Below are 111,458 nucleotides of genomic sequence, written 5' to 3'. Positions count from 1 at the left end.
AACACGTCGACCACCGTCGAGGACGAGTCCACCACCAGCATCACGAGAGAGACGAGACCGACGATCCCGAGCGCGACGCTCGCGATCCGGTAGGCCGCCGGAGCCCGCAGTGCACGCGACCCGATGCCGACGGTGATCGCGACGAGGTTGCCCGTCGTGATCGCTGCCGCGGCACCGAGGACGTGGAACACGATCGTGCCGCCGTCGGTGCTCGTCTGGCTGCCGTGGAACGACCCGACCAGGACCATCCCGATCAGGTGGACGACGGCGAGGACCGCTGTCGTCACGCGCGCTCGGCGTGACGCGGCACGGAACACCACGACGGCGAGCACCGCGGCGACGCCGAACAGGATGCCCTGCCCGATGAACGTCGTGTTCATGAGCACGTGCAGCGGCGAGTCGATCGTCCGGCCCTGGAACGCGCCGACGTCGGGGACGCCGAGGTCGGAGATGTAGTTCGTCGCGTAGCTGTAGCCGGGGAACGCCGATGCGGAGACGGCTTCGCCGACGAGCCAGCCGACGCCCGCGACCATCCAGAGGGCACCGGGGACGAGCGCGCGGGGAGTGTCCGAATTGGTCATGCTCTGACCATAACGGTCACTACTGGGAGTTGCCCAACACCGACAGCTGGTCGAGCCGCTCGAGGATCACGCCCTCGCGGAGCGCCCACGGGCAGACCTCCAGTGCCGCCAGGTCGAAGATGTCGAGGCAGGCCTCGGCGACGAGCGCTCCCGGCACCACCTGGTGCGCCCGGCTCGCCGACACCCCTGGGAGCTCCGCCAGCTCGGCGACCGACATGGTCAGCAACGCCGGCAGCTTGGACCGGAGCACGTCTCCGTCAAGTACCCGCGGCACGAGCGGACCGGCGGCCGACGGCGCCGCTCCGCAGATCCGGGCGATCGACCGGAAGGTCTTCGAGGTCGCGACGGCGCGGTCCGGACGCCCGGCGCGGAGCAGCTTGCCGGCGTCGCGGGCGATCTCCACGCGGATCTCGTGGCGGATGCGACGGACGTCGTCCTCGGTCGGGGTGCCCGCCGCGAAGTACGAGCGGGCGAGCCGGGCCGCACCGATCGGCATCGACCACGCGACGTCCGGCGCTTCGTCGGCTCCCCCGGCGATCTCGAGCGAGCCGCCGCCGATGTCGAACACCGCGAGCCGTCCGGCGGACCACCCGAACCACCGCCGGACGGCGAGGAACGTCAGCCGCGCTTCGTCCCCACCGGACAGGACGGCGAGCTCCACACCGGTCGAGGACTCGACGTGGGCGAGGACCGCGTCGGAGTTCACCGCGTCGCGGACGGCCGAGGTCGCGAAGGCGAGCATGTCCTCGCAGCCGCGTTCCTCGGCGACCCGGACGGCGTCCGCCACGAACCGCGTCAGGGCGTCGACGCCCTGCGGCGTCACCGCGCCGGCCTCGTCCAGGTGCTCGGCCAGCCGCAGCGGTTGCTTGAACGAGGACGCCGGCAGCGGCGCGGCGCCACCGTGGGCGTCCACGACGAGCAGGTGGCCGGTGTTGGACCCGATGTCGAGGACTCCCACGCGCATGGCACAACGCTAGCGGCCGGGCCGGCGATCAACGGCCGGGAGGCCCGTCCTCCGCCCGCAGGAACGCGTCGAGTTCCGCCGTGGTCGGGTACGAGGCCTGCGCGCCCGCCTTGGTCGCGGCGTACGCCCCGACCCCCACCGCGAACCGTGCGGCGTCGACGAGGGAGTCCCCCGCCGCGAGCCGCAGGGCCACCGACCCCATGAAGGCGTCACCGCAGCCCGTGGTGTCCACCGGGTCGACCCGGACGGCGTCGATCGAGACCGGTTCGTCGTCGCCGTCGTGCACGACGCACCCCGAGCCGCCGCGGGTGACGATGGAGCGCGCGACGCCGTGCTCGCCGAGTTCGGCGGCCTCGTGCTCGTTGACGAGCAGGACGTCGGTCAGCTCGAGCAGTTCGGCGGGGACGGCGCCGAAGGGCGACAGGTTCGTGAGCACCGTGACGCCGGCGGCGTGCGCTGCCCGGGCTGCCGCGAGGACGACGTCGATCGACACCTCGAGGCAGAGGCCGAGCACGCCGGCGTCGTCGAAGGCGTCGGTGGGCACGTCGTCCGGCGACAGCGTGCCGTTCGCGCCGGCGGAGATCACGATGGTGTTCTCGCCGGCGCCGTCGACCGTGATGACGGCGGTGCCGGTGGCCACGCCCTCCCGGACGGCGACGTGCGTGGTGTCCGCACCCGCAGCCGCGACGGAGTCGCGGAGCAGTGCACCGTTCCCGTCGTCGCCGACCGCACCGATCATGCGGACCGTGCCCCCGAGCCTCCCGGCAGCCACCGCCTGGTTGGCGGACTTGCCACCGGGCAGGATCGCCAGGTCGGACCCGTGCAGGGTCTCACCGGGCTTCGGGAACCGCTCGGTCCGGACCACCAGGTCCGCGTTGAGCGATCCGACGATCACGATGGTCTGGGTCACCGGACGGTCTCCTTCTGCGGTGCGACGGACGTGGTCTCGGCGCTCTCCGGGCGGGGGATGAGGAACGAGATCGCGAGCGCGGCGGTCGTGATCACGGCACCGAGCAGCATGCCACCGGAGTACCCGGCGGTGCCCGCGGACCCGCCGACCCCGAGCGCGATCTGCAGCGCCGGCAGCACGGCGAAGCTGACCCCGGCGCCGAGGTTGAACGCACCGGCGTTCAGGCCGGGCAGGAAACCGGGGTTCGACTCCGGCGAGAGCACGATGCCGAGGCCGTTGAGGATGATGTTCGCGATGCCGGCGTACGTGATGCCGATCAGGACGGTCGCGGTCACCAGGACCGGCAGCGAGTGCACGCCCACGAGCGCCATCAGGACCGTCGAGACGATGCTGCCGACCAGACCGACGCGGAGCACGGCCCGGTAGCCGATGGTCGGTGCGAGGCGTCCCGCGAACGGACCGACGATCCAGCCGACCAGCGCGTACGGGGTGAGGAACACGAGCGAGGCGAGGTCGGCCTCCATGCCGAAGCCGGCGTCGCCGTTCTGCGCGAGCGACGTGACGAGACCGTTGACGACCGCGAAGACGCCGGTCATGGTCAGGAACGTCGTCGCCAGCAGCGCCCACGTGGCACGACGCTTCAGGAAGCGGGTCTCGACGAGCGGCTCCCGCACCCGGGACTCGACCGCCCAGAAGACCGCGAAGGCGGCGAGTGCGACGACGACGCCACCGATCACGAGTGCCGGGTTCGCGGCACCGAGCTTGCCTGCCTCGTTGAACGCGGTGAGCAGCGCGCCGACGCTCACCACCAGGGGGACGACACCGATCCAGTCCATCCGGGTGCCTGCGGACGGCTTCGACTCGACACCCCACACGGCGACGAGTGCCAGCGCGATGACGGTGACGACGGCGATGACCCAGAAGATCCCTCGGAACCCGAAGTTCGTGGCGATCCAGCCGCCGGCGAGCGCGTCGACACCGGCGATGCCGCCGTTCACGGCGGTGAGCAGGCCGAGCGCGGCGCCGTAGCGCTTCGGGTCGGCGATCTCGTTGCGCAGGACGAGCAGGCAGATCGGGACGACCGGGCCGGTGACGCCCTGGATGATCCTGCCGGCGAACAGCATCGGCACGTTCACCGCGAGCGCGGCGACGATGCTGCCGACGAGCATCACGGCGAGCATGCCGATCAGGACGCGCTTGCGGCCGACGATGTCGGACAGGCGCGGCAGGAACAGCGAGAACAGCGCCGCGAGCGTGAAGTACAGGGTCTGCGACAACCCGATGGTGGCGTCGTCGGTCTTGAGCTCGCGCGCCATGGTGACCAGCGCGGGGCTGAGCATGCTCGCGTTGAGCTGGAACGCGATGCACGCGGCGAGGAGCGCTGCGGTCAGGGCGCCGATCGACTTCTTCGTCGATGTGGTGGTCATGGTTCTCAGATCTCCGTGGTCGTGGCGGTGGTCGTGGCGGGGCGAGGGGTCCAACCGGTGTCGGGGGTCTCGCCGATGCGTTCGAGGGCGTCGACGACCAGGTCCCAGAAGCGGCCGTGGTCGAGCTCCATCGCGGCGCTGGTGCGGCAGTCCTCCGGTGCGGGCGCACGGAAGTCGGCGACGGTCATGCCGAGCGTCAGGGTGCCCTGGGTCTCGATGTGGATCGGGACCTTCACGGCGCGGACGATGGTCGGGTCGATGACGTACGCGACGGCGCAGGGGTCGTGGACCGGCGGGGCGTCGAAGCCCTGCGCGTCCTTGTAGGTCTGACCGAAGAAGTCGAGCAGCTCGCCGACGAACGCGGCGGGGGCGGTGCCGACGGCGGCGATGCGCGCGGCGACCTCCGGGGTGGCGAGGGCCTGGTGGGTCAGGTCGAGGCCGACCATCACGACGTCCCAGCCGGCCTCGAAGACGATCGACGCGGCCTCGGGGTCGATGACGATGTTGAACTCGGCGACGGGGCTCCAGTTCCCGACGTGCACGCCGCCGCCCATGAGCACGACCTGCTTGACGCGCTCGACGATGCGGGGTTCCTTGCGGGCGGCGAGGGCGATGTTCGTCAGGCCGCCGGTCGGCACCAGCGTGACCGTGCCGGGCTCGTGCGCCATCACGGTGTCGATGATCAGGTCGACGGCGTGGCGCTCGTCGAGGTCGAACGACGGCTCGGGGAGCATCGGGCCGTCGAGCCCGCTCTCGCCGTGGATGTCAGGCGCGACCTCGATCTGGCGGAGGAGCGGACGGTCGGCGCCCGCGGCGAACGGCACCCCGGTGATGCCGGCGATGCGCGCGACGGCGAGGGCGTTGCGGGTGACCTTCGGCAGGGTCTGGTTGCCGACGACGGTGGTGACGGCCAGGAGCTCGATGTCCGGGTTGCCGTGGGCCAGCAGGATGGCGACGGCGTCGTCGTGACCGGGGTCGCAGTCGAGGATGATCTTCGCTGGCTGGGTCGCACTGGGCACGCTGGGCGCTCCACTTCTTCGGGGAATCGAGGTCGGTGCTCGACGTGGTGGGGATCCACGAGCCGGCAGAACGCTGGCGACGCGGCGCGTCAAGCGTTTGACATCGAAACACGTCAAACGCTTGACGTCAAGTTCGAGGACCGCGCTCGCTAGCATCGACGGGTGCCCTCCCCCGCCGTTCCGAGCCGTCGTGTGACCGCCGCCATGGTGGCCGAGCGCGCCGGGACGAGCATCGCCACGGTCTCCCTCGTCGTGAACGGCAAGGACCGCGGCCGGGTGTCCACCCCCATCGCGACGCGGGTGCGCGACGCCGTCGACGAACTCGGCTACGTGGTCGACCACGCCGCGAGCTCCCTGGCGCGCGGCAGCGGCGACCTGCTCGTCCTCATCGCCCCGGACCTGTCGAACCCGTTCTTCGCCGAGGTCATCCGCGGCGTGCGCGACACAATCGGCGACCGGTTCCAGCTCGTGCTGTCGGTCACCGAACGCGGCGCCCAGCCCCTGGCGGCCGACGTCCGGCGCTTCGAACGCCTCCGGCCCGCGGGCATCCTCGTCGACGCCCCGGCAGCGGGCGAGTCGATGTCGGCGAGCGTGCCCGTGGTCCTCCTCGATGCCCCCGGTGGCACCGAGGCCGTCAACTACGACCTCTCCCCCGGCGTCCACGACCTCGTCGCGCACCTGCACGCACAGGGGCACCGGCGCGTCGGGTACCTGGACGGGACCTCCCGTGCGACGACGTTCGGCGTCCGCCGCGAGCTCTTCGAACAGGAGTGCGCCGCAGCCGGCATCGCCGTGTCCGAGGTCACCGCACGCGCCGACCTGACGGTGGACGCCGCAGCCTCGGCCACCGAGCACGTCATCGAGGCCTGGCAGGACGACGACGTCACCGCGGTCGTCGCCGCTGCCGACACCCTGGCGTACGGGGTGCTGCGCGTCGCCGGAGCGCTCGGCATCGCGGTCCCCGGAGAGCTCGCGGTCGCTGGCTTCGACGACCTGCCGTCGTCGTCGGTCACGGCCCCCGCGCTCACGAGCGTCGCACTGCCCGGCGCCGACCTCGGGCGCTCGGCCGCGGAACGCCTGCTCGCGACCCTCGACGGCACCGCGGCGGAGCCGGCAGCGCTCCCCACCCGCCTGGTCCGCCGCGCGAGCACCGGCGCGTAGCACCCGGCGCCCGCTGCTCGGCCTTGTCCGCGGAAGCGACACTCCTCGCGGAGCCCGTCCGTTCACCCCCGCAAGAGCGACAGTGTGCCGCGGATGGTCGGCGGCACACTGTCGCTTTCGCGAGCCGGGTCGAGACTCGGGGCCGGCAGCGGCGGTGCGCGCGACCGCACGACGGACGGGAGGCGCGGTGCCAGCTGGCACCGCGCCTCCCGTCAGCACGCCGTCGTCTCCACAACGCGCCCCGCGATCCGCAGGACGCCGCCGGATCCGGCGGCGCCCCACTCAGTCGGAGGCGTCCCGGCGGGACGCCGGCGTCTCACCACCCGACGACACGGACTCGGACGGCACGGACTCCGCCGCGCGGCCCGCGCGCTGCGCGCGCTCGAGCTCGTCGGCCTCGTCGCCGCCGACGGCCTCACCACGGGCGACCATGCCGGCCGTGTCGGAGAGCGTGATCTGCGGCAGGAACAGTGCGAGCAGGAACGCCACCGCGATGAAGGGCAGCAGGTACCAGAACACCGGCGCGAGCGAGTCGGCGTACGCATTCACGATGCCGTCCTGCACCGCCGGCGGCAGCCCGGCCACGGTCGACGGGTCGATGCTGCCCGCCGACGACGCCGCATCGGTGGCCGAGCCGCCGGCGCCGCGGAACACGTCGGTGAGCGACGTCGTGAGCCGGGCCGTGAACAGCGCACCGAAGACGGCGGTGCCGAGGGAGGCGCCGACCTCGCGGAAGTAGTTGTTCGTCGAGGTCGCGGTGCCCACCTGCTCCGCCGGCACGGCGTTCTGCGCGACGAGGACGACCACCTGCATGATCAGCCCGAGCCCGGCGCCGAAGACGAACAGGTACGCGCAGATCAGCCAGATCGGGGTGTCCGCTGCGAGCTGGGTCATCGCGAGCATCGCGATGGCGACCAGGACCGTGCCGATGATCGGGAACATCCGGTAGCGACCGGTCTTGGTGATCAGGTTGCCGGACGCGATCGAGGTCCCGATCAGACCGACCATCATCGGCAGCATGAGCAGCCCCGACACCGCGGCCGAGGTGCCCGAAGCCATCTGCAGGAACGTCGGGACGAACCCGATCGCGGCGAACATGCCGATGCCGAGCACCAGGCCGATGCCGGTCGCCAGCAGGAACGTCCGGTTCTTGAAGAACGACAGCGGGAGGACCGGGTCCTGCGCGCGCGACTCGACGAGCACGAGGAGCGCGGCCGAGACGACGAGCCCCGCGAACCAGGCCCACGTCTCGGGGGCGTCCCAGCCGTGGTCCTTGCTGCCGCCGAACTCCGAGAAGAACACCAGGCACGTGGTCGCGGCGGACATGAAGAGCACGCCGAGCACGTCGATGCGCTTCGTCGCCTTCTTGTTCGGCAGGGTCAGCGCGAACCACGCCACGAAGAACGCCGCGATGCCGACCGGGATGTTGATGTAGAACGCCCAGTTCCAGGTCAGGTGGTCGACGAAGAAGCCACCGAGCAGCGGGCCGCCGATCGCGGACAGGCCGAAGATCGCACCGAGCGGGCCGAGGTACTTGCCGCGCTGCGAGGCGGGCACGATGTCGGCGATGATCGCCTGCGACAGGATCATCAGACCGCCGCCGCCGAGCCCCTGCATCGCACGGAACACGACGAGCTGCGTGAAGTCACCGGCGAAGGCACACCCCGCCGACGCGATGGTGAACAGGGCGATCGCGATGAGGAACAGGTTGCGACGCCCCAGGACGTCGCCGAACTTGCCGTAGACGGGCATCACGATGGTCGAGGCGAGCAGGTACCCGGTCGTCAGCCACGCCTGGTGCGCGACGCCGCCGAGTTCGCCGACGATGGTGGGCATCGCCGTCGAGACGATGGTCTGGTCGAGGCTGGAGAGCAGCATCCCCGCGATGAGCGCGGAGAAGATGATCCAGATCCGACGCTGCGTCAGCAGCAGCGGCCCGTCGGTGCCGGGGCGGGCACGCTTGGTGGTGCCCGGCGCGGTTGCGCTCATGTGGTGTGTTCCCGTTCGGTCGTGGTGACCGCCCTGAGCAGGCGGAGGTTCTCGGTGAGCAGCGCGTCGAACGTCGGCCCGGTGGCCTCGTCGAACCCGTCGTCGAAGTACTCGGTGGCGGTGACCTTGAGCAGCCCGGCGGCGGCCTCGGTGACGAGGCGCGCACGGCGGTCGGCGGGGTCGTCCCACCCGAACCGCCGGCGCAGTGCGACGGTGACCCGGGCGAGCTGCACGTCGGTCGCCGACAGGAACCGCGCGACGAGCGCCGGCTCCCGCTCGAAGACCCGGCGCACCAGGACCTCGTCCGCCCGGTCGATGCCGACGCGGTGGAACTGGTCGATGGCCAGCGCGACGATCGAGTCGAGCGGGTCGAGTCCGCCGGGCACGATGCCGCCCGCGGCGTACCGGTCGATCGCCTCGACGTCGGCGTGCAGCTCGATGCCGAGCACGGCGTCGTCCTTCGATGCGAAGTGGTTGAAGAACGTGCGCCGCGACACCCCGACGCTCTCGCAGAGCTGCTCGATCGTGAAACCGCTCAACCCGTGCTCGACCGTCGCCCGACGCGCCTCGCCGATCATGCGTCGGCGCAGTGCGCGGGTGCGTTCGGTGGTGCTCACCGACACACAATTGCACTATCTCGACAAGAGTGCAATACGGATCGGTACGCTCAGAGCGCCTTCTCGAAGCAGAACGACCACGGCATGGTCGCCGCGTACGGCGCGTAGACGGGGATCGGGTTCCACCCGGTCTTCTCGTACAGGGCGACCGCGTCGGGCTGCTTGTCACCGGTCTGCAGGATCAGCCGGGGCGCACCGAGCTCACGACCGATGCGCTCGCACTCGTCGAGCAGCGCGGTGGCCGCACCCTGGCCACGGGCCGAGGTCAGCACGATCAGGCGCTTCAGCTCGACCTCGTCGCCCAGGCGCCGGATCGCGATGTGCCCGACGGCGTCGCCGGACTCGTCGAGCGCGAGGACCGAGGTGACGACGGTCGACGGGTCGACGGACAGCGCACGGCCCCGCTCGGCCGTGATCGCCGGGTCCTCGTCGCCGTTCGACGAGCCGTAGCGTTCGTGCATCTCGTCGTCCATACGGGCGCGGAGCACCACGCCTCGGGGGTCGTCCCAGGACACGCGTTCGATCGTGATCACGGTCGACGATCCTGTCACGGATGCCGGCCGCGGTGCACGCTCACGCACGCCTGCCCAGCGCGGCGATCGCACCGTCCCCGGACCGCAGCGCGGCGAGCACGGCAGCGGCGTCGTCGTGGACCTCCGCAGCACCGGCTCCGCGGAGTTCGTCGCCGCCGATGCCGCCGGTCATCACCGCGACGGAGGTCACGCCGACACGTCCGGCCGACTCGACGTCCCACATCGCGTCGCCGACCATCACGGCGGCGTCGGCACGCACGCCAGCCCGGTCCAGCGCCACCTCGATGATCCCCGGGTCCGGCTTCGCCTGCTCGACGTCCTCGGAGCTCGTCACCGCGGTGAGCCACTCCTCGGCGTCGAGGAGTTCACGCAGCCGCGTCAGCTCGTTCTCCGGCGCACTCGTCGCGAGGACGACGGCGTGCCCCGCCTCGGCGACCGCACGGAGCAGGTCGCGGGCCCCCGGCAGCAGCCGCAGCTGGGGCATGTGCTCGGCGAAGTAGGCGGTGTTGAACTGCTTGACGGTCTCGCGCGTCTCGTCGGAGGCATCCGGCAGCAGCGTCTCGAGCAGCTTCGCCGAGTCCATGCCGATCGCTCGGTGGATGCGCCACGCGTCGACGGACTCGCCCGCTGCGCGGGCAGCGCGCCACCAGGCATCGATGTGGGCGTAGTTCGAGTCGACGAGCGTGCCGTCGATGTCGAAGAGGACTGCGGTCGAGGGAGCGTCGGACATCCCTCCATGCTGCCCGGGAGGCACGGATCGCCTCCCAGGAGCACGGTCGGGTCCGTCAGACGGTGACGTGCTCACCCGCCTGGAGGATCGTGGTCGGCACACCGCCGAGACCGTCGGTCCCGAGCATGCAGACGTTCATCTGCTGTCCCGCATCGCTCAGCAGGAGCTCGTGGATCTGGATCGCGCGCTGCGGCGCGACCTCGCGGACGTAGTCGACGGCGGCGGCGGTGTGCGCCCACGGGCCGCTCGTGGGGATGAGCAGCGTGCCGACCGGAACCCCCGGCACGAGGTAGGCGTCGCCGGGGTGGAGGACTGCATCGTTGACCAAGTAGCCGACGTTCGCGATCGTCGGGATGTCGCGGTGGATGACGGCGTGCTCCTCGCCGAAGACCTGCACGGAGAACGGCCCGACCTCGAACGCGTCACCGGCACGGACCGCAGCGACGCGGCCGTCGTGGTCACCCAGCTGCTCGACGATCGCCGACGGCCCGCGGACCACGAGCGACGGGTTCGCGTCGAGCCCGGCACGGACCGCGTCGACGTCGAAGTGGTCGGCGTGCTCGTGGGTGATGAGGACCGCGGCGGCAGCGCCGGCGAGGTCGGCGGCCTCGGGGGTGAAGGTACCCGGGTCGATGACGAGGGTGGTGCCGTCCTGCTCGAGGACGACGGTGGCGTGGTTGTACTTCGTCAACTCCATGGCGACAACACTACAACTGTGTTGTACTTCTGGCGGCCGATCCGGGTGAGGAAGCGCTCAGTCGGCGCGCCGGGCCAACCGTTCGAAGATGCCGGGCAGGCGTTCGAGGGCCGCCCGTTCCTCGTCGTCGAGCTCCTCGCGGATCGCCGTCGCCAACCAGTCGGCCCGCGCCGTCATGTCCCAGCGGAGGACCTCGCTGCCCGTGTCGGAGATGCGGATGACCGACACGCGCCGGTCGGTGTCCGACGCCGTCCGCTCGACGTACCCGAGGTCCGCGAGCTCCCCGACCGTGCGCGACTGCCCCTGGTGCTTCACCGCACGGCGACGTGCCAGCTCCGCGATCGGCATCGGCCCCTCGCGCTCGAGGAACCCGAGGGTCGTCGCGTGGGCGGTCGGCAGCGAGTCCGCCTCGCGCTTCGCAGCGCGCACGACGCGACCGATCGCGTGGCGGAGCTCCACGGCGAGTTCGTCGGTCCGGTCCATGCTCGGAACGCTACCGCGTGGGCGCACAGCGAACCTCCGGTTGGATCGGAGGATGGTCCGCGTCTCCGTCGTCATCCCCGTGCGCGACGACGCCGCGCACCTGCGACGCTGTCTCGACGCCCTCGCGGTGCAGACGCTGCTCGCCGACGAGGTGGTCGTGGTCGACAACGGCAGCCGGGACGACAGCGCCGAGGTCGCCCAGGCAGCCGGGGCGGTCGTGCTGACCGAACGCATCCGGGGCATCGCCCGGGCATCGGCGCGCGGCTACGACCGGGCCTCCGGGGACGTCCTCGTCCGGCTCGACGCCGACTCCGTGCCGCCGCCGGGGTGGATCGCCGACGCGCTGCGACTGCTGGCCGATCCGGAGGTCGTCGCGGTGACCGGTCCCGGACGCCCGCACGACGGCGGTCCGCTGATCGGTCGGTTGTGGGACGCCGTCTACATGCGTCCGTACTTCGCGCTCATGTGGGCCGCGCTCGGCCGGCCACCGTTGTTCGGTTCCGCGATGGCCATGCGGCGGTCGACCTGGGACGCCATCCGTGGCCGAGCGCACCGCGAGGACCCCGAGGTCCACGACGACGTCGACCTGAGCATGCAGCTCGACCCGGCCTGGCGGGTGGTGGCCGACCCCGTGCTCACGGTGCAGGTGTCCGCGCGACCGTTGTCGGGCCTCCCGTCCGCCCTGCTGCGGACGCGACGCGCCTTCCACACGTTCCACGTGAACGGGAGACGCGCGAACCCGGTGCGCCGGTGGGCGCGGCGGGTGCGCGCTGCGCTGCGCGTGCGGCGCGGGTGGCGCACCCGCTGACGGGTCACGGAACGGTGACGCTCGCGGACGCCGCCGGCTCCGCCGCCTATGTTCGGAGGCGCGGCGACGTCCGCACGACGAACGAGGGGGAACGATGCGGCGACGAGCGCGCACGACGACATCCGGGATCACGGCGACGCTGACGGCGGCGCTGGCGATCGGACTCGCCCTGTCGGGCTGCGCCCAGAGCGCTCCAGCGGGGCCGGGCACGCCGTCCGCGACGACGGCCGAGAGCACCGGCACACCGAGCGCCAGCCCGAGCAGTACGCCGGAACCCACCTCCACGATCACGCAGGTCCCCGGGGTCGACTACGACGGCGGCACGGTGCCGGCGAGCTGCACCGATCTCATCACCCCCGGCAAGTGGGACAAGGCCTTCGCCTCGGCTCCGCTGAACGACCCCTCGGTCGTCGGCGACCCGATCGCGACGCCGAAGAGCGCCTTCACTCCGGTCCTGCAGGCCGACGGCGAGCGTCTGTACTGCGTGTGGCGGGACCCGCAAGCCGACATCACCTTCTTGTCCATCGCGGTCGACGTCGTCGACTCGGCGACGGCGAGCACGGAACTGCAGAAGCTCTCGGCGAAGGGCTACGACTGCGGCACCGAGGCCGAGGGCCTCCAGTGCCAGAAGATCTCCGACAACCCGCAGTACCCGGTGACCGACGGCGACACCTACTTCACGCGGGGCGACATCGGCATCCACATCCAGCAGTCGAACACCGAGACGTCGGGACTCCTCGACGACGTCATGGACCACGTCTTCACGGCGTAGACCGAGCGGGCCCGACGGTCAGCGCGCCGGTCTCGACCGCACGTGCGCTCGTTCGCCCTGCGGCCCGTACAGGCACAGCACCTCGGTGACCGAGTCGGTGACGTTGCCGATCCAGTGCGGGGTGTGCGTGTCGAACTCGGCGACCTCACCCGGCCCGAGGTCGAGGTCGTGCTCACCGAGCACCAGGCGCAGCCGCCCGGACAGCACGTAGAGCCACTCGTAGCCCTCGTGCGTCTTCAGCGAGGGCTCGCCGCCGGGCTCGTTCGGCGGGAAGAGCTGCTTGAACGACCGCACGCCGCCGGTGCGCTTCGTCAGCGGTACCACGACCCGCCCGCCGTGCACCTCGGGCTTCATGTGCACCCGGGGGTCGCCCGTCTGCGGTGCTCCGACCAGGTCGTCGAGCGGCACCTGGTACGCCCGCGCCAGTGGGAGCAGCAGTTCGAGGGTCGGCTTGCGCTGCCCCGACTCGAGCCGCGACAGGGTGCTCACCGACACCCCCGTCTGCTCGGACAGCGCGGCGAGCGTGACGTCGCGGTGGGCACGGAGTGCGCGCAACCGGGGCCCCACCCCGTCGACGACCTGCGCGGTCGTGCGGGGGACGACTGGTTCCTGCGGGCCGTGGGGCATGCCGCCCATGTTGCCACATCAGCAAGGTTCTTTGCCGTCCGTACCGCAGGGGCCGCATGCTCCTTGCATGCGTGATCACTACGACGTCATCGTCATCGGCGGAGCAGCCGCCGGCCTCTCCGCCGCCCTCGTCCTCGGGCGTTCCCGCCGTTCCGTCCTCGTCGTCGACGCGGGCGAGCCCCGCAACGCGCCGTCGGCCGGCGCCCACAACTACCTCGGGCGCGAGGGCGTCGCGCCCGCCGAGTTGTCCGCGATCGGTCGCGACGAGGTCGCCGCCTACGGAGTCGAGGTGACGGCCGGGAGGATCGTGGCCGCGTCCGTCACGACGGGTGACGGTACCGACCCGGTCGGCTTCTCGGTCACGCTGGACTCCGGCGCGGCCGTCACCGCCCGCAGGCTGGTCGTCGCCTCCGGCGCCGTGGACGTCCTGCCGCAGGTCCCGGGGCTCGCCGAGCAGTGGGGGCGCGGGGTCGTGCACTGCCCGTTCTGCCACGGGTGGGAGATCCGCGACCAGCGCATCGGCGTGCTCGTGACCATCCCGAACGGCGTGCACCACGCGCTCATGTTCCGGGCACTGAGCGAGCACGTGACCGCGTTCATCACCGATCCGGCTCTCGTCGACGACACCGCCCTGGCCGGTTTGCGGGCCCGCGGGATCGAGGTCGTGGACGACACCGTCACGCAGGTCCGCTCGTCGCACGGCAAGCTGACCGGGGTCACGCTCGGCTCCGGCGACGTCGTCGAACTCGATGCCCTCGCCGCGGCGAGCACCGCTGAGGCGCGCGTGGACTTCCTGTCCGACCTGGGTCTGGTCGCGACCGACCAGTTCATGGGCGACTTCCGGTACGCGAGCGCGCTGACGGTCGACCCGGCCGGGCAGACCTCGGTGCGCGGTGTGTACGCGGCCGGCAACGTCGCGGCCCCGATGGCGACGGTCGTCGCGTCCGCCGCCGCCGGAGTCCAGGCCGGGGCGGCTGCGCACGGCGACCTGGTGCAGGCCGACCTCGCGGCCGCCCTGGCCGCGGTCCGTCAGTCGACGCGGTAGCCCGCCTGCGCCGCCAGCAGCGGGGCGAGCGTGTACAGCTGGTCGGCACCGATCGTGGCGCCGCGGAACCCCTCGAGGCGCTCCACCCGGTCGAGGTCGGCGCCCCGCAGGTCCACGTGGTCGATCCGGGTGTTCGACCCCTCGGCGTCGCGGATGCTGCTGCCCTCGAACGACACCCGGAGCAGCTTCGCGTCCGCGATGTCGAGCTCGTCGATGACGCAGTCGCGGAACACCACGTCGGTGAGCGTCGATCCGCGCAGGTTCACGAACCCGAACTTCATCCCGACGAACTCGACGCCGCTCAGCCCGGAGTCGTACAGCTCACCCGAACCGATGCGACCGCCGGACACCCGGACCTCGCGCCACGAGCTGCTCGACGCCCGCAGCACCGGGGCGTCGAGCGTGTCGATGACCGAGTCGTGCACCCGCAGCCCGCGGAAGTCGGCGCCGTCGCCCCGCAGCGTGTCGATGACGCACTCCTCGATCTCGAGGTCGGGCAGCCGCTCGCCGGCCAGGTCGAGCACGCCGATGCGCTTGCCCTCGATGCGGTCACCGGTCAGGACGTCGCCGGGAGCCGGGGCCCAGTCCTCGAGGTTCGTCGGTTCGGTCAGGGTGATGCGCGGGGCGTCGGTGCCGGAGGAGCGTGCCATGGACTCAGTCTGGCGCGTGCCGCTGACGTCGTGGTCACGCCGGCGACCGCGTGAGCACGCTGTCGAGCCGGTAGTCCTTCGCCGGGCCCCGGGCCTCCCAGCGCACGGTCCACCGCTGCTCGTCGCCGTCCAGCGAGCCGGAGTAGTCGTCCGGTGCACAGGCGTGGGCCACGCTCGCGCCCCAGACCCAGTCGTGGAACACCCGGCCGTCGGCGAAGTGCACGGTCCACGCGTGGTCATCGTCGCGCCGGACGGTCAGCGTCCGAGACACCGGGGTCGTGCGGCCGTCGAAGGTCATCACGCCCGCCTCGTCCCATCGGACCTCGTCGTCACCGACCGCGGTGAGGGTCGTGGTGCCGGTGACGATGCCCTGCAGGCCGGCACACCGGTCGTCCAGCGTCCGGCGGAGGACCCAGTCCCCCAGCAGGTCCGTCGGCAGCAGCACCGCCCCAGGTTAACCGCGCAGGGCCTCGGCCCGTGCAGCACGGCGCTCGTCGTCGGTGATGACGCCGCGGGCGTGCAGGTCGTCGAGCTCGGCGAGCCGCTGCTCCCGGAGCGTGCGCGGCGCGCCGTTCGAGCGACGGCTCCGGACGACCGCGATCCACACGATGACGACGACGGCGACCACGATGAGCCCCGTCGCCACGCTCCACACGATGTCGTACAGCTGCGGGATGAGGGGGTTGTGCAGCTCCTCGGAGGCGATCATCCGCGCAGCGTAGCGCGATCCGAGCGCCCGTTCCTTCCCAGAACACCCGCGATGGAACGTGGAAACGGGCGTACCTGGTCGAAACTTCCGACCAGGTACGCCCGAAAGCACCCGGTACGCCCGATCCGACCCGGCAGCGCCAGCCCCCGCTACCCCCGCAGCGGATCCGACGCGGCCACGTGCGCACCGTCCGCGAACCCGGCCACGAGCGCACGCAACGCGTCTTCGGAGGTGTGCCGGGCCTCCCATCCGAGCACCGACCGGGCACGGTCGGTCCGCATGATCGGCACGCCGGCGGCGATGTCGATCCAGCCGGCGTCCGTCGGCTGCAACCGCAGCCGCCACGTGAGCGTCACGATCCCGCGCAGCAGTCCGAGCGGGATCCGGACGGCTCCGAGCATGCCGAAGGCCCGGGCCAACCGCGGCGGGTTGAGCACGGGCGACGCGGCGATGTTGAACGCACCACCGGCCCGCTGGTCGACGGTCCGCCAGTAGGCGTCCGCGACGTCGTCGGCGTGCACCGCCTGGAACACGAACGGGTACGGCAGGGGCAGCACCAGCCACCGGATCCACCGCACGATCGACATCGGCACGAGGTGCCCGAGGAACAGCCCGCGGATCTCGGCGGCGGCGTCCCGCTGGAAGATCAGCCCGGGGCGCAGTCGGGTGACGACGACGGACGGGTGGTCCGCCTCGAAGGCGTCCATCGCCGACTCGTTCGCGGCCTTGTGGATCGAGTACGTCGCCGTGGGGATGCCGTCGGTCGGCCAGCTCTCGTCGACCGGGGTCCGCTTGCCCGCGGCGTCGACGCCGCGGTAGGTCCCGACCGAGGACGCGACGACGACCTGCGGCACCCCTGCTCGCGCCACGGCCGACAGCACGTTCGCAGTACCGGTGACGTTCGTCCGGTACTGCGCGGGGATGTCGTGCGTCGGCTGGAGCGCCCACGCCAGGTGGATCACCGCGTCGGCGCCGGTGAAGATCGCGGTGAGCTGGCCGACGGCGTCCGAGGCCCCGACGTCGACGGCGTGCCAGACCGCGGAACCGTACGGCTCCGCGTGCACGTCCGGCAGCCGTCGGGCGACGCCGACGATCTCGACGCTGCCGTCGTGCCGGCCGTCGTCGGACGGGGGCGCGACTGCGCCGCCCGCCGCACGCGCGGCGGCCCGGGCCTCGGCCAGGCGGCGGAGCACCGCCGTCCCGACGTTGCCGGTCCCGCCGACGACGACGATCCGCATCAGGCGGCGGCCAGGGCGGGGTCGAGCACGACCTTGACGCAGCCGTCCTGCTTCTTCTGGAACACCTCGTACATGTGCGGGGCGTCCTCGAGCGACACCCGGTGCGTGGTCAGGTCGAGCGTGCCGAGCGGGTCCGACGGGTCCTGCACGAGCGGCATGATGTCGTCGATCCAGTGCTTCACGTTGCACTGTCCCTCGCGGATGGTGATCTGCTTGTCGAACATCGTCATCATCGGCATCGGGTCGGCCATGCCGCCGTAGACGCCGCTCAGGGACACGGTGCCGCCGCGGCGGACCAGGTCGATCGCGGCGTGCACGGCCGCGAGCCGGTCGATGCCGGCGGTCTCGATCGCCTTCTTCGCCAACGCGTCGGGCAGCAGACCGGCGGCCCGCTGGGCGAAACCTGCGACGGGGTTGCCGTGTGCCTCCATGCCGACGGCGTCGACGACCCCGTCGGGGCCGCGACCGTCGGTCAGGTCGACGAGCTCCGGCACGGTGTCCTTCGACAGGTCGAAGACCTCGGCGCCGTGCTTCGCCCCGAGGTCGCGTCGGACCTGTTCGGGGTCGACGGCGAGCACCCGGTAGCCCAGGTGCTTGCCGATGCGGGCGGCGAACTGGCCGACGGGGCCGAGGCCGAGCACCGCGAGCGTGCCGCCCTCGGGCACGTTGGCGTACTGCACGGCCTGCCACGCCGTCGGCAGGATGTCGCTGAGGAACAGCCACCGGTCGTCGGGCGTGCCGTCGTCCGGGATGACGATGGGGCCGTAGTCCGCGTGCGGGACGCGGAGGTACTCGGCCTGGCCGCCGGGGACCTGGCCGTACATCTTCGTGTAGCCGAACAGTGCCGCACCCGATCCGTACTCGGTGATCTGGGTGGTCTCGCACTGCGACTGCAGGCCGTTCTTGCACATCCAGCAGTGGCCGCACGAGATGTTGAAGGGGACGACGACGCGGTCGCCGACCTTCAGGTTCGTGACGGCGCTGCCGACCTCCTCCACGATGCCCATGGGCTCGTGGCCGAGGACGTCGCCCTTGTCGATGTACGGGCCGAGGACCCGGTACAGGTGCAGGTCGGAGCCGCAGATCGCCGTGGACGTGATCCGCACGATCGCGTCGGTCGGTTCCTGGATGGTCGGGTCGGGGACGGTCTCGACGGACACCTTCTCGGTGCCCTGCCAGGTCAGTGCGCGCACGTCGCGTTCCTCTCGTGGTCGCTTCGAGCCGGCCGGGAGGCGCGGCTCGCTTCTGCCTCCTCGGTACGCGCCCGTCCCGTGGTGCGTTCACAGCCCCACGCACGGCCCCGGGCGCGCCGCCGCGTCAGAGGAGGGGATCCGCGAGCACCGCGGCGAGGACGCGTTCGTGCTCCGCGCGGTCGCCGGGCCCGGCACTGCCGGCGAGCATGATGAGCGCCTTCCACAACGCCCAGCCACGAGCCCGCGCCCACGTATCGGCGTCCAGTCCCACCGCCTCGCGGAACACCGGGCGCGCCGCCGGGTCGAGGAACGTCCACGCGAGCACCAGGTCGCAGGCCGGGTCGCCGACCCCGCACGTGCCGAAGTCGATCAGGGCGGTGAGCCGCCCCGCGTCGTCCACGAGGAGGTTGCCCGGCGCCACGTCCCCGTGGAACCAGACGCCAGGGCACCCCCAGAGGGTCTCGGTCGCTGCGGACCAGACGCGCTCGCACGCCGCGCGGTCGACCTCCGAGCCCAGGGTGTCCAACGCCGCGACGACCTCGGCGCCGTACACCGACGGGTGCTCCCCACGGTGGAACGAGTGCGCGCCCGCGGTGGGCCCACCGGTGGCGGGGAGGCTCCGGAGCTGCCGGAGCACCGCACCCACCTCGGCGGCGAAGCGCTCGTGGTCGAGGTCGACCGCACGCGCGGCCACCGTGCCGTCGAGCCACCGCATGACCGACCACGGGAACGGGTACCCATCGCCGGGTTCGCCCAGGCCGACCGGCTCGGGGACCGCGATGTCCAACCGTCGGGCCAGGTACGGCAGGACGTCCTGCTCCTTCTCGACCGCTGGCACGTAGCCGTCGGCGCTCGGCAGCCGGACCGACAACGCGTCACCGAGTCGGTACGTGCGGTTGTCCCAGCCCTGGTGCTCCACCTCGTGCACGGGCAGGCCGCTCCACTCGGGGAACTGCGTCGCGACGAGTCGTTCCACGAGTGCGACGTCGATCCGAGGCACCTCGGTGTGCATCGCCCCAGGTTAGGCTCCGGGCATGGCCACCGTGTCCGAGTTGCTGACCGCGAACCTCCACGACGTCTTCGGGAACCGAGACGCCACTTCCCGCCGTGCCGCGATCGAGCGGACGTACTCCCCCGATGTCGCCTTCACCGATCCGGAGGGCACCGCCGTCGGCTGGGACGCCCTCGACCAGAAGGCCGGCGAACTGCTCGATCAGGTGCCCGGCGCGTTCCAGTTCGTCGAGGAGGGCCGCCGCTACGCCTCCGAGACGCACGGCGCCCTGGCGTGGGGCTTCGGTCCGGTCGGCGCCCCCGCGGTGCGCGGCATCGACGTGATCGAGGTCCGCGACGGCGTCGTGGTCTCCCTGACCACCTTCTTCGCCGAGCCGCGCGACACCGACTGAACCGCGGGGGTCGGGTCGGCTGCCTGCTCGCCGAGCGAGCGGGGCGGACGCGCACCGGGCCTCCTGGCCGGGTCGTCAGGCGGGTTCTGCCAGGGCGAGCAACGCGTCGCGGGTGACCGCGAGCTCGCGTGCGTCGAGGTAGGGCGGCATCGCGGCTGCGGCCGCGAGCCCCTCGGCCGCGTGCCGGACGACCAACGTGCGGTCCTCGGGCAGGCCGTCGCGCGCGAACATCGTGCGCCAGTCCTCGGCGTCGGCCGCGACGACCGCCTCGACCCCCGGCACCGCCATCAGCCCGGTCCAGTGCGACGTCGGCGAGAAGACCTCCATCGCCCGCTCGCTGCCGCCGGACAGGGTCCGGACGTAGGCGCGGAGGACCTTGCCGGGGCGGTTCTCGGCCAGGTCGACGTGCCGCAGCACCTCGTCCTTGAACGTCGCGAGACCGTGCGCCGCGACGGCGAGGAGCAGCTCGTCCTTCGACGGGAAGTGGTGGAGCAGGCCGCTCTTCGAGACGCCGGCGTCCGCGGCGATCTCGGCGACGCTCACCCGGGTACCGCGTTCGGCGAGCAGGCGCTCGGCGGCCTCGAGGACCGCCTGGCGGGTCCGCTCACGGTCGCGTGTCCCGTCAGCGCTCATGACGACCCTCAGTGCTCATGCGGTCCATCCTGCCGGTTGGGGATGACCCGGAGCGCGACCGCAGCGGCGACGGCGAGCGCGACGGCGGCGCAGATCGACGCGAGCTGCATGCCGCCGGTGAACGCTGCACGTGCGTGGTCGAGTACCGGCGACCCCGGCTGCAGCACCTGGCTCGCCGATGCCAGCGACTCCCGGACCCGGTCCGCGACCCCCGTTGCCAGGCCGTCGCCCGTCAGGTCGAGGTTCGACCGGTAGAACGCGGTCTGCAGCGACCCGAGGACCGCGATGCCGAGCGCGACGCCGAGCTCGTACCCGGTCTCCGAGATGGCCGAGGCCGCACCCGCACGCTCCCGGGGTGCCGCGGCGACCACTGCGTCGGTGGCCAGGGTCATCGACACCCCGACGCCCAGGCCGACCACCGCGAGCGCGATCGCGATGCCCCAGTACGTCGGCAGCCCCTCGGCGACCGCGAGGCCGGCCATGCCGACGGCGGCGACCGCCAGGCCGAGGCCGATCGACCGCCCGGGTCCGACCCGCCGGGACAGCAGTCCGATGATCGCGATGACCGCGATCGAGGCGAGGGTCGCCGGCAGCTCGGCCGCGCCCGCGAGCAGTGGCGTGAACCCCCGCACCAGCTGCAGGTACTGCGAGAAGAAGAACAGCAGGCCGCTCAGCGCGAAGACCGACAGCGAGTTCGCGACCACGGCGCCCGAGAACGCCGGGATCCGGAACAGCTGCAGGTCGATGAGCGGCGTCGTCAGGCGCTTCTGCCGGCGGACGAACCACCAGCCCGCACCGATGCCGAGGAGCGCCGTCAGGGGCACCGTCCAGTCGAACCCGTGCCCCGCGACGTGCTTCACCGCGTACACGAGCGGCACGATCGCCAGCACCGAGAGCACGGCGGACAGCAGGTCGATCGGGGTGCGCGAACCGCCCTTGGACTCGGGCAGCAGGATCGCGCCGGCGATCACGATCACGATGATGACCGGGATGTTGATGAGGAAGACCGAGCCCCACCAGAAGTGCTCGAGCAGCGCACCGCCGACGAGCGGCCCGGCGGCGGCGCCACCCGTCGCACCCGCCGACCACACCGCGATCGCGGTGGTGCGCTGCCGGGCGTCACGGAAGATCGTGCGCACCAGCGACAGGGTCGACGGCATCAGGGTCGCGCCGGCGATGCCGAGCAGCGCCCGTGCAGCGATGAGCAGTTCGGGCGTCTGTGCGAACGCCGCCGCTGCGGACGCCAGGCCGAACGCGACCGAACCAATGAGCAGCAGGCGCTTCCGGCCGATCCGGTCTGCGACGTTGCCCATCGTGACGAGCAGTCCGGCGAGCGCGAACGAGTAGACGTCGCCGATCCAGAGCACCTGCGTCGCGGTCGGGTCCAGGTCGGCGGTGAGCGACGGCACGGCAAGGGCCAGCACGGTGCCGTCGATCGCGAGCAGCACCACCGCGAGGGTGAGGACGCCGAGCGACGCCCACTCCCGGACGGAGGCGCGGTGGGTCGGGGTGGTGCTGGTTTCGGTCACCCGGAGACTTTAACCGACCACATGGTCGGTAGAGCCGACTGCACAGTTGGTTGCCAGCGTCGTTCGTGTTCAGCCCCGCAGGCGGTCGCGTTCTGCCGGCGGCAGGTGCTCGGTCGCCGTCTGACGAGCCGCGGGTGTCAGGAACCTCGCGCTCTTCTCGAGGAACGCCACGAGCGCCGGCTCCGACGCCCGCTTGCCGGTCTCCCGCAACACCCACCCCAGCGCAGACTGCACGGTGTCACTCCGCTCCCGCACCAGGCGTCCGGCGATCCCGAGCGGCACCTCGGCGCCGCCCTGCTTCACGAACGCCAGGGTCGCCACGATCGCGATCCGCCGCACCATCGCCACATCGGACTTCACGAGCGCGAACAGCGGGCCCGTCGAGCTGCCCACGAGCGGTGCGCCGACGAGCTCCTCGGCCGCCAGGTCGACCAGCACCGGGTCGTCGAACCGCTCGGCCTTCGCCGCCGACAGGTACTCCTCGGTCAGCTCCGGATCGGGGTGCTCGCGCATCGCCTGCACCAGGAGCAGCACCGCGACGAGCTTCGCCCCGTCGTCCTCGCTCCACAGCAGCGCCGACCGCTCACCGTCGTCGAGCCCCTGGAACTGCCGTGCGACCCGACGCGCTGCCGCGACGCCGCCGTCGGTGCGTGCGAACGCCGCGAGCACGGCTTCCGCGTCGGCCGCGCTGCCAGCCCCGGTCCCGCCGCGCGATGTCATCCGGTCAAGGGTATCCGCGCCGCCCCGCCCGCACTTCGTGAGCAGGAATGGTCGGGTGCCCGAAGGCGACCCGACCATTTCTGCTCACGAAGCTGAACGACGCCACCGGCCGCGGATCAGCGGAAGTGCATGTTCTTCAACGGGTCGACGAGCGTGCCGTTGCGCCGCGTCTCGACGTGCACGTGCGGGCCGGTCGACTGCCCGGTGTTGCCGGACTTCGCGATCTCGGTGCCGAGCTTCACGATCTGGCCCTTCTTCACCTCGATCTTGCTGAGGTGGGCGGTGAGCACCGCGGTCATGCCGTAGGTCACGACGATGTAGTTGCCGTACGAGGCGTCGTTCGCCACCGTCTTGGTCACCTCGCCGGTGCCGGAGCCGTACACCGGGGTGCCGACCGGCACGGGCGCGTCGGTGCCCTGGTGGTAGCGCGGGACGTGCCCGGCACCGCGGTCGTCGCCGTACTTGCCGGTGATCCTCGTCCCGTTGACGGGCCATGCCAGTCCGGTGACGGGCCGGCTCGACCAGACGCGGGTGTCCTTCGACCCGTAGAGCACGACGTTGCCGTCGACCTGCACGAGCAGGTTGCCGGAGCCGGCAGTGCCGGTGCGCGAGGTCCAGAGCGCGACCTTCTTGCGCGATGCGTCACGGGTCCAGATGACGAAGTTGCCCTTGGGCTGCAGCTCGGCCCAGGCGCCGGGGTGCCCGCCGGTCCGCGACTGCCAGACGACACGGCCGCTGACCTTCTGCACCAGGTTGCCGTCGGTGCGCATGTTGAGGATGCGCGTGTTCGTGGTGTCGGAGCGCAGCACGGTGCCGCCGAGCAGTGTGTTCCCCGAGGGGACCCGGTCCTGGTAGGTGGTCCAGTTCACGACGACGGACCTGCCGGCGAGCAGCGCCATGGTGCCGTCCGCGCGGATCTTCAGTGCCGTCGAGTTCGCGGTGCCGGCCGAGGCCCAGCGCGCCAGGCGTTTGCCGTTCTTGGTGATGTCGAGGGCACGGTTCTTGCCGACGACGGCGATCGCGCCGGGCGAACCGGCGGTGTTCGAGGCCCAGAGCACGCGGTTGCCGATGCCGTACTCGACCAGGTTGCCGTCGCCCTGCATGATGAGCTTGAACTGACCGTTCGGCGACGTCACCTGGTCGCCCGGGTTGATCTTCGTGCCGGCGGGTGCCGATCCGACCCACACCGCCGACGCTGCGGCGGGTTCAGCCGTCGCGACGAGGGCACCGGCTGCGAGGGCCAGCACCGTGAGGGCGCCGGCGAAGCGTGGGAGTCGGCGCGCACGTGCGACGGTCGACGGAGTGGTGGTCATGGATCCCCTGACTCGGAACCGACCACGCCACTGCGCGGTCGTTCGGCGCTCGCCCTGTACGAGTCACCGAACGATGTTCGCTTTTCTGCGCGGGGCGCACAACCCCTTGACAGGGGGGTGCGGCTACGGCTGCTGGAAGAACTCCTTCGGTGTCGCCAGCAGTGCTTCGAGCTTGTGGAACGACTGCGTCCAGCCGGCGATGTTCATGTCGCGCATGAACTCGGGGAAGGGTCCCTGCGTCAGGGTGACGATCGTGCCGTCGCCGTCCTCGGCGAACTCGAGCGTCAGGGACAGCGCGGTGCCGTCCTCAACTCCGGGGATGCCGTGCGCGGTCGAGGTGCCGACGATGATCCGGTTCTCCTCGATCTGCTCGAGGGTCGAGGTGACGGGCGACGACCACTCGGCGTTGTCGTTGCTGACCATCGTGAGGTTCCAGGCGCCACCGACCCGCGCGTCGACCTCGACGGTGGCGACGGGGACGTGGAAGCCGAGAGGGCCGAACCAGAGCGCGAGCAGCGCCGGGTCGACGAACGCTCGGTAGACGTCGGCGACGGGGTGGGCGAAGCGGTGGGTGGCGTGGGCGGTGAACTGTTCGGTCATGACTGCTCCTGCGGATCGACGGTGAAGGCGGAACTGGCGGGTGGGGCGGTGGACGGGCCGCCCACCGGGGCGGGCGTGCGCTGGGCGGCGAGCAGGGCCTCCAGTCGGTCGAACCGGCGGTCCCAGTCGGGACGCAACCGGCCCAGCCAGACGCCGAGCTCGTCGACGGCCTCGGGCCGGAGACGACACGTGCGCCACGTGCCGTGCCGCTCGCGCGTGATGAGGCCGGCGCGTTCGAGCACGCCGAGGTGCCGCGAGATCGCCGGGGCGCTGACGTCGAAGGGCTCGGACAGGTCGGAGACGGTCGCCTCACCCTTGCCGAGCCGTTCGACGATGCGCCGTCGGATCGGGTCGGCGAGCGCCGACAGGATGACGTCGGTGTGGTCGAGTTCCATCGTCGCCTCCTCGATGAACCAGACGGTTAATTAACCGTTGAGTTCAGTATGCGTTGGCACCGCTGGGAGCGCAAGGCCTCACCGGAACCGGGACGGCGGGGCCCCGAACGCCTTCGAGAAGGCGGCGGTGAACGCCGCGGGGGTCGCGTAGCCGAGTCGGCCCGCCACCTCCGTCACGGTGCCGCGCCGCAGGGCCGGGAGGCTCGACAACAGTCGCGCACGCACCCGCCAGCTCGCGGGACCCACCCCCGTGGCCGCACGGAAGTGGCGGTCGAGGGTGCGTTCCGAGACGGCCGCCGCACGCGCCCAGTCGGCGTTCGTCACGTGGACGTCGGGCTCGGCCAGGTACGCCCGACACAGGTCGCGCAGGACACCCCGTGGCGGCAGCGAGACGTTCAGCGGGATCGGTGCGACGCGCTGCAGCTCGTGCAGGGCGAGCCGGACGAGGGCGCCGTCCCGGCCGCCGTCGTCGTACGGCACGTCGAGCGCGTTGGCGGCGCGCAGCACCTCGCGCAGCAGGGGCCCGACCTCGACGACGGTGCACCGTGTCGGCCACCAGGGCACGGCGTCCGGCTCGACGTACAGGCTCCAGGTGCTGACGTCGAGCATCCGGACCTCGTGGGGCACCCCGGCCGGGATGAGCACGGCCCGGTCGGTCGGCACCGTCCACGAGCCGTCGTCGGTCTCGACGAGCATCACGCCGCTCGCACCGTAGAGCAGCTGCGCCCGTCGGTGCTCGTGCCGGGCGAGCAGGTGGTCCGGCGGGTAGTCGGTGCCGATCGGCAGGACGTCGAACGGCTGGTGGTCGAACTCGGAGACCGGGACGTTGCGCACACGTCGAGGCTAGGTCTCGATGGAACCTGCCGCACACCCGATCGTCCGCCGTGGTGATCACCGCTGGGATGGAGGCATGTCGTTCATCGTGCTCGTGGTCATCGGGGTCCTGGTCGGGGTCACCACCGTCCTGTTCGGGTTCGGCGGTGGATTCGTCACCGTGCCGATCATCACCGTGGCCGACGCAGCCCTCGGTGGCGACGCCGTCCGGGTGGCCACGGCGACCTCGGCCCTCGTGATGCTGGTGAACGCCGCGGTGGCCACCGTCTCGGCCCGGCGCGGCGCACTCGCACCACTCCGGGGCCGTTCGTCGCTGTTCGTCCTGCTCGGGGTCGGCGGCACGGTCGGGGTGCTCGCCGCACGAGAGGCTCCGGACGCGCTCCTGCGCTGGGGCTTCGTCGTCTACCTCGGGGTCACGGTCGCCGACCTGCTCCTGCGCCCGGGCTTCCTGCGCAGCTCGGCGACGGATCGAGCAGTCGCGACCCGCGGCGGTGGACGCGACCACGGACCGACCCGTACCGGCGTACCGACCGCCACGGGCCTCCCGATCGGTGCGGTCGCGGCGTTCCTCGGCGTCGGCGGCAGCGTGATGACGGTCCCGATGCTGCGCCGGTCCGGTGCCACCATGACGGCGGCGACCACGCTGGCGAACCCCCTCACGCTGGCGATCACGCTGCCCGCAGCCGCGGTGACCATGCTGCTGCCGGCGGTCGTCCCGCACGCCGCGGGACTCGCGGGGGCCGTCGACGTCCGGGCAGCCGTGGCCCTGCTGGTCGGCGCGATGCCGGTCATCGTGCTGCTCCGACGTCGCCCGCCGCACCTGCCCGAGGTCGTGCACGCCTGGGGGTACGTCGCGCTGCTCGTCGCAGCGGGGATCGTCGTGGCCCTGGGCTGAGCAGCGGACCCCGGGGAGAGGATGGGTGCATGCCGACGCCGAACCTCGCCTTCGTCCCGCCCACCACGCAGACCTCGCGCCCGGACCTCCAGGGCACGTTCGGCATGGCGGCCGCGACGCACTGGATCGCGACCGCCACCGCGCAGTCGGTGCTCGAGCGCGGGGGCAACGCCTTCGACGCGGCCGTCGCCGGGGCCTTCGTCCTGCACGTGGTCGAGCCGCACCTGAACGGTCCTGGCGGCGACCTGACGGCGGTGTTCGCGACGGCGTCGGACCCGACCCCGGTCGTGCTCGTCGGCCAGGGCCCGGCACCGGCGGGCGCGACGCCCGAGCACTACCGCTCCGAGGGTCTCGACCTCGTCCCCGGCTCCGGCGCGCTCGCCGCCACCGTCCCGGGTGCCGTCGACGCGTGGCTCCTGCTGCTCCGTGACCACGGCACGTGGGAGCTCGCGGACGTCCTCGCGCCGGCGATCGGCTACGCCCGTGAGGGCCACCCGGTCGCGGCCGGGGTGGTCCGGACGATCACCGCCGTGCAGGACCTGTTCCGTGACCACTGGCCCACGTCCGCCACGCAGTGGCTGCCGGGAGGCACGGTGCCGGTCCCCGGGGACCTGGTGCGCAACGAGACGCTGGCCGCAGTGCTCGACCGGCTCGTCGACGCCGGTGACGGCTCCGGCAGTCGGACCGCGCGCATCGACGCCGCACGGAGCGAGTGGGCCGAGGGCTTCGTCGCCGAGGCGATCGACCGCTTCGTGCGGGAGCCGCACCGACACGCGTCGGGCACCGACCACGCCGGGGTCATCCGCGCGTCGGACCTGGCGGCGTTCCGGGCGTCGTACGAGCCCGCGGCGACGGCGGAGTTCCGCGGCTGCACGATCGCGAAGACCGGGCCGTGGGGTCAAGGTCCGGCGCTCCTGCAGACCCTGCGGCTGCTCGAACCGCTCGACGACGCGCTGCTCGACCCGTCGACGTCGGTCGGCGCACACACCATCGTCGAGGCGCAGAAGCTCGCGCTGGCCGACCGTGAGGCGTTCTACGGCGACGGCGACGTCCCGCTCGACGTGCTGCTGTCCGACGCGTACACCGACGAGCGACGGGCGCTGATCGGCGAACGGGCCTCGGCCGAGCTGCGACCGGGCTCGGTCGCTGGTGTCGAGCACGCGCTGCCGCCGGTCCGGACGTCGTACTCCTCCGGCGACGGCGCTGGTCTCGGCGAACCCACGGTGCAGGTCGCGCGGGACGCCGACCGCGCGCCGGCCACCCCCGTCGTCCCCGTCGAGGACCGCGGCGAGCCGTTCGTGACCCCGGACGGTGGTACCCGGGGCGACACCTGCCACATCGACGTCGTGGACCGCTGGGGCAACATCGTCAGCGCGACGCCGTCCGGCGGCTGGTTGCAGTCGTCGCCGACGATCCCCGAGCTCGGGTTCTGCCTCGGCACCCGACTGCAGATGACCTGGCTGGAGCCGGGCACGGCGTCGACCCTGCGCCCCGGCGAGCGGCCCCGCACGACGCTGACGCCGACCCTGGTGCTCCGTGACGGCGTGCCCGTGGCCGCGCTCGGTTCACCCGGTGGCGACCAGCAGGACCAGTGGCAGCTGCTGTTCCTGCTGCGCTGGATCGTCGGTGGGTACACCCCGCAGCAGGCGATCGACGCCCCGGCGCTGCACACGACGTCGTTCCCTGGGTCGTTCTGGCCGCGCACGTGGGAGCCGGCCGGGCTCGTGGTCGAGGACCGACTCGGCGACGACGTCATCGCGGAACTCGAGGCACGCGGTCACGTCGTCACCCGCGCGGGCGACTGGAGCCTCGGCCGTCTGACGTGCGTGACGCGGGACCCGGCGACGGGTGTGCTCGGCGCCGCGGCGAACCCACGCGGTTCGCAGGGCTACGCCGCCGGCCGCTGATCCGCGCTCGTTCCTTCCCAGAACACTCGCGATGGAAAGCGGAATCGGGCGTACCTGGTCAGAACTTCCGACCAGGTACGCCCGATTCGACCAGGTACGCCGCGAGACGTCAGAGCGTCGGGACGACGACCGCGCGGCCCGAGAGCTCGCCGGCCTCGAGCTTCCGGTACGCCTCGAGCGCGTCGGCCAGCGCGTAGCGCTCGACGTCGGGGACGATCTGCCCGGCGCGGTACATCGCGACGACCTCGTGCAGGTCCTCGATCGTGCCCCAGTAGGTGTTCGTGATCGTCGACTCGTACGGCGTCGCGAAGAAGTTCCACTCGGTGGTACCGCCGGCGATCCCGACGACGGTGAACCGGCCACCGACCGCCATCGAGGCCTGCGCGACCTTGATCGTGGGGGTGGCACCGACGAAGTCGAACGCAGCGTCGACGCCACGACCGCCGGTGATCTCGCGGATCGCGGCGGCCTGGTCCGGCCCGCCGGGCACGGTGATCGCGCCCCGGGCGGCGGCGCGGTCCATGGCGTCCTGCTTCATGTCCGTGGCGATGACCGTGGCGCCGGTGAGCGCTGTGAGGATCTGCACGGCGATCTGCCCGAGGCCACCGAGCCCGACGACGAGTGCGAAGCGGCCGCCACCCGCCAGGTTCGGCAGGGAGTTCTTGATCGCGTGGTACGGCGTGAGCGCGGCGTCGCTGAGCGGTGCGGCGGCGACCGGGTCGGCGTCGCCGAGCGGCACGAGGTTGCGGGCGGGGACGCTCACGTACTCCGCCATGCCGCCGTCCCGCCCGAGACCGATGCCCATGTACGGGTTCGTCGCGGCGTTCTCGCAGTAGGTGTCCTGCCCCTTCGAGCAGTACGAGCAGTGCCCGCAGCCGACCGGCCCGTAGACCAGGTAGGCGTCACCCTCGGTGAACCCGGTCACCCCGTCGCCGACGGCCTCGACCCAGCCGGAGTTCTCGTGCCCGAGGACGAACGACGGGGACTGCGCGCCCGGCTGCCCCTCCTGGAACTCGCGGTACACGGCGACGTCCGAGTGGCACGCACCGGCACCGGCGACCTTGAGGAGCACCTCCCCCGGGCCCGGCGTGGGCTTGGGGACGTCCGTGAGGGACGGGAAGGTCTGGTACTGCTCGAACACGACGGCGCGCATGGGTTCTCCTTGATGTGGACGGCGGGTCGACGGGGATCCGTCGGGCGTCAGGAGGGGTGCGGCGTCGCGGCGGATCGAACGATCCGGTCAGCAATCCTACACCTGTTGCTCTGCGCAACGGGTGTTGCCGAGGACACCAAGGACGCGCGGATCACCGGCGAACCCTGCGTCTTCACCGTGAGCCGGTTGCGAGAACGAGCGTTCTCCGCTTGACTCGGCTGCGACGGTCCCGTCCGGGACCGATCCCCCACACGAAAGGAGCGGCCATGCCCACGCGCACCGCACGCACCGCCTGGAACGGCGGTCTCAACGACGGTTCCGGTCAGGTCGAGCTCTCCAGCTCGAAGGTCGGCACCTACGACGTCTCGTTCCCGAAGCGCGCCGCTGACGAGGCCGGTGGCAGCACCAGCCCCGAAGAGCTCATCGCAGCCGCGCACTCGGCCTGCTACGCCATGCAGTTCTCCGCCGTCCTCGGCGAGGCCGGCGGCACGGTCGAGGCCCTCGACGTCAAGGCCGACGTCTCGCTCGGCCCGGACTCGGCCGGTGGCTTCAAGCTCACCGGCATCGCCCTGACCGTGCACGGCGAGGTCACCGGCATCGACGAGGCGACCTTCCTGAAGGCCGCCGAGGACGCCAAGGCCACGTGCCCCGTCAGCAAGGCACTCACCGGCGTCGACATCACGCTCGACGCGACGTTCGAGCAGTAGGCGAGCGACGCAGGCGACGCCACCACGTGACGGACGGGAGGCCCGGTGCCAGCTGGCACCGGGCCTCCCGTCCGTCGGCACGTACGCTGGCACAATGCGGCGCGCACCGGAGGCCGACTACGCCTTCGTCGCGGGGAGCCTCCCCTGGCAGGCAATGGTGGGCCCGGTCCTCGTGCTGGTGAGCGCGGTCGTCGCGGCGTTCGCACTCGGCCGGCTCAGCGTGCGCCGCCGGAGCTGATCCGAGCGCGTCCAGCGGACGTCCGGACTCGGGGTCCGCGGACTGGCACCATGGCGGGATGGCCGAGCAGCACCCCCCGGGCCCGCACAAGCCGGGCCGCCCACCCCGGCCACGTCGCCGCAGTCTCGCGCAGCACGACCTGCGCGATGCGCGGGCCCGCCTGCGCGGGACGATCTACGAGCACGTGGAGCCCGACGCGAAGGGGCGCGACCAGTACACGGCGACGCAGATCGTCGACTTCTGCCTCGACCTGGCCGAGGTGATGCTCGCCTCCGGCGCCGACACCCGCAGCGTCGAGACCGCCGTCGTCGCGGTGTCGACGAAGTGGAACCTGGCGCCGCTCGACCTCGACTTCTCCGGCAGTTCGGTGACGATCCAGTACGCGCCGGCCGACATCCCGCCGCTCGTGAAGGTCCGGACAGTGAGTTCCGACGGCTCCGACCTGGACCGGTTGGCGCGCGCGAACCAGATCGTCGACGACCTGGTCCACGACGAGCGCGACATGACCTCGGCCGTGAGCGCCCTCGTCGCGGTGCTGCGGATGCCGCCGCGCTGGCCGACCTGGCTCGCCGACGTGGGGCTCTCGATCCTCGGGACCTCGATCGCGATGCAGGCCGGCGGCGGGTGGCGAGCGGGCATCGGGGCGTTCGTGCTGATGTTCGGGATCATCCTGTCCGGGCGCTGGCTGACGGGTCGTGGCTACCCGCAGTTCTTCGTGTCCGGGGCCCAGGGCGCGGTCGCGTCCGTGATCGGCACCCTGGCGATCGGCGCGGGCGTGCTGCACCCGGCGGGGGCCGCCACCATGGTCGCCGCGCTGGTGGTGCTGCTCCTGCCGCACGTCTCGCTCGTGACCTGGGCCCAGGACGCGATCTCCGGCTTCCGGGCGATGGCGGTCGCCCGTGCGTTCTACATCGGGCTGGTCATCGCCGCGATCGTGGTGGGGGTGCCGGCGGGGATCGCGATGACGAAGTGGCTGCACCTCGAGGTCGACCCGTCCGGCATCGTCACCCAGGCGCTGCCGCTGTGGGCCTCGCTCTCGCTCACCGTGGTGTCGGCCGGGGCGAACTGCTTCGTGCAGCAGGCCAGTGCGCGGGTGATCCCCGTCGCCGTGGTGTTCTCGGTGGCCGCCGGTGCCTCGCTGTGGGGCCTGCGGCAGTTGGGGCTGCCGCTGCTCGGCGCGACGTTCCTGGCCGCCGTCCTGCTGGGCGTGCTCTCGACCTACGCGGCGGCACGGATGCGGACCGCGGTCGCGGCGATCGCGGTGCCGGCGTTCTGCGGGGCGCTGCTGCCCGGTGTCGCGGTGTCGAACGCGCTGCTGAACTTCATGTCGGGCTCGTCGAGCGCGGCCCTCGACTTCGTGGCGGCGGTCTCCGTGGCACTCGGGATCGGCGCCGGGCTCGTGCTCGGCGGCCTGTTCGCGACACCGGGCGCGCGCCGGGCGCTCCGTCGGACCCGCCGGGTCGTCGTGCACTCGGTCCACAACGACACGACGGCGCTCCGGGTCATCCGCGACACCGGGTACGACCCCGGCGACGGCTCGGTGCCGCGCGGGTCGCGGTCGGCGTCCGACGGGCGCTGACGGTCCGGGGTCAGATGTCCCAGCTGCCGTCGTCGCCGTCGCTCCACGTCGCGTGCCGGCGTGCGGCGTGCGGTTCGTAGCGTTCCATCCAGCCGCGCTCGAGGCGGGCCACCGCACGGTCGAACGCCGCGACGAGGTCGAGGTCGGAACGGAGCAGGGCCTGCAGCTGCAGCCCCTCGTACAGCGCGATGAGCTGTTCGGCGCCGCGACGGGGTTCCATCGTGTGCGGTGCGCGACCGACCGCGATGTCGCGCTCGAGGCCGCGCTTCACCTGGGCGTAGAAGAGCTGGTACCGCGACCGCAGGTACGTCGCCATCGGGTGCTCGGGGTTGCCCGCGACGGACAGCAGTGCGACCAGCAGGCGCATGAGCGCGGGGTCCTCGGCGTTCGACGCGACGATCGCGCGCAGGAGCTCGACGGTCGAGCCGTCGCCGACCTCCCGGGTGACCTCGTCCATCCGGCCGCCGTTCCAGCGGTCGACGGCGGCGAGCACCAGGCCGTCCCAGGACGGGAAGTGCTGCTCGAGCTCCTCGACGGAGATGCCCATCCGTTCAGCGACCTGCACGGCGCGTGCTTCGTGGAAGGGGACGTCGCGGAGCAGGTCGACGGTGGCCCCCACGATCGTGATCCGGAGGTGCAGGGTCGCCGCCGCGGCCGCTGCGGCCTGCGTGTCGGCGCTGGTGTGTTCGAGCATCGTGCCCTCCGTCGTTCCACGGACGTCCTGTCCGAGGTCGCCCCGACGCCGGGGCACGTCCATCCAAACGCAGAACGGGGGACAACAGAATCCCCGGTACGGGTGTCGGCACATGGGGGGACACGGGAGCGACGCCCAGCGGGTTCGCACGGATCCGTGTGACCATGCCGGGCATGACCCCGAACGACCCCACCGCACAGGGACTCGCGACGATGGCCTCGGCCGGCTTCGAGTTCGGCGGCGACCCGGAGCAGGTCGCGCACGACGTCCGCGCGATGTGGGAGCAGCTCGGCCGCCCCGCCGGCGCGTTCGACGCCGCGGCACGGGCCATCGCGGTGCTGCCGCAACGCCCCGAGGTCCCGATCGTCGACCAGGCACGCCGACGCGCGTTCGAGCACGCGATCGGCATCAACCCGGTCGAGGTCGAACTCGCCGCCGCGCTCTCCGCGCGGGAGCTCCTCGAGCGGATGGCACGCGCCGTCACCTGCTGACCCGTGCCCGCGCGGTCGCCCCGCACGCGAGGAACCAGGTTCCGGACACCACACCGCGCGATCACACGGTGCTGTGTCCGGAACCTGGTTCCGTCGGACTCGTCGGACTCGTCGGACTCGTCGGCGACGCGTTACGGCGTCGGCATCCCGCCGTCGACGTGCAGCGTCTCGCCCACGACGTAGGACGACTCACCGCTTGCCAGGAACACGTAGGCCGGCGCGAGCTCGGCGGGCTGCCCCCAGCGGCCGAGGTAGGTCTGCTCTCCGGCGGACGGCAGCGCCTCGGGCGGCTGGCCACCGGCCGGCTGCAGCGGGGTCCAGATCGGCCCCGGTGCGACGGCGTTGACGCGGATGCCCTTCGGCGCGAGCTGCGCCGCCAGGCCCTTCGCCAGGTTGTTCACGGTCGCCTTCGTGGCCGCGTAGTGCACGAGGTGCGGCGACGGTGCGTAGGCCTGGATCGACGTCGTGTTGATGATCGTGGAGCCCGGCTGCAGGTGCGGCACGGCGGCCTTCGTGATCCGGAAGGTCGCGTAGGCGTTCGTCTTGAAGGTCTCGTCGAACTCCTCGTCGGAGATCTTCGTGATGTCGTCGACGTTCTGCTGCTTGCCCGCGTTGTTCACGAGGATGTCGATCCCGCCGAGCTGCGCCACGGTGTCGGCGACGATCTGCTCGCACACCGCGAGGGACGTGATGTCGCCGGGCAGCGCGACCGCCTTGCGACCGGCGGCCTCGATGAGCGCGACGATGCGGTCGGCGTCCTCCTGCTCCTCGGGCAGGTACGAGATCGCGACGTCGGCGCCCTCGCGTGCGTAGGCGATGGCGACTGCTGCGCCGATGCCGGAGTCGCCACCGGTGACGAGTGCCTTGCGGCCCGCGAGTCGGCCGGAGCCGCGGTAGGTGTCCTCGCCGTGGTCGGCGGGGACGTTCTCCGCCATCTCCGCGTCGGTGCCCGCACCCTCGAGGTACTGCTCGTCCGGCTTCTTGTCGGCGTACATCTTCGTCGGGTCCTGCATGGAGTACTGGTCGAGCGCTGCCTGGTCGAGCCCTGCCTGGTCGTTCTGCTGGTCCGTCATGCCGCCGACGGTACGCAGGGGCGCACCACGGGCCGTCCAGGAGGCTGTCCCCCGGGCGCGCGGACCGGCTGACGTCCGCCGGCCCCACCGGTCCAGGGCCGCACCTGCGTCTTCCTCGATTGTCACGGTCCGGTGACGGCCAGGACCCGATTCGGTAACACCTGTCGTTCTGGACGGGTCGGGGTCGTACCGTCGAACGGTGACTCCTCGGACCCTGCTGGCGCTCGGCGCTGCCGTGCTCGCCTTCTCGGCCGGCGCGCTCGCGTTCGACGGCACCCCCGGGATCGGTGCCGACGCGGCCGTGGCCGCCGAGACCTCACACGACGCCGCCCCGGTGCACGTGTCGAACGCGAAGCTCCGTCGGGTCGACTCGATCGAGCTCGACGCCGAGTCCCTGGTGCTCCGCAACGGCGGGAAGACCGTCGTCGAGTCGTCGATGCGCGACTCCCGGTTGACCGTGAGCCTGCTCGACCGTCTGCTCGGCACCCCGACACGCACCCAGACCGCTGAAGGCGTCGGCGGCGCGTGCTTCCCGGCCGGCACCACGTCGACATGGGGCGGTGCGATCCGGGTCGCGGCCCTGACCACCGAGGCGCGAGCGGGCAACGCCGTCGAGATCCGCGTCCTGCGCGACGAGGTCCGCAGCCGACTCGGTGCACGGATCGAGCTGACCGGCCCCGACGGCGTGCAGGTCGGCGACGACATCGCCGACGAGATCGCCGACGCTCCCCGCTCCGAGCGGGTGTCCTACGGTTCGGACGACTCGCGCGCGTGGCAGCTGCTGCTGCGCGAGGGCTGGGCCGACGACACCTCCGGCGACGACCACCCGAACGATTCCGCCGGCACCAACGGGGTCTCGGCGCTGACGGACGAGACCACGGTCACGGTGCTCGGATCCCCGATGCCCGTGCACGCGCAGCGGAGCTGCTGACTCACACGCGGATCGTCGCGATCACCGGGAAGTGATCGCTGGCGAACCACGTCTCCGGACCGTCGTGGTCGATGACGACGCCTTCGACGCCGGAGACGCCGCGGGTCAGCACCCAGTCGATGCGCTCCGCGGTGTCGACCGGTGGCTGCCAGTCGTTGAACGTCGCGGTCCGGTCCTCCGGGTCACCGGCGAGCAGCCAGGTGTCGTCGAACCCGGCCTCGGCGAAGACGCGTGACGCGGCGCCGGCGCCGGCCGGCTCGTTGCAGTCACCGGCGAAGACGACGGGACCGGTCTCCCGCGCGAGCCGTTCGACGATCAGCGCCGCGCTCTTGCCGCGCACCTCGTCACCGTGCTCACCCGGCTCGTGGTCCAGGTGCGTGGTGAGCACCGTGACGGCCGGGCCGTCGGTGTCCAGGAACACGGCGTGGTTCGCGATCCGTGGGTACAGGCTGTCCCACGTGTTCGAGACCGGTTCGTCCGGGGTGTCCGACAGCCAGAACGAGCCCTCGTCGGTCGGCCGGAAACGGTCGCGTCGGTAGAACACCGCCGGGTGCTCGCCAGCGGTGCCGCCCTCGCGGCCCTGTCCGACGTCCGCGTGGTCCGGCAGGCCGGCGCGCAGGTCGTCGAGCTGGTGCGTGAAGGCCTCCTGCACGCAGACCAGGTCGGGGTCGTGCCGTCGGATGACGTCGAGGAGGACGGGGAGCCGGGCCGGCCAGTCGTGCTCCGGGTCCGGGTTCTTGATGTTGTAGGTCATCAGGACGATCGGACGCGCTGCGCTGCTCACCCCTCGAACCTAGCGAGGAAGTCCCGGCCGTGGCCTCAGTTGATGCAGGTGCCCTCGGTGCCGTAGTTGTGCACGTCGGTCGACTTCGGCGCGGGCTCCTTCGTCGCCTGCTTGCTCGGCTTCGACCCGGAGCCGGTGCTGGCGGGCTTCGACGCCGTCGCGCTCGGCTCGCTCGCGGCCTTCGCCGTCTTGCCGTCGGTGCCGAGCACGAGCGTGACGCCGGTGACCGCGCTGGTGCGGACGGCGACGGAGCCGGGCACGGCCGCCGCGATCGCCTTCGCCTGCGACTCCTGGCCGGCCGGGTACTGCACCTGCGTGACCTTCGTGGTGGCCGAGGAACCGGCCGGTGCGACCTGGAACCCGCGGCTGGTCAGGACCTGACCGGCCGTGGTCGCGGCACCCTCGACACCGCTGCCGTTCAGCACGGTGACCGAGGTGTTCGCCGGCTGGGCGCGACCGGCCTTGGCGTAGGCCTCCGGTTCACCGACGAGGCCCTGCACGAAGGCGGGCAGGCCGACGGTGTCGACCTCGACGATGGACAGCGCCGAACCGTTGACGTAGACGGTCGGTGTGCCGAGAGTCGGGATCGTGGCCGACTGGATGTTCGCGGGTCGCAGGTTGCGCATCTGCGAGGCGAGGTCGATCAGGTTCGTGTCGGTCTGGATCGACCCCCCGACGGCCTTGAGGATGTTGCCCATCTTGACCGGGTTGAGCAGCGTGCCGGCGGAGGTGACCTTCCGGGCCTCCTGCGACAGGAAGTACTGCTGGCGGACGTTGCGGTCGAGGTCGCCGTTCGGCAGGCCGTGGCGCTGACGGACGAAGGACAGGGCTTCCTTCGCGTTCAGCGAGGACTTGCCGGCCGGCAGGTCGACGCCGGAGTACGGGTCGTTGGTCGCCTGGTTCAGGCAGACCTCGACCGGCCCGAGCTCCTTGACGACCTGGTAGAAGCCGAGCAGCGAGACACGGACGTAGTGGTCGATCTGCAGACCACTCAGGTTCTCGATGGTCTTGATGAGCATCTTCGCACCACCGGTGTCGCCGCCACCGTTGAGCGTGCCGTAGTAGAAGGCGCTGTTGAGCTTGCCCTTGCCCACGTCCGGGATGTCGACGTACGAGTCACGCGGGAACGAGATCATCGTCGCCTGCGAGCCGTCGGCGTTGATGTGCAGGACGATCATCGTGTCGGTGTTGGTCGCACCGCCGTCCGACGTCGTGCTGAGTTCCGCCATCTGCTCGGGGGTGGCGTTGTCCGGCCGGTGGTCGTCACCGACGAGCAGGATGTTCTGCGCCTTGCCGTCGACGTCGTCCTTCGTGTCCTTCTTGCCGGTGATCGCGTTGACGATCGTGACCCCGCCGGACAGCTGGTTGTACGCGTACGCCGCGTAGCCACCGCTCAGCAGGACGGCCATGGTGAGCACGCCCGCGATCGCCGGGAACACCACACCCGCTCGTCGCTTCTGGCGCCCGTGGCGCGGCGTCACGGCACCGCGGCGCGCGGGCTCCGTCGTCTGCTCGGGTTCGTTGCTCACCGGGAAACCATAACCGCAGCGCGCGCAGGGGACATGGAATCCGCCTGGAAGGTCACTCCACAGCCCCTGCGACGGGCCCGCGCTCGGCTCACTCGGCGACGAGTCCCTGCTTGTGCGTCTCGCGTGCGCGGAGCACCGTCACACCGGTGATCGCGGCGGCCGCCATCACGTAGAAGGCCGGCGCGAAGGTGTTCCCCGTCGCGCTGATCAGCCACGTGGCGAAGTACGGCGTGATGCCGCCGAAGAGCGCCACGCTGATGTTGTAGGCGATGCCCATCGACCCGTAGCGGATCGCGGTCGGGAACAGTTCGGCCATCGCGGCGCTCACCGCTCCGTCGAACGCCGCCATGAACAGGCCGAGCAGCACCATCGCGGCTGCGGCCGCCCAGAAGTTGCCGGCGTCCATGAGCATGAGCGTCGGGTACGTCAGCACGAGGAACCCCGCGCAGCCGGCGAGCATGACGGGCTTCCGGCCGATCTTGTCGGACAGCAGGCCGAAGAACGGGACGAGGCCGGCGATCACCAGGAAGCCGATGACGACGACGCCGTACGACACCAGCGGCGAGTACCCGAGGTCCGCCTGCAGGTAGGAGGGCATGAAGGTCTGCAGGATCCAGTGGCCGACGGCCTTGAGGACGACGAACCCGACGCAGAAGAGCAGGGCCTTCCAGCCGGTCCGGAGCGAGCGGCGCAGGGGGTTCGCGGCGACCTCGCCCTTCGCCTTGAGCGCGCGGAACTCCGGGGTGTCCTCGAGCTTGGTGCGCAGGTACAACCCGACCAGGCCGAGCGGCACCGCGACGAGGAACAGGACGCGCCACCCCCACGACTCGAGAGCTCCGTCCCCGGCGAGCGCCGTGAACAGGAAGACCAGGCCGCCACCGACGATGAATGCGGCGAACCCGAAGACGTCGATGAAGCTCGTCACGAAGCCGCGCCGGTTCGACGGGGCGTACTCCGCCAGCAGGGTCGTCGCCCCGGCGCCCTCGCCACCGGCGGCGAACCCCTGCACCAGACGCACCACGACGAGCAGGATCGGTGCGAGCATCCCGACGCTCTGGTAGGTCGGCAGGATGCCCATCACGGCGGTCGCGCCGCTCGTGATGAGGATGACCGTCGCCAGCGTGGTCTTCCGGCCGACCCGGTCGCCGAGCGAGCCCCAGAACAGCCCGCCGAGCGGACGCATCACGAAGCCGGCGCCGAACACGGCGAAGGCCGACAGGAGTGCGACCTGCGGATCGCCCTGCTTGAAGAAGTACAGCGAGATGACGGTCGCCAACGTGCCGTAGAGGCCGAAGTCGAACCACTCGACGAAGTGACCGACGCCCGCGGCGACGATCACCTTCCGCATGCCCTGGCGGCGTGCGTCGTCGCCCAGGGCCACCTGGACGTCGGGGGCGGTGGCGGCATCGACGCTGGCTTGCGTCCGGGTTCCGTCGCTCATGGGTTGGGCCTCACACTTCGTTGTCGAGAATTCGTTGACGATAGCACTCGCCGGGCACACATTGCCACACAGTGGGAAAGAAGGGCCGCCGAGTGATACCGTCCCGAGCATGCAATCCCGTGAACAGCACCACGACGTCGTGGTCGTCGGCGGAGGTCTCGCCGGTGTCAGCGCCGCCGTCGCCGCCGCCCGCCTCGGCTCGAGCGTCGCCCTCGTCACCAACCGCCCGGTCCTCGGCGGCAACGCCTCGAGCGAGATCCGGGTGTGGGTGGTCGGCGCTACGGCGCACGGCACGCACCGGTTCGCCCGCGAGACCGGGATCATGGGCGAGCTCTTCCTCGAGAACCAGTACCGGAACCCGCAGGGCAACGCCGTCTACTGGGACCAGGTCGTGCTCGACCTCGTCCGGGCCGAGCCGAACGTGCACCTCCACCTCAACACCGACGTCCGGACCGTGCAGACGGCGGACGACGACCGTGGCGCCCCGCGCATCACCGCCGTCACGGGCTGGACCATGGGGTCCGAGATCGAGACGACGTTCACGGCCCCGGTGTTCCTCGACTGCACGGGAGACGGCCTCGTCGGGGCCCTCGCCGGCGCCGAGTACCGCATCGGGCGCGAGGGCCGCGACGAACACGGCGAGGCCTGGGCACCCGAACAGGCGGACGACGAACTGCTCGGCAGCTCGATCTTCTTCTCGACGCACGACACCGGCAGGCACGACCGGTTCGTCCCGCCGTCGATCGCCGTCGACCTGTCCACGACGCCGATCCTGGCGAACCGGGCGATCCGGACCGGCGACAACGGCTGCAACTACTGGTGGATCGAGTGGGGCGGAGCGCTCGACACCGTCACCGAGAACGAGCGCATCCGCGACGAGCTGTGGGGCGTCGTCTACGGCATCTGGGACCACATCAAGAACTCGGGGGCCTTCGACGCGGACACCCTGACGCTCGACTGGGTGGGCGCGATCCCCGGCAAGCGCGAGTACCGCCGGTTCGTCGGCGACCACACCCTGACGCAGCAGGACCTGCTCGAGCAGCGCGCGTTCCCCGACACGGTGGCGTTCGGAGGCTGGTCCATCGACCTGCACCCCGTCGAGGGTGTCTACGCCGAGACCGCCGGCGCCCAGCAGCGGTACACCGACGGCACCTACGACATCCCGTTCCGTTCGCTGTACTCGGCGAACGTGTCCAACCTGCTGTTCGCCGGCCGGGACATCTCCGCGTCGCACGTCGCGTTCGGGTCCACCCGGGTGATGGCCACCTGCGCCGCCCAGGGGCAGGCCGCCGGCACCGCCGCGCACCTCGTGGCACGGCACGGCACGACACCGCGGTCCCTCGGCACCGATCGGATCGAACTGCTGCAGCAGACCCTGCTGCGCGAGGACGCACCGCTCATCGGGGTCCGCGCCGACGACCCCGCCGACCTGGCCCGCACCGCCCGCATCACCGCGAGCAGCGAGTTGACCACGATCGACACGACGCCGTTCGCGACCGAGGACCGCTTCGACCTGGACCGCGACGTCGCCGTCCTCCTGCCCGCCGACCCCGCGCTCGGCGAGTTCCGGCTCCGCACCGAGGCGGACGAGGGCACCGACCTGACCCTCGAGCTCTGGACCACCGGCAGACCCCAGAACTACGCCCCGATCGACCACGTCAGCACCCACACCGCACACGTCGCCGCCGGACCGGACGAAGCGGTGGTCGACCTGGCCTTCCACCCGGACGAGTCGTGCAACGCGGTCGTCGTGGTCCGACGGCAGCCCGGCGTCCGACTCGTCCTGACCGACGGCCACCCGTACGGCGTCATGGCGTTGCGCGCACGCAGCGCCGACGACGAGCAGTTCGACGACCACATCCCCGAGGAGTCCGGACAGCCGGTGACCGACTGGGAGGCGCGCGCCCTGCGCGGACACGCGTTCGCGTTCACCGCAGCCGGCGAGACGGACGCGTGGCGGGCCTCCCGGGTCGCCGACGGCCAGCAGCGCCCGTTCGGCGGACCGCACATGTGGTCGTCCGACGCGGGTGCCGGCGCAGCCGTGCTCTCGCTCGACTGGGCGGAGCCCGTCGACGTCCGACAGGTGCGCATCGTCTGGAACGACGACGTCGACGCCGACCTCATCAACCTGCACCACCACCGCACCCCCTGGGACGCCGTGCCCACACTCGCCCGCGACTACCGGATCGAGGCGTGCGTCGAAGGGGCCTGGCGCACGCTCGCCGCGGTCGACGCGAACCGGCACCGCCACCGCATCCACGACGTGGAACCGGTGCGCACGGCCGCGCTGCGGGTCGTCGTGACCGCGACGAACGGATCCCCGTTCGTCACCGCGAGCGCCGTGAAGGTCTCCTGACGCGCGCCGGGACGGGCCAGAATGAGGGCATGGCGACCACCCCTCCGAACCAGAGCATCGAGCGAGCCGCAGCGGTCCTCGGCGCGCTCGGCGCGTCCGACGGGGCCGTGCGCGCCTCCGACATCGCGCGGGCGATCGGACTGGGGACCTCGACCACGGGACGGCTCCTGGCGACGCTCGAGTCGCTCGAGTACGTCCGACGCGACCCGGAGACCCAGGCGTACTCGGTCGGTCGAGCCGTGCTCGAGCTCGCCAGCCAGGGACTCAACCACAACCCGGTGCACCGCGAGAGCCGCTCGGCGGCGCAGGAACTCGCGCACCGCGTCGGGCTGACCGCCAACGTCGGCGTGCAGGACACTGCCTCGTGCATCTACCTCTGCCACTTCGAGGGCTCGCTCGCGCCGAAGTCGCACACGATGATCGGGATGCGACAGCCGATGCACGCGTCGGCGCTCGGCAAGGCGCTGATGCTCGACCTGTCGGAGGACGAGCGGCGCGCACTGCTCGGGGACGACCTGGCCCGGTACACCGACCACACGATCACGACCCACGACGCACTGACTGCAGATCTGGTCGCCTCGGCCGGGCGCGGCTGGTGCGAGGAGAACCAGGAGCTCGCGCTCGGCCGGTTCTGCATCGCGGCACCGATCCGCAACGCCTCGGGGCGCATCGCGGCGGCACTGTCGATCTCGGGGCGCCTCACGCAGCTGCGCGACCGCGACCTGGACTCCCTCGCCGAGGACCTCATCGAGGTCGCCGACCGCATCAGCGTCGGCCTCGGGATGATCAGCGCCGTCGCGCACTGACGCGCGCGTCGCGGCGCTACGCGCGCGACGGCAGCAGGTGGATGGCCTCCATCGCGAGCTCTGCCGCGATCGGGTCCTTCGCCAGGACGGCTGCCTTGAGCTTCTCGATCTCGGGCAGGATCACCGCGGCCGGCACCAGCTCGGCGAGCTCGGGGACCCGGAGCTTGAAGGACAGTCCGTCGGTGGTCGATCGGCAGAGCTGCACGAGCGACGGGTTGCCACAGGCGTCCGCCCACTGCGAGTAGATGTCGGCGCCGTCGCGGGCGATCTGGTCCTGCTCGTCGGCACCGACCCGCGCGATGACGTCGTCGAGCATCTTCACGATCTTCTTGCGCTGCGACTCGGTGAAGTTGGGCACGGCCAGGCGCACGACGCCGCCGTAGATGACGCCGAGCGTGCGGTAGGCGTCGAGGAGCTCGTCCTTCGTCGGGGCCGCCACGCGGGTGTAGCGGTTCGGCGCCATCTCGATCAGGCCGGCGCGGGCGAGTTCCGCGAGCGCTTCGCGGATCGGGGTGCGTGAGACCCCGAGCCACGCGATCAGGTCGTCGTCGTTGAGCCGTTCGCCGGGTTCCAGCGTGCCGTCCATGATCGCGTCGCGGATCTTGTCCTGCACGGTGTCACGGAGGAGCTTGCGCTCGGCGGCGGGCTGCGTCGAAGGAACTGGCATGCACCCAGCGTGTCACATGTGATGGTTCGCGCGCGAGAGGCGCGACGGCCACCAGGCCCGCCGTCCGAGGTCGTACGCGAGCGCCGGCACGAGCAGCGAACGGACGACGATCGTGTCGAGCAGGACGCCGAAGGCCACCACGAACGCAATCTGCACGAGGAAGAGGATCGGGATGACGCCGAGGGCCGCGAACGTCGCCGCGAGCACCACGCCGGCCGAGGTGATGACCCCGCCGGTGACACCGAGCCCTCGCAGGACCCCCTCGTGCGGGCCGTGCCGCAGTGCCTCTTCCCGCACCCGCGTCATGAGGAAGATGTTGTAGTCCACCCCGAGCGCGACGAGGAACACGAACGAGTAGAGCGGCACGCTCGGGTCCGCACCGGGGAAGTGGAACACGTGGTCGAACACGAGCGCCCCGACGCCGAGGGCCGCGGCGAACGACACGATCACGCTGCCGATGAGCACGAGCGGGGCGACGATGCTGCGGAGCAGGAGCATCAGGATGAGCAGGATCACGACCAGCACCACGGGGATGATCAGCGTGCGGTCACGGATCCCGGTGTCGTTCGTGTCGACGGCGGTCGCGGTGACGCCACCGACGACCGCGTCGGGATCGACCCGTTCGACGGCGGTGCGGAGGTCACGGACCGTCTGCTCGGCCGCGTCGGAGTCGGCTGGGTCGGACAACGTGGCCTCGAGCAGCACGTCCCCGCGCGAGACGGTGGGCTCGGCGGCGACGCCGCCGGCGGAACTCGTGTCGCTCGTCACGGGCACGGTGCCGGACGGGGCGTCCTTCGCGGCGGCGACGACCCCGTCGATGCCGTCGACCGCCGTGACGGCGTCGACGAGGGCGTCGAGGTCACGCTCCGACCCGATGACCTGCGCCGGGCTGCCGGAGCCGCCCGGGAAGTGGTCGGCGAGGACGTCCTGCCCGTCACGTGCCTGCGAGGCCCCGATGACGAGGTCGCTCTGCGGGACCCCGTCGGCCTTGAGCCCGACCAGGCCCGTGCCCATCGCGACCAGGCCCACCGTGCAGACGATCCACACGATCCGGGAGCGCTTGGCGACGAGCCGACCGACCCGGGCCCAGACGCCGCGGGCCTCCGGACCGGTGAGCACCGGGTGGGCGCTGCCGTACGCGGGACGCAGCGGCCAGAACGCCGCTCGACGGAACGCGAGCAGCAGTGCGGGCAGGAGCGACAGGGCGGCGAGCAGGCTGAACGCGATGCCGATCGCCGCGACCGGACCGAGCGCCTTGTTCGAGTTGAGGTCGGAGAGCAGCAGGCAGAGCACGCCCACGGTGACGGTGCCGCCGGAGGCCAGGATCGGTTCGAGGCTCCCCCGCAGGGCCGCCTTCGTCGCACCCCAGCCGGTGCGGTGGTCGCGCAGCGCCTCGCGGAAGCGCGCCGTGTAGAGCAGGGCGTAGTCCGTCGCCGCACCGATCACCAGGATCGACAGGATCCCCTGCACCTGGCCGTTCACGGTGACGATGCCGGCCTTCGCGAGCCACCACACCACCAGGATCGAGGCGCACAGGGCGAACGTCGCGGTGCCGAGCACGAGGATCGGCAGCAGTGGTGAGCGGTAGACGATGATCAGGATCACGAACACCGCGGCGAGCGCGACCCCGAGCAGCAGGCCGTCGATGCCGGCGAACGCCTCGGTCAGGTCGGCGGTGAACCCGGCTGGTCCGGTGACGTAGCCGCTCACACCGGTGGGCAGGGCGTCCTGGACGTCGGTGCGGATCGCCTCGACGGCATCGCCGGTGTCGGCTGCCGTGGTGAGGGTCGCGACGATCTCCACCGCGTCGCCGTCCGCACTCGGGATCACCGGGCTGACGGACTCGACGTCGTCGCGGTCGCCGAGCTGCGTCGTGAGGTCCTTCGCCGCGGACAGGTCGGACGACGACATCCCGCCGTCACGCTCGAGCACGATGATCGCAGGTGCGCCCGACTCCTGCCGGAACTCGGACGACCGCTCCTGCACCTTCGTGGCGTCGGCCGACGCCGGCAGGAACGAGGTCTGGTCGTTCGTCGACACCTCGGAGATCTTGCCGAAGTACGGACCGCCGACGGAGGCGATCGCGAGCCAGACCACGATGACGAGCGCGGGGAGGACGATGCGGAGGAAGCGGGACACGTCGGTGAGCGTACACCGATCGTCAGCATGCTGATTACTAGACGGATGTGATGGAGAGCCCCCAACAGCCGCTGTCGGTGTCGACCGTAGACTGCGGCCATGGACGACACGACCGAGCAGTGGCCCCTCGGTCGCCTGCTCTCGGCCGCCGCACGCTCCGTCGAACGGGACTGGGACGAACGACTCCGCGCCATCGGACTGCCGCACGCAGCCCTCATCGCGGTCGACATCCTGATCCGCACAGGGCCCACCGGTGCCGACACGATCGCCCGGACGGCACGGGTGCAGCCGCAGACCATGTCGCGGACGCTCGAGCGGATGGAGCGGGACGGCCTCGTCGAGCGCACCCCGCACCCCGACGACCGACGTCGACGACTCGTGACGGTGACGGACCGCGGACGCCGGGCATGGGAGACCGCTCGGCACATCGAGCGCGAGGTCCTGCCGGACGACCCGGCACTGCGAGCTGCTCTCAGCAGGCTCCTCGGGAAGCCGTCACAGACCGAACGGTGACACCCTGTACCTGAAATACCACATGCGGTAGGATGGATCGGTCGGTGGCACGGCCGACCGAATCCGCAGGAGTCCCGCATGTCCGAACGACGGGCGGCCCGTCAGGCCGCCGAGACCGCAGCACGGACCGCCCGCCGCCCGAAGCGCCGACGACCCCTCCTCGTCGCCCTCATCGCGACGATCGGCTCGCTCGTCGGCATCGCCACCGTGGTCGCCGTCGTGGCGAGCGTCTTCGTCGGCGGCCTGGCGCGCAGCTTCGACACCCACACCGACACGATCACCGATGCCTTCCCGGCCGGCGAACGCCCGACGACGACCGACGGCGCGGAGAACATCCTGCTGATCGGCTCGGACCGGCGATCGAGCGGCGATGCGGACCGGACCGCGGGCGGTCGGTCGGACACCCTGATGGTCGCGCACGTCCCGGCCGATCGACGAGCGGTCTACCTCATGTCGATCATGCGCGACTCGTGGGTCGACGTGCCGGGTCACGGGCACGCCAAGATCAACGCCGCGTACGCGTGGGGCGGTGTCCCGCTCACGGTGCAGACCGTCGAGCAGCTGCTGGACGTCCGCGTCGACCACGTCGCCGAGATCGACTTCACGGGTTTCAAGGGCATGACCGACGCCCTCGGCGGCGTCACGGTCGACTCCGGCCGTGCGTTCTCCGCGGGCGGTCACGACTTCGTCGCCGGGCCGAACCGGCTCGACGGCGACGCCGCCCTGGCCTTCGTCCGCGAGCGGAGCTCGTTCGCCGACGCCGACCACACGCGCGTGCGGAACCAGCAGGCGTTCATGCGCGGCGTCGTGAACGGTCTGCTCTCCCGCGGCACGGTCACCGACCCCGGGCGCATCCAGGACTTCGTCACCGCGACGAGCGAGCACCTCGCCGTGGACGCCGGGCTCTCGTTCCCCACCCTGGTCGGCCTCGGGTGGTCGCTGCGCGACGTCCGGACGGACGACCTCACGACCTTCACGGTGCCCACGGCGGGGTCCGGGACCTCGCCGGACGGGCAGTCCGTCGTCACGCTCAACGACCTGGCGGTCGGCTCGCTGTCACAGGCGTTGCGCTCCGACGACGTCGCGGCCTGGCTGGCCGACAACCCGCAGTAGCGCTCCCGCCCGTCCCGACACGCGCCACGCACGACGACGCCCCGCGACGGAGGTCGCGGGGCGTCGTCGTGTTCGTCCTGGGACGATCAGGCGGGGAGCTGCAGCTCCTGGCCCGAGTAGATCAGGTTCGCGTCGTCGATGGTCGACGTGTTCGCGGCCCACAGCTTGTTCCAGCCACCGTCGATCTTGAGCTTGGTGGCGATGGTGTCGAGCGTGTCGCCCGAGGCGACCGTGTACGTCTTGCCGCTCGTCTTCACGGCGGCGGGCTTGCTCGGCGTCGTGGCGGCCGGTGCGGCCTCCTGTGCGGGTGCCGGAGCCGGAGCGCTCGGGGCGGCCTGCTCCGGGGCAGCCGGGGCCGGTGCGGCCTGCTGCGTCGGGGCCGGAGCGGCGGGGGCTGCCGGAGCCGGCGCGGCGGCGGCCGGTGCGGCGCCGCTCGTGCCGCTCAGCCCGAGCTGCGCGGAGCAGGCAGGCCAGGCGCCCCAGCCCTGCGTGGCCAGGACGCGCTCGGCGACGGCGATCTGGGCCTCGCGGCTCGCGCCGGCGGGGCTGCCGACACCACCGTTCGCCTGCCAGGTGCCGAGGTTGAACTGCAGGCCGCCGTAGTAGCCGTTGCCGGTGTTGATGGCCCAGTTGCCGCCGGACTCGCACTGCGCGAGGGCGTCCCAAGTCGAGCCGGACGCAGCGTTCGCGGGGGTTGCCGCGAGGCCGACACCGGTCGCGGCGATGCCGGCGAACGCGAGGCCGCCGACGATGGTGCGGGTACGGGAAAGCTTCTTCATGTGATTGCTCCACCGGGGTCACGAGCCGCTTCGAACGCGGAATCCACTGCCCACCCCGACCGATCGCGGTCAGTTGTGGGGTGCGCCACCGGGGGCAGTGGTCATCGGGCCGGCGGCACCTCGGTCGGCAACCATAGGAAACTCTTCGTCGTTATCAAACCGAGACAAACGGTTCTACCCGTTGGTGCTATGTCCCCCGGTGGTGAACCTGTACGCCGCGATGCCCATGGCCATGGTGATCGACTCGTACCCGGGTACGTCACCTTGGCAATTCCCTGGCAATGACGACCGGGAGGCCCGGATCACGTCCGCGACAACAGGGTGACGGCCTCGAGATGGCCGGTCTGGGGGAACATGTCCAGCACCCGGGCGCGACGCAGTCGGAACGACGGCATGCGCGCGAGGTCCTTGGCCAGGGTCACCGGGTTGCAGCTCGAGTAGACGACGTGCTGCACGTCTGATCCCTCGAGCCAGGTCGACAGTGTCTCCCCGATCCCGCGTCGCGGTGGGTTCACCAGGACGAGCTCGGGCACGGCGTCGGGCCGGGCACGGAGTGCGTGTTCCGTGGCGTCGTCGGCGGCGAACCGGAGACCCTCCAGCCCGGCCTCGCGCGCGGACTGCTTCGCCGATCGGATCGCCTCGGCACTCGTCTCGATGCCGGTCACCACTCGACCCGGCCGTGCGGCGTGCAGGGCGAACCCACCGACGCCGCAGTACAGGTCCCACATCGACGCCGGGTCGAGCTCGTCGATCCACGCCGAGGCCTGCGCGTACAGCTCGGTGGCGACGGCCGTGTTGGTCTGGAAGAAGCTCTGCGGCCGCAGGTGCATCGTGATCCCGCCGAGGCGCATCGGCAGCGTCTCCTGCTCGGTGAGCACGATCTCGCGGTCACCCTCGGTCACGGCCTTGTGCTCGGGCAGCAGGTTCGCCGTGACCACCACGACGTTCGGCAGGGCGTCACGCAGCACACCCAGGTGATGGCGGAGCCGCGCCACCTGCCCCTCGGACCGCAGGACGAACCGCACCATCAGTTCACCGTCGGGCGACTCGGTGACCAGGACGTACTTCAACTCGCCGCGTCGGGCAGCGACGTCGTACGGGATCAGCCCCGCGGTCGTGACGAACTCGGCGAGCAGGGGCAGCGCGTGCCGGATGCCGGGCGTGCAGATCCCGCAGTGCCGCAGGTCGACGCCGCGCTGCCGGTGGTCGAGGATGCCGACGGTCGGGTGCTCGGTCGAGCCGCCGACGACCATCTTCGCCTTGTTCCGGTACCCGGCCTCGGGACTCGTGATCGCCGGCGACCACGCGACCGCTCCGGGGCCGCCGGCCGCCTCGACGGCGTCGTGCAGGAGTTCGCGGGTGCGGAGTTCCTTGTCGAGGACCTGGTCGGCGTAGGGCTGCCCCATGAGCGTGCACGACCGGCACACCCCGCGGTCGAAGTAGTCGCACTGCATGGCCGAGTCAGGATACGGCAGCGTCCCGCGTCGTCGTGGCGATCCGGTACACCGAGGTCGTCGCGGTCAGGAACAGCGTGGTGCCGTCGTCACCGCCGAAGCACAGGTTCGACGTGACTTCCGGGACGGCCACCTCGCCGATCCGATCGCCGGACGGGTCGAACACCACGACACCGCGGTGCGACGACGACCACACGTTGCCGTGCACGTCCACCCGGATCCCGTCCGGTGCGCCCTCGCCCGGCGCGAGTCGCGCGAACACCCGACCGTTCTTGAGCAGCTCGCCGTTGTCACCGCGGCGGTCGTAGGCCCGGATGACCGGTTCGTCCCCCGACGAGCTCGCGATGAAGAGGACCTGCTCGGACGGGTCGAACGCCAGGCCGTTCGGCTCGTCGACGTCGGTCGCCACGGGGCGCAGGTCCTCGCCGGACGGCCCGCAGCGGAACGTCCAGTGGTCGCCGTACTCGCGCACACCGGGATGCCCCTCGCGCGGCTGCGTGATGCCGTAGGCCGGGTCGGTGAACCACACACTGCCGTCGCGGGCGACGATGACGTCGTTCGGCGAGTTCAGCCGGCCGCCGTCCCAGGCGTCGACGATCGGCGTGACCGTGCCGTCGCGGTCCCGCTCCACCCGCCGGAGCCCGTGCGAGCACTGGACGACGCTGCCGTCGCGGTCGAGGGTCCGGCCGTTGGTGAACTCGACTCCGTCGGCGTACGAGGTCGTCTCGCCGGATTCGGCGTGCCACTGCAGGATCCGGTCCCCGGGGATGTCCGACCACCGCAGGGTGCGGGTCGCCGGGATCCAGCAGGGCCCCTCCGCCCAGGTGCTGCCGGTGGCGATGCGCTCGAGCGCGTCAGGGTCCGGTACGAGGTCGTCGAGCAGCACGGGTTCTCCTTCGAACGGTGTGCCCACCCTACGTTCGTCAGGCCGCGGCCGCCGCCTCGTTGCGACGTCGCACGGCCTTCTCGATCGCGGAGATCGCGAGGCCGAGCAGGATCGACGCCACGACCGCGAGGGTCGTGACGAGGAAGGGCTGCTCGCGGCTCCAGCGCCCGGTGGCCGAGGCGATGCCGACGCAGTACGCGGCCCACACGACGTCGGCGAGCACGCAGCTGACCAGGAACCGCCGGAGGTCGAGCCCGCTGTCCGCGCCGACCAGGTTCGTCGTCAGCCGGCCCATCGGGATGAAGCGTCCGAGCACCGCGATGCGCCCGGGAGCGGCACGGTAGCGGCCCTCGATGGCGTCCCGGGCCGCACGGACCTTCGGACGCGCGAACCACGACCGCGAGCCGAGGTCGACCGAGCGCGCCAGGTGGTACAGCCCGAGGTCGCCGAGGACCATGCCGATCGAGGCCGCGACGACGAGGAAGAGGACCGACAGGAGGCCGCCGTCACCGCCCACCAGGAGCGTGCCGATCGCGACGACGAGTGCCTGGCTGGGCAGGAAGACCGCGACACTGCCCACGGCGAGCACGAGGCCGACCACGAAGAACGCCCACGGGGTACCGACGAGCTGGACGACCAGGTCCTGTGCTGCGTCCACGACTCACCCTCCACGGGCACCGGAGGGGCGCGCCGGGTCCATCCTCGCAGGTCCGGGGCTCCCCGTTCACGTGCGGTCGACGATCGCCCGCATCGTCGAGGCCGCCTCGTCCGGGCGACCGTCGAGGACGGCATCGGCGAGTGCGAGGTGGAGGCCGACGTCGTGGCGGTCCGGGCGGATGCTCCCGCGTTCGCGCAGCACCTGGCCGACGACCTGGTGCAGTCGTCGGTACAGCGCGTTGCCGGACAGGTCGAGCACGAGCGCGTGGAACCGCACGTCCGCGATCACGAAGCCGAGGCGGTCGTCGCGGGTCGCGGCGGCGGCGAGTTCGTCCGCGGTGGTGCGGAGGGCCTCCCGTCGGTCCGCGCACTCGTCGAGCGCTGCCCGTCGGGCCGCTGCGGCAGCGGCGACGGGTTCGACCGCCGCACGCAGCTCGCGGAGCTCGACCGCCACGCGGTCACCGTCGGGACCCTGCAGCCGCCACCGCACCACGCGCGGGTCCAGGACGTCCCACTCCCGCACGCCGAGGACGGTCACGCCGACCCGGCGCCGCGCGGTGAGCAGGCCGAGGGCGACGAGGACGCGGACCGCCTCGCGGACGATGCTGCGACTGGCGCCCGTCCAGATCACCAGGTCGTCGACGCTCCGGCGGCTGCCCACGGCGACCTCACCGGAGACGACGGCGGCCCCGACCTGGTCGAGGACCCGCTCGAAGGTGCTCGTCACCGCTGCGAGACCGGCGACAGCACGAGCTCGTCGATGCGCACGTGCGCCGGCGCCCCGAGCACGAAGGCGACCGTCCGCCCGACGTCCTCCGGCTGGAGCATGCGCTGTCGGGCGGCCGCGTCGGGGACCTCCGGCCGCTGGTCGAGGAAGTCGGTCGCGACGTCGCCCGGGCACAGGTGCGTGGCGCGCACGCCGTGCTCGGCCTCCTGCTGGTTGAGCGTCCGGACGACCGACGCGAGCGCGGACTTGCTCGCGGAGTACGCGACACCTGCCCCGGGCTGGAAGGACCACCCGGCGTACGACGACACCACCACGACCACGCCGCCGGCAGCGCGGAGTGCCGGCAGCGTGGCGTCCACCAGCGTGACGACGGCGGTGAGGTTCGTGTCCACGATCGCGCGGAAGTCGTTCAGCGACTGGTCGGCCCACCGGCGTCGCGGGGCGTTGAGCCCGGCCGCCAGCACGAGCCCGTCGAGTCGGCCGTGCCGTTCGAGCACGGTGTCCCGCGCGGCTGCCACCGCGTCGGGGTCGTTCGCGTCGAGGGGCAGGACGTCTGCTGTTCCACCGGTGTCCCGGATGGCACCTGCGATCTGCTCGAGCCGGTCGACGCGACGCCCGCTGAGCACCACGGACCAGCCGTCACGTGCCGCTGCCTCGGCACTCGCGGCCCCCATGCCGCTGCCCCCACCCGTGACCCAGAGCACACGCTGATCCGTCATGCTCGAATAGTATGCCTATTGAAGGCACCGACGACAGGAGCAACGATGCACCTCGACCTGACCGACCGCGTGGTGGTCGTGACCGGAGCAGCACGCGGGATCGGGCGGACGCTCGCCGACCGGTTCGTCGCGGAGGGCTGCCGCGTCGTCGCCCTCGACCTGGCCTTCGAGCCCGACTTCCCGCTCGACCAGGTCGTGTGCAACGTCGCCGACCCGGCGTCCGTCCGCGCCGCCGTCGACGAGGTCGTCGCGCGCCACGGCACGATCGACGTGCTCGTGAACAACGCCGGCATCAACGTGGAGGGCACCGTCGCCGAGCTGCAGTGGGATGCCTGGCGCCGCTGCATGGACGTCAACCTCGGCGGCACCTTCCTGATGAGCCAGGCCGTCGCGCCGGTGATGCAGGCCGCGGGACGGGGTCGGATCGTCAACGCCGCCTCGTTCGCCGCGATCGTGCCGAGCGTCGGCAGCGCGGCCTACGCCGCGTCGAAGGCCGCTGTCGTCTCGTTCACCCGGGTGCTCGCGTCGGAACTCGGCCCGTGGGGCATCACGGTCAACGCGTACGCGCCGGGCATGGTCCCGACCGCGATGAACGGGTTCGCCACCATGCCGGCCGAGGCGCAGGACCGCCTGCTCGACACACTGTCGCTGCGCCGGTGGGAGACCGCCGACGACGTCGCCGACCTGCTCGTCTTCGTGGCGAGTGACGCCTCGGCGTACATCACCGGCACCCTGCTCGACGTCTCCGGCGGCAAGCTCGCGACGCAGATCCCGTCGCGCGCGCACGGCCGCTGAGGGTTCAGCGCAGCATCCGCTCCGCGCTGCCACTGGGCGACGCGGGCCGGACAGCCCGCCGGGAGCACGGGCAGAGTGGTGTTCACAGTGTGGACCGAGCGCGAGCAGCCTGTCCGGTCGCACAGGTTCTCCACATGCCGCTCTTCGTAGGCTGTGAGGGCCCAGTGAGCCGGACTGCAGCCCGACCCCGAGGAGGTGCCCGATGGTCCTCGTCCTCGTCGCGTTCGCGATCGTCGCCCTGATCGTCCCCGCCCTGACGCCCGTCCTCGGCCGCCGCGTGTTCTATGTCGCGGCCCTCGCACCCGCAGCCGCCGCCGTGCTGACGGTGCTGCAGACGGACGCGGCCCTGCACGGCAGCGTCGTCGAACGACACCGGTGGGTCCCGCAGCTCGACCTCGAGATCACACTGCGGATGGACGCCCTGTCGTGGGTGCTCGCACTCGTGGTGTCGATCGTCGGGGCGCTCGTGCTCGTGTACTGCGCCGCGTACTTCGGGCGGGACGAACCGGGGATCGGCCGGTTCGCGGGCGTGCTGACCGCGTTCGCCGGATCGATGTTCGGCCTCGTCCTCGCCGATGACGTCATCGTGCTCTTCGTCCTGTGGGAAGCCACCACGGTCTTCTCGTACCTGCTCATCGGACACGACGCCGACAAACGCGCGAGCCGTGCCGCCGCGATGCAGGCACTCGTCGTGACCACCGCCGGCGGCCTGGCGATGCTCGCCGGCTTGGTGGTGCTGTCGGTCGCGGCGGGCACGACCTCGCTCTCCGGCATCATCGCCGCCCCGCCGACCGGTCCGATCGTCACCGTCTCCGTGGTCCTGGTCCTGCTCGGTGCGCTCACGAAGTCGGCCATCGTGCCGTTCCACTTCTGGCTCCCGGCCGCGATGGCCGCGCCGACCCCGGTCAGCGCGTACCTGCACGCCGCGGCGATGGTGAAGGCGGGCATCTACCTGGTGGCCCGGCTCGCCCCGGCCTTCGCACTGCTCGACGGCTGGCGCGAGACCATCACCGTGCTCGGTGTCCTCGGCATGCTCATCGGCGGCTACCGCGCGCTCCGCCAGACCGACCTCAAGCTCCTGCTCGCCTACGGCACCGTCGCGCAGCTGGGGTTCCTCGTGCTCGCAGCCGGGTGGGGCGCGCCCGCGGTGGCGCTCGGCGGGGTCGCCCTGCTCGTGGCGCACGCCGCGTTCAAGTCCACCCTCTTCCTGGTCGTCGGCGCGATCGACCACACCACCGGCACGCGCGACCTCGGACGCCTGAGCGGCCTCGGCCGGAAGGCACCGTGGCTCGCCGTCGTGGCCGCGCTCGCACTCGTGTCGATGGCCGGCATCCCACCGACGATCGGCTTCGTCGCGAAGGAAGCCGTGCTGACCGGCTTCACCGAGTCCCTGCACGGCCCCGACGCCGGCTGGGCGTGGTTCGCCCTGGTCGGTGTGACGCTCGGCTCGGTGCTGACGGTGGCGTACTCGCTCCGCTTCTTCTGGGGCGCGTTCGCCCGCAAGCCCGACGTCGCCCAGACCGAACCGCACGCCCTGCACGGCCTGGGCGTGGTGCCGTCGATCCTGGCCCTGACCGGTCTCGCCCTCGGCCTGCTGACGCCGGTCGTCGCGCACGGCATCGAGCCCGCGGCGACGGTGGCATCGCTCTCCGGCGAGGAAGTCCCCCACCTCGCGCTCTGGCACGGCCTCGAACCCGCACTCGGCATCTCGGCCGTCACCCTGGTCGGCGGTCTCGCGCTGTTCGCCCTGCGACGACCGGTCGAAGCACTGCAGCACCGGCTCGCCGGGTTCCCGAGCGCTTCCGGCACGTACCGGCACCTCATGCGGGGTCTCGACCGCTTCGCGACGGGCTTGACCGCGGGAGTCCAGCGCGGTTCGCTCCCCTACTACCTGACGGTGATCCTGTCGGTGTTCGTCGCGGGAGCGCTGGCGAACCTCGTGCTCGGCGGGCCGTGGGAGTTCCACGTCCGGTTCTCCGACTCGTGGGGCCAGATCCCGGTCGTCATCGTGATGTCCGTCGGCGCCATCGCCGTCCTCACCGCGAAGACCCGCTTCGCCGCCGCCGTCCTGGTGGGCGTGACCGGCTACGGCATGTCCGTCCTGTTCGTCCTGCACGGTGCCGTCGACCTCGCGCTCACCCAGCTCGTGGTCGAGACCGTCACCCTCATCGCGTTCGTCCTGGTGCTGCGGCGGCTCCCCCCGCGCATCGCGACGACGAACCCGAGCCGGTTCCGCATCGTCCGTGCGCTCTTCGCGGGCCTCGCCGGCCTCACCCTGGCGATCGTCGTCATCGTCGCCGCGTCCGCACGCACCGCCGACCCGATCTGGCCGGACCTGCCGGCGCTCACGAGCTCGTTCGGGCACGGCCTCAACGTCGTCAACGTCGCCCTCGTCGACCTGCGCGGGTGGGACACCCTCGGGGAGCTCACCGTCGTCGTCGCCGCGGCGACGGGCGTCGCGAGCCTCATCTTCGTGAACTCCCGCGAGGACACGCTGCCGCGCCTCCGTGACCTGCCGGAGACCCTGACGGCCGACGGCCAGCGCACCGACGGCGAACCGCGCGCCTGGCTGCCGACGAGCGCCGCGATCCCGACCGGCCGCTCGGCACTCCTCGACGTGGTCGTCCGGCTGCTGTTCCACGGGCTCATCGTCCTGTCGGTGTACCTGCTGTTCGCCGGGCACAACGCGGCCGGCGGCGGCTTCGCCGGTGGCCTCGTCGCCGGCATCGCCCTGGCGGCCCGCTACCTGGCCGGCGGCCCCGCCGAGCTCGGAGCCGCAGCACCGGTCCGCGCCGGTCGACTGCTCGGGCTCGGCGTCGCGACGGCGGCGATCACCGCGATCGTGCCGCTGTTCTTCGGTCGCGAGGCGCTGTACTCCGAGTTCTTCGAGGCGACCGTCCCGATCCTCGGCCACGTCGAGTTCGTCACCGCCACGTTCTTCGACATCGGCGTCTACCTGGTCGTCGTCGGCCTGGTGCTCGACGTCCTCCGCAGCCTCGGCGCCGAGGTCGACCGGCAACGCCTCGAGGACGCCGGGGCGCCCTCCCGCGACACCACCGGGGGGTCCGTCCGCGACACCCTCGAGGCACCCACCCCGGAAGGGAGCGCCACATGACCGTCACCCTCGTCCTCGTGATCGCGATGGCCGTGCTGTTCTCCTGCGGCGTCTACCTGCTGCTCGAACGCTCCCTGACCCGGATGCTGCTCGGCTTCCTGCTGCTCGGCAACGCCCTGAACCTGCTCCTGCTGGTGATGTCCGGCGCCGCCGGCAACCCGCCGATCGGCAAGTCCGCCGAGGGCATCACCGACCCGCTCCCCCAGGCCTTCGCCCTGACCGCGATCGTGATCACCTTCGCCGTCAGCGCGTTCCTGCTCGCCCTCATCCACCGCTCGTGGCAGCTGTCCCGCGCCGACGAGGTCGAGGTCGACGAAGCGGACGCCGCCATCGGACGCGATCGCGACGAACCCGCCGACGAAGACCCGGAGACCACCACCGACGCAGAACAGGAGGCGACCCGATGACCTGGCTCGTCCCGCTCCTCGTCCTCGTCCCGCTGCTCGGCGCAGCCGTCGCACTCGGCCTGCTGCGTCACCAGAAGCTCCAGCGGGCGATCACCGTCGTGGTGCTCGTCGTCGCCCTGGCCGTCGCCGCGACCCTCATGGTGCTCGTCGACCACCACGGCACCATCGTCGTGCAGGTCGGCGGCTGGGACGCCCCGTACGGCATCTCGCTCGTGGTCGACCGTCTGAGCGCCCTGCTCCTCACGGTGAGCGCGAGCGTGCTGCTCATCGTCCTGCTGTTCTCGATCGGTCAGGGGCTCGCGGCCGACGACGGCGAGGCGCCGGTCACGATCTTCTACCCGACCTACCTGGTCCTCGCCGCCGGTGTGCTGGACTCGTTCATCGCCGGTGACCTGTTCAACCTGTACGTCGCGTTCGAGATGCTCCTCGTGGCGAGCTACGTGCTCATCACCCTCGGCGGCAGTGAACAGCGCGTCCGGGCCGGCACCACGTACATCGTGACCAGCCTGATCGCGTCGGCGATCTTCCTCGCCGCGATCGGCCTGGTCTACGGCGCGACCGGCACCGTCAACATCGCCCAGATCAGCGAGCGCGTCGCCGAGCTGCCCGAGCACGTGCAGCTGCTCCTGCACACGATGCTGCTCATCGGGTTCGGCATCAAGGCGGCGGTCTTCCCCTTGGCGTTCTGGCTGCCGGACTCGTACCCGACCGCTCCCGCCCCGGTCACGGCCGTCTTCGCCGGCCTGCTGACGAAGGTCGGCATCTACGCGATCATCCGCCTCGAGACGGTGATCTTCCCCGGGCCGCAGTTGAACACCGTGCTGCTCGTGGTGGCGGTGCTGACGATGGTGGTCGGGGTGCTCGGCGCGGTGTCCCAGACCGACGTGAAACGGCTGCTGTCCTTCACGCTCATCAGCCACATCGGCTTCATGGTGATGGGCGTCGGACTCGGCACGGTCACGGGAACGGCGGCCGCGGTGTTCTACACGGTCCACCACATCGTCGTGCAGACCACGTTGTTCCTGGTGTCGGGCCTGATGGAACGCGTCGGCGGGACCACGTCGACCCGCTCGCTCGGCGGCCTGCTGAAGGCTGCTCCGCTGCTGGCGGCGCTGTACCTGGTCCCCGCGTTCAACCTGGGCGGCATCCCACCGTTCTCGGGCTTCATCGGCAAGCTCGGGCTGTTCCGCGCCGCCGCCGAGGACGGCTCCCCGATGGCGTACCTCACGATCGCCGCCGGTGTGGTCACGTCGCTCCTGACGCTCTACGCGCTGATGCGCGTGTGGGACGCCGCCTTCTGGCGGCCGAAGCCCGCGGCCGAGGCCGCGGCGCCGCACGCGACGACCGCCGAGCCGCACGCCCACCTGCGGTCGCCGGAACCCGCCCCCTTGACGGTCTCCGAGGAGACGGGTGAGGCCTTCCACCCGGGAGGCTCGGTGACGGTCACCGACGCACCCCACGCGAGCAGTGCCTCCCGTCCGACCACCGGGTCGACCGCCACCGTCGGCGAGGCGCCGACGAAGGTCCGGTTGCCGCGCATGCTCGTCGGCGTGACGACGGTCGCGGTCCTCGGATCCGTCGCCCTGACCGTCGTCGCCGGCCCGCTCTACGGCTACGCGACCCGCGCAGCGGAGTCGCTCGAGTCACCGGACCGGTACGTGCAGGCAGTCCTCGGGGGTGACCGGTGAACACCGACACCCGACACGTCGCGAACGCCCGCCGCATCGCGGTGGCGTGGCGGTACGACGTCCCGCTCGTCGCCGGCCTGACCGTCCTGTGGGCCCTGCTCTGGGGCTCGTGGACTCCGCTGACGCTGCTGTGCGGCATCGTGGTCGCACTCCTGGTCACCCAGGCGCTGCCGCTCCCGCCCGTCCCCTTGTCGGCGCGGTTCTCGATCGTGCACGCGGTCCGGTTCCTGGTGGTGTGGTCCGGCCTCGTCGTCGTGGCGTCCTTCCGGGTCGCCTGGGTCGCGTTCCGGCCGCGGGGCGTCCGCCGGAGCTCGATCACGCTCGTGCAGCTGCACTCCACCGCCGAGATGACCTTCACGCTGGCGACGCTCGCGATCTCGCTGGTGCCCGGATCGTACGTCGCCGACGTCGACCTCCGGCGCCGGCGCCTGCTGCTGCACGTGCTCGACACCGAGCGGGTCGAACAGGTCGAGGCGGCCCGACGCGAGGCCGTCGGCATCGAGGCGATGGTCATCCGCGCCCTGGGGTCGAAGCAGGACGTCGCCGAACTGTCCGAACCGCTGCCGGAGGTCACCCGATGAGCGCCGCCGTCGTCGTCATGGGGATCGGCATCGCCCTCGTCCTGGCGTTGCTCGGCGCCACCCTGGCACTCGCGGTGTTCCGGATCGTGCGCGGCCCGACGATCCTCGACCGGATGATCGGATCGGACATGGTCCTGACGACCGTGCTCGTCGTGATCGCCGCGTCGATGGTGGTCCGGCGCGACCTGACCGGCATCCCCGTTCTCGTGGTCATCGCCGCGACGAGCGTGTTCGCCACCATCGCGGTGGCCCGAGCGGTCACCCCGTCGTCGGACCCGTCGGACGAGGGGCTCACCGCCACCACCCCCGAGCACGCCGTCGAAGAAGAGGAGCAGTCGTGACCGAGATCATCCAGGCGTTCCTCGACGGTGCCGGCGTGCGGGCGTGGATCGCACTCGCCCTGCTGCTGGTCGGCTCGGTGCTGTCCCTCGGTGCGGGGGTCGGCATCGTCCGGTTCCCGGACCCGCTCGTCCGCCTGCACGCCATGGCGAAGCCGCAGGTGCTCGGACTCGCGTTCGCCCTGGCCGCGATCGTGGTCGCGGTGGGGACCTGGACGGCGTTCTGGGTCGTCCTGCCCATCATGGTGTTCCAGCTGTTCCTGGTGCCCGTCTCGACGCACATGATCGCCCGCGCCGGGCTGCGGGCGGACGACTACCGGCACGAGGACCTGCTGGTCGACGACACCGAGTCCTGACGGTCAGACGGCCGAACGGCGACGCAGCAGCAGGTTGACGACGGCCGCCAGCACGACGACCGCTGCCGAGGCCGCGGGGAGCACCATCGCGACGGACGTGCCGTGCTGCTCCGCCAGGTCGCCCGTGACGGCGGAGGCGATCGACTGCCCCACGATCACGGCGGACCCCAGGATCGTCATCGTGGTCGCGGAGCGGCCGACCGGTGAACGGTCCGAACCGAGGCTGTACTGGGCGACCAGGGTCGGGCCGATCCCGACGCCCATGATCGCCAGGACGATGCCGACCGCCACGACGGAGTCCGCCTGCGAGAACGCGATCGCACCGCCGAGCAGGACGACCCCGAACACGAGCCAGCGCCAGCCGAGGCCGAACGACCGTGGGAACGCGGCGGACCCGAGGGCGAGCCCGGCCGAACCGATGCCCATCAGGCCGTAGAGCAGGCCCGCCTGGGACGCCTCGCCGTGGGTCTCCATGAACGCCGTCAGCGACGTCAGCGTCGAGCCGAAGAACAGACCGATCCCGAGGATCCCGACGACCACGACGACGAGCCGCGGGCGCAGGAGCTGACGGGCCGGCGCCTGGGTGAGTTCCTCGTGCTGCCCGAGCACGAGCTTGCCGGTGGGGTGCAACGCGAACGCGGTCACGAACACGAAGGTCAGCGCCGATGCACCGGCGACGGCCACCCAGGGGGCGATCGCGCTGGCGAGGATGCCCACCAGGAACGGTCCGATGATGAAGACGGTCTCGTCGGCGGCCGACTCGTACGCCATCGTGCCGCTGAGGGTCTTCTCGCGGCGGGCCGGCTGCATGCGCTGCGCGATGATCGCGACGAGCCGGGTGCGGGACATCGGCGCGACCTGGGGCGCGGACGCCCCGATGCAGAACGCCATCGCGAGCACGGCCAGGTCGGGAGCGCTGCCGCTGACGACGAAGGGGAACGCACCGAGCAGCGCCGCGTTGACGAGGCCGACGGGGACGAGCACGGCACGCTGGCCGAACCGGTCGGCGGCGGCGCCGACGAGCGGCCCGAAGACCGCGGCACCGATGCCGACCGAGGCGGAGTTGACGCCGCCGAGGGCGACGGAGTCACGCGCGGCGACGACGAGGGTGAGGACCCCGACGACCATCATCGCGAAGGGCAGACGGGCGATGAACGCCACGGGGAAGTACCAGCGTCCGGCGAGGGAGACGAGCGAGGCGTCTCCGGCGGTCGCGGTGTCCGTGCGGTCCGCGGCGGGCGCGGACGGGGTGGGACTGGTGTGGAGCATGGGGGTGTGCCTTCTCGGCCCGGCCCGGTTCGGTGGGGGCGGACCCATCGGGTGCCGCCGTTGTCCGCCGGGGAGCCGGCGGCCGGTAGATACACACTGCGTGTTTCAGAACTGCACCCATCGTACCAATCGTTCCGGTCCGGGCCAGGGGTAATGCTTCGTCACCGGAGGGTCCCGCGTCCCGCCCGGCCCATATCGTGGCGCGCATGGAACAGCGACGCATGGGGCGCACGGGGGCGCCCGTCAGCTCGCTGACGCTCGGGACGCGTGCCGTCGCCGGCGTCGCGGCCCACGACCCGTCGGCCGGCGTCACCCTCGTGCTCGAGGCCCTCACCCGCGGCGTGACGTCGGTCGACGTCTCGGACGCCGACGGCGCGGGCCTGGCCGAGACCGCGGTGGGTGCGGCGATCGCGGGTCGGCGCGAGGACGTGTTCCTGTCGGTGCGGTTCGGCGCCCCCGTCGACCACGACCCGGCGCACCGGGGCAACGGGCGGCGGTGGATGTTCCGTGCCGTGGAGCGGAGCCTGCAGCGGCTCGGCACCGACGTCATCGACCTGTACCAGCCGGCGCTGCCGGACCCGGCGACGTCGCTCGACGAGACGCTCGACGCCCTCGCCGACCTCGTGGCGCAGGGCAAGATCCGCGCCTTCGGCATCCCCGGGTTCCCCGCCGAGGAACTCGTCGAGGCGCAGTGGCTCCGGTCCGGCTCGAAGAGCGCCACCGCGACGCACGTGCCCTACTCGGTCCTCACCCGCACGGCGGAGCGCACGGTGTTCCCGATCGCCCGTCGCTTCGGCCTCGGGGTGCTGGCAGGAGCACCCCTCGCCGGCGGCTGGCTCGCGGGGACGTACCGCGCCGGCACCGTCCAACCGCGCTCACCGCACGTCGACGAGCACCCGGACGCGTACGACATCGGCGCACCGCGGAACCGTCGGAAGCTCGAGGTCGCCGACCGGCTCGGACGCCTGGCCGACGACTCCGGCTTCACGGTGTCGGAGCTCGCGGTCGCCTTCGCCCTGACCCACCCCGACGTGTCCTCCGTGGTGATCGGACCGCGCACCGTCTCGCACGTGGACGCCTACGTGCAGGCCTCCGAGATCGTCCTCGACGACGGGCTGCTCGACGCGATCGACGCCATCGTCGCGCCGGGCACCCACGTGCTCGAGCGCGACACCGGGTTCGCGCTGCCGGCGCTCAGCCGCGAGCGACTGCGCGGCCGCACGCCGGTGGGCGCCGGGCCGGACCGCCGGTAGCCCCTGCGGTCAGGAGACCTCGCCGGCACGCGCTCCCGCCCACAGGTCGACGTCGGTGATGCCGACCGAGTGCTCGTCGATGGTGCGGAGCTCCTCGTCGGTGAACGACGTGTTCGCCAGCGCCGCGACGTTGTCCTCGAGCTGCGACACCTTGGACGCCCCGATCACGAGCGAGGTCACCCGGTCGTCACGCAGCGCCCACGCCAGGGCGAGCTGCGCCAGGGACTGCCCGCGGGCCGAGGCCACGTCGTCCAGCGCCCGGAGGTGCCCGACGACCTCGGGCGTGATGCTCGACGCGTCGAGCGACTTGCCGGCGGCGGCGCGCGAGTCCGACGGGACCCCCTCCAGGTACTTGCCGGTGAGCAGGCCCTGCGCCAGGGCGGTGAACCCGATCACGCCGAAGCCGAGCTCGCCCGCGGCGTCGAGCAGGCCCTCGGTCTCGATCCAGCGGTTGAGCATCGAGTACGACGGCTGGTGGATGAGGAGCGGGGTACCGAGGTCGCGCAGGATCGCAGCGGCCTGCCGGGTCCGGTCGGCGTCGTAGGACGAGATGCCGACGTAGAGCGCCTTCCCCTGCTGGACGGCGGTGTGCAGCGCGCCCATCGTCTCCTCGAGCGGGGTCGAGGCGTCGAGTCGGTGCGAGTAGAAGACGTCGACGTAGTCCAGGCCCGTGCGCTGCAGGGACTGGTCGAGCGAGGCGAGCACGTACTTGCGCGAGCCACCGCCCTGCCCGTACGGCCCCGGCCACATGTCCCAGCCGGCCTTGGTCGACACGACCATCTCGTCGCGGTAGGGGCGGAAGTCCTCACGCATCAGGCGCCCGAAGTTCACCTCGGCGGCACCGTACGGCGGGCCGTAGTTGTTCGCGAGGTCGTGGTGCGTGATGCCGAGGTCGAAGGCCCGACGGCTGATCGCGCGCTGCGTCTCGAACGGCACGTCGTCGCCGAAGTTGTGCCAGTACCCCAGGGAGAGCAGCGGCAGGTCGAGGCCGGAGCGGCCGGTGCGGCGGTACGTCATGGAGTCGTAGCGATCGTCGCTGGCGATGTAGGTCATGGTCCGAGCCTGCCACCAGCGCCGTCGGACGAGCGCAGCGAGCGTGATCGGGTGCATGATCGTCCCACCGACACGGAAGGGCACGACGATGGCACGGACGACGAAGACCGAGGGCACCTTCACCGACGAGGAACGCGCGGCGATGCAGGAGCACGCCGCCGAGGTCAGACGCACGCGCGGCACGAAGGGCACCAAGGCGGAGAAGGCGGCAGCGGACGCCGCTGCGGTCGAGGCGAAGATCGCCGAGATGCCCGAGCCGGACCGCGGGCTCGCGGAACGCATCCACCGCATCGCGCTCGAGGTCGCGCCCGAGCTCGCGCCGAAGCTCTGGTACGGCATGCCCGCCTACGCGAAGGACGGCAAGGCGGTGTTCTTCTTCCAGGACGCCGCGAAGTTCAAGGCCCGCTACTCGACGCTCGGGTTCCAGGACTCGGCCGCGCTCGACGACGGGTCGTTCTGGCCGACGTCCTGGGCGATCACGCCGGAGTTCTCGGCGGCGGACGAAGCGACCGTCGCCGACCTGATCCGCCGGGCGGTCTCCTGACCATCGACCGGTAGCGTGGAGCGCATGACCGCGCTCCGTTCGGCCGCCCGATGACCGCTGTGGGCGCGCCCGCCGTCTTCGCGCTGGTCTTCCTGCTGCTGTACGTCGTGAGCAGGCGGCGGGACCCGCGGATGCTCCGCAACGGGGTGTTCCTGACGGCCGCTGCGTTCTTCGCGCTCGCCACGGCCGTGGCCGCCCTGACGCTCGTGGTGCCCGGGTTCAGCCTGGTCGTCGGCACCGTGCTGCTGCTCGTGCCGCTCGCGGTGGTCGTGCTCGGCGTGGCCCTCATCGCGAACGGGTTCCGGATGCTCCGCTCCGAGGGGCGCAGCCTCGGCAACACGCTCTCCCTGCTCGCCGGGGTGCTCGTCTTCGTGCTGCCCGCGGTGGCGATCGCACTGTTCGTGTCGGCGAGCGGCGCAGGGTTCACGCTCTGGGACGGCACCCGGATCGCGGTCGCCGTGCTGATGGTGTTCGTGTGCGGGTACTTCGCCGTGTCGCTCGTCGCGTTCGCCGTGTACTCGGTCGTCTACGGCCGGATGCGTCACGGGACCGTGCCGGACGCCATCGTCGTCCTCGGCTCCGGCCTGATCCGCGGCGAGGTGCCGCCACTGCTCCGCAGCCGCCTCGACCGCGCACTCGTCGTGTACCGCGCCGAGCGAGCCGCCGGGCGTCGGCCGCTGCTCATCCCCTCCGGAGGGCAGGGGGACGACGAACCCCGCGCCGAGGGCACGGCGATGGCGGAGTACCTGCTGGCGAACGGCGCGGAGCCCGACGACGTCCTGCCCGAGACCGAGTCCCGCAACACCCGCGAGAACCTGCGGTTCTCGCGTGGCGTGCAGGCCGGGGCCGGGCGGGACGGTCAGGTCGTCGTGGTCACGAACGACTACCACGTGCTCCGCGCCGCCACCCTGGCGCGGCGGCTCGACCTGCCGGCGCAGGTCGTCGGTGCACGCACGGCGCCGTACTACGTGCCGAGCGCGTTCCTGCGCGAGTTCGTCGCGGTGGTCGTCGAGCACCGGTGGCTCAACGTGGTCGCGTGCACGCCGTTCGTCCTGTTCACCGCGTTCCTGCTCTGGGAGTCGTTCCAGCAGCGGTAGACCCGGCCGATTGACGGACGGGAGGCCCGTGGCGGGCCCGCCCCGCGCCTCCCGTCCGCCCGCCGTAAGATCTCGACCATGGTCGAGATCCAGCCGCCGCGTCCGACCGACCTGCTGCCGATCGGCGAGATCGTCCGCCGCACCGGGGTCGCCGCGTCGGCCCTGCACTTCTACGAGCGCAAGGGCCTGATCCGACCCGAGCGCACCGACGGTGGCACCCGGATGTACCCGCGCCACGTCGAACGCCGGATCGCGATCATCCAGGTGGCCAAGCGGCTCGGCATCCCGCTCAGCGAGGTCGCCGAGCAGTTCGGCACGCTGCCGGCCGACCGGATGCCGTCCCTGCGCGACTGGAACCGACTGAACGAACGGTGGCGTGCGCGACTGCGGGCCCGCCAACTCGAACTCGAGCGGCTGCAGCAGGAGATGACGCAGTGCATCGGGTGCGGCTGCGTCTCGCTCGGTGCGTGCTCGGTCGTGAACCCGGGCGACACGCTCGGCGACGAGGGGCACGGCGCTCGTCGACTGCTCCCGATCGAGGACGACGCGCCGCAGGACTAGACCCCGCGGAGTCCGTGGTCGATGCGGTCGAGCAGCGCGACCGCATCGGACACCCCGTCGTCGTCGCCGAGCGCGTCCCGGAGCTTGCCGGCCCAGTGCGCGCGGAGGCGTCCGATGCTCTCCCGCGCCAGGTCGGTCGAGTGCAGCTGCACGGTCCGCGCATCGTCCGGGTCGTGCCGGCGTTCGACCATCCCCTTCGACACGAGGGACCGCAGCGCGACGCTGAGGTTGCTGCGCTGGAGTGCGGTCGCCTCCGCCGTCGCGCTCGGCGAGGTGCCGGGGTTGCGGTCGACCCAGCGCATCACGAGCGCCTCGGTCCCGGTGAGCGGCACGATGTCGAGCGCCCCGGCACCGTGCGGGTCGATCTCCCGCGAGATCCGGAGCACGACGTCGGCGAGGTCGGCGAGGACGTGGTCGGACACAGCGGAGTGCATGTCCGTACTGTACCGAGGATCGGCAATGAGTTATGCTTTCATAACAATGACCACGGACACCGGAACCATCCGCGCGCACGTCGCGACACCCATGACCAGGCAGCAGGGCATCACGACCCCGCTGCTGCTGGTGCTCGGCCTGCTCAGCGCCGTCGCCCCCTTCGCCACCGACCTGTACCTGCCGGCGTTCCCGCAGATGACGACCGAACTCGGTGCGAGCGCCACCACCGTGCAGCTCACACTGACCGCGTTCCTGGTCGGCGTGACGGCCGGCCAGCTCGTCTTCGGGCCACTGTCCGACCGGTTCGGCCGCGTGCCGCCGCTGATCGCCGGCGCGGCACTGTGCGTCCTGGCGAGCGTCGCCGCCGTCTTCGCCCCGAACATCGGCGTGCTCATCGCCGCACGACTCCTGCAGGGACTCGGTGGCGCCGCCGGCATGGTGATCAGCCGTGCGGTCATCTCCGACCTGGCGACCGGCAAGCCCGCCGCCCGCGCGTTCTCGCTCATGATGATCGTCGGTGGGGTCGCCCCCGTCGTCGCACCGCTGCTCGGCGGCCTGCTCACCGGCCCGATCGGCTGGCGCGGACTGCTGTCGATCGTGCTCGGCCTGTCGGTGGTCATGCTCGTCGCGGTGCTCGCCGTCATCCGTGAGACCCACCTCAAGGCCCACCGCGACGTGCTGCGCGAGGAACGCAAGGGCTCCGGTTCGCCGCTCCGCGCGCTGCGCTCCCGCACGTTCCTCGGCTACATCGCCGTGTTCGGCTTCGCGTTCGCCGTGATGATGGCCTACATCTCGGCCTCGCCGTTCCTGTACCAGGACATGATCGGGCTCGGCACCGTCGGCTACGGCCTGGCGTTCGGGCTGAACGCGCTGGCCCTGATGGGTGTGAGCATCGTGTCCGCCAAGCTCACCGAGACCCGTTCGGTCACCGGCGTGCTGTCGCTCGGCATCGCCCTGGTGTTCGCGTCGACGGTCGTGTTCGCACTGCTCGTCGTCTTCTCGGCGCCGGTGTTCTGGCTCGCCGTCCCGCTGTTCACCGCGGTCGGCTCGCTCGGCCTTGTGCTCGGCAACGCGACGGCGCTCGCGCTCGGTGCGGTCCCCGCTGCTGCCGGCAGCGCGTCGGCCGTGCTCGGTGCGCTGCAGTTCGGGCTCGCCGCGCTGGTGTCGCCGCTCGTCAGCATCGGTGGCTCGGCGACGGCTGTGCCACTGGCGGTCGTGATGCTCGCGTCCGCCGTGGTCGCCGTCGTGGCGCTGCTCGTCGCCCGGGGGCGCACCCGCCTCGCCTGACCCGGTCGGGCCCGACCCGGAACGACGTCATCGACGTCGCACGACGACGAGGACGTCGTTCCGGGTCGGCAGCCGACCCGAACGCCCCGTCGGCTACCGCCCCGGGCGCAGGAACGGGATCCGCGGCATCAGCCAGTCGACCCACACCACCCGCACGCCCGGGGCGACGGCGAGTGCCCACAGGATCGAGGCCGCCGCGTCGGTCGGGTAGTGCACCGCGTCGATCGACACCGAGAAGAACACCACCACGATCGCGACGACCCCGAGCGTCAGCGCGAGCCGGTGCCACCGCGTCTCGCGCAGCAGCCAGATCAGCGCGATCACGAACGCCGTGATGTAGACGGTGTGCCCGCTCGGGTAGCCGGGGTCGGGCTGCACCGGGAACGGGTGCGGCAGCACGGCGACGTCGGGCCGAGCGCGGTGCACGATCTCCTTGACGACCGCGGAGGGGACCCAGGTGACGGCGATCGTGCCGCCGAAGGCCAGGGCCGGGCGGAGGCTCCGGGTGCGCCACCAGATCACGGCCACGACGACGACGGTGATCCCGATCGCCGGAGCGGGACTGATGACGTGGTAGACCGCGGTGGTGAACGCCCCGACCGCGCCCGTGTGCAGGGCGTTCAGGGACTTCGAGAGCCCGAGGTCGACCGTGCCCAGGGCGAACCCGACGAGCGTGATGACGACCACCGCGATGACCGCGATCGCGACCGACACGAGCGGGTAGGGCGACGGCTCGAGGATGCCGTCCGCGTCGGGCCCCGGTCGGCGGGGGCGGAGCTGCGGCGCGTCGGTCATCCGACCATCGTCCCAGCCCCGGCCCGACCACGGGCCCGGCGAGCCTCTGAAAGCACTCAGCGCAGCCGTCCGCGAGTAGACAGGACGCATGCCAACCGTTGCCGAGAACATCGTCGCCACCCTCCGCAAGAACGACGTCGCCCGCGTCTACGGCCTGCCGGGGGACTCCCTCAACGGCTTCACCGACGCCCTGCGCAAGGACGGCACGATCCGGTGGGAGCACGTCCGCCACGAGGAAGCCGCCGCCTTCGCGGCGAGCGCCGAGGCCGAACTGACCGGTGAGCTCGCGGTCTGCGCCGGCAGCTGCGGCCCGGGCAACCTGCACCTCATCAACGGCCTGTTCGACGCGAACCGGTCGCGGGTCCCGGTGCTCGCGATCGCCGCGCACATCCCCACCGCCGAGATCGGCTCCGGCTACTTCCAGGAGACCCACCCGCAGGAGCTGTTCCGCGAGTGCTCGGTCTACGTCGAGTACGTCGCCGACCCGACGCAGATGCCCCGCCTGCTCGAGATCGCGATGCGCGAGGCCGTCGAGAAGCGCGGGGTCGCCGTGCTCGTGATCCCGGGCGACGTCCTGCTCGCCGAGGCCAAGGACGACCGCACCACGCGCATCGAGCGCACGACGCCGCGGATCGTGCCGAGCGAAGCCGAGCTGCAGCGCACCGCCGAGCTGCTGAACGGTGCCGACAAGGTCACCATCCTGGCGGGTGCGGGCGTCGCCGGAGCGCACGACGAGGTCGTCGCGCTCGCCGAGCGGCTGCAGGCCCCGATCGTGCACGCCTTGCGCGGCAAGGAGCACATCGAGTGGGACAACCCCTACGACGTCGGGATGACCGGGCTGCTCGGCTTCGCGTCCGGGTACCGCGCGATGGAGGACGCCGACGTCGTGCTCATGCTCGGCACCGACTTCCCGTACCAGCAGTTCTTCCCGGCCAAGGCGAAGCACGTGCAGGTCGACATCCGTGGGTCGCAGCTCGGTCGGCGGCACCCGGTCGACATCGGCCTGGTCGGCACCGTGAAGGACACCGCACTCGCCCTCATCCCGCTGCTGACCGGTTCGCACCCGACGACGCACCTCGACAACGCCCTGAAGCACTACCGGAAGACCCGCGAGAAGCTCGACGACCTCGCCGTCCCCGCCGGCCGGAAGAAGCCGCTGCACCCGCCGTACGTCGCTCGTGTGCTCGACCGGATCGCCGCCGACGACGCCGTGTTCATCCCGGACGTCGGCTCCCCTGTCGTGTGGGCGTCGCGCTACCTGACGATGAACGGCAAGCGTCGCCTGATCGGGTCGTTCGTGCACGGCACGATGGCGAACGCGGTGCCGCAGGCGATCGGTGCGCAGACGGCCTTCCCGGACCGCCAGGTGATCGCCCTCGCGGGCGACGGCGGGCTGACGATGCTCCTCGGGGAGCTCATCACGATCGTGCAGAACAAGCTGCCGGTGAAGATCGTCGTGTTCGACAACTCGTCGCTCAACTTCGTCGAGCTCGAGATGAAGGCGGCCGGGTTCGTGAACTACGGCACCGAGCTGCAGAACCCGGACTTCGCCGCCGTCGCCGAGGCGATCGGCATCAAGGGCTTCAAGGTCGACGTCTCCGACGACTTCGAGGACGCCATGGCCGCCGCACTCGCGCACGACGGGCCCGCGCTCGTCTCCGTGCGCGCGAACCGGCAGGAGCTGTCGATGCCGCCAGCGGTCACGCTCGAGCAGGCGAAGGGCTTCACGCTCTACGCCATCCGCACGGTGCTGTCCGGTCGCGGCGACGAGCTGCTGGACCTCGCGTCGACCAACGCGCGGCAGCTGCTGTAGACGCGACCGGATGACGGCCTGGAGGCTCGTGGCGGCACCGCCACGAGCCTCCAGGCCGTCTTTTCGTCACCATCCGAGCGTCTGGCCGTCCTCCAGGAACACGCCGGTCGGGCCCTCCGTGCCCACGCTCGCGGCGGCCGCGACGGTCGCCGCGCTCACCTCGACGGGCCGACCGTGCGGGTTCGGCACCCCACCGAGCTCGGTCGCCGTGTAGCCGGGCTCGAGGACCACGAAGCGCACCTCGGGTGCGATGCGGGCGTACTGCACCGTGAGCATCGAGACGGCCGACTTGCTCGCGCCGTAGACCGCGGCCTGCACGGTCGACGCCGCGCTGTCCGGGTCGTGGACCGCCGTGAACGAGCCGAGCGCGCTCCCGACGTTGACGACGAGGGGGCTGGCCGATCGGCGCAGGATCGGCAGCGCGGCCTCGGTGGTGCGAACGATGCCGACGGCGTTCGTGTCGAAGACGGCAAGCGCGTCCGGACCGTTCAGGCCCCACATCGCGATGCCGGCGTTGTTGACCAGGACGTCCAGGCCGCCGTTCGCGTCGATGTGCGCGAAGGCTGCGGCGACCGAGTCGTCGTCGCGGACGTCGAGCTGGACGGAGCGGGCGCCGATCTCGACGGCGACGGCCGCTCCCTGGTCGGCGTCGCGAGCGCCGATCCAGACGGTGTGGCCGGCTGCGACGAGCTGGCGGGCGGTTTCCTTGCCGAGGCCACGGGTGGCGCCGGTGATGAGTGTCGTTGTCATGGGTTCAGCGTCGTGCTCGGCGGCGACCGCAGGGAGTCGCCCGGTTGTCGTAGGACCGGCAGGGCCAGGACCGGGTCGCCCGTCGCGCGCAGACTGGTGGCATGGCGGACACGGACTTCGGGCACACCCTGCGACGGCTCCGCGACCACGTCACACCAGCGGCCGCCGGCATGACCGTCGGGCCGCGGCGTCGAGCGGCCGGGCTGCGGCGCGAGGAACTCGCGGGCCTCGCGGGGATCTCCGCCGACTACCTGACCCGCCTGGAGCAGGGACGCGCGACGTCGCCGTCCGCCCAGGTGGTCGAGGCGCTGACGCGTGCCCTCCGGGTCTCGGACGCCGAACGGGAGCTGCTGTACCGGCTCGCCGGGCACGCGGCCCCGGGCGCGGACGTCGTACCGTCGCGGATCCCGCCGAGCGTGCAGCGGCTGCTCGACCGGCTGGCGGACACCCCGGTCGCGGTGCTCGACGCCGCCGGGAACCTGCTCGTGACCAACGCTCCGCACGAGGCCCTGATGGGGCCGATCGGCGGGATGCGCGGGAACGATCGCAACACCGCCTGGCGGCACCTGGTCGGATCCGGCAGCCGGGCCGTGCACACGCCCGCGGAACAGGCGGCGTTCGAGGAGAACCTGGTCGCCGGACTCCGGATGACCGCGGCCCGCTACCCGCTCGACCGGCAGTTGCAGCAGCTCGTGCGGGACCTGCGGGCGGCGAGCCCGCGGTTCGTCGAGCTGTGGGACTCCGGTGCGACGACCCTGGGCGAGACGGCCCGCCGCAAGGTGATCGACCACCCCGACGTCGGGCTCATCACGCTCGACTGCGACACCCTGGTCGTCGGGCCGGAGGACCTGCGGATCCTGGCGTACACGGCGGTGCCGGGGTCAGTGGACGCGGAGCGGTTGGCGCTGGCGATCGTGCTCGGGACGCAGTCGTTGGTGGAGTGAGCACTCGCCCCCAATTCGTGGGGGATGCTCGCGACGTGGCCCTCAGCCCGTTCCAAGGTTGGCTACGATCCGAGAGCGCCGGCTTCCGGCGATCTCAGACGTCCGGGCTCCTGCCGGACTGCACACCCGAGGGGACCACCCGTGCAGCACAGCACTGCAACACTTCGACGCGCCTGCGCGATCGGCGCGACCATCGCCGTCATCGGCCTGAGCGCCGGCTTCGGCGCGTTGACGGCCACGACCGCCTTCGCCGACGAGCAGCCCGTCGCGCCGACGAGCACCGCGACCGCGTCCCCGGCGCAGGGCGCTGACAGCACGGCCGACGGCGCTGACGAGTCGGCTCCGCCGGTTCCCGGGGCGACGTCCAGGCCGACGGCCGAGGCGACAGCTGATCCCACCGCGGAACCGTCCCTGCCGGTCAGCACGCCGGCCGCGACTGCGACTCCCGATCCGACCGCGCCCGTCGCAGCCGAACCGGCCGCGTCGCCGACCGCGACGATCACCGGGGACGCGACCGTCGGCAGCACCCTGACGGCGACCGGGCACGACTTCACCGGCGCCCTGGCCTACGCGTGGACCAGCGGTGACACGTCCTTGCCGGTCACCGCTGACTCGTACGTCGTCGCTGCATCGGACGCCGGCAAGACCATCAGCGTCACGATCACCAGCGACGCCGAGGAGTCCGCGACGACCACGACCGCCGTCATCACGCAGGAGGCGGCTTTCCCGGAGGCCTCGACCGAAGACGACCCGATCACGTTCTCCGCGGTCGCCGGTGAGCGTTTCACCCACACGTTCGCCGCCGCGGGCTTCCCCGCACCGACGTACTCGGCTGCGTACTACTCGCTCGACGATCCGTACGCGAGCGAGGACGACGGCGATGAGTCCGGGTACCTGCCGTACGGCCTGTCCCTGGACCACGCCACCGGCGCGCTCTCCGGGAAGCCCCGCTACTCCGGCACCTACGCGTTCCGCATCGTGGCGACGAGCGGCACCACGACCGCGTCGCAGTACGTCAACATCACGATCGACGCCGCCGCACCGCTCGGCGTGGAGGTCACCGCCGAGGACAAGGACACCTTCCTCACCGCGCACTCCACCAGCTGGGTCATCGAACGCGACGGCACCGTCTGGACGTTCGAGAACGAGACCACCCGTCAGCCCGACGGTGGGTACATCGGGTTCGGGGTCGGGTTCGAGGGCGGCCAACCCACCATCGACCAGGGCGGGACCCTGCTCGTCAGCGGCCACCTGGTCGACCGCTTCGGCAACGAGGTCGACGACGCCGACGGCTACCCGGTGCCGTTCACGGTGACCTCGGATCACGCTTCCGACGTCATCACGCCGAGCCGCGACCCGTGGGTCGCGACCGATGTCACGTTCCCCGAGGCGTCGACGCACTCCCTCGAGGTCGCCTCGAGCGGGTTCGCAACCGCCTTCACGGTCGACGTCCAGCCCACCGCGGCGCCGGCAGTCTCCCCCACGGGCACGGTCGTCACCCCGACCGCGAGTACGGGCGAGCTCGCCTACACGGGGTCGGACGCGATGCACCTGCTCCCCTGGGCCGGCGGCCTCGCCGTCACCGGAGCAGCGGTCATCGCGCTGCAGGCCTCCCGCCGCCGGAAGCAGCACTGACGTGGCGACGAAGAAGCTCATCCCCGAAACCGCGCTCGTCGCCTACCTGGTCGGCGTGCCCCTGGCCGTAGTGGGTGCGATCGTGGCGCTGAGCCTCGGCGGTGTCGAAGGTGCCGTCGCCGGGGCATCGGCGTTCATCGGCGGCGTCCTGTTCGTGTGCACCGGCATGGTCGTCAGCGCGATCGACCGGCGTTGATCCCTCGTCAGGCGCTGCGGGGTGCGCGCGCGGCGTCAGCACCCCCGATCCAGTCCGGACGGAGGTGCTGCCGCCTACGCCGCGTCCTCGACGTCGAACACCACGACCCGCGCACTCGCTCCGCCGATGAACTCCGCCACCGGCCGGTGCTCCGGATGCGGCAGGTACCCGGCGAGCGCTGCCCGATCGCGGAACCGGACGACGAGCATCCAGTGGAACCCGCCCTCCAGCCCCTCGGTGCTCACGCTCGTCCCCGACTGCACCGACTCGACACCGTCGATCCGCGGCAGGTGCTCGCGGGACAGGACGTTGGCCTCGGACGACCGGTCCGCTCCGTCCCACTCGACCAACACGGTGTGCGTCACTCCGGACATGTGGTCTCCTCGTCTGTCACGACGCCGATCAGAACGCGGGCGTTCCGCCGGCGATCGTGATCGTGGATCCGGACTGGTAGCTGGACTCCGGGCTCACGAGGTGCACGTACGCGGCACCGAGCTCGGCGGGCTGTCCGGGTCGACCGAACGGCGAGGTCTCGCCGAAGTGCGACACGGTCTCGGCGTCGTCGGAGCCCGGCTGCAGCGGCGTCCACACGGGTCCGGGCGCGACGGAGTTCACGCGGATGCCCTTCGGGGCGAGCTGCTGTGCAACGGCCTCGGTGAAGAGCTTGATCGCACCCTTCGACACCGCGTAGTCGATCTTGTCGGCCGACGGCGTCGACGCCTGGATCGAACCCGTCGTCACGATGGTGGAGCCCGGCTCGAGGTGCGGCACCGCAGCCTTGGTCAGCCAGAACAACGAGTAGATGTTGGTCTTGAACGTCGAGTCGAACATCGACGTGTCGAGGGTCAGGATGTCCTCGTTGCTGTCCATGCGGCCGGCGACCATGACCAGGGTGTCGAGACCGCCGAGCTCGTCGACGCCCTTCTGCACCAGGTCCTTGCAGTACTGCTCGTCGGAGATGTCACCGGGGAACAGAACCGCGCGACGGCCCTCGGACTCGAGCAGGTCGCGGACCTCTTCGGCGTCCTCCTGCTCGTCCGGCAGGTAGGACAGCACCAGGTCGGCGCCTTCGCGCGACAGCGCGATCGCGGCCGCTCGACCGATGCCGGAATCGGCGCCGGTGATGATGCCGCGGTAGCCGGTCAGCCGCTCACGGCCGACGTAGCTCTCCTCGCCGTGGTCCGGCTTCGGGTCCATCTTCCAGGCGGCACCCGGCAGCGACTGCTCCTGCTTCGGGTACGGCGGGGCCGGGTAGAGGGTGTTCGGGTCGCGCTTGTCGTACTGGCTCATGCCTCCACCATCGTCGTCGCACGTGAGCGGGCTTTCAGCGTCGCGCGCCGTGTCGGTCTGCTGCGGACCGGAGTCGCCACTGGTCCCCATTTCGTCCGACTGTCCGGGCGCTCCGACAGGTCTACGGTCTGTTCCGTGTGGCAACGACGCCGCACGACGACGAATCGAGCATCATGCAACGACGGATGAAGCAGCTCGTCGCGATCGCCTTGAGCGCCGGTGTCGTGGGGGCCCTCGTCCCCGCGATCTCCGCCCAGGCGGTCACGACGAGCGACACCCCGGACTTCGGGAGCAACGTCAAGATCTACGATCCCTCGGTGCCCGCGTCGACCATCCAGGCCGACGTCGACGCCGCCTTCACCAGTCAGCTCCGCAGCGCGAGCGCGCAGTTCGGCACGCAGCGGTACGCCTTCCTGTTCAAGCCCGGCAGCTATGGCCGCGTCTGGGCGAACCTGGGCTTCTACACATCGGTCGCCGGGCTCGGGAAGAACCCCGACGACGTGACGATCAACGGTGCCGTGAACGTCGATTCCGGATGGAACGCCGGGGACGAGAAGAACGCGACGCAGAACTTCTGGCGGTCGGTCGAGAACGTGGCGATCGCCCCCGAAGGCGGCACCGACCGGTGGGCGGTGTCCCAGGCCGCGCCGATGCGTCGGGTGCACATCAAGGGGAACCTGACGATGGGGCCCTCGAACCAGGACGGCGGCCAGGGGTACTCGTCGGGCGGCTACATCGCCGACACCAAGGTCGACGGCACGGTGACCTCCGGGTCGCAGCAGCAGTGGTACACCCGGAACTCCACGATCGGCTCGTGGCAGGGCGGCAACTGGAACATGACGTTCTCTGGGGTGAACGGCGCCCCGGCGAACGACTTCTCGAAGAGCTACACCACGCTCGCCACGACCCCGACGACGCGGGAGAAGCCGTACCTGTACGTCGACTCGTCGAACAAGTACCACGTGTTCGTCCCGTCGCTGCGGCAGAACTCGAGCGGTGTCACGTGGCCGAACACCGGCGGCACCGACATCCCGATGCGGAACTTCTACGTCGCCCACCCGGGCGACTCGTCGGCGACCATCAACAGCGCGCTGGCCCAGGGGCTGAACCTGTACTTCACACCGGGCACCTACCAGCTCGACGCGGCGATCAACGTCACCCGCGCGGACACCGTCGTGACGGGCATCGGCTTCCCGACGCTCGTGCCGACCAAGGGCAACGCCGTCCTGACCTCGACCGACGTCGCGGGGGTGAACGTCTCGAACCTCGTGGTCGATGCGGGCACGCAGAACAGCGCGCAGTTGGTCCGCCTCGGCGCGTCCGGGTCGCACGTCGACCACGCCGGCGACCCGCAGAGCATCCAGGACGTCTTCTTCCGCGTCGGATCGAGCGTGCAGGGCAAGGCCTCGACCACGCTGCAGGTGAACGCCGACGACACGCTCGTCGACCACATCTGGGCCTGGCGCGCGGACCACGGCGGTGCGGCGACCGGGTGGACCGTGAACACCGGGGCGACCGGCGTCGAGGTGAACGGCAACGACGTCCTCGCCACCGGGCTGTTCGTCGAGCACTACCAGAAGTACGAAGTGCAGTGGAACGGCAACAACGGCAAGACGATCTTCTTCCAGAACGAGATGCCCTACGACGTGCCCGACAACGCCTCGTGGCAGAGCCCGACCGGCGCCGGCTACGCGGCCTACAAGGTGGCGGCGAACGTGACGAGCCACGAGATCTGGGGCGGCGGCGTCTACTGCTTCTTCAACACGAACCCCGCGGTGCACGCAGACCGGGCGTTCGAGGTCCTGCAGACCGCTGGCGTCCGCGCGCACGGCCTGGTCACGGTCTCACTCGGCGACACCGGCACCATCTCGAGCGTCATCAACGGCGTCGGTGGTGCGGTGCCGACACCAGCGGGCAACACCGCCCCGAACCGCGTCGCCTCGTACAACTGATCCCGGGAGGATCGATGATGCACACCACTCGGAAGCGACGACTGGTCGCTCTCACGGTCGCCGGAGCGGCGGCCATCGCACTCGGTGCGGGCCCGGTCCTGCAGGGAGCGGACCCCGCGAACGCCGCGAGCGGCGACGTGGTCTGGTCGCAGGACTTCGACGGAGCCGCGGGCAGCGCGCCGGATCGATCGGCGTGGACGAACGAGACCGGCGGCGGCGGCTGGGGCAACAACGAGCTCGAGGACTACACCGACTCGCGCGACAACTCGGCGCTCGACGGGCAGGGCAACTTGATCATCACGGCGAAGCGCGAGGCGGACGGTTCGTACACCAGCGCCCGACTCACGACGCAGGGCAAGTACACGCCCCGGTACGGCCGCGTCGAGGCCCGGATCCAGATCCCCCGCGGCCAGGGCATCTGGCCGGCGTTCTGGATGCTCGGGTCCGACCTGCCCCAGGTCGGCTGGCCGAACTCCGGCGAGGTCGACGTGATGGAGAACGTCGGGTACGAGCCGGCGACGGTGCACGGCACGGTCCACGGGCCCGGGTACTCCGGCGGTCAGGGCATCACGTCGAGCTACCAGCACCCCCAGGGGTGGTCGTTCGCGGACACGTTCCACACGTTCGCGGTCGACTGGAAGCCGGGATCGATCACCTGGTCGGTCGACGGTGTCGCGTACAAGACGATCACGCCGGCCGACACGGGTGGCAATCCGTGGGTCTTCGACAAGCCGTTCTTCATCGTGCTGAACCTCGCCGTCGGCGGCAGCTGGCCGGGCTACCCGGACGGTACGACGCAGTTCCCGCAGCAGATGAAGATCGACTACGTCCGTGTGATCGACAACTCCTGACCCAGCGCGGGTGGGCGACCAGCCGCTCTGGAGACGGCTGATGACGGACGGGAGGCCCGTGGCGGCGTCGCCACGGGCCTCCCGTCCGCCTGTCGGTTCAGACGCCGGCCGTGGTCTTGATCCAGGACGAGGCCTGCGACAGCAGGGCGTAGTTCGAGCCGGCCTTGGTGTTCGCACCGGGGTCGGCGCTGTCACCGGTGGAGCAGACGGCGACGACCTTGCCGTTCACGAGCAGCGGGCCGCCGGAGTCGCCGTGGTTCGAGGCGCCGGTCACGCCCGTGAGGTGCTGCGCACGACCGCTGTAGGCGTCGGTGCTCGCGCCGGTGAGCGAGACGGTGGCCTGGTAGAGCCCGTCGGACTGGGTCGCGTTCGCGCGCAGGCCGTAGCCCTGGATGGTGCCGGTCCCGCTCGACTTGGCGGTCGCGGTGAGGTCGAGGGGTGCGTACATGGACAGCGCGTACGCGGTCCGCAGGTGGACGAGGGCGATGTCGCCGGCCGGCGAGGCACTGACGCGGTCGACGGCGACGGCCGTGCCCCGGTTGGTCGTGGAGTTCGAGTGGTAGACGTTCATCGCACCGATGCCGTCGATGCAGTGGCGGGCGGTGAGGATCCACGAGGCGTTGATCTGCTCACCGGTGCAGTTGCTGACGTAGCCGGACGGGATCGAGCCGCCCGACGCCTCGAGCTGGACCGCCCACGAGGTGGTGGGGGCCTTCTCGCCACCGACGACCTTGGTGCTGGCCGGCAGTGCCGAGGCGGGTGACGCGGCGAACACGCCCGCGGTGATGACGGCCGCGGCGGCGAACGCGGCTGCGATGGACTTCTTCATGACGACTCCTCTGTCGGGGGAAGCACCTGACCCGTTGCGTTGTGCAACTGGTCAGCATCCTGACCCTCGTTCGGGGGCCGCGCCAGTCCGCACTTCGGCGGACGGGGCCGCCCGAGGATCGTGTCGACCGGGAAACCGGAGGAGCGACATGAGCACGAAGACCGCTCGGAGGACGCGCCCGACCGTCGTCACCATCGCGTCCGGCATCTGGTGCCGACCGGCACGCCGTCGAGGAACGTGCGCAGCTCGCTCATCGGTCGCGCTCGTTCGCCTCGAGGACCAGGCCGAGGACGGTCAGCGCGTCGAAGGCAAGACGGAGCTGTGCGGTGCCCTTCCCGCCTTCGAACTCGTTGACCCATCGGCGGCTGACACCCATCCGCTCGGCGAGCTCAGCCTGGGACCAACCGAGATGCGTGCGGCGCTCGTGCACGAGATCGCCCAGCGCAAGGGCAGTGTCGACTCGCATGTGCGCCTCCGCTGTAATCGTCCGGTTACAGCGGAACCCTGTCACCGATCGCTTACAAGTACCACCAGTAACCCATCGCTTACACAACGTGTTCGGAACCGATCGCTCCCACGGAGTCTTGCGGTCGTAGTGGTCGGCACGCCCGTGGCGATCGCCGTCCTCGCTTCACGATCGCGCAGTCCTGAACGACGCACGAGGGCCCCGCGACCGGAGTCGCGGGGCCCTCGCTCGGTGCACTGGTGTTACTTGATGACGATCGACTGCACCGGGCTGGTGCTCGTCGTCAGGGTGTCGGTGCCGGCGAAGACGGCGTGCAGCTTGTGCGTGCCCTTCTTCAGCGAGAGCGCCGAGGTGACCTTGCCGTTCTTGACGGTGACGGTCGCCAGGCGCTTCGTGCCCTGGTAGATCCGCGCCGTGCCGTTGACGGTGAAGCCCGTGGCCTTGACCTGCACGGTCGCCTTGCCGCCGCTGTACTTGAGCGCCGTGCGGGACGGGGCCTTCGTGACGGTGACGGTGGTGGCCTTCGCGGTCGCCGAGTCGGTGCCCGAGAAGGTCGAGTCCGCGTTGACGAACTTGGCGGTGAGCGCGTGCGTGCCGATGGCCAGAGCGCTGGGGAGCGTCATGGTGGCGGTGCCGTTCTTCACCGGGACGGTGCCGAGGACCTTCTTGCCGTCCGAGACCGTCAGCGTGCCCTGCTGCTTGCCGATGCCACCGGCGATGGTCGCGGTGACCGTGGCCGGCTTCGCCGCGTTGTAGGTCTGCGACGCGGCGGAGACGGCGAGCGTCGTGGTGGTCGCCGGCAGCGTGGCGTGCAGGTCGAACCGGTCGACCGTCGAACCGATCGCGGCCGGGTCGGCGGTGGCGGTCGGCTGGAGCGTCACGCCGCAGCTGTCGACGTTGCCGTGCTGGACCGCCGAGTTGAGCGTGGTGCAGTCACCGGCGCGGATGTCCTGGACGGAGAGCTTCTCGTCGGTGACCGACACCTTCACGAAGGTGCGGACGTGCTCCTGGTTCTCGACCGAGTTGGCCCAGTGGCGCTTGCCCGTCGGGTCGAGCGGGTCCGCGCCGTAGCCGCTCTGCGTGGCGTCCGGAGCGGTCAGGTCGTAGTACTTCGAGCCGGAGGCCGAGTTCGCCGTCATGTAGATGACGCCACCGGGGCCGGAGAAGACCTCGGGAGCAGCGGGCTGCTCGTTGACGTTGGCCTTCTTGCCGTTCTTGATCGCGTAGCTGCGCGAGTAGGAGTGGTCGTGGCCCTGCAGGACGAGGTCGACGCCCATGTCGGAGAACGCACGCGTGAAGTCGAACCGGCGCTGCTGGTTGTCCTTGTCGTTCGCGTGGTCGGCCGGCGAGTAGATCGAGTGGTGGTAGACCAGCGTGGTCCACTTCGCGTCGTCGCCGTAGCGGTTGATGACGTCGCGCACGTAGTTCACGTGGGCAGCGTCCGAACCGGCCGCGTAGGCGTTCGAGTTGATGTCGATGAACAGGACGCCCTTGTACATGTACCAGTAGTCGCCACCCGAGTTCGCGGTGGTGTTGCCACCCGGGTAGAAGTCCGGCACCTTGAGCGAGTTCGGCACCTGGTTGTGCTGCTCGTACGCCTTGCCGCCGACGTCGTGGTTGCCGATGGTCGAGGCCCACGGGTAGCGCTTGAGGACGTCGCTGCTGTCGGCGAACGCACCCCACTCGTACTCGTTGTTGGCGTGCTCGATCTGGTCGCCACCGGAGACCAGGAGCTCGGCGTCCGGCTCGGTGGTCGTGGCGTACTTCAGCGTGTCCGCCCAGCCCGCCCCGTCGTCGTCGACGTAGCCCGACGAACCGATCTGCGGGTCACCGAAGAACAGGAAGTCGAAGTCGCCGGAGAAGCTCTTCGTGGTGAACGTGTAGGACGCCGACCATGCCGACCCGTCCGCCGCACCGACGTGGTACGTGTACGAGGTGTTCGGCTCGAGGTCCGAGATCGTGGCGTGGGCGTTGATGTAGCCCGACTCGGCGGCGATGCCGTCGATGTTCTTCGTGTTCGAGTCCGTCGTGCTCGTGTCGGCTGCGGTGTTCGCGGCCTTCGACGCGGCGATCGTCGACTTGGCGTCGGTGAAGACCCCGTCGGTCATCGACGCGGTCTTCTGGATCTCGAGCGACTGGGCGACGTTCGTCGGGAAGTACCACGAGGCGATGCGCTGGCTCTCGGTGGCGCCGACACCCAGCAGGATGTGGATCGGGCCGCCGGTGGAGATGTTGGTGGTGGGGGTGTTCGTCGCCGCGGTGGCGGCGTTCGTGCCGACCATCGAGGCGCCGGCGATGAGCGCGGCCCCGAGGACGGCTCCGCACACGCGGAGGGTGGTGGTTCTGCGCCGTGTGGTGGCGCCGGACAGGAGACTCATGGTGGTCCGTTTCTCAGACGTGGGATGGTGCAGCACGGAAGACTCTGCATGCACTGCGAAACGTCTTGGTAAACGCTGAGTGACAAGTCGTGGTCATCCTGCAGCGAGGCGCTCGACGAACCAGATCATCCCCATCACGAACACCCCGGCGGTGACGGCTCCGGTGACCCAGAGCGAGACTCGGTGGGCCTTCCGGCGCAGGAGGGAGAGCGGCGGGAACACGATGACGATGATCGCGAGCTGCACGGCCTCGATGCCGACGTTGAAGATGAGGAGCGACACGAGCAGCTGCCACGAGAACGCCTCGTGGATGCCCAGCGCCCCGGCGAACCCGAGTCCGTGGATGAGCCCGAACGCGAAGACGACGGCCAGGCGCGTCCAGCCGGCTCGGTCGAGCGAGAAGTGCCCGTGCGTACCGACCACGAGTTCGTCCGCCCGCGACCGGCGCCGCCAGAGCCGCCACAGGTACCAGCCGGCCACTGCCGCGATGGACAGGGCGATGAGCGGCTCGACGACGATGGCGGGCGGGCTCACCACCCCGAGCGCGGCGAGGATGAACGTGATCGAGTGCGCGATCGTGAACGCCGACGCGGTGTAGACCACCTCGCGCAGACGTCGTGAACCGGCGATGAGCGCGACGAGGAACAGGATGTGGTCGATCCCGGTCAGCAGGTGCTCGGCGCCGAGGCGGAAGAACTCCCAGAAGCGCTGCCCTGCCGACTGCTCGGTCGAGAACGACGGCTGCGCGGCGTCGAGTGTCGCCGACCCCTGCTTCGCGTCGACGTCGTACGTGACGATCGTCTTGGTGTCCCGCACGAAGGTCTCGCTGTCCGGGAACAGCGTCGACCGGACGACGTGTCCGGTCTGCGTCTCCGACGGCTCGGGGCAGGTGAAGTCGGCCGTCACGTGGGCGTACGGCACCTCGTCCTGCAGGTCGACCGTCACGGTCTTCCCGAGCACGGCCGTGCAGCGCTGCCCGCCGGCCCCCGTCACCGTGAACCGGTCGGACACGTACTTCCCGATGGCGTCGGTGTGCGCCTCCGCCGCCGACACCATGCCGGGGAAGTCGCCGTCGTCCCAGGCCGCCTGGCCCTGCGTGTGCAGGGGGTCGTCGTGCTCGCTCGTGGCGACCGACACCAGCATCAGGTCGTACTCGAGCCCGAGCTCCGCGTGCACGACCGTCGGTTCCGGCGACGTCACCTTCGCGTAGACGACCGAGCTGAAGCCGTGCGCCGATGCCGGCGACGCCCCGGCCAGCACGCCGACGACGACCACCCCGAGCAGCAGGAGCACGGCGACGACCCGGGCGATCAGCGCGGCGGCGCGGGACGGACGGACGGGGCGGGGGCGCAGGAGCGCGACGGAGGTTCCGGAAGGCACGCGCAGACGATCCGGCCCTCGGACGACCGGCAGGTGAACAGGTGGTGACCAGCAGTGGGACAGGTGTCGGACAGCCGCCGGAGTCGGCCCGGTGGGGCGCACCGACGTGTTTCGATGATGCAGTGACCCGCCTCGCCGCTCGGACGACCGTCCTGCTGACTGCCGTCGCCCTCGTCGGCGCCGGCGCCGCCGTGCTGGCCGGGTGCTCGGCGACGCCCGGCGGGACCGACGCCGGTACCGGCACGTCGGCGACGGCCCACGCCACGGCCGGCGCCCTCGGCGCGGGCTTCTCCGACCCGACGCGGCCGCCGGCACCCGAGGCCACCATCCACCCGGAGCCGGGTTCGTGGTCCGGGGTGCACGCCCCCGACGGCTACGACGTCGTGCTCCTGTCGGACGCCGGCGACGCCGAGGACGCTCCGACCCGGACCCTGCTCGACACCGTCGCGTCGTGGGCGGCGGACGAGGACGTCACCGTCACGACGGTGTCGGCGACGGACGCCGACGACCGGATCGCCGCGGTCACCCGGGCGATCGACGAGCGGTCCGACCTGGTGATCAGCGTCGGCAACCACATGGTCGACCCGCTCGCCGCGGTGTCGCCGACCGCGCTGCACCAGCAGTTCCTGGTCGTCGGCGCCGAGATCGCCGAGCCTACGTCGAACGTGACGGCCGCGGACTGGACCGGCGGCGGCTTCCGCGGCGAGGGACTCGGGCCGTCGAGCCACTACGACCCGTCCACCTTCACCGAGGAGCGCGCCGACCGCGCGCTGCGTGCGGGCCTGGCGGCGGTCCTGCACGACCTGCGCGGCATCGTCGTCTGGGTGCGCTGACCCCGGCTGCCGCCGAGCCGGCCGCTACGCCGGCTCGGCCTCGAGTACCAGCGCGCGCACCTGCGACGCGGCGCCGAGCGCGACGGCGTCCGACCCGAGGGTCGACTGCGCCAAGCGGATCGTCGCGCCGCTCACCGGGGGCTCGGCCGCGATCGCCGCGGTGATGGCCGGTTCGAGCAGGTCCCACGACCGCGCGATGCCACCCCCGATCACGATCGTCGTGACGTCGAGGATGCCCGCGGTGAGCAGGGCGGCGCGCGCCAGTCCCCACCCCGCGGCCTCGAAGACGGCAGCGGCGTCCGTGTCACCGGCACGTGCGGCGACCGCGACGTCGCGCGCCGACAGCCGCCGGCCGGATCGTTCGGCGTACCGGTCGGCGATGCCGCGGGCGCCCGCGATGGTCTCGAGGTGTCCGACCTGTCCGCAGGTGCACAGCGCGTCGCCGAAGCCCGGCACGTGGCCGATCTCACCGGCGGCACCGCGCGGCCCCGCGAACAGCCGTCCGCCGAGCACGAACGCACCGCCGACCCCGGTGCCGAGGGTCATCCCGAGCACATCGGACTCCCCCGCGACGGCGCCGGTGGCGATCTCGCCGAGCAGGAACGCGTTCACGTCGTTGTCGAGCGTCGCCGGCACGCCGAGGGCGTCGTTGACCGCGCGGGTCACGCCGTAACCGGCCCAGCCGGTGAACGAGTTGCCCGTCACCAGGACGGTGCCCGTGGCCGCGTCGACCACGCCGGCCGCGCCCACCCCGACACCCGCCAAGGAGGCCCGGTGCCGGACGAGCAGGCCCGTCACCGCTCCGACGGCGGCCGTCACGATCGCTGCCCCGCCCGCGTGGGCGGGCGTCGGCAGGTCGACGCGGTCGACGACCTCGAGGTCGGGGGTCGTCAGAACGACCTTGGTGTTCGTGCCGCCGACGTCGACGCCGGCGATCACCCGGGTCACGCGGTCACCGCCGCGAGCGAGGCGAGGCGCTCGGTCCGCCGCTGCCGTTGCAGGACGGGGTCCGGCACGGGTACGGCGGCGAGCAGGCGTCGCGTGTAGTCGGTGGTGGGGTGCAGGAGCGTCGTGCCGGTGGTGCCCTGCTCCTCGACGACGCCCTGGCGCATCACGACGACGCGCTCGGCGAAGTGCTGCACCACGGCCAGGTCGTGCGAGACGAACAGGCACGCGAAGCCCAGGTCGTCCTGCAGCTCGCCGAGGACCTCGAGCACGGTCTCCTGCACGCTGACGTCGAGCGCCGAGGTCGGTTCGTCGGCGACGAGCAACCGCGGCTCGAGCACCAGGGCACGGGCCAGCGAGACCCGCTGGCGCTGCCCACCCGAGAGCTCACGCGGGGCCCGGGACGCCAGGGTCCGCGGCAGCCGGACGGCGTCGAGCACCTCGTCGATCCGGCGGCGACGGTCCGCCGACGACATGCCACGGCGGTGCACGGCGAGCGGTTCGGCGATGCACTCCGCGACGGACATCCGGGCGTCGAGGGACGCCACGGGGTCCTGCAGCACGACGCCGATGCCGGACCGGAGTGCCCGACGGTCACGACCCTTGGCGCTGCGCAGGTCCTGCCCGAACAGCGAGACCGTGCCGGACGTCGGCTTGATGAGCCCGAGCGCCACCCGGGCAGCGGTGGACTTGCCGGAGCCGGACTCACCGACCAGGCCGACCGTCTCGCCCGCGTGCACGGCGATGTCGATCCCTTGCAACGCGTGGACGGCGCGCGCCCCGCGCCCGAAGGTCACCGAGACGTCCCGCAGGTCGACCACCGGGGCCGCACCGGGCCTCCCGGCCACCGCGTCAGCGGACCCCGCGTCAGCGGACCCCGCGTCGTCCGGGGCGGCGGGACGGTCGCCCGCCACGTCGAGCCGCGGCACCGCGGCGAGCAGCCGCTTGGTGTACTCGTGCTCCGGGCGGAGCAGGACGTCCTCGACCCCGCCGGTCTCGACGATCTCGCCCTGCAGCATGACCGCGACGCGGTCCGCGAAGTCCGCGACGACGCCCATGTTGTGCGTCACGAGCAGGACGCCCGTGCCGGTGTCGACGGCGAGCTTCCGGAGCAGTTCGAGGATCTCGGCCTGCACCGTCACGTCGAGCGCGGTCGTCGGTTCGTCCGCGATGATCAGCTTCGGCGAGTTCGCGATCGCCATCGCGATCACCACGCGCTGCCGCTGCCCGCCGGACAGCTGGAAGGGGAACGACCGCGCCCGCTGCTCCGGCGACGGGATCCCGACGCGACGGAGCAGGTCGACGGCCTCGGCCGCGGCGGCGGACGCGGAGACGTCGCGGTGGTTCCGGATCACCTCGGCGATCTGTGCGCCGACCCGGGTGAGCGGGTCGAGGGCGGTCGCGGGCTCCTGGAAGACCATCGACACCGTCGAGCCCCGCAGCGCACGGAGCGACGGTTCGGAGGCGCCCACCACCTGGTGTGCCGCGACCTCGGCGCTGCCCGTCGCGGTCGCGTTGCCGGAGAGCAGGCCCATCGCGGCGAGCGCCACGGTGGACTTGCCGGACCCGGACTCGCCGACCAGGGCGAGCGTCTCGCCGGGGGCGACCGTCAGGGACACGCCCCGCACTGCCGACACGGTGCCGGACTCGGTGCTGAAGGAGACGCCGAGGTCGGACGTCCGCAGGATCGGTTCGGTGGTCATCAGCGGCCCCTCACGTCGAAGGCGTCCCGGAGCCCGTCGCCCACGGCGTTGAACGCGCAGACGATCAGGATCACGGCCAGACCCGGCGGCGCGATGAGCCACCAGCGTCCGGAGTACGCGGCGGTGAGTCCCGCCGAGAGCATGCCGCCCCAGTCCGTCGCGGGCGGCTGCACGCCGAGCCCGAGGTACGAGACGTAGGCGACGAGCAGGATCGCGTCGGCGACCTGGAAGGTGGCGGCGACGACGATCGTGGACACCGAGTTCGGCAGCAGGTGCTTGCCGATGGCGCGGGCGTGCGAGCCGCCGATCGCGCGCAGCGTCAGCACGTAGTCGCGGTTCTTCAGCGTCAGGGTCTCGGCGCGGATCAGGCGGGAGGGCACCAGCCACGACACCAGCCCGAGGATCAGGATGAGCCCGGCGACGCCGGGGGTCGTGATGGCCGAGATGACGAGCAGGATGAACAGCGCCGGGATCGCGATGCCCGCGTCGACGACGCGCATCATCAGCGCGTCGACCCAGCCGCCGACGTACCCGGCGACGGAACCCCAGAGGGTGCCGACGACGGTGGCCAGGACCCCGGCCGCGATGCCGACCATGAGCGAGACCTTGCCGCCGTACATGAGTCGGCCGAGGACGTCGTGGCCGACGGCGTCGGTGCCGAGCCAGTGGGCGGCGCTCGGACCCTGGTTGGCCTGCTCGAGCAGGGTGTGGGTCTGGTCCGTCGGGTACAGGAGCGGGCCGACGAAGCAGAACAGGACGATGACGACGATCACGGCGAGGCCGATCACGGCGAGCGTGTTGCCGCGGAACCGGCGGGCGGCGAGCCGGAACCCGGTGGCCGCGACCGTGACGGGGGCGCCCGGGGCTTCGGGTGCCAGTTGTACGGCGCTCATGCTCGGCTCGCCTTCACGTCATGGGTGGACGCAGTGTCGATCACTGTCACGGCGCTCATGCTCGGCTCGCCTTCACTCGGGGGTCGATCAATGACTGCGCGACGTCGGCGAGCAGGGTGCCGATGACGGTCGCGATGGAGATGACGAGGACGCAGCCGAGCAGCGTCGGGTAGTCCGACGACTGCGCCGCGTTCCAGAACAGGAGCCCCATGCCGGGGTAGTTGAAGAGCTGCTCCGTGACGAGGGCACCGCCGAACAGCACGGGCAGGTAGTAGCCGAGCATCGCGACGACGGGCGTCAGCGAGTTCCGGAACACGTGGCGGCGCAGGATCGTCATCGTCGACGCTCCCCCGGCGCGGGCGGTGCGGACGTAGTCCTCCTGCAGGTTCTCGAGGGTCGAGGCACGCATGTACCGGCTGAACACGGCGATCATGGCGAGCGCTCCGGTGACGACGGGCAGGACGAGCCCGGCCGGGTCCTGGAAGACCTCGGCGAGGGTGTTGCCGCTCGGCGCCTGCGACGGCAGCCACGGCAGCTGCTGGCTGAACACGATGATCAGGACGAGGCCGAGGAAGAAGGCCGGCGTCGAGTAGAAGACGAAGGCCAGCGCGGTGGCGGCGTAGTCGACCGTGCCGTTGCGGCGGGCTGCCTGGAGCATGCCGACCGGGATCGCGACGACGAGGCCGAGGACGGCGGAGATGCCGGTGAGGACGAGGGTCTTCGGCAGGCGCTCGGCGATGAGCTGCGACACCGGTTCGTTGAGCGTGTACGAGGTGCCGAGGTCACCCGTGAGCAGGCGGCCGAGGAACCGCAGGTACTGCACCGGCAGGGCCTGGTCGAGTCCCTGCGCCTGGTTGAACGCGGTGATCTGCGCGGGCGTGGCCGAGACGCCGAGGACACCGCGGGCGGGTCCGCCGGGCAGCGCGTGCAGCAGGCAGAACACCACGATCGTGACGATGAGGATCACCGCGAGCGCCTGCAGGACGCGCCTGGTGAGGTAGAGAGCTGTGGTCATGCGGCTTCCGATGGTCGGATTGGAGACGTGCGAGGGACGGGAGGCGCGGTGCGCGTCGAGCGCGCACCGCGCCTTCCGTCCGTGGTCACGGTCTTACTTGGTCCACTTCCACTGGGCCGGGTGGAAGTTGGCGAGCGAGTCCTGGTCGAACCCGGACAGGCCCTTCTTGACGACCGAGATCTGGTAGTCGGGGCTCGGCAGCCAGATCACCGGCAGGTCCTTCGCGACCGCTGCGCTGTAGTCCTGCACGGCGGTGGCGTCGGTCGAGGTGGTGGTCGCGTCGATCAGGTCGTCGACCTGCTTGTTCGAGTAGCTGCCGAAGTTCGCCGAACCGCCGGTCGAGAAGAGCGACTCACCGGTCGGGTAGGCCGGGAAGTACCAGCTGCCCGCGGTGCCGAAGAACGACAGGTCCCAGTCGCAGCTGGCCTCGTCGCTCGTGCACGTCGGGGTCTGCGACAGCACGCTCGACACCGGCGCGGTCTTGATGGTGAAGCCGATGCCGGTCTTCGCGAGCGAGGACTGGATCGCGCTCATCATGTTGTCGGTCACGGTCGAGCCGGACTGCGACAGGACGCCCATGGTGAACTTCGTGCCGTCCTTGACGCCCTCGCCGCACTGACTGTCCGACGTGCCCGGGTCGGTGCAGACCATCGTGCCGCCCTGCTCCTCCCAGCCGTGGCTGGTCAGCAGGTCCTTGGCCTTCGACGTGCTGAACGGGTACGGGTTGTCCTGCTGCACGTCGGAGACGTAGTCGGACTCCTGCGCCTGCGGGATCGGACCGTAGGTCGAGGTGGCGGTGCCGTTGAAGACGACCTTCGACAGGGACTTCTGGTCGATCGACATCTGCACGGCCTGGCGGGCGTACAGCTGCTTGAAGACCGCACCCATGTCCGGGTTGTTGAAGTTGTACGGCATGTACGTGATCGCCCAGCCGGTCCACGGCTCGACCTCGTAGCCCTTCGCCGTGAACGAGGACTCCTGGTCCATGTCCGTGGCGTTGATGTAGCCGTAGTCGACCTCGCCGGAGCGGACCGCGTTCACCTCGGCATCGGCCGTCGTGAACGGCAGCAGGTTGACGGTCGCGATCGAGGGCTTCTCGCCGCCGTCGTACTTCGTGTTCGCGGTGAGGGTGACCTTGCCGGCGGTGGTGAACGCCTTGACGCCGTAGGGACCGGAGATGGTCTTCCACAGGTCGTCGGTGGCGTAGTCGGAGATCTTGCCGGCCGCGGTGTTCAGGTACTTCCAGACCTGCTTCGCGCCGGCGGTGGTCTCATCGGCGTCGGTGACCTTCGCGCTCGCGCTCGTCTTGTCCCAGGCGTGCTGCGGCAGCGGGATGATGTGGCTCAGCTGGTTGGCGAGCATCCAGTCCGAGTTGTACGCCTTGTCGAACGTGATCGTGAAGTGGGTGTCGTCGACGGCCTTGAACGACGTCCAGTTGTCGGGCGCCTTGCCCTTCGAGTACGAGCCCCACTGGTCCTTGTTCGCCTTGATCAGGTTGAACCAGAACTCGACGTCGCGGCTGGTGATCGCCTCGCCGTCGGACCAGTGCCGGTCACCGAGGGTGATCTCGACGCTCTTGCCGTCGTCGGCGAACTCCGCGTCCGTGGCGACGGAGCCGTCCTTGTTCCACGCGATCTTGCCGGTGGAGCCGTCGTACGCGACGAGCGGCTCGTACAGCGACTGCGCGATGGAGCCGTTGTTCGTGTTGAGGTGCGCAGCGGTGCCGATCGGCAGGATCCAGTTGGGCGTGAAGTTGGCGGGGAGGGCGTAGTCGATCTCGTCCGTGTTCGCGTTCGAGGTGGCGGAGCCGCCCCCGGAACATCCGGCGAGCAGGGCGCTCACGGCGAGCGCTGCTCCGGTGAGGAGCGCCCAGCGGCGGGGCTTGGTCATGTGTGTCTCCTGGTGCGTGGGAGTTCTGGGGAGGTGGAGCACGCGTGCCGAGCGGCACGCACACAGTCAATGGCCAAAGCCGTTGGAAAAACAAACATCTTCGTGTAAAAACTGCGTTTCTGCCGATCGGACGAAAGGGTGAACGGGCCGTTCCGCCGGTTAGGCTCCGGGTGTTCGGTCGGATCGACCGTCGTTTCCCCCGGATTGGAGAAAGTCGTGACGGACCTCTCTGCTCGCGTCCTCGAACTCGTCGCGTCCGGCCAGGCCGCGAGTCGCACCGAGATCGCCACGCTGCTCGGCGCGGCTCCGTCGACGGTGTCGCACGTCGTCAGCCAGCTGCTGTCGCACGGGTTGCTCGCGGAAGAGGGCACCGACGTCTCGACCGGAGGGCGCCCGCGCAAGGTGCTCCGCATCGGCGGCGTCGACGAGTACGCGGTCGCCGCGGACGTCGGCGGCGGCCACGCGCGGGTCGGGATCGTGCTGCCAGGAGGCGCGCTCGAGTCGGTCGCGAACGTCCCGTTCGCCCTCTCCGACGGTCCGACCGCCGGACTGCAGCGACTGGCTGGCCTGCTCGAGCGGCTCGCGGACGACCGTGGTCGCGCCGGCCTGCGCGGGGTCGGCCTGAGCCTGCCCGGTCCCGTCGACGTCGAGGCCGGTGTCGTCGACCTGCCGAGCCGGATGCCCGGGTGGAACGGGTTCCCGGTGGCGGCCTGGCTGTCCGAACGCTTCGGCCTGCCGGCGATCGTCGACAACGACGCGAACTGCATGGCCGCGGGCGAGCAGAGCGTGCAGCCGCCCGGACGCCGGCAGACCATCACGATCAAGGCCGGGTCGGCGATCGGCGCGGGCATCGTCATCGACGGTCGCCTGTACCGCGGGTCCACGGGCTCGGCCGGCGACATCACCCACGTCCGGATCGACGCCGCCGGTGACACCCCCTGCTCGTGCGGGAACACCGGGTGCCTCGAGACCGTCGCGTCCGGGGCCGCCCTGGTGCGGATCCTGTCGGACGCCGGGGTCGACGTCTCCTCGACCGCCGACGTCGTCCGACTCGCTTCGGACGCCCACCCCGAGGCCACCCGTGCCGTCCGCCTGGCCGGACGGTACCTCGGCGAGGTGCTGGCGGCCAACGTGAACTTCTTCAACCCGGACGCCGTCTACCTGGGCGGCATCCTCTCCACCCTCGACCCCTTCATCGCAGCGGTGCGCAGTCAGCTCTACGAGAGCTGCCACCCGCTCATGACGCAGCACCTGGCCATCGAGCCGGTGTCGCTCGGCGCCGATGCCGGGCTCGTCGGTGCCGGGCAGTTCGCGCTGCAGCGGGGCCTCGCCGCCTCGCTCGAGGAACTGTCCACCCCCATCCCGCAGTCCACCACCAGGAACAGGAGCGTCCGTGTCTGAGACCGTGTCCGCCGCCCCCGCCGTCGCCCGACGTCCGGTCGTCGCCATCGCCGGACTGGCGATCGAGACGTCGACCTTCACGCCCACCCGCACGCACGCTCCGGCGTTCCACCCGGACCGCGGCGACGAGGTCGTCGCGCGGTACCCGTTCCTGTCCGCGATGTCGGACACGGCGGACTTCCGCGGGGCGCTCATCGGGCACGCGCTGCCCGGCGGCATCGTGGACCGCGCTTCGTACGAGGAGCTCGCGACCGAGATCGTGACGCGACTGCGCGCGATCGTCGACACCGAGCACGTGGACGGCCTCTGGTACGACATCCACGGCGCGATGGTCGTCGAGGGGCTCGACGACGCCGAGACGGACCTGCTCGGGCGGATCCGCGCGGTGATCGGCCCGGACGTCGTCGTGTCGGCGTCGATGGACCTGCACGGCAACGTCACGCGGGAGCTCGCCCACCAGGTCGACCTGGTGACCTGCTACCGGATGGCCCCGCACGAGGACGCCATGGAGACGAAGGAGCGGGCCGTCCGCAACCTGGTCGACGTGCTCACCACCCGTCCCGTCGGCGCGCAGCGCCCCGTGAAGGCCTGGATCCCGATCCCCGTCCTGCTGCCCGGCGAGCAGACCTCGACCCGCCTCGAACCCGCCGCCTCGCTGTACGCACAGGTGCCGCTCGTCGAGCAGACCGACGGTGTGCTCGACGCCGCGATCTGGGTCGGCTACGCCTGGGCGGACCAGCCGCGCGACCAGGCCGTCACCGTCGTCACCGGATGGGACGAGGCCGCCGTCGCCGCCGGCGCCGAGCGGCTCGCCCGTGCGTTCTGGGACGTCCGCGAGGACTTCGTGTTCGTCGCACCGACCGGCACGTTCGAGGAGTGCCTCGACGCGGCACTCGCTCCCGGCGCCGCGCACCCGTACTTCGTGTCCGACTCCGGCGACAACCCCACCGCGGGCGGCTCCGGCGACATGACCTGGGGCCTCACGCAGGTGCTCGCCCGCCCGGAGTTCCAGGACCCGTCCGGCCCGACCGTCATCTACGCGAGCGTGCCCGGACCGGCCGCCGTCGCCGCAGCGGTGGAGGCCGGCGTCGGCGCGACGGTCACCGTGACCGCCGGTGCGTCGGTGGACCACGTGCACGCGGGCCCGATCACGATGACCGGTCGGGTGCACGCGATCAAGCACGGCGACCGCGACGCCGAGACCGAGGTCGTGCTGCAGGTCGGCAGCGTGTTCGCGATCCTGACGAAGCTCCGGAAGCCGTACCACCACGAGCACGACTTCACCGACCTCGACCTGGCACCGCGGCAGGCGGACGTCGTCGTCGTGAAGATCGGGTACCTCGAGCCGGAGCTGTTCGACATGGCCGCCGACTGGATGCTCGCACTCACCCCTGGCGGTGTCGACCAGGACCTGCTCCGCCTCGGGCACCACAGGATCGCGCGCCCGATGTTCCCCTACGATCGAGTGTTCCCCGAGGCCCCGGACCTGACCGCCAGGATCATCCCGGCCTCGGACCAGCCACTCGGAGCCTCTGCATGACCCCTTCGCCCGTTGCACTCGAGATCGCGGTCACGTCGCCCCAGGGTGCCGTCGTCGCACGGGACGGCGGGGCCGACCGGGTCGAGCTCTGCGTCGGGCTCGAGCTCGGCGGCCTCACCCCGTCGCAGGCCCTGGTCGAGACGACCCACGAGACCGGGATCCCGGCGCACGCGCTGGTCCGGTGCCGCCCCGGCGGGTTCGTGCACACCCCCGACGAGGTCGAGCTCATGGTGCGCGAGGTCCGGACGGTCCTGCGATCCGGAGCCGCCGGCGTCGTCGTCGGTGCACTGCGCCCCGACCGGACCCTCGACGAGGACGCCCTGCGGCGCTTCGTCGACGCCGCCCGCTCGGTCAGTGCGACGGCGGAGATCACCCTGCACCGGGCGATCGACCACGCGGTGGACCCCGTCGCCGCAGCAGCCACGCTCGCGGCGCTCGGCTTCACCCGCGTGCTGACGTCCGGCGGCGCCCCCACCGCGGGTGCCGGCGCAGCCACGATCGCCCGGATGGTCGACGCCGCCGGGCCGGTGCAGGTCATGGCCGGTGCCGGTGTCACCCCCGCCGACATCGGTGCGCTCGTCGCCACGGGCGCAGCCGCCGTGCACCTGTCGGCCAAGCGAGCCGCGCCGGACAGTGCGCACGCGGGGGTCCCGATGGGCGGCGCCGACGACGGCTCAGCACACTTCGTGACCGACGCCGAGGTCGTGGCCGCCGCGCGACGCGCCCTCGACGCCTGAGTCCGAGCCCGCCTGAGTACTGCCCTCCGACCGGCGGCTCGGTAGCATGGCCCGGTCCCCGTCACCGTCGACCGGCCCACCCCGCGAAGGAGCCCCGATGCCCCCGACCCCGCCACGGATCGGCCTCGTCGGCGCCGGCGGCATCGCACACGCGCACATGCCGGGCCTGCTCCGTCTCGGCCCGGTCGTCGTGTACGCGCAGGACGGTGCTGAGGACCTGGCCGCCGCGTTCGGTCCGGCCGCAGCCGCCGTGGGTTCCTCGATCACCGTCGTCGACACGCTCGACGACCTGTTCGACGCCGTCGACGTCGTGGACGTGGTGACACCGACCTTCGCCCACGCCGAGGTCGTGCGCGCCGCACTCGCCGCCGGCAAGGACGTCGTGTCCGAGAAGCCGCTCGCCCGGACCGACGCCGACGCCACGGACCTGGTGTCCCGTGCTCGTGAGGCGGGCCGACAGCTCTACCCGGCCCACGTGGTGCGCTTCTTCCCCGCGTACGTGCGCCTGCACGAAGCCGTCACCACGGGCCTCCTGGGCGACCTGGCCGTCCTGCGGTTCGTCCGCTCCGGCGCGTTCCCGATCCGCACCGCGTGGTTCGCCGACCGGGCGCTGTCCGGCGGCATCGTGATGGACCAGATGATCCACGACCTCGACATCGCCCGCTGGGTCGCCGGACCGGTCACCACGGTGTCGGCGGTCGGCGTCCGCGCCGGCACCGAGGCCGAGCCGGTCGAGGCGGCGCACGTCCTGCTCACGCACGAGTCGGGGGCGATCAGCCACGTCGCCGGGATCTGGGGGCCGCAGCACCTCGCGTTCTCGACCGAGTACTCGGTGACGGGCACGCGCGGCAGCCTGGCGCACCGGTCGCTCGACGAACAGGACTACGTCGCCGACCTCGCGGTGCCCGACGCCGCGGACGGCTTCCTGCCCGAGGTCGACCCAGCCGACGACCCGTACGGACTCGAGCTCGCCGAGTTCCTCGGGGCGTTCGCCGGTGGTGCCGCACCCCGGGTGACCGCGGCGGACGGCGCCGAGGCGGTCCGGATCGCGAACGCGGCACTCGAGTCGATGGACACCGGACAGCCGGTGCACCTGGCGACGGGGGCCCGCGCATGACCGCCCTGAAGATCGCCGTGATGTCGTTCGCCCACACCCACGCGATCGGCTACCTCACCGCCCTCGCCGCGATGCCCGGGGTCGAGGTCCGCGGTGCCGACCCGGACGGCGTCAGCACGGGCGACGCGGTCATCGAGCTGCGCGGCCGCGACCTGGCCGACGAGCTCGGGGTCGACTACGCGGACACCTACGACGAACTGCTCGCCTGGGGGCCGGACGCGGTCGTCGTCACGAGCGAGAACGCCCGGCACCGCGAACTCGTCGCGGCCGCGGCCGCCGCCGGCGCGCACGTCCTGTGCGAGAAGCCGCTCGCCACCAGTTGGGGGGACGGCCTCGCGATCCGCGACGCCGTCGAGGCCGCGGGGGTCATGCTCATGGTGGCGTTCCCGGTGCGGTTCACCTCGGCGTTCGACAAGCTCCGCGCGGCGCAAGACTCCGGCGCGCTCGGGCAGCTGTTCTCGGTCCGCGGCGCGAACAACGGCATGCTGCCCCTGACCCGGTCGTGGTTCACCGAACCGGAGCTGTCCGGCGGCGGCGCGATCGTCGACCACGTCGTGCACATCGCGGACCTGCTCGAGGGGCTGATGGGGTCGGCGCCCGTCACCGTGACCGCGGTGGCGAACCGCACGCTGCACGCGGCCCGGGCGCAGGCGGAGACCGCCGGACTCGTCACGATCACGTACGCGAACGGCGTCGTCGCCGCGATCGACTGCTCGTGGAGCAAGCCGGACACCTCGGCGGTGTGGGGTGGGCTCACGCTCGACGTCGCCGGGACGGGCGGCACGGTGTCGCTCGACTTCTTCGGGGCAGCTGCGCGCGGGATCGTCGCGGAGACCGGGCTGCCGATCGAGTCCCGCACCGGCGCCGACCCCGATGCCGTGATGCTCCGCACGTTCGTCGACGCCGTGCGGTCGGGCGTGCAGCCGCAGCCGGACGTGCACGTCGGGCTGCGGACCCTGTCGATCGTGCTCGCCGCGCAGGAGTCGGTGGCGTCGGGCCGCACGGTGCCGGTACCCGGCGAGTAGCGACACGACACGCGGGAATGGCCCGCGACCAGCGCTGCTTGACGAACCCATGACCTCGTCAGCAGAGCGCCGCGGGTGGCTCGGTGTCACGTCCGTCGCACTCGGATCCTTCGTCCTCGTGCTCTCGGAGTTCTTGCCGATCGGGCTCCTGCCCGCCATCGCCGCCGACCTCGACGTCGGGATCGGCACGGCGGGGCTCATGGTCGTCGCCACGGGGCTGGTCGGCGCCGTGGCTGCACCGGTCGTCACCGTCCTGACCTCGCGCGTGGACCGCCGCGTCGTGCTCGTGTCGTTGACCGTGCTGCTCGTGGTGGCGGACGGGCTCGCGGCGATCGCGCCCTCGTTCGGTGTGCTGCTCGTGGCGCGGATGCTCCTGGGCGTCGGCATCGGCGGGTTCTGGGCGATCGGCGCCGGCATCGCCGGTCGACTGGTCCGGCCGGCCGCCACGATCCGGGCGACCTCGCTCATCACCGCCGGGGTCTCGGTCGCGACGGTCGTGAGCCTGCCGCTGGGCGCCCTCGTCTCGTCACTCGCCACCTGGCGGCTCGCGTTCGTCATCGGCGGCGTGCTCGGTCTGGTCGCGCTCGTCCTGCAGCTCGCGATGCTGCCGCGCATCCCCGCGCAGCAGCAGGTCCGGTTCGCGACGCTCGGGTCGCTGCTCCGCGTCCCCCGCGCCCGTGTCGGTCTGATCGCCGCCGCGTTCCTGTTCGCCGCCCAGTTCGCCGCGTACACGTACATCGCCCCGTACCTGCAGGACCTGGTCGGGGTCGGCCCGGACACCGTCACGCTCGCGCTCCTGGTGTTCGGCGTCGCGGGGATCGTCGGGAACTTCGCCGCCGGCTTCACCCTGGGCCGGAGCGTGCTCGGGACGATCAGTGTGTCGAAGGTCGCCCTCGCGGCCGCCGTGGTCCTGCTCCCCCTGCTCGCGCACTCCGTCGTCGGGGTGTTCGTGCTGCTCGTGGTGTGGGGGCTGGTCTGGGGCGCGTTGCCGCTCGGCATGCAGACGTGGATGTCCACGGCGTCGCCCGCCGGGTCCGAGACCGGGCTCGCGCTGTTCGTCACGACCATCCAGCTCGCGATCGCCGCGGGCTCGGTGCTCGGCGGCGTGGCGGTGTCCTCGTTCGGGCTCGCCGCGGACTTCTGGTTGTCCGGAGGGGTCGCCGTCGTGGGCGCGATCGTGCTCGTCTCCCTCGGGCTGCGCCGCTCGAGCGCAGTGCCGGTCGCCGACGAGGCTCCGGCACCGGCGCCGGTGACGACCTCGACGGGTTCCGTCGCCGTCGCCTGCCCCTGACCGCTCCCCGCGCCCTCAGGGCGCGGGGAGCGTGACCACGGCGTCGGCTGCGGCGATCGCCGCGGGGTCGTGTGCGGCGTGCACGACCACGACGCCGTCGGCTGCCTCGGCGGCGAGCGCCGCCACCACGAGCGCCGCCGAGTCCGCGTCGACGCCGGCCGTCGGTTCGTCGACGAGCAGCACCCGGGCCCGTTGCGCGAGGCCGAGCGCGACGAGCGTCCGCTGCCGCTGACCGCCGGAGAGCTCGGCGAGCGGACGGTCGGCGAGGTCGGCGATCGCCATCCGCTCGAGCTGCGCGTCGACGACGGCACGGTCGTCGCGGCCGAGCGGGCGCCACCAGGCCCGGTGGCGCCACCGCCCCATCGCGACGGTCGCGCGGACGGTGAGCGGGAGCGTGGTCGGCGGCACGGACTGGCTCACGTGGGCGACGCCGTCGGACGGGAGGCCCGTGATGCGCCCGGCGGTCGGCCGCAGCACGCCGGCGACCACGTCGAGCAGCGTCGACTTGCCGGACCCGTTGGGTCCGGTCAGCGCGGTGACCTGGCCGGCGGCGAAGGTCGCGTCGAGGCCGTCGAGGACGGTCCGCTCCCCACGCAGGGCGGTCACCCGGTCGAGGCGGACGGCTGGTGGCGGGTCGGTCGCTGGCACCTGAGCACGCTATCAGTATCGATACTCGTTTTCATGTAGCGTCTCGGACCGTGACCTGGCTGACCAATCCCTTCACCGTCGACTTCATGGTGCGCGCCCTGACCGGTGGCGCCCTGGCCGCGGTCCTGTGCGCCGTCGTCGGCACCTGGGTGCTCGTGCGCGGGATGGCGTTCCTGGGCGAGGCACTGTCGCACGGCATGCTGCCCGGCGTCGCGATCGCAGCCCTCACCGGCGTCCCCGCGGTGCTCGGTGCCGCCGTGAGCGCCGGGGTGATGGTGTTCGGTGTCGGGGCGCTCCGGCGGCGTGGCGGCCTGTCGTACGACACCTCGATCGGGTTGCTCTTCGTGGGCATGCTCGCGCTCGGGGTCATCATCGTGTCTGCGTCGCGGTCCTTCGCCACCGACGTCACCGCGATCCTGTTCGGCGACGTGCTGGCCGTCACCCGCGCCGACCTCGGCGGCCTGGCGGTCGCGGTCGCCGTCGCGCTGGTCGTCGCCGCGGTGTTCCACCGGCCGTTCACCGCGCTGGCGTTCGACGTCCGCAAGGCCGCGACGCTCGGCCTGCACCCACGGCTCGCCGAGGTGGTCCTCATCGGCCTGGTCACACTCGCCGTCGTCGCCTCGTACCGGGCAGTCGGCACCCTGCTGGTCGTCGGGCTGCTGCTCGCGCCCGCCGCCGCGGCCCGCGCCTGGACGAAGCACGTCGCCTCGACGATGCTCCTCGGCGCGGTGCTCGGTGTCGTCGCCGTCCTGGTCGGCCTGCTCGTCTCGTGGCACGCCGGCACCGCCGCCGGCGCGAGCATCGCGGCCGTCGCCGTCGCGGGGGTCGCCCTGTCCCGCGCCACCGCCGCCGTCGTCCGCGGGGTCGCGCGCACCACTGCACGGAGCGACGCACACCCCGCCGACCACCCCGTCCGAGCACCAGCACGAGAGGCACCATGAACCACGATCCGACCACCGACCGCGCGAGCACACGACTCCGGACGACACGACTCCTGGGAGCCGTGGGCCTGACGGCCGGCCTCGCCCTCACCGCCACGGCGTGCTCCACCACCTCGGCGCCGCAGGCCGACGTCGCCACCGCGACCACGGCTCCACACGGGTACGTGGCGGGGGCGACCGAGTCCCAGGAACCCCAGCTGGGCCTCCTGGCCGTCGCTGCGACCGGCGAGACGGCGCTGCACGACCTGCTCACCGGCGAGACGACCGACCTGGACCGCGTCGACGCGGCCCAGCACGCCGCGACCGACGGCCGGTTCCTCGTGACGAGCGACGGCGACCGCACCACGGTCGTCGACGGCGGCTCCTGGACCGTCGACCACGGCGACCACACGCACTACTACGCCGCCGAGCCGCGCGTCGTCGGGACGCTCGAGGGCGGCGGCCCGGTCCAGGTGCACTCCTCGGAGACGATGACCACGATCGCCTGGCCGGAACGCGGCGAGGCGGTGGTGCTCGACCGCGCGGCACTCGGGCAGGGCGAGCTCGACGAGACCGCACGACTGGACGCAACCGTGCTGCTGCCGCTCGGCGAGCACCTGGTGGCCGCCGAGGGCGACACCGTCCACGTCCTCGATGCCGACGGAGAGCGGACCAGGTCGACCGCGTCGACCGGGTCGACCGGGTCCGGACGGCCGTGCATCGACCCGGCCGGCGGGATCGTCACCCGCGCCGGCGCCGTGGTGGGGTGCGCCGACGGAGCCGTCGTCGTCGACGAGGCCGGCGGGATCTCGTTCGTCGCGCTGCCGGACGACGCCGAGCGACCGACCGACTTCGCCGCGCGGGCCGGCCGCCCCACAGTCGCCGGACTCGCGGGCGACACCGGGTTCTGGCTGCTCGACGTGCGGGAACGCGCGTGGCAGCACGTCGCGACCGAACGGCCACTGCGCGCCGTGGTCGCCGTCGACGACCAGGACGAGCACGTGGTCGGGGTCGACGACACCGGCCGGGTCGTCGTCGTGACCGCGTCCACCGGTGCCGTCGCGACCACCGCTCCCGTGGTGGACGGCGACACGGCGCCGCTGCTGCAGCTCGACGCGCAGCGCGCCTACGTGGCCGACCCGACGAGTGCCGTCGTGCACGAGATCGACTTCGCGGACGGCGCCCGCGTGGCCCGGACCATCGAATTGCCGTTCGCGCCCGTCGCGTTCGCCGAGGTGGGACTGTGAGCGGAACCACGCCTGTCCGGCGCACCGCACGGGCGGTGGCAGTGGCCCTCGTCGCCACAGCCGTCGCCGTCACGACAGCCGCCTGCACCACGACCGGCTCGGACCGTCCACTCGTCGCCGTGACGACGAACATCCTGGGCGACGTCGTGACCGAGGTCGTCGGCGACGACGTCGACGTCATGGTGCTCATGCCCCCTGGTGGCGACCCGCACTCGTTCGAGGTGTCCGCGCAGCAGGCGGCGCGACTCCGGAGCGCAGACCTCGTGGTCGAGAACGGCCTCGGGCTCGAGGAAGGCGTGGCCCACCACGTCCGCGCCGCGGCCGACGACGGCGTACCCGTCTTCACCGCCGGTGACGCGATCGACGCCCTGGAGTGGACCACCGACGACGACAGCGGCTCGGACCCGCACTTCTGGACGGACCCCGCGCGCATGGTCGACGTGGTCGACGCCCTCGACGACGAACTGGACGCCGTCGGCATCGACGCACCCGGCACCGAGGCGTACACCGACCGGCTCGACGCCCTCGATGCCGACATGACCGCCGCCTTCGACACCGTCCCCGCCGACCGCAAGGCCCTGGTGACGAACCACCACGTGTTCGGGTACCTCGCCGACCGCTACGGGTTCCGGGTGGTGGGGGCCGTGATCCCGAGCGGCACGACCCTGGCTTCCCCGAGCGCCGCCGACCTGCGTGACCTGGCGGACGCGATCGAGCAGGCGGGCGTCCCGACGATCTTCGCCGATGCCTCGCAACCTGCACGCCTGGCCGAGGTCCTGGCGGAGGAGGTCGACGTGCAGGTGTCGATCCGCTCGCTGGCGACCGAGTCCCTGACCGAGGACGGCGCGGCGTCGACCTACCTCGGGATGATGCGCTCGAACACCGAGGCGATCGTCGACGGCCTGACGACTCCGATTTCTTGATGAGAATGAGAATCAGTACAGTGATGTCCATGACCAGAACCAAGACCCTCCGCGCCGCGGCACTGCCCACCGCGCTGCTCGGTGCCGCAGCCCTGGCCCTGACCGGGTGCGCCACCGACGCCGCCGACGCCGAGCGGACCCCGACCCCGAAGGCCGACGGCACCCGCATCACACTCACCTACGACGGCGGCCTGCTCGTGCTCGACCAGGACCTGCGGGTCGTGGCCGACGACGCCGTCGACGGCTTCACCCGCGTGAACCCCGCCGGCGACGGCCGCCACGTGCTCGTCACGGTGCCGGAGGGCTTCCGGGTGCTCGACACCGCGGCGGACCCGGCCCTGACCGACGCGGTCTTCCCGGCCGACACCGGCGGACACGCCGTCGTGCACGGCGACCGCACCGCCCTGTTCGCCGACGGCACCGGCGACGTGACGACCTTCGACAACACCGAGCTCGACGGCGCCGAGCTGCCCGAGGTCGAGACGACGGAGTCCGAGGCCGCCCACCACGGCGTCGCGATCGAGCTCGAGGACGGCACGCTCCTGACGACCATCGGCACCGAGGAGAGCCGCTCCGGCGTGCGCGCCCTGGACGCCGACGGCGAGGAGATCACCCGGTCCGAGCAGTGCCCGGACGTGCACGGCGAAGGTGCCGTCACGGGTGAGGTCGCGGTGTTCGGCTGCACCGACGGCGCCCTCGTCTACACCGACGGCGCGTTCGAGAAGCTCGACGCCCCCACCGAGTACGGCCGCACCGGCAACCTGTTCACCACGGACACGTCATCGGTCGCGGTCGGCGACTACAACGACGACCCGGACAGCGAGGGCTACCTGCTCGACCAGATCGCCCTGATCGACGCGGCCTCGGGGAAGTACACCGTCGCGGACATGCCCGACGGCGTCGGCTTCACGTTCCGCGACCTCGCGCGCGGCCCCGGCGACGAAGCGGTGGTCCTCGGTGACGACGGCGCCCTGCACACCTTCGACGAGACCACCGGCGACCAGCTCGACTCGTTCCCCGTGATCGACGCGTGGGAGGGCCCGGCCGAGTGGCAGGACGCCCACCCCGCCGTGAAGGTCGCGGGCGACATCGCCTACGTCACGGACCCCGCCGAGCAGAAGGTGCACGCGGTCGACCTGACCACTGGGAAGGTCGTCGCCTCCAGCGACGAGCTGCCGGGCGTGCCCAACGAGATCGCGGTCGCGTAGCGCTCTGCAGGCGACCACCCGCGGGCGGGAGGCCCGGTGCCAGCTGGCACCGGGCCTCCCGTCCGTCCTGGGACCGCTTCAGCCCTGCGGCGGCGCGTAGAACTGCAGGTCGTTGCCCTCGCTGTCCTTGAACGGGACGATCTTGCCCCACGGATGCTCGCTGATCTCGCCCTGCACGTCCGCACCGCGCTCGCGGATGCTCGCCAGCTCGTCCTCGATCGACCCGTCCGGCTGGAACGTGATGACCGCTCCCCCGCCGCTCGACGGGCTCGCCGACTCACGGCCGTTCGGGCCGATCATCAGGCCGTTCGCGTCGATCTCGCTCCAGTCGTCGGACTCGTCCGTGACCGTCAGCCCGAGGGTGTCGCGGTAGAACGCGACCGCCCGCTGCATGTCGGTGACCGGGACCCATACCGCTGCGACTCCGCTTGCCATGGTGCTGCCTTCCGTCGGTGTTGCCGTACGGCGGAGCGTAGGCAGCGGGGCATGCGGGCCGGTTCAGCGGACGCCCGCACGTTCGGAAATCGGATGTCCCCTGCAATCCGACTGCGCATCGGCCCCGAATCCCCTGTGCGCAACATCCGTGGCGCGCTCGACAAGAGAGGTCTCACCATGACCAGCAACGCAGCAACCGCTCGCAACCGCACCGGCTCGACGTGGACCCAGAAGGGTGCGCTCCTCTTCGGTGTCGTCTTCCTGATCGTCGGCATCGCCGGCTTCATCCCCGGGCTCACCATGGACATGGGCTCGATGTCGATGGCCGGTCACGGCTCCATGGCCCTGCTCCTGGGCCTGTTCCAGGTGTCGGTCCTGCACAACATCGTGCACCTGCTCTTCGGCATCGTCGGACTTGTCGCAGCCCGTTCGGCGTCGGGCGCTCGCCTATACCTGATCGTCGGCGGCATCGTCTACGCGGTCCTGTTCGTCTACGGTCTGTTCACGGCCGGCATGGCGGACCCCGCGAACTTCGTCCCCCTGAACAGCGCGGACAACGTCCTGCACGCGTTCCTCGCCGTCGCGATGATCGTTCTCGGCTTCGTGCTGCCGCGCATCGGCGCGCGCACGCGCTGACAGTCGTCCGTCGCTTGAGGCGTTCGCGCCCCCTGGCGGGCATCGCGCCCATGTGAGTCGGGGCGCGATGCCCGCGCAGGGGCGCGGTGCGCGGCGGCGGCGCTCCACACGTCCACCAACCCGCGGCGTACTGTCCGACGCATGCCCGCTCTCATCGACACGTTCACCCTGTCCAACGGCCTGCACATCCCGAAGATCGGCTTCGGCACCTGGCAGATCCCGTCCGGTTCCGACGCGTACGACGCCACGAAGACCGCGCTCGACCTCGGCTACCGCCACATCGACACCGCCCTGGCCTACGGCAACGAGGCCAGCGTCGGCGAGGCCGTCCGTGACAGCGGCATCCCCCGCGACGAACTCTTCATCACCACGAAGCTGCCGGCCGAGGTCAAGACCGCGTCCGGTGCCCGCGACGCCTTCGAGGAGTCCAGCCGCAACCTCGACCTCGGACACGTCGACCTGTACCTGATCCACGCGCCCTGGCCCTGGAGCGACATGGGCTCCGACCACCGCGACGGCAACGTCGAGGTGTGGAAGGTCTTCGAGGAGCTCTACGACGCCGGCCGCACCAAGAGCATCGGTGTCTCGAACTTCGCCGTCGCCGACCTCGAGGACCTGCTCGGCCGCACCGACGTCGTCCCGCACGCCAACCAGATCCGCTGGTTCATCGGTAACACCCAGGACGAGACGACCGCCTTCGACCGCGAGCACGACATCCTCACCGAGGGCTACTCGCCGCTCGCCACGGGTGGCCTGCTCGAGAACGAGCAGATCGCCGAGATCGCGGCGAAGTACGACAAGTCCGTTGCGCAGGTCGCCATCCGCTACCTGCTCGAGAAGGACGTCCTGCCCCTGCCGAAGTCCACGACCCCGTCGCGCATCGCCGCGAACGCCGACGTCGACTTCGTGCTCTCCGCCGACGACGTGGCCGCGCTCGACGCGCTCGAGGACACCACGAACTGACGCGACCCGACATCCGGCGGCACGGGAACAGACAGCCCCTGTTGCCGGTTGCACCACACGGTGCCGCAGCCAGCGGCACGACGACCTCAGGAGGCCACCATGACCACCACCGAAACCGCCATCCTCGCCGGCGGCTGCTTCTGGGGAGCGCAGCAGCTCCTCCGTCGCCGACCCGGCATCGTCAGCACCCGCGTCGGCTACTCGGGTGGCGACACCCCGAACGCGACGTACCGCAACCACGGTGACCACGCCGAGGCTGTCGAGATCGTCTTCGACCCGTCGGAGATCTCGTACCGCGACCTGCTCGAGTTCTTCTTCCAGATCCACGACCCGTCGACGAAGGACCGTCAGGGCAACGACGTCGGCCGTGCCTACCGTTCGGCGATCTTCTTCACCTCGCCCGAGCAGGAGCAGGTCGCGCGCGACACCATCGCCGACGTGGACGCGTCCGGCATCTGGCCCGGCAAGGTCGTCACCGAGGTCGAGCCCGCGGGCGACTTCTGGCAGGCCGAGGAGGAGCACCAGGACTACCTCGAGAAGTACCCCGCCGGTTACACGTGCCACTTCGTGCGTCCGGGTTGGAAGCTCCCGAACCGCGACGAGGCGACCGCGGCGGTCTAGCAGCGACAGACCATGAGACGGGAGGGACGGTGCCAGCTGGCACCGTCCCTCCCGTCTGCTCTTGGGTCACGCCCACTGCATCCAGCGTGCGTCAGCCGCGCGGTACCAGTGCGTCGATCGCCGCCAGCTCCTCGTCGGTGAGCGGGGCGCCCGCGAGCGAGTCGAGCGTGCCGTCCAGCTGACGGACACTCGATGCCCCGACCAACGCCGACGTGACGGCCGGCTGCCGGAGCACCCACGTGATCGCGAGCTGGGCGAGCGTCTGCCCGCGCGCCGCCGCGATGTCGTTGAGCGCCCGCGCCGTGCTCAGGTACTCGTCGTCGATGCGGTCCGCACCGAACCAACGGCCCTCGGCGGCACGCGAACCCACCGGCACCGAACCGTCCAGGTACCGGTCCGTCAGCAGCCCACCGGCCAGCGGCGAGAACACGATCGCACCCGTCCCGAGTCGCGTGAGCTCGTCGAAGAGCCCGTCCTCGGGGACGCGGTCGAACATGTTGTAGCGCGGCTGGTGGATGAGCAGGTGCATGTTCTCGGCGGCGAGCGCCTCGGCTGCCGCGGCGGTCTGCGCCGGGTCGTAGTTCGAGATGCCGGCGTAGAGCGCCTTGCCCGAACGGACCGCGGTCACGAGGGCGCTGACCGTCTCCTCGATGGGCGTCTCGGGGTCGGGACGGTGCGAGTAGAAGACGTCGACGTAGTCGAGCCCGAGGCGCCGGAGTGACTGGTCGAGCGACGCGAGCATGTACTTGCGGGAGCCACGGTCGCCGTACGGGCCCGGCCACATGTCGTAGCCGGCCTTCGTCGACACCACGATCTCGTCGCGGTACGGGCGCAGGTCCGACTCGAGGATGCGGCCGAACTGCTCCTCGGCCGACCCGGGAGGCGGACCGTAGTTGTTCGCCAGGTCGAAGTGGGTGATCCCGCGGTCGAAGGCGTGCAGCACGATGTCGCGCTGCGTCGCGAGCGCCCGGTCGGCGCCGAAGTTGTTCCACAGGCCGAGGGAGATGCGCGGCAGCTTGAGGCCACTCCTCCCCACGCGCTGGTACGGGAGCTGCTCGTAGCGGTCGGCGGCAGGGAGGTGGACGTCAGGCATCGTTGCTCGATCCGGGGTCGGGGAATTGGCCGCTGACGACGCTAGCGGATGACGGGCGGGCGGCACGGTGCGGCGTCGGCTGAGCAGGACGACCTTCACCGGGACGACACGCGTGGTTCGGCGTCCGTGCGGCTGTGCAGGACAGGATGGGGGACGAACCGATCGACGGACCGTCGACCGGTGGGCAGTGAGGGAGACACCGTGGACACAGCGCCGTACTCGCAACCGCTCCGGGAGTACATCGAGCAGCTCCGGACCGAGGGCTACAGCGTCGCGGACGGACACACTGCCGACCCGGACCTCATCGACCCGCACGGCAACCCCGTCCTCACGTGGCGCGACGACTACCCGTACGACGAGCGTCTGCCGCGCGACGAGTACGAGTACTCGAAGTACCAGCTGCAGATCGAGCTGCTGAAGTGCCAGTACTGGCTCGAGGACACCGGGCAGAAGGTCGTCGTGCTGTTCGAGGGGCGCGACGCCGCCGGCAAGGGCGGCACCATCAAGCGGTTCACGGAACACCTGAACCCCCGGACCTCGCGCGTGGTGGCGCTCAGCAAGCCGAGCGAGCGGGAACGCGGCGAGTGGTACTTCCAGCGCTACGTGCAGCACCTGCCGTCAGCCGGCGAGATGGTGCTGTTCGACCGTTCCTGGTACAACCGCGCCGGCGTCGAACGGGTGATGGGCTTCTGCGACGACGACGAGTACGAGTCGTTCATGACCCAGGTGCCGCAGTTCGAGCGGATGCTCGTCGACTCCGGCATCCACCTGACGAAGTTCTGGTTCTCGGTCACGCGCCGCGAGCAGCGCACCCGGTTCGCGATGCGGCAGCTCGACCCGGTCCGCCGGTGGAAGCTGTCCGACATCGACCTGCTGTCGCTCGACCGCTGGGAGGACTACACCGAGGCGAAGAACGCCATGTTCACCCGCACCGACAAGCGGTACGCGCCGTGGACCATCGTGCGGTCGAACGACAAGAAGCGCGCCCGCCTGAACGCGATGCGGTACTTCCTGACGCAGTTCGACTACCCGGACAAAGCCGTCGACGTGATCGGCAAGCCGGACCCGCTCATCGTGCGGCGCGGCAAGCGGGACGTCGACATCGAGTGAGCAGGCCGTCAGGAGTGGGCACGCGGGCGTAGGGGTTCCGTCAGGGCACCTTCCCCGCTGCCCGACCACGCGGGAACGTGTCCGGTGTGACACTGACAGCGATCATGCCGACGCTCCGTGCGTCCTTGCCGGATCCGATGGACCCGGTCCTGTGGCCGGCCCACACCGTGGCGACCACCGACGACCTGGTCGTCGCCGCGATCTCGATGGTCCGGCTCGCCGACCTGACCGGCACCCCGAGCGTCCACACCGCGGAGCAGTCGCCGCCGCGCTACCGCCCCCGCGGCTGGACGCCCCGTGCCGTCAGCGTCGCAGTCGCGTCGGTCACCCGGGTCCGACGGCCGCGCACCGGGGTGGTGCTGCTGGAACTGGACGCGGTCCTGCCGACCTGCGCCGTGCTCGACCAGGTGCGCCTGATCGGACGCCGGAGCACCGCTCCCCTCGCCACGATGTACGTCGTCACCCGATGTGACGGTCAGGCCGACGGTCCGTTCCACCGCCTCCCGGCTCCGCTGCCGGCCGACGTTCGCGATGGCGACCTGGTCTGCTTCCCCTGCCTGACGACCGTCCGGCACCGGGACGTCGTCCCGGTCCGCGCCGAACTCCTGCCGGTGAGGCAGTGACCACGGCGACGTCGGTCCGCGACCGCCTGATCGAGGGGCCGCACCTGTGGGGCCGCTACACGATCCGGCCGGTGGGACGCACGATGTGGACCTCGCGGACACTCGTCGTGTTCCCGCCCGGGACGAACACGAGTGAGCGCCTGCTGCTCCGGGCGTGGCACGTGTGGCCCGCCGTCGGGGCGTTCTCCGCGCTCGTGGTCGTGGTCCTGGCGGTCTCGGTACCGGCGGCGGGCATGCCCGTCGGGCTCGCGCTGTACGCCGCGGGGTTCGTCGTCCTCGGCCGGGCCACCAGGCGGCTGCGGCCACGGGTGCGCTCGATCACCGTGACCACGTTCCTGGGCAACGGTCGGCCGGAGGTGCACGGCGACGAGCGACTCCTCGCCGGGTCGCTCGACGCGCTCTCGATCCTGGAGCGGGCGGTGCGGGCGCACCGGCTCGCGCCCGTCGACTTCGAGCTCATCTGGGCCGACGTGTGGGCTGCACTGCCGGAGCAGCCGCCACGGGCGGCAGCGACGTCGTGTTAGGTTGTGCACAATTCAACTGAACACAACCGATCACACGTGTTCGGCAATCCTCGCGAAAGGCGCCCACCCGATGACCTCCCGTCGCACTCCTCGTTCGACCAAGCCCCGGACCGTCGTCCGCATCCTGCTGGGAGCCGCCATGACCTGGGCCGGCATCAGCCACCTCACCGTCGCACGTCAGGAGTTCCGGGCCCAGGTGCCGGAGTTCGTCCCCCTGGACCCGGACGTCACGGTCCTGGCCTCGGGCATCGCGGAGATCTCCCTCGGTGCCGCACTGATGCTGCTGGTCCGCCGGCAGGCCACGGTCGGGTGGGTCGCAGCGGTGTTCTTCACCGCGATCTTCCCGGGCAACATCGCCCAGTGGATGCACCACCGTGACGGCTTTGGCCTGGACACGGACACCAAGCGGTTCGTCCGGCTCCTGTTCCAGCCCGTGTTGATCGCCGTCGCGCTCTGGGCGACGAACGCCCTCCGCAAGCGCCGCTGAGCCGGACTACCGCAGCGGTACGATCCCCTGGGACCCGCGCGGGAACGTGGCGAGGACCTCCTCGGGGATGTTCAGGTGCTGCGACACCAGCGACGGCGGCAGGTGTGCGAGCCAGTTCGCCAGCGAGACCTCCTCGTAGTGGTCGCTGCGGAACGTCTCCACGTAGACGAGCGGCTCGTCACCGGTGTTCTCGACGTAGTGCCCGAGGTTCCGCTTCACGACACCGACGTCACCGGCCCTGAAGTCCATGGTGTTGGCGTGGGGGCCGGTGTTGAAGACCGTCATGCGGCCCTGGCCCTTCAGGTAGTACTGCCACTCGTCGGCGTTCGGGTGCCAGTGCAGCTCCCGCATCGAACCGGGCTCCACGACCGTCAGCGCCGCGGCGACCGTCTTCGCGCCCGGGAAGTTCGTGCTGTCCGCGATCCGGATGCTGCCGCCGCTGTTCTCGAACCGCGGGGCCGTCTTGCCCATCCGGAAGATCACGGGCTCGGTCCCGCCCCACTCGACACCGGCCGCCAGCTGGTCCCGTTCGAGCTCACCGGGGACCTCGCCGGGGAAGATCCAGAGGTCGTGGAGCGGGAGGTCCGTGAACGCCTCCTGCGCGACGCCGAAGTTCTTCGCCAGCACGTCCGGCGGCGTGTGCGCGAACCAGTCAGTGAGCAGGAGCGTGTTGCTCTCGGACTGCTCACCGCTGTCGAACGCCAGGACGAACTCGGCCCCGTCCGGCCCGAGGCCCTGCAGGGAGTGCGGGAGGCCCGCGGGGAAGAACCAGAGGTCGCCCTCGAAGACGTCCTCGACGCTCGGCAGGCCCTCGCGGCTCAGGGTCGTGACGCGGCACCCGCCGCGGGTCGTCAGTGCCCACTCGGCGGTCTGGTGCCAGTGCAGCTCCCGGATGCCCCCGGGCTCCAGGTACATGTTCACGCCCGCGATCTCGTCGGAGATCGCGAAGTCGGACTGGGTCAGTTCACGAGCCCAACCGCCGCGCTGGACTCGTCGGGGCGAGATGTTGAACGAGGACCAGAAGAAGGCCTGTGTGCTGATGTCGGTCGCCGGCGCGTTCAGCTGGCTCGGGAACTGCGCCGCGAGCGCCGGGTTCTGCGGACCCGTCATCGTGTTCGCAGTGGGGTCGTCCGCGATGTTCACGAGCCCTTCCTGCGGGAGGTCTGGATCGCCGACGGACGGTGTCTCGTGGTGGGGCGGAGTGGGCTGGTCGGTCATCGTCTGCTCCTTCGCTCTCGGATGAGCGTCGAGACCATCGGACCAGGAGCCGTCGGCGGCCCCTAGCGTCATTCGACGCGATCGTGCTCCAGCGCTCGTCGCTGCTCCAGCGCTCGTCGCTGCTCGGTGAGCGCGTCGCTCAGCACGTCCGCCAGGAACGTCGAGCCGGACACGCGCGCGATGAACGCCCGCCCCGTCACCGTCAGCTCGCCCCGGTGCACGGCGTCGACGACGATCTCGCGCACGGCCTCGCGGCGACCCGCGGGGAGCGCGGCGAGCACGCGGTCGGCCTGTTGCAACAGTTCGGTCTGCATGTCACTCCTCGGCACGAGGGGCGCGCCCACCACGGCACGCGCCCCTCGGGTCCGTGAACGCCTACTGCTTCAGGAAGGCGAGGATGTCGGGGTTGATAACGTCCGCGTGGGTCGTCAGCATCCCGTGCGGGTACCCCTCGTAGATCTTGAGGGTGGCGTTCTGCAGGAGCTCGGCCTGCTTGATCGAGGCGGCCTTGTACGGCACCACCTGGTCGTCGTCGCCCTGCGTGACGAGCACCGGGACCGAGATGGCCTTGAGATCCTCGGTCTGGTCGGTCTCGGAGAACGCCTTGATCCCCTCGTAGTGGGCCTGCGCGCTTCCCGTCATCCCCTGGCGCCACCAGTTCGCGATGACCGGAGCGGACACCTCGGCGCCCTCGCGGTTGAACCCGTAGAAGGGCCCCTCGGCGACGGCCTGGTAGAACTCGGCGCGGTTCGCGGCGAGCGCACTCCGGAAACCGTCGAGCACCGCGATGGGCGTGCCCTCCGGGTTGTCGTCGCTCTGCAGCATGATCGGGGGCACGGAGGACACCAGGACCGCCTTCGCGACCCGGCCCTGCGGCTCGCCGTACTTCGCGACGTACCGGGCGACCTGGCCGCCACCGGTGGAGTGCCCGATGTGGATCGCGTTCTGCAGGTCGAGGTGCTGCACCAGCGCGTCCGTGTCGCTGGCGTAGTGGTCCATGTCGTGACCGGTCCCGATCTGCGACGACCGGCCGTGACCGCGACGGTCGTGGGCGATCACCCGGTAGCCGTTCGCCAGGAAGAACAGCATCTGCGCGTCCCAGTCGTCGGAGGACAGCGGCCATCCGTGGTGGAACACGATCGGCTGGGCGTCCTGGGGCCCCCAGTCCTTGTAGTAGATCTCTGCACCGTCGCTCGTGGTGACGAACGCCATCTTGCACCTCCGTGAGTCGTTGCTCCACCTGGTTCGCGGGCTGGCCGCTGCCTTCCGTCCGGCGGAAGGTCGAAGCAGGCTCACGGTACGGTCGCAGCCCGGTCGGGCGCTTGGGTCATTCATCTCGATCGGCGTCGAGTGTGGTCCGCAACGTGCTCCGGAAATGCAGAAAACCCCCGCGCGAACGGGGGTTTTCCGAGAAGTGGCGGGTCGTTTGCAAGTCTCGCTCGCCCGCGCGGTGATGCGGATCCGCGACTTCGGTGGCGACCCTCGCACCTGGGTTTCCCCTGAGGCCCCTTTGATTTTCCCCCTTTTGCAGAAAACCCAGATGAGCAGGGGTGTCCGCCAGGCGCAAGCGTCCCGGAGTCTTCTAGTTCGGTTCACCGCAAGCTGCCCGCCATCCGCCGGACACGCCGCGCTTGCGACGGATCCAAGAGACGGCCGCTACGTGAGAACCTCGCCGCCAACCTGACCACTAGTCGCGTGGCTCCTTCGCTTCGGGGCTGCCGTGGTCCGGCGCTTCCGTAACTGCTTCTTTGGAAGCCTCCTCTGGACTGCGGTCTTCTCTGCGCGCAAGACGCCCCGCCGCTATGGCGGCAGCGCCTTGCGCGCCAAAACCTCGGGCAGCCTGCTCAGCCGCAGCGGCAACAGCGCTCTGCGCACCAAAACCACGAGCAGCCTGCTCAGCCGCAGCGGCAACAGCGCTCTGCGCACCAAAACCACGGGCGGTTTGGTGGGCGGCGTCTGCAAGGTGGGACGTTCGCATGAGGTCGGCCATCCACTCGTTAGGGAGCCTGCTCACTGCGACCTCGGCGATCGGCAGGTGCCCGATATTCCGCAGAAGGTCGGCGACACGGTCCCTCGCGAGCGAACTGGTGTCGATGTCGCTCACGCGAGTGCCTTTAAGGACCTCCCAGACAGCACTGCCCGGGTAGCTGCCCCGGCCAGATGCGCTTCGGTGAGATGGTTCGAGCGGAGCGCGTTGCACCTCTGCGCGCTTCAGCTCCAGTCCGTCTGCGTCCCGGGTGTACCAGGCAGTAATGTCGAAATCTCCACGCAGGCTGTCGTCCGCGGGGTCATCGATCCAATCAACCCAGTCGAGCGTGATGTGTGCGTTCAGCCGGATCCGTACCTGGCAGGCGGTGCCCCCGGTCGTGAGCTCGCGGGCACGCGCGAAGATGACAGTAGGACGCTCCGGGTCCGTGATCTCTACTCCGTCGGGCTGGTCGGGGTCAAGATCGGGAGCACGCAATGCGCCGCTGGCGAAGAGTCCCGCGACGATCTCGTCGCGTTCCTCGTCGGTGAGCGTTACCGACTCCTCGGC

At 71.4% G+C, this 111,458-nt stretch carries 114 protein-coding genes (2 of these 114 only partly in view); 52 read left to right on the top strand and 62 right to left on the bottom strand.

Annotated elements, in window-relative coordinates; translation table 11 throughout:
• The 5 genes in view from ACGH48_RS01685 to ACGH48_RS01665 are tightly spaced (at most 28 nt apart) and all read right to left on the bottom strand, a layout consistent with a single transcriptional unit that may run on beyond the window.
• A protein-coding gene (locus tag ACGH48_RS01685; protein ID WP_396289962.1) for a DUF998 domain-containing protein crosses the window boundary here: on the bottom strand, positions 1-581 show its 5' portion. 130 nt of this gene lie to the left of the window's left edge; 581 of the gene's 711 nt are visible here — the first part of the coding sequence; its start codon is at positions 579-581; its stop codon lies beyond the left edge, outside the window.
• Positions 582-600: 19 nt separating this feature from the next.
• A complete protein-coding gene (locus ACGH48_RS01680) occupies positions 601-1,545 on the bottom strand; it encodes a Ppx/GppA family phosphatase (RefSeq protein ID WP_396289961.1) in 945 nt (314 codons plus the stop codon).
• 28 nt (positions 1,546-1,573) lie between these two features.
• On the bottom strand, positions 1,574-2,455 hold the full coding sequence (locus ACGH48_RS01675; RefSeq protein WP_396289960.1) for a ribokinase: 882 nt from the start codon (positions 2,453-2,455) through the stop codon (positions 1,574-1,576).
• Complete coding sequence (locus ACGH48_RS01670; protein WP_123310749.1) at positions 2,452-3,882, bottom strand: MFS transporter; 1,431 nt, start codon at positions 3,880-3,882, stop codon at positions 2,452-2,454. Before ACGH48_RS01670 ends, ACGH48_RS01675 begins: the two co-directional genes overlap by 4 nt.
• A gap of 5 nt (positions 3,883-3,887) precedes the next feature.
• A complete protein-coding gene (locus tag ACGH48_RS01665) occupies positions 3,888-4,901 on the bottom strand; it encodes a nucleoside hydrolase (RefSeq protein ID WP_396289959.1) in 1,014 nt (337 codons plus the stop codon).
• Positions 4,902-5,063: 162 nt separating this feature from the next.
• On the opposite strand from ACGH48_RS01665, the gene ACGH48_RS01660 reads away from it, so the two are divergent.
• On the top strand, positions 5,064-6,062 hold the full coding sequence (locus ACGH48_RS01660; protein WP_396289958.1) for a LacI family DNA-binding transcriptional regulator: 999 nt from the start codon (positions 5,064-5,066) through the stop codon (positions 6,060-6,062).
• Positions 6,063-6,344: 282 nt separating this feature from the next.
• Here the strand turns inward: ACGH48_RS01660 and ACGH48_RS01655 are convergent, their stop codons facing one another.
• The 6 genes from ACGH48_RS01655 to ACGH48_RS01630 are packed head-to-tail and all read right to left on the bottom strand — an operon-like array spanning position 6,345 to position 11,111.
• On the bottom strand, positions 6,345-8,051 hold the full coding sequence (locus ACGH48_RS01655; protein WP_396289956.1) for an MDR family MFS transporter: 1,707 nt from the start codon (positions 8,049-8,051) through the stop codon (positions 6,345-6,347).
• The gene (locus ACGH48_RS01650) at positions 8,048-8,668 is read right to left on the bottom strand and encodes a TetR/AcrR family transcriptional regulator (RefSeq protein WP_260232942.1); all 621 of its coding nucleotides are present in this window, start codon (positions 8,666-8,668) and stop codon (positions 8,048-8,050) included. The genes ACGH48_RS01655 and ACGH48_RS01650 overlap by 4 nt, the downstream gene beginning before the upstream one ends.
• Before the next feature lie 50 nt (positions 8,669-8,718).
• Positions 8,719-9,201, bottom strand: a complete 483-nt coding sequence (locus ACGH48_RS01645) for a GNAT family N-acetyltransferase (protein ID WP_260232943.1) — start codon at positions 9,199-9,201, stop codon at positions 8,719-8,721.
• A 40-nt stretch (positions 9,202-9,241) separates the two neighbouring features.
• The gene (locus tag ACGH48_RS01640; protein ID WP_222659267.1) at positions 9,242-9,931 is read right to left on the bottom strand and encodes an HAD family hydrolase; all 690 of its coding nucleotides are present in this window, start codon (positions 9,929-9,931) and stop codon (positions 9,242-9,244) included.
• A 55-nt stretch (positions 9,932-9,986) separates the two neighbouring features.
• Positions 9,987-10,628, bottom strand: a complete 642-nt coding sequence (locus tag ACGH48_RS01635) for an MBL fold metallo-hydrolase (protein WP_396289955.1) — start codon at positions 10,626-10,628, stop codon at positions 9,987-9,989.
• A 57-nt stretch (positions 10,629-10,685) separates the two neighbouring features.
• On the bottom strand, positions 10,686-11,111 hold the full coding sequence (locus ACGH48_RS01630) for a MarR family winged helix-turn-helix transcriptional regulator (protein ID WP_396289953.1): 426 nt from the start codon (positions 11,109-11,111) through the stop codon (positions 10,686-10,688).
• 52 nt (positions 11,112-11,163) lie between these two features.
• Between ACGH48_RS01630 and ACGH48_RS01625 the strand changes: the two genes are divergently transcribed.
• Positions 11,164-11,919, top strand: a complete 756-nt coding sequence (locus ACGH48_RS01625) for a glycosyltransferase family 2 protein (protein WP_396289952.1) — start codon at positions 11,164-11,166, stop codon at positions 11,917-11,919.
• Between the two features lie 94 nt (positions 11,920-12,013).
• On the top strand, positions 12,014-12,691 hold the full coding sequence (locus ACGH48_RS01620) for a hypothetical protein (RefSeq protein WP_396289951.1): 678 nt from the start codon (positions 12,014-12,016) through the stop codon (positions 12,689-12,691).
• An 18-nt stretch (positions 12,692-12,709) separates the two neighbouring features.
• On the opposite strand, the gene ACGH48_RS01615 is transcribed toward ACGH48_RS01620, so the two are convergent.
• Positions 12,710-13,327, bottom strand: a complete 618-nt coding sequence (locus ACGH48_RS01615) for a helix-turn-helix domain-containing protein (protein ID WP_396289950.1) — start codon at positions 13,325-13,327, stop codon at positions 12,710-12,712.
• Between the two features lie 58 nt (positions 13,328-13,385).
• Between ACGH48_RS01615 and ACGH48_RS01610 the strand changes: the two genes are divergently transcribed.
• Positions 13,386-14,363: an NAD(P)/FAD-dependent oxidoreductase gene (locus ACGH48_RS01610; RefSeq protein WP_396289948.1), complete on the top strand. Its 978-nt coding sequence runs from the start codon at positions 13,386-13,388 to the stop codon at positions 14,361-14,363.
• On the opposite strand, the gene ACGH48_RS01605 is transcribed toward ACGH48_RS01610, so the two are convergent.
• From ACGH48_RS01605 to ACGH48_RS01580, 6 genes are all read right to left on the bottom strand, one after another.
• Positions 14,348-15,013, bottom strand: a complete 666-nt coding sequence (locus ACGH48_RS01605; protein ID WP_123310769.1) for a pentapeptide repeat-containing protein — start codon at positions 15,011-15,013, stop codon at positions 14,348-14,350. The genes ACGH48_RS01610 and ACGH48_RS01605 overlap by 16 nt on opposite strands.
• 34 nt (positions 15,014-15,047) lie before the next feature.
• Entirely contained in the window at positions 15,048-15,458 is a 411-nt protein-coding gene (locus ACGH48_RS01600) for a DUF6314 family protein (RefSeq protein WP_396289947.1), read from the bottom strand.
• A gap of 9 nt (positions 15,459-15,467) precedes the next feature.
• Positions 15,468-15,722, bottom strand: coding sequence for a hypothetical protein (locus ACGH48_RS01595; RefSeq protein WP_396289946.1), 255 nt, complete (start codon positions 15,720-15,722; stop codon positions 15,468-15,470).
• Between the two features lie 149 nt (positions 15,723-15,871).
• On the bottom strand, positions 15,872-16,960 hold the full coding sequence (locus ACGH48_RS01590; RefSeq protein ID WP_340195995.1) for an NAD-dependent epimerase/dehydratase family protein: 1,089 nt from the start codon (positions 16,958-16,960) through the stop codon (positions 15,872-15,874).
• Positions 16,960-18,153, bottom strand: a complete 1,194-nt coding sequence (locus ACGH48_RS01585) for a zinc-dependent alcohol dehydrogenase (protein WP_396289945.1) — start codon at positions 18,151-18,153, stop codon at positions 16,960-16,962. Before ACGH48_RS01585 ends, ACGH48_RS01590 begins: the two co-directional genes overlap by 1 nt.
• Before the next feature lie 124 nt (positions 18,154-18,277).
• Positions 18,278-19,165 (bottom strand): aminoglycoside phosphotransferase family protein, encoded by an 888-nt coding sequence (locus ACGH48_RS01580; RefSeq protein ID WP_396289944.1) that lies wholly within the window; start codon positions 19,163-19,165, stop codon positions 18,278-18,280.
• Between the two features lie 22 nt (positions 19,166-19,187).
• Between ACGH48_RS01580 and ACGH48_RS01575 the strand changes: the two genes are divergently transcribed.
• On the top strand, positions 19,188-19,556 hold the full coding sequence (locus ACGH48_RS01575) for a nuclear transport factor 2 family protein (protein WP_396289943.1): 369 nt from the start codon (positions 19,188-19,190) through the stop codon (positions 19,554-19,556).
• A 75-nt stretch (positions 19,557-19,631) separates the two neighbouring features.
• Here the strand turns inward: ACGH48_RS01575 and ACGH48_RS01570 are convergent, their stop codons facing one another.
• From ACGH48_RS01570 to ACGH48_RS01540, 7 genes are all read right to left on the bottom strand, one after another.
• Positions 19,632-20,189, bottom strand: coding sequence for a TetR/AcrR family transcriptional regulator (locus ACGH48_RS01570; RefSeq protein ID WP_340195998.1), 558 nt, complete (start codon positions 20,187-20,189; stop codon positions 19,632-19,634).
• Positions 20,190-20,197: 8 nt separating this feature from the next.
• A complete protein-coding gene (locus ACGH48_RS01565) occupies positions 20,198-21,718 on the bottom strand; it encodes an MFS transporter (RefSeq protein WP_396289942.1) in 1,521 nt (506 codons plus the stop codon).
• A gap of 69 nt (positions 21,719-21,787) precedes the next feature.
• Positions 21,788-22,438, bottom strand: a complete 651-nt coding sequence (locus ACGH48_RS01560) for a DNA alkylation repair protein (protein WP_396289941.1) — start codon at positions 22,436-22,438, stop codon at positions 21,788-21,790.
• A 116-nt stretch (positions 22,439-22,554) separates the two neighbouring features.
• Positions 22,555-23,751, bottom strand: coding sequence for a peptidoglycan DD-metalloendopeptidase family protein (locus tag ACGH48_RS01555; RefSeq protein ID WP_123310787.1), 1,197 nt, complete (start codon positions 23,749-23,751; stop codon positions 22,555-22,557).
• A 123-nt stretch (positions 23,752-23,874) separates the two neighbouring features.
• Positions 23,875-24,351: an SRPBCC domain-containing protein gene (locus ACGH48_RS01550; RefSeq protein ID WP_111085859.1), complete on the bottom strand. Its 477-nt coding sequence runs from the start codon at positions 24,349-24,351 to the stop codon at positions 23,875-23,877.
• Positions 24,348-24,746 (bottom strand): helix-turn-helix transcriptional regulator, encoded by a 399-nt coding sequence (locus ACGH48_RS01545; RefSeq protein WP_123310789.1) that lies wholly within the window; start codon positions 24,744-24,746, stop codon positions 24,348-24,350. The genes ACGH48_RS01550 and ACGH48_RS01545 overlap by 4 nt, the downstream gene beginning before the upstream one ends.
• 78 nt (positions 24,747-24,824) lie before the next feature.
• Positions 24,825-25,580 (bottom strand): helix-turn-helix domain-containing protein, encoded by a 756-nt coding sequence (locus tag ACGH48_RS01540; protein WP_123310791.1) that lies wholly within the window; start codon positions 25,578-25,580, stop codon positions 24,825-24,827.
• A gap of 76 nt (positions 25,581-25,656) precedes the next feature.
• Between ACGH48_RS01540 and ACGH48_RS01535 the strand changes: the two genes are divergently transcribed.
• Together ACGH48_RS01535 and ACGH48_RS01530 are read left to right on the top strand one after the other, a co-directional pair.
• Entirely contained in the window at positions 25,657-26,475 is an 819-nt protein-coding gene (locus ACGH48_RS01535; protein WP_123310793.1) for a sulfite exporter TauE/SafE family protein, read from the top strand.
• A 29-nt stretch (positions 26,476-26,504) separates the two neighbouring features.
• A complete protein-coding gene (locus tag ACGH48_RS01530) occupies positions 26,505-28,382 on the top strand; it encodes a gamma-glutamyltransferase family protein (protein ID WP_396289939.1) in 1,878 nt (625 codons plus the stop codon).
• Between the two features lie 109 nt (positions 28,383-28,491).
• Here the strand turns inward: ACGH48_RS01530 and ACGH48_RS01525 are convergent, their stop codons facing one another.
• On the bottom strand, positions 28,492-29,535 hold the full coding sequence (locus ACGH48_RS01525) for an NAD(P)-dependent alcohol dehydrogenase (protein WP_396289938.1): 1,044 nt from the start codon (positions 29,533-29,535) through the stop codon (positions 28,492-28,494).
• A 266-nt stretch (positions 29,536-29,801) separates the two neighbouring features.
• Here ACGH48_RS01525 and ACGH48_RS01520 point away from each other — a divergent pair, with 266 nt between their 5' ends.
• The 3 genes from ACGH48_RS01520 (at position 29,802) to ACGH48_RS01510 (ending at position 32,059) form a co-directional block, all read left to right on the top strand.
• A complete protein-coding gene (locus ACGH48_RS01520; protein ID WP_111085865.1) occupies positions 29,802-30,242 on the top strand; it encodes an OsmC family protein in 441 nt (146 codons plus the stop codon).
• 94 nt (positions 30,243-30,336) lie between these two features.
• On the top strand, positions 30,337-30,480 hold the full coding sequence (locus tag ACGH48_RS01515; RefSeq protein ID WP_396289937.1) for a hypothetical protein: 144 nt from the start codon (positions 30,337-30,339) through the stop codon (positions 30,478-30,480).
• 58 nt (positions 30,481-30,538) lie between these two features.
• On the top strand, positions 30,539-32,059 hold the full coding sequence (locus ACGH48_RS01510) for a threonine/serine exporter ThrE family protein (RefSeq protein WP_396289936.1): 1,521 nt from the start codon (positions 30,539-30,541) through the stop codon (positions 32,057-32,059).
• Positions 32,060-32,069: 10 nt separating this feature from the next.
• On the opposite strand, the gene ACGH48_RS01505 is transcribed toward ACGH48_RS01510, so the two are convergent.
• Positions 32,070-32,753 (bottom strand): TetR/AcrR family transcriptional regulator, encoded by a 684-nt coding sequence (locus tag ACGH48_RS01505; protein ID WP_340196004.1) that lies wholly within the window; start codon positions 32,751-32,753, stop codon positions 32,070-32,072.
• A gap of 173 nt (positions 32,754-32,926) precedes the next feature.
• Here ACGH48_RS01505 and ACGH48_RS01500 point away from each other — a divergent pair, with 173 nt between their 5' ends.
• Positions 32,927-33,244, top strand: coding sequence for a hypothetical protein (locus tag ACGH48_RS01500; RefSeq protein ID WP_148061697.1), 318 nt, complete (start codon positions 32,927-32,929; stop codon positions 33,242-33,244).
• A 131-nt stretch (positions 33,245-33,375) separates the two neighbouring features.
• Here ACGH48_RS01500 and ACGH48_RS01495 read toward each other — a convergent pair whose 3' ends face one another.
• Positions 33,376-34,317: an SDR family oxidoreductase gene (locus ACGH48_RS01495; protein ID WP_222659239.1), complete on the bottom strand. Its 942-nt coding sequence runs from the start codon at positions 34,315-34,317 to the stop codon at positions 33,376-33,378.
• A gap of 199 nt (positions 34,318-34,516) precedes the next feature.
• On the opposite strand from ACGH48_RS01495, the gene ACGH48_RS01490 reads away from it, so the two are divergent.
• On the top strand, positions 34,517-35,248 hold the full coding sequence (locus tag ACGH48_RS01490; protein WP_123310807.1) for a hypothetical protein: 732 nt from the start codon (positions 34,517-34,519) through the stop codon (positions 35,246-35,248).
• Position 35,249: 1 nt separating this feature from the next.
• On the opposite strand, the gene ACGH48_RS01485 is transcribed toward ACGH48_RS01490, so the two are convergent.
• From ACGH48_RS01485 to ACGH48_RS01475, 3 genes are all read right to left on the bottom strand, one after another.
• On the bottom strand, positions 35,250-36,032 hold the full coding sequence (locus ACGH48_RS01485; protein ID WP_396289934.1) for an endonuclease/exonuclease/phosphatase family protein: 783 nt from the start codon (positions 36,030-36,032) through the stop codon (positions 35,250-35,252).
• A gap of 35 nt (positions 36,033-36,067) precedes the next feature.
• Positions 36,068-37,561, bottom strand: coding sequence for an LCP family protein (locus tag ACGH48_RS01480; protein ID WP_123310811.1), 1,494 nt, complete (start codon positions 37,559-37,561; stop codon positions 36,068-36,070).
• 88 nt (positions 37,562-37,649) lie between these two features.
• The gene (locus ACGH48_RS01475; protein WP_123310813.1) at positions 37,650-39,002 is read right to left on the bottom strand and encodes an MFS transporter; all 1,353 of its coding nucleotides are present in this window, start codon (positions 39,000-39,002) and stop codon (positions 37,650-37,652) included.
• A gap of 109 nt (positions 39,003-39,111) precedes the next feature.
• On the opposite strand from ACGH48_RS01475, the gene ACGH48_RS01470 reads away from it, so the two are divergent.
• Complete coding sequence (locus ACGH48_RS01470; protein ID WP_396289931.1) at positions 39,112-41,358, top strand: FAD-dependent oxidoreductase; 2,247 nt, start codon at positions 39,112-39,114, stop codon at positions 41,356-41,358.
• 29 nt (positions 41,359-41,387) lie between these two features.
• The gene (locus ACGH48_RS01465) at positions 41,388-42,164 is read left to right on the top strand and encodes an IclR family transcriptional regulator (RefSeq protein ID WP_340196006.1); all 777 of its coding nucleotides are present in this window, start codon (positions 41,388-41,390) and stop codon (positions 42,162-42,164) included.
• A 16-nt stretch (positions 42,165-42,180) separates the two neighbouring features.
• Here ACGH48_RS01465 and ACGH48_RS01460 read toward each other — a convergent pair whose 3' ends face one another.
• Positions 42,181-42,831 (bottom strand): GntR family transcriptional regulator, encoded by a 651-nt coding sequence (locus tag ACGH48_RS01460; protein ID WP_340196007.1) that lies wholly within the window; start codon positions 42,829-42,831, stop codon positions 42,181-42,183.
• A gap of 12 nt (positions 42,832-42,843) precedes the next feature.
• Positions 42,844-44,970, bottom strand: a complete 2,127-nt coding sequence (locus tag ACGH48_RS01455; RefSeq protein ID WP_396289930.1) for an MMPL family transporter — start codon at positions 44,968-44,970, stop codon at positions 42,844-42,846.
• Between the two features lie 99 nt (positions 44,971-45,069).
• On the opposite strand from ACGH48_RS01455, the gene ACGH48_RS01450 reads away from it, so the two are divergent.
• Together ACGH48_RS01450 and ACGH48_RS01445 are read left to right on the top strand one after the other, a co-directional pair.
• Complete coding sequence (locus tag ACGH48_RS01450) at positions 45,070-45,483, top strand: MarR family winged helix-turn-helix transcriptional regulator (protein ID WP_396289929.1); 414 nt, start codon at positions 45,070-45,072, stop codon at positions 45,481-45,483.
• A 78-nt stretch (positions 45,484-45,561) separates the two neighbouring features.
• Positions 45,562-46,596 (top strand): LCP family protein, encoded by a 1,035-nt coding sequence (locus ACGH48_RS01445; protein WP_396289927.1) that lies wholly within the window; start codon positions 45,562-45,564, stop codon positions 46,594-46,596.
• An 86-nt stretch (positions 46,597-46,682) separates the two neighbouring features.
• Here the strand turns inward: ACGH48_RS01445 and ACGH48_RS01440 are convergent, their stop codons facing one another.
• From ACGH48_RS01440 to ACGH48_RS01415, 6 genes are all read right to left on the bottom strand, one after another.
• On the bottom strand, positions 46,683-47,375 hold the full coding sequence (locus ACGH48_RS01440; protein ID WP_396289926.1) for a transglycosylase family protein: 693 nt from the start codon (positions 47,373-47,375) through the stop codon (positions 46,683-46,685).
• A 302-nt stretch (positions 47,376-47,677) separates the two neighbouring features.
• Entirely contained in the window at positions 47,678-48,829 is a 1,152-nt protein-coding gene (rlmC, locus tag ACGH48_RS01435) for a 23S rRNA (uracil(747)-C(5))-methyltransferase RlmC (protein ID WP_396289925.1), read from the bottom strand.
• A gap of 7 nt (positions 48,830-48,836) precedes the next feature.
• Positions 48,837-49,715 (bottom strand): SMP-30/gluconolactonase/LRE family protein, encoded by an 879-nt coding sequence (locus ACGH48_RS01430; protein ID WP_396289924.1) that lies wholly within the window; start codon positions 49,713-49,715, stop codon positions 48,837-48,839.
• Between the two features lie 37 nt (positions 49,716-49,752).
• Positions 49,753-50,373, bottom strand: a complete 621-nt coding sequence (locus ACGH48_RS01425; protein WP_396289923.1) for a DedA family protein — start codon at positions 50,371-50,373, stop codon at positions 49,753-49,755.
• A 66-nt stretch (positions 50,374-50,439) separates the two neighbouring features.
• Complete coding sequence (locus ACGH48_RS01420) at positions 50,440-51,099, bottom strand: FadR/GntR family transcriptional regulator (RefSeq protein ID WP_396289922.1); 660 nt, start codon at positions 51,097-51,099, stop codon at positions 50,440-50,442.
• Entirely contained in the window at positions 51,096-51,818 is a 723-nt protein-coding gene (locus ACGH48_RS01415) for an SDR family oxidoreductase (RefSeq protein ID WP_260232946.1), read from the bottom strand. The genes ACGH48_RS01420 and ACGH48_RS01415 overlap by 4 nt, the downstream gene beginning before the upstream one ends.
• 45 nt (positions 51,819-51,863) lie before the next feature.
• Between ACGH48_RS01415 and ACGH48_RS01410 the strand changes: the two genes are divergently transcribed.
• From ACGH48_RS01410 to ACGH48_RS01380, 7 genes are all read left to right on the top strand, one after another.
• A complete protein-coding gene (locus ACGH48_RS01410; RefSeq protein ID WP_123310837.1) occupies positions 51,864-52,613 on the top strand; it encodes an SDR family NAD(P)-dependent oxidoreductase in 750 nt (249 codons plus the stop codon).
• A gap of 202 nt (positions 52,614-52,815) precedes the next feature.
• Positions 52,816-55,728: a Na+/H+ antiporter subunit A gene (locus tag ACGH48_RS01405; protein WP_396289921.1), complete on the top strand. Its 2,913-nt coding sequence runs from the start codon at positions 52,816-52,818 to the stop codon at positions 55,726-55,728.
• Positions 55,725-56,135 carry a Na(+)/H(+) antiporter subunit C gene (locus tag ACGH48_RS01400; protein ID WP_123310844.1) on the top strand — a complete coding sequence of 137 codons (411 nt, stop codon included), beginning with the start codon at positions 55,725-55,727 and terminating at the stop codon, positions 56,133-56,135. Before ACGH48_RS01405 ends, ACGH48_RS01400 begins: the two co-directional genes overlap by 4 nt.
• The gene (locus ACGH48_RS01395) at positions 56,132-57,823 is read left to right on the top strand and encodes a Na+/H+ antiporter subunit D (RefSeq protein WP_396289920.1); all 1,692 of its coding nucleotides are present in this window, start codon (positions 56,132-56,134) and stop codon (positions 57,821-57,823) included. Before ACGH48_RS01400 ends, ACGH48_RS01395 begins: the two co-directional genes overlap by 4 nt.
• Positions 57,820-58,404, top strand: a complete 585-nt coding sequence (locus ACGH48_RS01390; protein WP_123310848.1) for a Na+/H+ antiporter subunit E — start codon at positions 57,820-57,822, stop codon at positions 58,402-58,404. The genes ACGH48_RS01395 and ACGH48_RS01390 overlap by 4 nt, the downstream gene beginning before the upstream one ends.
• Entirely contained in the window at positions 58,401-58,745 is a 345-nt protein-coding gene (locus ACGH48_RS01385; protein WP_222659222.1) for a sodium:proton antiporter, read from the top strand. The genes ACGH48_RS01390 and ACGH48_RS01385 overlap by 4 nt, the downstream gene beginning before the upstream one ends.
• Complete coding sequence (locus ACGH48_RS01380) at positions 58,742-59,098, top strand: cation:proton antiporter (RefSeq protein WP_396289919.1); 357 nt, start codon at positions 58,742-58,744, stop codon at positions 59,096-59,098. Before ACGH48_RS01385 ends, ACGH48_RS01380 begins: the two co-directional genes overlap by 4 nt.
• 3 nt (positions 59,099-59,101) lie before the next feature.
• Here ACGH48_RS01380 and ACGH48_RS01375 read toward each other — a convergent pair whose 3' ends face one another.
• Positions 59,102-60,367 carry an MFS transporter gene (locus ACGH48_RS01375; protein ID WP_396289917.1) on the bottom strand — a complete coding sequence of 422 codons (1,266 nt, stop codon included), beginning with the start codon at positions 60,365-60,367 and terminating at the stop codon, positions 59,102-59,104.
• A gap of 206 nt (positions 60,368-60,573) precedes the next feature.
• On the opposite strand from ACGH48_RS01375, the gene ACGH48_RS01370 reads away from it, so the two are divergent.
• On the top strand, positions 60,574-61,620 hold the full coding sequence (locus tag ACGH48_RS01370) for an aldo/keto reductase (RefSeq protein ID WP_396289916.1): 1,047 nt from the start codon (positions 60,574-60,576) through the stop codon (positions 61,618-61,620).
• Positions 61,621-61,629: 9 nt separating this feature from the next.
• Here ACGH48_RS01370 and mgrA read toward each other — a convergent pair whose 3' ends face one another.
• Positions 61,630-62,673, bottom strand: a complete 1,044-nt coding sequence (gene mgrA, locus ACGH48_RS01365; protein WP_396289915.1) for an L-glyceraldehyde 3-phosphate reductase — start codon at positions 62,671-62,673, stop codon at positions 61,630-61,632.
• An 88-nt stretch (positions 62,674-62,761) separates the two neighbouring features.
• Between mgrA and ACGH48_RS01360 the strand changes: the two genes are divergently transcribed.
• From ACGH48_RS01360 to soxR, 3 genes are all read left to right on the top strand, one after another.
• Positions 62,762-63,217 carry an iron chaperone gene (locus ACGH48_RS01360; RefSeq protein WP_396289913.1) on the top strand — a complete coding sequence of 152 codons (456 nt, stop codon included), beginning with the start codon at positions 62,762-62,764 and terminating at the stop codon, positions 63,215-63,217.
• A gap of 50 nt (positions 63,218-63,267) precedes the next feature.
• Entirely contained in the window at positions 63,268-64,314 is a 1,047-nt protein-coding gene (locus ACGH48_RS01355) for a YdcF family protein (protein ID WP_396289911.1), read from the top strand.
• A gap of 78 nt (positions 64,315-64,392) precedes the next feature.
• Positions 64,393-64,875, top strand: coding sequence for a redox-sensitive transcriptional activator SoxR (soxR, locus tag ACGH48_RS01350; protein WP_111085894.1), 483 nt, complete (start codon positions 64,393-64,395; stop codon positions 64,873-64,875).
• On the opposite strand, the gene ACGH48_RS01345 is transcribed toward soxR, so the two are convergent.
• Entirely contained in the window at positions 64,872-65,309 is a 438-nt protein-coding gene (locus tag ACGH48_RS01345) for a MarR family winged helix-turn-helix transcriptional regulator (protein ID WP_260232947.1), read from the bottom strand. The two genes, soxR and ACGH48_RS01345, sit on opposite strands and share 4 nt — an antisense overlap.
• Before the next feature lie 46 nt (positions 65,310-65,355).
• Between ACGH48_RS01345 and ACGH48_RS01340 the strand changes: the two genes are divergently transcribed.
• The gene (locus ACGH48_RS01340; RefSeq protein WP_396289909.1) at positions 65,356-66,597 is read left to right on the top strand and encodes a multidrug effflux MFS transporter; all 1,242 of its coding nucleotides are present in this window, start codon (positions 65,356-65,358) and stop codon (positions 66,595-66,597) included.
• A 93-nt stretch (positions 66,598-66,690) separates the two neighbouring features.
• Here ACGH48_RS01340 and ACGH48_RS01335 read toward each other — a convergent pair whose 3' ends face one another.
• On the bottom strand, positions 66,691-67,392 hold the full coding sequence (locus ACGH48_RS01335) for a phosphatase PAP2 family protein (RefSeq protein WP_185021253.1): 702 nt from the start codon (positions 67,390-67,392) through the stop codon (positions 66,691-66,693).
• Positions 67,393-67,480: 88 nt separating this feature from the next.
• On the opposite strand from ACGH48_RS01335, the gene poxB reads away from it, so the two are divergent.
• On the top strand, positions 67,481-69,205 hold the full coding sequence (gene poxB / locus ACGH48_RS01330; RefSeq protein ID WP_396289908.1) for a ubiquinone-dependent pyruvate dehydrogenase: 1,725 nt from the start codon (positions 67,481-67,483) through the stop codon (positions 69,203-69,205).
• Between the two features lie 66 nt (positions 69,206-69,271).
• Here the strand turns inward: poxB and ACGH48_RS01325 are convergent, their stop codons facing one another.
• Positions 69,272-69,955 (bottom strand): SDR family NAD(P)-dependent oxidoreductase, encoded by a 684-nt coding sequence (locus tag ACGH48_RS01325; RefSeq protein WP_396289907.1) that lies wholly within the window; start codon positions 69,953-69,955, stop codon positions 69,272-69,274.
• Positions 69,956-70,056: 101 nt separating this feature from the next.
• On the opposite strand from ACGH48_RS01325, the gene ACGH48_RS01320 reads away from it, so the two are divergent.
• From ACGH48_RS01320 to ACGH48_RS01310, 3 genes are all read left to right on the top strand, one after another.
• A complete protein-coding gene (locus ACGH48_RS01320) occupies positions 70,057-70,899 on the top strand; it encodes a helix-turn-helix transcriptional regulator (RefSeq protein ID WP_396289906.1) in 843 nt (280 codons plus the stop codon).
• Positions 70,900-71,040: 141 nt separating this feature from the next.
• Positions 71,041-72,534, top strand: coding sequence for a putative Ig domain-containing protein (locus tag ACGH48_RS01315; RefSeq protein ID WP_396289905.1), 1,494 nt, complete (start codon positions 71,041-71,043; stop codon positions 72,532-72,534).
• Between the two features lies 1 nt (position 72,535).
• Positions 72,536-72,730, top strand: coding sequence for a hypothetical protein (locus tag ACGH48_RS01310; protein ID WP_396289904.1), 195 nt, complete (start codon positions 72,536-72,538; stop codon positions 72,728-72,730).
• A gap of 74 nt (positions 72,731-72,804) precedes the next feature.
• Here ACGH48_RS01310 and ACGH48_RS01305 read toward each other — a convergent pair whose 3' ends face one another.
• Entirely contained in the window at positions 72,805-73,104 is a 300-nt protein-coding gene (locus tag ACGH48_RS01305) for a Dabb family protein (RefSeq protein ID WP_396289903.1), read from the bottom strand.
• 28 nt (positions 73,105-73,132) lie between these two features.
• Complete coding sequence (locus tag ACGH48_RS01300) at positions 73,133-74,020, bottom strand: SDR family oxidoreductase (protein WP_123310880.1); 888 nt, start codon at positions 74,018-74,020, stop codon at positions 73,133-73,135.
• Between the two features lie 137 nt (positions 74,021-74,157).
• On the opposite strand from ACGH48_RS01300, the gene ACGH48_RS01295 reads away from it, so the two are divergent.
• Positions 74,158-75,972, top strand: coding sequence for a hypothetical protein (locus ACGH48_RS01295; protein ID WP_396289902.1), 1,815 nt, complete (start codon positions 74,158-74,160; stop codon positions 75,970-75,972).
• A gap of 17 nt (positions 75,973-75,989) precedes the next feature.
• A complete protein-coding gene (locus tag ACGH48_RS01290; protein WP_396289901.1) occupies positions 75,990-76,823 on the top strand; it encodes a family 16 glycosylhydrolase in 834 nt (277 codons plus the stop codon).
• Positions 76,824-76,920: 97 nt separating this feature from the next.
• On the opposite strand, the gene ACGH48_RS01285 is transcribed toward ACGH48_RS01290, so the two are convergent.
• From ACGH48_RS01285 to ACGH48_RS01270, 4 genes are all read right to left on the bottom strand, one after another.
• Positions 76,921-77,652, bottom strand: coding sequence for a S1 family peptidase (locus tag ACGH48_RS01285; protein WP_396289900.1), 732 nt, complete (start codon positions 77,650-77,652; stop codon positions 76,921-76,923).
• Between the two features lie 250 nt (positions 77,653-77,902).
• Positions 77,903-78,118, bottom strand: coding sequence for a helix-turn-helix domain-containing protein (locus tag ACGH48_RS01280; protein WP_148061698.1), 216 nt, complete (start codon positions 78,116-78,118; stop codon positions 77,903-77,905).
• A 242-nt stretch (positions 78,119-78,360) separates the two neighbouring features.
• On the bottom strand, positions 78,361-80,496 hold the full coding sequence (locus ACGH48_RS01275) for an Ig-like domain repeat protein (RefSeq protein WP_396289899.1): 2,136 nt from the start codon (positions 80,494-80,496) through the stop codon (positions 78,361-78,363).
• A 93-nt stretch (positions 80,497-80,589) separates the two neighbouring features.
• Positions 80,590-81,876, bottom strand: coding sequence for a HupE/UreJ family protein (locus tag ACGH48_RS01270; protein WP_396289898.1), 1,287 nt, complete (start codon positions 81,874-81,876; stop codon positions 80,590-80,592).
• A gap of 122 nt (positions 81,877-81,998) precedes the next feature.
• Between ACGH48_RS01270 and ACGH48_RS01265 the strand changes: the two genes are divergently transcribed.
• Positions 81,999-82,709 (top strand): hypothetical protein, encoded by a 711-nt coding sequence (locus ACGH48_RS01265; protein ID WP_396289897.1) that lies wholly within the window; start codon positions 81,999-82,001, stop codon positions 82,707-82,709.
• A 24-nt stretch (positions 82,710-82,733) separates the two neighbouring features.
• Here the strand turns inward: ACGH48_RS01265 and ACGH48_RS01260 are convergent, their stop codons facing one another.
• The 5 genes from ACGH48_RS01260 to ACGH48_RS01240 all read right to left on the bottom strand — a co-directional run bounded on the left by ACGH48_RS01260 (position 82,734) and on the right by ACGH48_RS01240 (position 89,155).
• On the bottom strand, positions 82,734-83,657 hold the full coding sequence (locus ACGH48_RS01260) for an ROK family protein (protein WP_396289896.1): 924 nt from the start codon (positions 83,655-83,657) through the stop codon (positions 82,734-82,736).
• Positions 83,654-85,357: a dipeptide ABC transporter ATP-binding protein gene (locus tag ACGH48_RS01255; RefSeq protein WP_396289895.1), complete on the bottom strand. Its 1,704-nt coding sequence runs from the start codon at positions 85,355-85,357 to the stop codon at positions 83,654-83,656. Before ACGH48_RS01255 ends, ACGH48_RS01260 begins: the two co-directional genes overlap by 4 nt.
• Positions 85,357-86,250, bottom strand: coding sequence for an ABC transporter permease (locus ACGH48_RS01250; RefSeq protein WP_396289894.1), 894 nt, complete (start codon positions 86,248-86,250; stop codon positions 85,357-85,359). The genes ACGH48_RS01255 and ACGH48_RS01250 overlap by 1 nt, the downstream gene beginning before the upstream one ends.
• 55 nt (positions 86,251-86,305) lie before the next feature.
• On the bottom strand, positions 86,306-87,265 hold the full coding sequence (locus tag ACGH48_RS01245; protein ID WP_396289893.1) for an ABC transporter permease: 960 nt from the start codon (positions 87,263-87,265) through the stop codon (positions 86,306-86,308).
• A gap of 93 nt (positions 87,266-87,358) precedes the next feature.
• On the bottom strand, positions 87,359-89,155 hold the full coding sequence (locus ACGH48_RS01240) for a peptide ABC transporter substrate-binding protein (protein ID WP_396289892.1): 1,797 nt from the start codon (positions 89,153-89,155) through the stop codon (positions 87,359-87,361).
• A 216-nt stretch (positions 89,156-89,371) separates the two neighbouring features.
• Here ACGH48_RS01240 and ACGH48_RS01235 point away from each other — a divergent pair, with 216 nt between their 5' ends.
• From ACGH48_RS01235 to ACGH48_RS01210, 6 genes are all read left to right on the top strand, one after another.
• Complete coding sequence (locus ACGH48_RS01235; protein ID WP_123310899.1) at positions 89,372-90,556, top strand: ROK family protein; 1,185 nt, start codon at positions 89,372-89,374, stop codon at positions 90,554-90,556.
• Entirely contained in the window at positions 90,549-92,096 is a 1,548-nt protein-coding gene (locus tag ACGH48_RS01230; RefSeq protein ID WP_396289891.1) for a M81 family metallopeptidase, read from the top strand. Before ACGH48_RS01235 ends, ACGH48_RS01230 begins: the two co-directional genes overlap by 8 nt.
• Positions 92,093-92,833: a copper homeostasis protein CutC gene (locus ACGH48_RS01225; RefSeq protein WP_396289890.1), complete on the top strand. Its 741-nt coding sequence runs from the start codon at positions 92,093-92,095 to the stop codon at positions 92,831-92,833. The genes ACGH48_RS01230 and ACGH48_RS01225 overlap by 4 nt, the downstream gene beginning before the upstream one ends.
• A gap of 97 nt (positions 92,834-92,930) precedes the next feature.
• Positions 92,931-93,950 carry a Gfo/Idh/MocA family protein gene (locus ACGH48_RS01220; RefSeq protein WP_396289889.1) on the top strand — a complete coding sequence of 340 codons (1,020 nt, stop codon included), beginning with the start codon at positions 92,931-92,933 and terminating at the stop codon, positions 93,948-93,950.
• On the top strand, positions 93,947-94,975 hold the full coding sequence (locus ACGH48_RS01215; RefSeq protein WP_396289888.1) for a Gfo/Idh/MocA family protein: 1,029 nt from the start codon (positions 93,947-93,949) through the stop codon (positions 94,973-94,975). The genes ACGH48_RS01220 and ACGH48_RS01215 overlap by 4 nt, the downstream gene beginning before the upstream one ends.
• A 49-nt stretch (positions 94,976-95,024) precedes the next feature.
• Complete coding sequence (locus ACGH48_RS01210) at positions 95,025-96,266, top strand: MFS transporter (protein ID WP_396289887.1); 1,242 nt, start codon at positions 95,025-95,027, stop codon at positions 96,264-96,266.
• Between the two features lie 15 nt (positions 96,267-96,281).
• Here ACGH48_RS01210 and aztA read toward each other — a convergent pair whose 3' ends face one another.
• Complete coding sequence (gene aztA / locus ACGH48_RS01205) at positions 96,282-96,914, bottom strand: zinc ABC transporter ATP-binding protein AztA (RefSeq protein WP_396289886.1); 633 nt, start codon at positions 96,912-96,914, stop codon at positions 96,282-96,284.
• 50 nt (positions 96,915-96,964) lie between these two features.
• Between aztA and aztB the strand changes: the two genes are divergently transcribed.
• From aztB to ACGH48_RS01185, 4 genes are read left to right on the top strand one after another with little or no spacing between them, the layout of a single operon-like run.
• Entirely contained in the window at positions 96,965-97,855 is an 891-nt protein-coding gene (aztB, locus tag ACGH48_RS01200; protein ID WP_396289885.1) for a zinc ABC transporter permease AztB, read from the top strand.
• Positions 97,852-99,081 (top strand): ABC transporter, encoded by a 1,230-nt coding sequence (locus tag ACGH48_RS01195; RefSeq protein ID WP_396289884.1) that lies wholly within the window; start codon positions 97,852-97,854, stop codon positions 99,079-99,081. The genes aztB and ACGH48_RS01195 overlap by 4 nt, the downstream gene beginning before the upstream one ends.
• A 35-nt stretch (positions 99,082-99,116) precedes the next feature.
• A complete protein-coding gene (locus ACGH48_RS01190) occupies positions 99,117-100,004 on the top strand; it encodes a metal ABC transporter solute-binding protein, Zn/Mn family (RefSeq protein ID WP_396289883.1) in 888 nt (295 codons plus the stop codon).
• A gap of 29 nt (positions 100,005-100,033) precedes the next feature.
• Positions 100,034-101,212 carry a hypothetical protein gene (locus ACGH48_RS01185; protein ID WP_396289882.1) on the top strand — a complete coding sequence of 393 codons (1,179 nt, stop codon included), beginning with the start codon at positions 100,034-100,036 and terminating at the stop codon, positions 101,210-101,212.
• Between the two features lie 78 nt (positions 101,213-101,290).
• Here the strand turns inward: ACGH48_RS01185 and ACGH48_RS01180 are convergent, their stop codons facing one another.
• On the bottom strand, positions 101,291-101,647 hold the full coding sequence (locus ACGH48_RS01180) for a VOC family protein (RefSeq protein ID WP_396289881.1): 357 nt from the start codon (positions 101,645-101,647) through the stop codon (positions 101,291-101,293).
• A gap of 177 nt (positions 101,648-101,824) precedes the next feature.
• On the opposite strand from ACGH48_RS01180, the gene ACGH48_RS01175 reads away from it, so the two are divergent.
• The 3 genes from ACGH48_RS01175 to msrA all read left to right on the top strand — a co-directional run bounded on the left by ACGH48_RS01175 (position 101,825) and on the right by msrA (position 103,867).
• On the top strand, positions 101,825-102,283 hold the full coding sequence (locus ACGH48_RS01175) for a DUF4383 domain-containing protein (protein ID WP_396289880.1): 459 nt from the start codon (positions 101,825-101,827) through the stop codon (positions 102,281-102,283).
• 141 nt (positions 102,284-102,424) lie between these two features.
• Positions 102,425-103,246: an aldo/keto reductase gene (locus ACGH48_RS01170; RefSeq protein ID WP_123310915.1), complete on the top strand. Its 822-nt coding sequence runs from the start codon at positions 102,425-102,427 to the stop codon at positions 103,244-103,246.
• Between the two features lie 99 nt (positions 103,247-103,345).
• A complete protein-coding gene (gene msrA / locus ACGH48_RS01165) occupies positions 103,346-103,867 on the top strand; it encodes a peptide-methionine (S)-S-oxide reductase MsrA (RefSeq protein WP_396289879.1) in 522 nt (173 codons plus the stop codon).
• Positions 103,868-103,958: 91 nt separating this feature from the next.
• On the opposite strand, the gene ACGH48_RS01160 is transcribed toward msrA, so the two are convergent.
• A complete protein-coding gene (locus ACGH48_RS01160) occupies positions 103,959-104,960 on the bottom strand; it encodes an aldo/keto reductase (RefSeq protein WP_396289878.1) in 1,002 nt (333 codons plus the stop codon).
• A 201-nt stretch (positions 104,961-105,161) separates the two neighbouring features.
• Between ACGH48_RS01160 and ppk2 the strand changes: the two genes are divergently transcribed.
• The 4 genes from ppk2 to ACGH48_RS01140 all read left to right on the top strand — a co-directional run bounded on the left by ppk2 (position 105,162) and on the right by ACGH48_RS01140 (position 107,704).
• Complete coding sequence (ppk2, locus tag ACGH48_RS01155; RefSeq protein ID WP_123312180.1) at positions 105,162-106,070, top strand: polyphosphate kinase 2; 909 nt, start codon at positions 105,162-105,164, stop codon at positions 106,068-106,070.
• Between the two features lie 86 nt (positions 106,071-106,156).
• Positions 106,157-106,693 carry a hypothetical protein gene (locus ACGH48_RS01150; protein ID WP_396289877.1) on the top strand — a complete coding sequence of 179 codons (537 nt, stop codon included), beginning with the start codon at positions 106,157-106,159 and terminating at the stop codon, positions 106,691-106,693.
• Entirely contained in the window at positions 106,690-107,217 is a 528-nt protein-coding gene (locus ACGH48_RS01145; protein WP_396289875.1) for a DUF6611 family protein, read from the top strand. The genes ACGH48_RS01150 and ACGH48_RS01145 overlap by 4 nt, the downstream gene beginning before the upstream one ends.
• Before the next feature lie 70 nt (positions 107,218-107,287).
• Positions 107,288-107,704: a hypothetical protein gene (locus ACGH48_RS01140; RefSeq protein ID WP_396289874.1), complete on the top strand. Its 417-nt coding sequence runs from the start codon at positions 107,288-107,290 to the stop codon at positions 107,702-107,704.
• A gap of 6 nt (positions 107,705-107,710) precedes the next feature.
• Here the strand turns inward: ACGH48_RS01140 and ACGH48_RS01135 are convergent, their stop codons facing one another.
• The 4 genes from ACGH48_RS01135 to ACGH48_RS01120 all read right to left on the bottom strand — a co-directional run.
• A complete protein-coding gene (locus ACGH48_RS01135; protein ID WP_396289873.1) occupies positions 107,711-108,922 on the bottom strand; it encodes a cupin domain-containing protein in 1,212 nt (403 codons plus the stop codon).
• A 68-nt stretch (positions 108,923-108,990) separates the two neighbouring features.
• The gene (locus tag ACGH48_RS01130) at positions 108,991-109,236 is read right to left on the bottom strand and encodes a hypothetical protein (RefSeq protein ID WP_123310927.1); all 246 of its coding nucleotides are present in this window, start codon (positions 109,234-109,236) and stop codon (positions 108,991-108,993) included.
• A gap of 61 nt (positions 109,237-109,297) precedes the next feature.
• The gene (locus ACGH48_RS01125) at positions 109,298-110,134 is read right to left on the bottom strand and encodes an alpha/beta hydrolase (RefSeq protein WP_340197102.1); all 837 of its coding nucleotides are present in this window, start codon (positions 110,132-110,134) and stop codon (positions 109,298-109,300) included.
• A 475-nt stretch (positions 110,135-110,609) separates the two neighbouring features.
• Positions 110,610-111,458 carry the 3' portion of a PIN domain-containing protein gene (locus tag ACGH48_RS01120; RefSeq protein ID WP_396289872.1) on the bottom strand. 522 nt of this gene lie beyond the right edge of the window, so only the last 849 of its 1,371 coding nucleotides appear in the window; its start codon lies beyond the right edge, outside the window; its stop codon occupies positions 110,610-110,612.

It is taken from the genome of Curtobacterium pomorum (assembly GCF_044497295.1).
GTDB lineage: Bacteria > Actinomycetota > Actinomycetes > Actinomycetales > Microbacteriaceae > Curtobacterium.
The sequence above is the reverse complement of the archived record's forward strand: the minus strand, read 5'-3'. Positions and strand labels throughout refer to the sequence as shown.

Coding starts and splice junctions, on each gene's coding strand:
- ACGH48_RS01680 (WP_396289961.1), bottom strand. CDS start 1,545: ATGCGCGTGGGAGTCCTCGACATCGGGTCCAACACCGGCCACCTGCTC.
- ACGH48_RS01670 (WP_123310749.1), bottom strand. CDS start 3,882: ATGACCACCACATCGACGAAGAAGTCGATCGGCGCCCTGACCGCAGCG.
- ACGH48_RS01655 (WP_396289956.1), bottom strand. CDS start 8,051: ATGAGCGCAACCGCGCCGGGCACCACCAAGCGTGCCCGCCCCGGCACC.
- ACGH48_RS01640 (WP_222659267.1), bottom strand. CDS start 9,931: ATGTCCGACGCTCCCTCGACCGCAGTCCTCTTCGACATCGACGGCACG.
- ACGH48_RS01635 (WP_396289955.1), bottom strand. CDS start 10,628: ATGGAGTTGACGAAGTACAACCACGCCACCGTCGTCCTCGAGCAGGAC.
- ACGH48_RS01630 (WP_396289953.1), bottom strand. CDS start 11,111: ATGGACCGGACCGACGAACTCGCCGTGGAGCTCCGCCACGCGATCGGT.
- ACGH48_RS01625 (WP_396289952.1), top strand. CDS start 11,164: ATGGTCCGCGTCTCCGTCGTCATCCCCGTGCGCGACGACGCCGCGCAC.
- ACGH48_RS01620 (WP_396289951.1), top strand. CDS start 12,014: ATGCGGCGACGAGCGCGCACGACGACATCCGGGATCACGGCGACGCTG.
- ACGH48_RS01615 (WP_396289950.1), bottom strand. CDS start 13,327: ATGGGCGGCATGCCCCACGGCCCGCAGGAACCAGTCGTCCCCCGCACG.
- ACGH48_RS01610 (WP_396289948.1), top strand. CDS start 13,386: ATGCGTGATCACTACGACGTCATCGTCATCGGCGGAGCAGCCGCCGGC.
- ACGH48_RS01605 (WP_123310769.1), bottom strand. CDS start 15,013: ATGGCACGCTCCTCCGGCACCGACGCCCCGCGCATCACCCTGACCGAA.
- ACGH48_RS01595 (WP_396289946.1), bottom strand. CDS start 15,722: ATGATCGCCTCCGAGGAGCTGCACAACCCCCTCATCCCGCAGCTGTAC.
- ACGH48_RS01590 (WP_340195995.1), bottom strand. CDS start 16,960: ATGCGGATCGTCGTCGTCGGCGGGACCGGCAACGTCGGGACGGCGGTG.
- ACGH48_RS01580 (WP_396289944.1), bottom strand. CDS start 19,165: ATGCACACCGAGGTGCCTCGGATCGACGTCGCACTCGTGGAACGACTC.
- ACGH48_RS01575 (WP_396289943.1), top strand. CDS start 19,188: ATGGCCACCGTGTCCGAGTTGCTGACCGCGAACCTCCACGACGTCTTC.
- ACGH48_RS01570 (WP_340195998.1), bottom strand. CDS start 20,189: ATGAGCGCTGACGGGACACGCGACCGTGAGCGGACCCGCCAGGCGGTC.
- ACGH48_RS01560 (WP_396289941.1), bottom strand. CDS start 22,438: ATGACATCGCGCGGCGGGACCGGGGCTGGCAGCGCGGCCGACGCGGAA.
- ACGH48_RS01555 (WP_123310787.1), bottom strand. CDS start 23,751: ATGACCACCACTCCGTCGACCGTCGCACGTGCGCGCCGACTCCCACGC.
- ACGH48_RS01550 (WP_111085859.1), bottom strand. CDS start 24,351: ATGACCGAACAGTTCACCGCCCACGCCACCCACCGCTTCGCCCACCCC.
- ACGH48_RS01545 (WP_123310789.1), bottom strand. CDS start 24,746: ATGGAACTCGACCACACCGACGTCATCCTGTCGGCGCTCGCCGACCCG.
- ACGH48_RS01535 (WP_123310793.1), top strand. CDS start 25,657: ATGTCGTTCATCGTGCTCGTGGTCATCGGGGTCCTGGTCGGGGTCACC.
- ACGH48_RS01530 (WP_396289939.1), top strand. CDS start 26,505: ATGCCGACGCCGAACCTCGCCTTCGTCCCGCCCACCACGCAGACCTCG.
- ACGH48_RS01525 (WP_396289938.1), bottom strand. CDS start 29,535: ATGCGCGCCGTCGTGTTCGAGCAGTACCAGACCTTCCCGTCCCTCACG.
- ACGH48_RS01520 (WP_111085865.1), top strand. CDS start 29,802: ATGCCCACGCGCACCGCACGCACCGCCTGGAACGGCGGTCTCAACGAC.
- ACGH48_RS01515 (WP_396289937.1), top strand. CDS start 30,337: ATGCGGCGCGCACCGGAGGCCGACTACGCCTTCGTCGCGGGGAGCCTC.
- ACGH48_RS01510 (WP_396289936.1), top strand. CDS start 30,539: ATGGCCGAGCAGCACCCCCCGGGCCCGCACAAGCCGGGCCGCCCACCC.
- ACGH48_RS01505 (WP_340196004.1), bottom strand. CDS start 32,753: ATGCTCGAACACACCAGCGCCGACACGCAGGCCGCAGCGGCCGCGGCG.
- ACGH48_RS01500 (WP_148061697.1), top strand. CDS start 32,927: ATGACCCCGAACGACCCCACCGCACAGGGACTCGCGACGATGGCCTCG.
- ACGH48_RS01495 (WP_222659239.1), bottom strand. CDS start 34,317: ATGACGGACCAGCAGAACGACCAGGCAGGGCTCGACCAGGCAGCGCTC.
- ACGH48_RS01475 (WP_123310813.1), bottom strand. CDS start 39,002: ATGAGCGACGGAACCCGGACGCAAGCCAGCGTCGATGCCGCCACCGCC.
- ACGH48_RS01470 (WP_396289931.1), top strand. CDS start 39,112: ATGCAATCCCGTGAACAGCACCACGACGTCGTGGTCGTCGGCGGAGGT.
- ACGH48_RS01465 (WP_340196006.1), top strand. CDS start 41,388: ATGGCGACCACCCCTCCGAACCAGAGCATCGAGCGAGCCGCAGCGGTC.
- ACGH48_RS01460 (WP_340196007.1), bottom strand. CDS start 42,831: ATGCCAGTTCCTTCGACGCAGCCCGCCGCCGAGCGCAAGCTCCTCCGT.
- ACGH48_RS01450 (WP_396289929.1), top strand. CDS start 45,070: ATGGACGACACGACCGAGCAGTGGCCCCTCGGTCGCCTGCTCTCGGCC.
- ACGH48_RS01445 (WP_396289927.1), top strand. CDS start 45,562: ATGTCCGAACGACGGGCGGCCCGTCAGGCCGCCGAGACCGCAGCACGG.
- ACGH48_RS01440 (WP_396289926.1), bottom strand. CDS start 47,375: ATGAAGAAGCTTTCCCGTACCCGCACCATCGTCGGCGGCCTCGCGTTC.
- rlmC (WP_396289925.1), bottom strand. CDS start 48,829: ATGCAGTGCGACTACTTCGACCGCGGGGTGTGCCGGTCGTGCACGCTC.
- ACGH48_RS01415 (WP_260232946.1), bottom strand. CDS start 51,818: ATGACGGATCAGCGTGTGCTCTGGGTCACGGGTGGGGGCAGCGGCATG.
- ACGH48_RS01410 (WP_123310837.1), top strand. CDS start 51,864: ATGCACCTCGACCTGACCGACCGCGTGGTGGTCGTGACCGGAGCAGCA.
- ACGH48_RS01405 (WP_396289921.1), top strand. CDS start 52,816: ATGGTCCTCGTCCTCGTCGCGTTCGCGATCGTCGCCCTGATCGTCCCC.
- ACGH48_RS01400 (WP_123310844.1), top strand. CDS start 55,725: ATGACCGTCACCCTCGTCCTCGTGATCGCGATGGCCGTGCTGTTCTCC.
- ACGH48_RS01395 (WP_396289920.1), top strand. CDS start 56,132: ATGACCTGGCTCGTCCCGCTCCTCGTCCTCGTCCCGCTGCTCGGCGCA.
- ACGH48_RS01385 (WP_222659222.1), top strand. CDS start 58,401: ATGAGCGCCGCCGTCGTCGTCATGGGGATCGGCATCGCCCTCGTCCTG.
- ACGH48_RS01375 (WP_396289917.1), bottom strand. CDS start 60,367: ATGCTCCACACCAGTCCCACCCCGTCCGCGCCCGCCGCGGACCGCACG.
- ACGH48_RS01370 (WP_396289916.1), top strand. CDS start 60,574: ATGGAACAGCGACGCATGGGGCGCACGGGGGCGCCCGTCAGCTCGCTG.
- mgrA (WP_396289915.1), bottom strand. CDS start 62,673: ATGACCTACATCGCCAGCGACGATCGCTACGACTCCATGACGTACCGC.
- ACGH48_RS01360 (WP_396289913.1), top strand. CDS start 62,762: ATGGCACGGACGACGAAGACCGAGGGCACCTTCACCGACGAGGAACGC.
- ACGH48_RS01355 (WP_396289911.1), top strand. CDS start 63,268: ATGACCGCTGTGGGCGCGCCCGCCGTCTTCGCGCTGGTCTTCCTGCTG.
- soxR (WP_111085894.1), top strand. CDS start 64,393: ATGGTCGAGATCCAGCCGCCGCGTCCGACCGACCTGCTGCCGATCGGC.
- ACGH48_RS01345 (WP_260232947.1), bottom strand. CDS start 65,309: ATGCACTCCGCTGTGTCCGACCACGTCCTCGCCGACCTCGCCGACGTC.
- ACGH48_RS01340 (WP_396289909.1), top strand. CDS start 65,356: ATGACCACGGACACCGGAACCATCCGCGCGCACGTCGCGACACCCATG.
- ACGH48_RS01335 (WP_185021253.1), bottom strand. CDS start 67,392: ATGACCGACGCGCCGCAGCTCCGCCCCCGCCGACCGGGGCCCGACGCG.
- poxB (WP_396289908.1), top strand. CDS start 67,481: ATGCCAACCGTTGCCGAGAACATCGTCGCCACCCTCCGCAAGAACGAC.
- ACGH48_RS01325 (WP_396289907.1), bottom strand. CDS start 69,955: ATGACAACGACACTCATCACCGGCGCCACCCGTGGCCTCGGCAAGGAA.
- ACGH48_RS01320 (WP_396289906.1), top strand. CDS start 70,057: ATGGCGGACACGGACTTCGGGCACACCCTGCGACGGCTCCGCGACCAC.
- ACGH48_RS01305 (WP_396289903.1), bottom strand. CDS start 73,104: ATGTCCGGAGTGACGCACACCGTGTTGGTCGAGTGGGACGGAGCGGAC.
- ACGH48_RS01300 (WP_123310880.1), bottom strand. CDS start 74,020: ATGAGCCAGTACGACAAGCGCGACCCGAACACCCTCTACCCGGCCCCG.
- ACGH48_RS01290 (WP_396289901.1), top strand. CDS start 75,990: ATGCACACCACTCGGAAGCGACGACTGGTCGCTCTCACGGTCGCCGGA.
- ACGH48_RS01285 (WP_396289900.1), bottom strand. CDS start 77,652: ATGAAGAAGTCCATCGCAGCCGCGTTCGCCGCCGCGGCCGTCATCACC.
- ACGH48_RS01280 (WP_148061698.1), bottom strand. CDS start 78,118: ATGCGAGTCGACACTGCCCTTGCGCTGGGCGATCTCGTGCACGAGCGC.
- ACGH48_RS01275 (WP_396289899.1), bottom strand. CDS start 80,496: ATGAGTCTCCTGTCCGGCGCCACCACACGGCGCAGAACCACCACCCTC.
- ACGH48_RS01255 (WP_396289895.1), bottom strand. CDS start 85,357: ATGACCACCGAACCGATCCTGCGGACGTCCGACCTCGGCGTCTCCTTC.
- ACGH48_RS01250 (WP_396289894.1), bottom strand. CDS start 86,250: ATGAGCGCCGTACAACTGGCACCCGAAGCCCCGGGCGCCCCCGTCACG.
- ACGH48_RS01245 (WP_396289893.1), bottom strand. CDS start 87,265: ATGACCACAGCTCTCTACCTCACCAGGCGCGTCCTGCAGGCGCTCGCG.
- ACGH48_RS01240 (WP_396289892.1), bottom strand. CDS start 89,155: ATGACCAAGCCCCGCCGCTGGGCGCTCCTCACCGGAGCAGCGCTCGCC.
- ACGH48_RS01225 (WP_396289890.1), top strand. CDS start 92,093: ATGACCCCTTCGCCCGTTGCACTCGAGATCGCGGTCACGTCGCCCCAG.
- ACGH48_RS01220 (WP_396289889.1), top strand. CDS start 92,931: ATGCCCCCGACCCCGCCACGGATCGGCCTCGTCGGCGCCGGCGGCATC.
- ACGH48_RS01215 (WP_396289888.1), top strand. CDS start 93,947: ATGACCGCCCTGAAGATCGCCGTGATGTCGTTCGCCCACACCCACGCG.
- ACGH48_RS01210 (WP_396289887.1), top strand. CDS start 95,025: ATGACCTCGTCAGCAGAGCGCCGCGGGTGGCTCGGTGTCACGTCCGTC.
- ACGH48_RS01195 (WP_396289884.1), top strand. CDS start 97,852: ATGAACCACGATCCGACCACCGACCGCGCGAGCACACGACTCCGGACG.
- ACGH48_RS01185 (WP_396289882.1), top strand. CDS start 100,034: ATGACCAGAACCAAGACCCTCCGCGCCGCGGCACTGCCCACCGCGCTG.
- ACGH48_RS01180 (WP_396289881.1), bottom strand. CDS start 101,647: ATGGCAAGCGGAGTCGCAGCGGTATGGGTCCCGGTCACCGACATGCAG.
- ACGH48_RS01175 (WP_396289880.1), top strand. CDS start 101,825: ATGACCAGCAACGCAGCAACCGCTCGCAACCGCACCGGCTCGACGTGG.
- ACGH48_RS01170 (WP_123310915.1), top strand. CDS start 102,425: ATGCCCGCTCTCATCGACACGTTCACCCTGTCCAACGGCCTGCACATC.
- msrA (WP_396289879.1), top strand. CDS start 103,346: ATGACCACCACCGAAACCGCCATCCTCGCCGGCGGCTGCTTCTGGGGA.
- ACGH48_RS01160 (WP_396289878.1), bottom strand. CDS start 104,960: ATGCCTGACGTCCACCTCCCTGCCGCCGACCGCTACGAGCAGCTCCCG.
- ACGH48_RS01140 (WP_396289874.1), top strand. CDS start 107,288: ATGACCTCCCGTCGCACTCCTCGTTCGACCAAGCCCCGGACCGTCGTC.
- ACGH48_RS01135 (WP_396289873.1), bottom strand. CDS start 108,922: ATGACCGACCAGCCCACTCCGCCCCACCACGAGACACCGTCCGTCGGC.
- ACGH48_RS01130 (WP_123310927.1), bottom strand. CDS start 109,236: ATGCAGACCGAACTGTTGCAACAGGCCGACCGCGTGCTCGCCGCGCTC.
- ACGH48_RS01125 (WP_340197102.1), bottom strand. CDS start 110,134: ATGGCGTTCGTCACCACGAGCGACGGTGCAGAGATCTACTACAAGGAC.